Here is a 110,928-nt window from a genome sequence, read left to right as displayed (position 1 = left end):
TGATCACGGCCGCGATGGCCTGCAGTTCGTACCCGGTGCCGATCTGCGGCTGGGCGGAGTCGAGGCGGGCCGCGATGACGATGCCCGCGATGCCGGTGAAGGCTCCGGCGAACATGTAGATGAGGATCGTCCAGCGGCGGGTGTTCACGCCGGAGAGGCGGGTGGCCTCCTCGTTCGAGCCGATCGCGAAGGTGTAGCGGCCGAGGAGGGTCTTCGACAGCACGAGCCAGGCGACGATCGCGAGGGCGGCGGTGATGAGCACGGCGTTCGGGATGCCGGGGATGATCACGCCGAGGGCGATCTTCTTGAAGTCGGGAGCCGAAGTTGAGAAGTAGATCGGCGCGACGTTCGAGATCACGAGGGCGAGGCCGCCGGCGATCATCATCATGGCCAGCGTCGCGATGAACGGAGGCAGCCGCAGGAACGTGATGTTGACGCCGTTGATCAGCCCCATCAACACGCCGGTCGCGATACCGCCGATCACCCCGAGCCAGACCGGGAGGCCGAGGTTGGTGACGATGACACCGGTCATCACGGCGCACAGCGCCATGCCCGTCCCGATCGACAGGTCGATCCCGCCGGTGATGATGACGAACGTGGTGCCGAGGGCGAGGATGCCGATGACGGCGGTCGACAGCAGCACGGTAGCGATGTTGCTGAAGGTGAAGAAGTTCGGGCTGGCGATCGAGAAGAAGATGACCAGCACGATGAGTGTGCCGAACGCGAGCGACTGCTGGAACTGCCGCTTCAGGAATGCTCCGACATCCCTCTTGTCCGTGTTCTCGTTCACGGCGGTCTGGATGATCGTCGTCGTCGACGATCCGGGCTGCTGCGGGGTGCTCATCAGTCTTCCTCCCCATGGGCTGCGAGTTGCATGATCTTCTCCTGGCTGGCTTCCTCGTTGCGGAGCGTCCCGGTGATGCGACCGTTCGCGAACACGGCGATGCGGTTCGCGACCCGGAGGATCTCGGGGAGCTCGGACGAGATGACGATGATGGACTTGCCCGCGTCGGCGAGCTGCTGCATGAGGCGGTAGATCTCCTCCTTCGCACCGACGTCGATCCCTCGGGTCGGCTCGTCGAAGATGAGGATGTCGCAGTCGCGCATCAGCCACCGGGCGATGACGACCTTCTGCTGGTTGCCTCCGGAGAGGAGCTTGACGACCTGGTTCACCGACGGCGTCTTGATGCGCAGCTGCTGCACGTAGTCCTTGGTGCGGTTCTTGGCCTTGCTGTCGCCCATCCAGCCGATGCCGTTGGCATAGGAGCCGAGCGAGGCGAGCACGGTGTTGAACGTCACGTCCTGCTCGAGCATGAGACCGAGCAGCTTGCGGTCCTCCGAGAGGTAGCCGACGCCGTGATGCACCGCATCCGCCGGCTGGGCGATCCGCACCGTGCGACCGTCGATGGAGATCGTGCCGCTGTCGCGGTGGTCGGCCCCGATCACGGCCCTGGCGGTCTCCGTGCGCCCCGCGCCCATGAGCCCGGCGAAGCCGAGGATCTCGCCCTTGTGGAGCTGGAACGAGACGTCCTTGAGGAGGGTCTTGGTCGACAACCCCTGCACCTCGAGGACCACCGGGTCGTTCGCGTGCTCGCGGGCCTGGGGGCGGGTTCCCTCGTCGATCACCCGTCCGACCATCATCTCGATGATCGTCGGGATGGTGATCTCGGCCCTGTCGAGTGATCCGATGTATGTGCCGTCGCGCAGGACGGTCACGCGGTCCGCCAGACGGCGCAGCTCGTCCATGCGGTGCGAGATGTAGACGATCCCGGTGCCCCGCGCCTTGAGCTGCTCGATCAGCACGAAGAGCGTCTCGACCTCGGTGTCGGTGAGGGCCGAGGTGGGCTCATCCATGATCAGGACCTTGGCGTTGAAGGACAGCGCCTTGGCGATCTCGACCATCTGCTGCTCGGCCACCGTGAGCTCGCCGACGAGCTGCCGGGGATTCAGGTGGATGTCGAGGCGCTGCAGCAGCTCGGCGGTCTGCGCGTTCAGCTTGCGCTCCGACAGGAACGGCCCCGTGGTGGGCTCTCGGCCCACGTAGATGTTCTGCGCCACGGTCAGATCGGGCATCAGGTTGAGCTCCTGATGGATGATCGTGATGCCGAGCTCCTGCGCCTGGAGCGGGCCCGTGAGCTCGACTTCCCGGCCCTCGAACGTGATCGTGCCCTCGTCCTTGGTGTAGATCCCCGAGAGGATCTTCATCAGGGTCGACTTTCCCGCGCCGTTCTCGCCCACGAGCACGAGCACCTCGCCGGCGTGCACCTCGAGGTGCACGTCCTTCAGCGCCTGCACGCCGGGGAATCCTTTGCTGATCCCCTCGACCCGGAGGATGGGTCCACTCATGCGCTCACCTGCTTCCTTGAAGGTCATGCTTCGACGTCGACGGATCATTCCGTCGCAAACATCGGATCAATTCTGCTTCCTACGCTACGGGCAGCGCAAGTTGTATCTGAATGTATCTAAAGACGGCCAGATGCGGAAGACCTGTAATGACATCTTGATCTTCCGGCCTGTCTCTTCGCTGTTCCGGCCCGGAGTCCCGCTCAGTGGAGCCGGATCGAATCGACGGCCACGAGCTTGTCGCGGATGTACGCGTTGGCATGGGCGCCGAGTTCGACGTTGTCGGTCCAGAGGTTCCGCCAGATGCCGAGCATGCGGCTGAGATCGGGGGCCACGACCGCCGACGAGAACGATTCGAAGACGATCGGGCCGTCGTAGCCGATACGACCGAGCGCCTTGAAGAAGGTGTCGAAGTCGACGGTCCCGGTACCGAGATAGCCCCGGTGGCTCTCGCCGATGTGCACGTAGCGCAGGGCGGGGGCGGCGTCGAGCACCGGCGCGAACATATCCGACTCCTCGATGTTCATGTGGTACGTGTCGAGATGGATTCCGAGGTTCGGGCGATCGACCTCGGCGACGTACGCCAGAGCCTGTCGTGCCGTGTTCAGCACGTTCGTCTCGTAGCGATTCACGACCTCGAGCGAGACCGAGACGCCGCGCCCGGCGGCGTGGTCGGCGACCCGCGCGATCGCGGCCCGGCTGCTCGCGAGACCCTCGGCCGTCGCCGGCTCCATGTACTTCTTCATGGCGCTGTAGATCACGCCGCAGAAGTGCTGACCGCCGAGATCCGCGAGCACGTCGACCGCCTTGATGAGCAGTGCTTCGCCGGCCGCGACGACCGCGGGGTCGGCGCTTGTGACATCCGTCGTCTCGGAGAGCCCGAGTGATGCACTGACGGCGAGGTCATACTCCTCCAGCGCATCCTTCGCGACGGAGACGTCGAACGAGAACGGGTCCATCAGCGGGAACTCGATGAGATCGAAGCCCGCCTCCTCGGTCTTCCGCACCGCCAGTCGGATGCCCTCGGCATCGAAGTTCCCCGTCCAGACGAGTCCGTGGCAGCCGATGTTCATGAGGCCTCTCCCAGCGGGTGTGCGGCACCGTCGCCGTCCAGACTTGGCACGTGCCAACTCTGGTGTGCGAGTCACGCTACGTCGGGCGGGAGAACCCTGTCAAGAACTTTCTTGGCACGTTGCAACTCCTCCGATATCCTGAGGCCGCCGACCGGGCGGGATGCCCGACCGATGCGGACCGACGAAGGAGAGCCATGCCCGCGAGCGTCAAGGACGTCGCCGCCCTCGCCGGGGTCTCCTCCTCCACCGTCTCGAACTACCTCAACCACCCGCACGTGCTCGGAGCGGCGAGCCGGGAGCGGGTGCGGGCGGCGATCGAGCAGCTCGGCTTCGTGCCGAACGAGTCCGCTCGGCAGCTGCGTGCGGGTGCGAGCAAGGCTCTCGCGCTCATCCTGCTCGACGCCTGGCTGCCGTATTTCCACGACCTCTCCCGCGGGGTCGAGGACGTGGCGCGCGAGGGCGGCTGGTCGCTGTTCTTCAGCAACAGCAACCGCGACGAAGCGCAGGAGCGGCGCAACCTCGACATGTTCGAGGCGCACCGGGTGCAGGGCATCGTCATCTACCCGCTCGGCGACGTGGTGCCGCGTCTGGAAGCGCTCGCCGATCGCGGCATCCGCTCCGTCGTGGTCGGCCCGATCCCCGATTCGTCGAAGGTCGCGTCGGTGCTGTTCGACGATCGCGCGGGCGGGCGACTCGCGGGCGAGCACCTCGTGGAGCTCGGCCGGAGGCGCATCTTGTTCCTCGGCAGTCCGGCGGTGAGCCAATCGAACGACCGCCTCGCCGGGCTTCGCGAGGCGGCGGCAGGCACCGGCGCGACCGTGTCGACCCTCGACGTGCCGCACCTGGCGACCGAAGACGGCCTGCAGGCCGGGGCGCAGATCATCGCGCTGCCCGCCGCCGAGCGGCCCGATGCCGTGTTCGCCGCGAACGACATGGTCGCGCTCGGCGTGCTGACCCAGCTCCTGCGCCACGGCATCCGGGTGCCGGAAGAGATCGCGCTCGTGGGGTTCGACGATGTCGCCCAGGCGCACCAGGGCGTCGTGCCTCTCACGAGCGTGCGGCAGCCCGGCTACGAGATCGGCCGCGCCGCCGGGGCCGCCCTCCTGCAGCAGCTCGCCGATCCCTCGGCTCCCCCACCCGCGACGACGCCGTTCCCCGCCGAGCTCATCGTGCGGGAGTCGACCATAGGTCGCTGAGGCGGGCCGTCCTCCCTCACGCCTCACGCGGAGGTGTGCCCGACGACCCCCTTGCGCAGCAGCGCGTTGCCGTACTTGCGGGTCTCGCCCGTGCGCACCAGCAGGTACGCGGCCTTCGCGACCTCGTAGTACGCGAACCGATCGACGAAGGCCGTCGTGTCCACGGCTGTGCCCGCCGCCGCCATGAGTTCGTGCTGCACATCGAGCACCTCGCCGTCCGCTGAGGTCATCAGATCGATGCCGGGCGCGTCGTCGAGGGGCAGCACGGTGCGGATGGCCGCGACGACCTCGGGCGTCGTCGTGCCGGGGAGGTCGATCACCCGTGCACCCAGGCCCCATGCGGGGAAGTGCGCATCGGCGACGACCACGGCGTCGGAGTGCCCCATGCGGTCGAGGTGCAGCAGCAGCTCCCCGGTCAGCAGGGGATGGATTCCTTCGAGCATGAGTGCTCCTTTCGTCGAGCCGACGGGGGTCTGCGGCGGGCGATTCAGGCGGCGGGCGGGTCAGCGGGGATGAGCCCCTCCGCTGCCAGGTTCTCCCACAGCGCCGTCGGGATCTCGAGCGCGGCGTACTCCGCATTCTGCCGCAGCTGCGCGGGGCGACTGCCACCCACCACGACCGAGCGCACGACGTCGGACTGCAGCGGGAACTGGATCGCCGCCGCGGGCAGCGGCACGTCGTGGTCGGCGCACACGACGGCGATGCGCACGAGCCGGTCCCAGAGCTCGTCCGGAAGCTGCCCGTACTCATAGCGCCCGTCGCGACGCGGCTCGCTCGATGCGAGCAGCCCGGAATTGAAGACGGATGCCGCGACGATCCCGGTTCCGGTCGCCCGGCAGGCGGGCAGCACGTCGACCGCGGCCGGCTGCTCGAGCAGCGTGTAGCGGCCGGCCACCATGATCAGATCGAGGTCCGCCGAACGCACGGCGGCCGAGAGCGCGTCCGACACCATCGAACCGATGCCGATCGCGCTCACCTCACCGTCGGCGCGCAGCCGTTCCATCGCCGGAAGTGCTTCGGCGAGCGCGAGGTCGAGGTCGTGCCGCTCGGGGTCGTGCAGGTAGAGCAGGTCGATGCGCTCGATGCCCAGGCGTTCGCGGGACTCCTCGATGCTGGCGCGGATGCCCGCGTCCGAGAAGTCCCACACGCGCTGCAGGTCGTCCGGCACGTGGAAGTCGTTCGCGGTGTCGAGGCCGCCGGTGCGGACCGGGTTCGGCCGCAGCAGACGTCCGGCCTTGGTCGAGAGCACGTAGTCCTCCCGCGGCTTGGTCTGCAGGAACGCCCCGAGCCGACGCTCCGAGAGCCCGAGACCGTAGTGCGGCGCCGTGTCGTAGAAACGGATGCCGCTCTCCCACGCTGCATCCAGCACGGCCCACGCCTCGTCGTCGGTCAGCGGGCGGAACAGGTTGCCCACGTTCGCGGCGCCGTAGCCCAGCGGGGGCACCGACAGACGCTCGGGCACTCCGTTCAGATCAGGCGCCGACATGGGCACCCTTCCAGGTGTAGGTCGCGATGCTGGCCGCCTTCATCTCCATGCCGCTTCCCGGCGCGGTCGGCGCCATGTACGAGCCGCCCTGGATGTCGGTGGGCACGACGAAGTGCTCGTGCAGGTGGTCGACGAACTCGATCATGCGGCCCTCGCGGGTGCCGGTCACCGCGACGAAGTCGAACATCGACAGGTGCTGCACCGCCTCGCACAGACCCACCCCACCTGCGTGCGGGCAGACCGGCACGCCGAACTTGGCGGCGAGGAGCAGGTTCGCGATGTTCTCGTTGACGCCGGCCACGCGCACGGCGTCGATCTGCATGACGGAGATCGCCTCGGCCTGCAGCAGCTGCTTGAAGATCACCCGGTTCTGCGCGTGCTCACCGGTGGCGACGCGGATCGGCGCCACACCGCGGGCGATCTCGGCGTGACCGAGCACGTCGTCGGGGCTGGTGGGCTCCTCGATCCAGGCGGGGTGGAACTCGGCGAGCGCGTTCACCCACTCGATCGCCTCCGACACCTCCCACCGCTGGTTGGCGTCGATCGCGATCGGGAAGTCCGGCCCGCACACCTCCCGCGCCTTGCGGAAGCGTCGGATGTCGTCATCGAGGTCGGCGCCGACCTTGAGCTTGATCTGCGTGAAGCCGTCGGCCATGGCCTCACGGGCGAGGCGCTCGAGCTTCTCGTCGGAGTATCCGAGCCACCCCGGGCTGGTCGTGTAGCCCGGGTATCCGGTGTCGAGCAGCTGCCGCTCGCGCTCGGCGCGACCGGGCTCGGCGGCACGCAGGATCGCGAGGGCATCCTCCCGTGTGAGGGCATTCGTCAGGTAGCGGAAGTCGACGAGGTCGACGAGCTCCTCCGGCGTCATGCGCGCGAGCAGCTGCCAGAGCGGGAGCCCGGCGCGCTTGGCCTTGATGTCCCACAGCGCGTTGATGACCGCGCCGATGGCCATGTGCATGACCCCCTTCTCGGGTCCCAGCCAGCGCAGCTGCGAGTCGCCGATGATGTCGCGGAACGTGCCACCCATGTCGTCGAGCAAGGGCTCGACCTCCCGCCCCACGAGGTGCCCCGCGAGCGCATCGATGGCTGCGACCTGCACGTCGTTGCCGCGACCGATCGTGAAGACGAACGCATGCCCCTCGATGTCGTCGTCGGCGTCGGTGCGCACGATGACGTACGCGGCCGAGTAGTCGGGGTCGGGGTTCATCGCATCCGACCCGTCCAGGCTCAGGGACGTGGGGAAGCGGATGTCGGTGGTGTCGAGGGCGACGATACGGCTCACGGGATTCCTCTCCATGCACGGCTGATCTCTTCCGCGCGGATCCCTTGGAGTGTAAACATCGGATGTCTATACTGTCAACGAGACCGGCCGCCTCATCGCGGCCTCCCGATCGATCAGGAGAAACATGAAGTTCGCGCGGCTCGGCACCCCCGGGAATGAGATCCCCGTCCTCGTGGAGGGCGACCGATACCTCGACCTCCGCTCCGTGACATCCGATGTGAACGGCGACTTCCTCGCGGGCGACTTCGCCTCCCGCGTGACGGCCGCCCGGGATGCCGGAGAGCTGCCCGAACTCGCGGATGCCGCCTCGATGCGCATCGGCGCCCCGATCGCCCGCCCGAGCGCGGTGATCTGCATCGGCATGAACTACGCGGCGCACGCGGCCGAGTCGGGTTCGGAGCCGCCCACCATCCCGATCCTGTTCCTGAAGACGCCGAACACGGTCGTGGGGCCGGACGACGCGGTGACCATCCCGCGCGGCAGCGAGAAGACCGACTGGGAGGTCGAGCTCGGCATCGTGATCGGCGCCCGCGCCGCCTACCTCGACTCCCCCGAGGAGTCGCTCGCCCACGTGGCCGGGTTCGTCGCCGCGAACGACGTCTCCGAGCGGGCGTTCCAGATCGAGGTGTCGGGCGGGCAGTGGTCCAAGGGCAAGATCGCGCCCGGGTTCAACCCGACCGGCCCCTGGCTGGTCACCCCCGACGAAGTCGATCACCACGCGCTCGGCCTTCGCAGTTTCGTGAACGGCGAGCCGCGCCAGGACTCGAGCACGAGCGACATGATCTTCACGGTCGAGCACATCGTGCACCACCTGTCGCAGTACGTGACCCTCGAGCCGGGCGACCTGATCCTGACCGGCACTCCGCAGGGCGTCGCCCTCTCGGGCAAGTACCCCTACCTCGCGCCCGGCGACGTGGTCGAGATCGAGATCGACGGCCTCGGTCGTCAACGGCAGCAGTTCGTGGCATGGGAGGCCCGGAAGTGAGCGCGGATGGACTGAACGGGCTGGTGGCGATCGTCACCGGCGGAGCATCCGGAATCGGCGCGGCCATCGCCCAGCGTCTGGACGCCGACGGGGCCACCGTCGCGGTCCTCGACCGGGACACCGCCACGGCCGACCCCGCATTCGCGGCCTTCACGGCCGACGTCTCCGACCGCGCGAGCGTCGATGCGGCGGTGACCGCCGTGGCCGAGAAGTTCGGGCGCATCGACATCGTCGTCAACAACGCCGGCATCGGCGCGCAGGGCGACATCGCCGCGAACGACGACGACGAATGGGCCCGCGTGCTCTCGGTCAACGTCACCGGCATCGCCCGCGTGACCTCTGCGGCGCTGCCCTGGCTGCGGAAGTCTCCGTCGGCGGCGGTGTGCAACACGGCATCCATCGCCTCGACCACCGGGCTGCCGCAGCGCGCTCTCTACAGCGCGTCGAAGGGAGCCGTCGCAGCGCTGACACGTGCGATGGCCGCCGACCACCTCCGCGAGGGCATCCGCGTGAACGCGGTCAACCCCGGCACGGCCGACACCCCGTGGGTGGGACGCCTGCTCGACTCGGCAGCCGACCCCGCCGCCGAGCGTGCAGCCCTCGAAGCCCGCCAGCCGCACGGGCGCCTGGTCAGCCCCGACGAGGTCGCCGCCGCGGTCGCCTATCTGGTCAGCCCCGCTGCGGGCTCGGCCACCGGCACCTTCATCGAGGTCGACGGCGGCATGGCTCAGCTGCGCCTGCGCGCGGAGTAGCTCCTACTTCCGCCTTCCTCCGCGCCTTCCGCCTTCCGCCTTCCGCCTTCCGCCTTCCGCCTTCCGCCTTCCGCCTTCCGCCATCCGCCTTCCGCCATCCGCCATCCGCCGTCCGCCATCCGCCATCCGCCTTCCGCCTTCCGCCTTCCGCCATCCGCCTTCCGCCTTCCGGTCGCAGTTGACGCCGGTCAGCCCGACTCACGCACGTTCCGGTCGCAGTTGACGCCGCGTCCATCGCGCGAGGACGGCAACAACTGCGACCGGAAGCGCAGAGACCGACGCCGGTCGGCAGCAACTGCGACCGGAAGCACGGCACCGCGCCAGCTGTGGAAAGCCGCCGCAGCGTCCGAGCAACCCTGCGATCGTGGCGCGATGACTTCGTCTCGCCCCCTTCCTGCGCATCTCGGCGCGTCGTTCTCCGTGCAACAGGCTCTGGATGCCGGGATCAACAAGGGCCGCCTGCGCAGACGCGACCTCGAGATCCCGTTCCGTGGAGTTCGGCGACAGGTGAGCACCTCCGCCGATCGCGACGATCTCGATCCGTTCGAGCGACAACAGGTCGAGAGACGCATCCGCGCGCACGAGTATGGCCCTCGGCTGCGCTCGGGTCAGTTCCTCAGTCACGAGAGCGCCGTCGCGATCTGGGGCGGTCCCCTCCCTCTGGTGCTCGCTGACGGACGGCCCGCCGACGGGCGCACACTCCCTGTACACGTCACCACCCTCGGTTCGGGTCCTCTCGTCCGCGCGGAAGGAGTACGAGCTCATCGACTTCGCGCGCCTGTCGCCCGCATCCTCCGCCCATCCGGATTGACGGTCGCCAGCCCGGAACTGACGTTCGCCGGTCTCGGAACGTGGAGTCTGCTCGACCTCGTCGCCCTCGGTGACTACTTCTGTCGTGTCTGGCGAGTCGGATACGGCCGACCGCATGCGGGCAAGGCCTCCTACTCGACCGTCGAAGGACTGCGCACCGCAGTCGAACTCGGACGTCGTGTCGGCGCCAGCCGCCTTCGACAGGCGATCGAACTCATCCGCGAGGACTCCTGGTCTGCACGCGAGTCCGCGGTGCGGTGTCACATCGTCTGGGCAGGCCTGCCCGAACCGGAGCTCAACGTCGATGTCTATGACGACCACGGCCGGTTCCTCGCCTGCGTGGATCTCGCGTATCCGACCTGGAAGGTCGCGATCGAGTATCAGGGGCTCCGGCACGCCCAGCGCTACGCCGCAGATGTCGAGCGGATAGCCGCCCTTCGGGCCGCGGGCTGGACGGTGATCGAGGTCACCAGCGCCCTCTTCGCGCGCCCTGAGGAGCTGATCCTGCGAATCCGACGTGCTCTCGTCAGGTCGCCCGGCACCAGTTCCGGTCGCAGTTGACGCCGCTTCGATCGCGCGAGCGCGGCAGCAACTGCGACCGGAACGCCGAGGCCGACTCCGCGCGGCAGCAACTGCGACCGGAACGCCGAGCAGACGACCCTCAGCCGCGATGGCCGCGGAGCCAGCCCCGGATGCCTGAGCGCGGAGCCTCGTCCGACGGGATATGCCGCGGCTGAGCGGTGCGATAGAACTGCTCGGCATTCCCCCACAGGAGCGCATCGAGGTCATGCCCTCGCGCATCCGCCCAGGCGATCACGGTGTCGGCCCAGCGCGTGCGAGCCGTGGGCTGATAGGTCGGCGAGCCGTCGGCCGGCGCGTGCGGGTCGCCGGTCTCGGCCGGTCCGATGACCGAGACCGGCCAATCGCTCCCCCACATCAACCTCTCGATCCCGAACGCATCGGCCGCCACGTCGAGGAACGGGATGAGCTGCGCCGCGCTCCAGTCACCGCCGGCCTCACCGGGCAGCCCCGAGAGCTTGCAGAACGCGTTCGGGTGGCGCGACAGCTCGGTCAGGTCGCGCACCCATTCCGGAGTCGGAGCGAGCGGGGCAGCAGCCGTGCCCACTCTGGGCTTGCCGAGATGGTCGAGCACGATCCGCAGCTCCGGGATCGCACCGGCGAAGCGGGTGATGTCCGGGAGCTGGTCGGCGCGCACGCACGCGTCGAAGGTCAGGTCGCGCGCGGCGACCTCGCGCGCGCCGGTCACGAACGCCGCCGACACCGCCAGTCCGTCCGGCTCTCCCTGCAGGTTGTGCCGGACACCCACGACGAGGGGCTCGGCCATGAGCCCCTCCAGGTGTGCGACCGTGTCGGTGCCGCGGTCGAGACGGATGCCGGCGACGATCCCGACGACGCCCAGCGCCGAGGCCCGGCCGGCGACCCACTGCACTTCGTCGAGGAAGTCCTCTGCCACGGTCTCGGCCTGCACGAACACCGACTTCTCCGACTGCGCCCCGGGTAGACGGGCGTGCTCGAGCTCGAGGTCGGCGAACCGGTACGCCATCGGCCCCTCGAGCCAGGTGTAGGTCAGAGCCTCCGGATCCCAGAGGTGCAGGTGTGAATCGAGAACGCGCATGGCTCCATCCTGCCGGAGACATCCGATCAATCGCTAGGATGACGCCATGGCAGTCACCGACGAGGCGATCGAGAAGATCAAGGCGATGATCGTCGCGGGCGAGCTCGCCCCCGGTGATCGACTTCCCCCCGAGAAGGAGCTGTCCGAGCGACTCGGCCTCTCCCGCAGCTCGATGCGCGAGGCGGTCAAGGCGCTGGAGGTCATCCGGGTCCTCGACGTGCGACGCGGCGACGGCACCTACGTGACGAGCCTCGAACCGCATCTGCTGCTGGAGGCGATCTCGTTCGTCGTCGACATGCACGACGACGACTCCATGCTCGAGATCTTCGCGGTGCGTCGGATGCTGGAGTCGCAGGCGACAGGGCTCGCGGCCACCCTCGGCACCGACGAACAGATCGCCGAATTGCAGGACGAGGTCGATTCCGTCGATGCGGCGGTCACGATCGAGTCTCTGGTCGACCACGACATCCGCTTCCACCGCGAGATCGTCGCGATGTCCGGCAATGCGTACCTCGCGAGCCTGATCGAGCACCTCAGCAGTCAGACCGTGCGCGCTCGCGTGTGGCGCGGCCTCACCGAGGGTGGCGCGGTCGAGCGCACCCTGTCGGAGCACCGGGCCATCGCCGACGCGATCGCCCAGCACGACTCCGCCCTCGCGATCTCCCTCGCCACCGCTCACATCGCGGGCGTGGAGCGCTGGTTGCGCCAGGCGGCGGCGAGCTGACCCCGACCACCCGGGTTCAACAGACCGGGTCCAACAGACCGGGTTCAGCAGACCGGGTTCACGCGCCCAGGCGCACCATCGCGGCATCGAACTCCGCCGCTGAACTGTCGCTCACCTCGTGGAAGAGCACCCGGTCGAGCACGTCGGGCGCGGCGGTGAAGTAGGGCACTCCCGCCAGTCGCAGGGCGGTGATGTCATCCGGCGAGCGCAGGGATGCCGCGAGCACGTTCGAGTCGCTCCCCGCGCACACCGCCTGCATCCGGGCGATCGTCGCGTCGCCGTCGAGTCCTGCGTCCCGCATCCGTCCGAGATACGGGGCGATGTATTGCGCACCGATCGAGGCGCACGCCAGCGCCTGCGCGACCGAGTACACGGCCGTGACGAGCACCGTGGCGCCGTCGCGCACCAGAGCGGACGCCGCGGCGAAGCCCGCGGCCGTGGCCGGAACCTTCACAGCCACCCGGTCGCCCAGCGCACGGATACCCTCGGCGTTGCGGAGAAACGAAGCGGTGTCGCCGCCCCAGGTCTGGAAGAAGATCTCACGCGCTCCCTCCGACTCCCACCGGGCGTAGAGCTCGGGGATCTCGGCGGCGGTGCGGCCTCCCCGTTCGAGGATGGTCGGGTTCGTGGTGACGCCGTGCACCACACCCGCAGCGAGCAGCGGGGAGACGCGGTCGACATCGGCGCTGTCGACGTACAGGCGTGGCGCGATCGGGTTCATCGGGGTCTCCTCGCGGGCAACCTGTCGTTACAGGTGCGGATTCGGCTAATGTAATGACAGCCACCGCGGTCTGTCAAAGCGTCGGCTACGCCTGCCGTCGAGGAAGATCAGGAGCGAGATGACCCCCGCACACCCCGAGGACCGCACCGGCGTCGTCATCGTCGGCAGCGTCACCGCCGATGTGACCACTTTCTCCCGACGCCTGCCCGCCAGGGGCGAGACGATCCTGGGCGACGAGTTCACCCTCATGCTCGGCGGCAAGGGCGCGAACCAGGCCGTCGCGGCCGGACGCTCCGGTGCACGCACGAGCTTCGTCGGCTGCGTGGGAGACGACCTGTTCCACGACCTCGTCGTCGACGGGCTGACTGCGGCCGGCGTCGACCTCGCACACCTGCGGACGGTCCCCGGCCCCACCGGCATCGCGCACATCCGCGTCGACTCCTCGGCACAGAACGACATCGTCATGGTGCCGCTCGCCAACGCCGCGCTGAGCACGGGGCAGATCGATGAGGCGCTCGCCGCCCTCGCCCCCACCACCTCGGTGCTGCTGACCCAGCTCGAGACCCCCTCGGCGCTCACCGCCCACATCACCGCGCGCGGACGCGAGCACGGCATGACGGTCATCCTCGACCCCGCACCGGCCGCAGAGTTGGACGCCGAGATCTGGCAGAGCATCGACATCGTCACCCCCAACGAGACCGAGGCGACCCTGATCAGCGGGGTCGAGGTGACGGACGCCGCCTCGGCCGAGCGCGCCGGACGGTGGTTCCTCGCCCAGGGTGTCGGCGCGGCCGTGATCACCCTCGCAGGTCAAGGGTCCTGCGTCGTCACCGCGGACGGCGCCACCGTGATCCCGCCGTTCCCCGTGGATGCCGTCGACACGACCGCGGCCGGCGACGCATACGCCGGGTACCTCGGCGCGGCGCTCGCGAACGGCAGCACACTGGCGGACGCCGTCCGCCTGGCGACCGCAGCGGGCGCACTCACCGTCACGAAACGGGGAGCGTCGCCGAGCCTTCCGCACCGCGCCGAGGTGGACGCGTTCCTGACGGCGCGCACGCCCGCCCCCGTCGCGAGCTGAATCGGCGACCCAAGCATCCGAGAACCGAGGAGACACATGCGCAAGACGGCCACCACGATCAATCCCGCACTCTCCCGCGTGATCAGCGAGACCGGGCACACCGACCTGATCGTCGTCACCGACGCGGGCCTGCCCATTCCCCCGGGCGCCGAGCGCATCGACCTGGCCTATCGCCCCGGCGCTCCGGCATTCCTCGACGTGCTCGACACCGTGCTCGCCGAGCTGGTGGTCGAAGGAGCGACCGTCTCGGCCGAGGTCGCCGAGAAGAGCCCGGAAGTGCTGGAGGCGCTGCGGGAGAGGTTCGCCGGCTCAGGGTTCGAGATCGACCTCATCCCGCATGTGGAGTTCAAGAAACTCAGCCAGGGTGCCCGCGCGTTCGTGCGCTCCGGCGAGTTCACCCCCTACGCGAACGTGATCCTGCACGCGGGGGTGGCGTACTGATGGCCATCGTCGACGACGCGATCGATCGGCATTCCGCCGCACCCATGTACGACCAGCTGCGCCAGCTGATCATCGACGGCATCGCCCGCGACGGGCTGCAGCCCGGCGACCCGCTGCCCGGCGAGCACCGGCTGTGCGAGCGGTACGGCATCTCGCGCACCGTCGTGCGCCAGGCGCTCGCCCAGCTGGAGCACGAGGGGCTGGTCGAGCGGGTGAAGGGCAAGGGCACGTTCGTCTCACGCCCCCGCACGAGCGAGAGCCTCGTGCACACGCTGGTCGGACTGTACGACGACGTCGAGCGCCGTGGCGGACACGTGCACAGCGACGTGCTGCGGCATGAGCAGGCCACGGCCGACGAGGAGGTCGCGCTCGCGCTGGAGGTGCCGGTCGGCTCCCCCGTCGTCGTGCTGGAACGTCTGCGCCACGTCGACGGCGAACCCTGGTCGCTCTCGACGACGTGGATGCCGGAGGCCGTGGGTTCCGTGACTCTCGGCGCCGATCTGACCGAGGGATCGCTCTACCGGCTGCTCGCCGACAACGACATCGTCGCGACGCACGGCGTGCGCTCGGCGGAGGCGACCGTGGCCACACATGAGCAGGCGCAGCACCTGGGGGTCAGCGCCGGGTCGGCCCTGCTGCGACTGCGCAGCATCAGCCGCAGCGCCGACGGCACGCCCATCGAGTACTTCATCGCGTACCACCGCGGCGACCGTTCGCGCTTCGAGTTCCAGCTGCGGCAGGAGCAGGGCCAGGCCTCTCTCCTGCACGTCGACGGCGACGGCGGTGCCTCGCCCGCCGGGACGGTCGGCTGACCGGCCGGTAGTCTCGAGGGCATGAGCGACTGGACCAGCACCGCGATCGCCCTGCTGGAAGCCGACGCCAACCGCAGCGCCGACACGCACCTGCACCTGTTCCCGCTGCCGCCCGAGTGGGGCATCGACCTGTACCTCAAAGACGAGTCCGTGCACCCGACCGGGTCGCTCAAGCACCGCCTGGCGCGCTCGCTCCTCCTCTACGGACTGGTCAACGGCCGCATCCGCGAGGACACCACCCTCGTCGAATCGTCGAGCGGGTCGACCGCGGTCTCGGAGGCGTACTTCGCCCGGATGCTGGGTTTGCGTTTCATCACGGTCGTGCCGCGCTCGACCGTGCAGGAGAAGATCGACCTCATCGAGTTCTACGGCGGCACCTGCCACTTCGTCGACCGCGCCGAGGACATGTCGCCCGAGGCGCAGCGCCTCGCCGCCGATTGCACGGGTCACTACCTCGACCAGTTCACGTTCGCCGAGCGCGCGACCGACTGGCGCGGCAACAACAACATCGCGGAGAGCGTGTTCAGCCAGCTCGCGCAGGAGCGGCATCCGATCCCCGCCTGGATCGTCACCGGCGCCGGCACGGGCGGCACGAGCGCGACGTTCGGCCGCTACGTGAAGTACCGCCGGCACGAGACCCGCATCGCCGTGGTCGACCCCGAGGGCTCGGCGTTCTACGACGGGTGGGCAGGCACCGTCGATCCGCCGGCCGGGCGCCCCAGCCGCATCGAGGGCATCGGCCGGCCGCGGGTCGAGGCCTCGTTCGTGCCCACCGTGATCGACGAGATGATCCGCGTCCCCGATGCCGGCTCCATCGCCGCGATCCGGATGCTGCGCGAGCGCACCCTGCACTGGGCCGGCGGCTCGACCGGCACGAACCTGTACGGCGCGTTCCAGCTCATCGCCCGGATGCGGGCCGCGGGCGAGACCGGCAGCGTCGTGACCCTGATCTGCGACAGCGGCGTCCGCTACGCCGGCACGTACTACTCCGACGAGTGGGTGGCGGCGCAGGGCTGGGACCTCGCCCCGCACCGCGCGCGGCTGGATCGGTTCCTCGAGACGGGCGTCTGGGTGGAGTGAGACCCTCGGGCTACGCTGGCCGCATGACAACTCTGATCCTCACCGTCGCGGGTGCAGACCGTCCCGGCCTCGTGGCCGCCGTCGCCGATGTCGTGGATGCACACGGCGGCAACTGGGAGAACAGCTCGCTGGCAGAGCTCGCCGGAACGTTCGCGGGTGTGATCGAGGTCTCGGTCGCCGAAGACCGGGCGCCCGAGCTGAGTTCCGCGCTGCGCGGGCTGCAGGGGCAGGGGCTGCTGACTCTCGCCGTGCTCACCGGGACGCCGGACGCGGATGCCGCCGACGATCGACTGCTCCAGATCCAGGTGCTCGGCAACGACCGGCCCGGCATCGTGCGCGAGGTCTCCGGGGTGCTGAGCGCCCATGCCTTGAGCATCGAGGAACTCGCCACCGAGACCCGGGATGCCGCGATGGCCGGCGGCCGCCTGTTCGAGGCGTCGGTGGTGGCGAAGGTCCCCGCCTCGGTCGACCTCGATGCCCTGCGCGACGACCTCGAGCGCCTCGCCGCCGAGATCCAGGTCGACATCACCCTCGACTGAGCGGACGGAAGACCCGGCGTCAGTCCTCGAGCCCCGAGTACCGCCGCACCCAGTACTCCGTGTATGCCACGTGCGCCGAGGCCGCGGCACTCGCGGCGACGGGGTCGGCCGCGGCGAGCCCGCGCAGGATCGCGCGGTGCCCGGCATCCGAGTGCACCTTGAGCTCGGCGGCGTCCCCGGGTTCGGAGATCCGGTAGGCCCGCGAGCGCGACCGCAGCACGTCGATCAGACTGGTCAGGGCCTCGTTACCGGCGACGCCGGAGATCGCCATGTGGAACTCGTGGTCCAGCCGCGACTGCGTCTCGAAGTCGGTGGTCGCCTCGATCTCGGCGAGCACGCGGTCCAGCGACTCGACGGTCTCCTGATCGATGCGCGCGGCGGCGAGGGCGGCGGCATGGGGTTCGAGCACGCGGCGCAGCTCGGTGAGTTCGAGCACGCCCGCCATCGGCAGCAGTCCGACCGTGAGCGACAGGCTGCCGATCAGGTCGGCCGCGCGCAACTCGCTCACGTAGCTGCCGGATCCGTGCCGCGTCTCGAGCACGCCGAGGGCGGCGAGCATCCGGATCGCCTCACGGAGGGATCCGCGGGAGACGCCGAGCCGTTCGCAGAGTTCGCCCTCGCTCGGCAGCCGATCCCCGGGCCGTAGCGCACCATCGGCGATCAGCGCCCGCAACCCGTGCAGCGCCGTGTCCAACGCACCCATCGTCATCCTCCCCGACGCCGTCGATCTGACACCGCCGACTCTTCTGCGAGTCTGTCGGAACCGTCACGGCCGACAAACTCGTATGACAAGTATGTTTCCATTTTGGGTTTTCGTGGCGTATATCGACAGTCTGTGGCAAAGTTGTGCAACAACTCGCCCGACTCATCGATGAGGACTGATGCCCGCACCGCTGTTCCCCGCACCGCTCACGCTGAACTCCGGCCTGCGAGCGCGCGACGCCTGGCCCCTCGACCCGGCAGAGATCCACCTCAACCACGGATCCTTCGGCGCGGTCCCGTCGGTCGTCGTCGCGCATCAGGATGCCTTGCGCCGTCGCGCAGACCTCAGCCCGGTCGAGTGGTTCCCGCGCATCGCCGAGCGCGTGCAGGAGGCCCGCGCTCGCACCGCCCCGTTCGTGGGCGCCCGGGCGGAAGACAGCGTCTTCGTGCCCAACGCCTCGGCCGCGGCGACCGTGGTCTACAACGCGCTGCAGCTCGAAGCCGGCGACGAGATCCTCGTGACCGATCAGGGCTACGGCGCCATCACGATGGGAGCCGAGCGTCTCGCCCGCCGGTTCGGGGCCGCCGTCCGCACCGTCGCCCTGCCGCTGCTGTCCTCCGACGACGAGATCGTGCAGCTCTTCGTCGACCAGCTCACGCCCCGCACCCGCCTGATCGTGGTCGATCAGATCACGTCGCCGACCGCCCGGGTGCTGCCGACTCGGCGCATCGCCGACGCGGCGGCCGAGCGCGGCGTGCGCACGCTCGTCGACGGCGCCCACGCTCCCGGTCTGATTCCGGATGCCGCTGCCGTGGCGGGCGGCGACTGGTGGTTCGGCAACCTGCACAAGTGGCCGTGCGCACCTCGCGGCTCCGCCCTGCTAGTCACGTCCGCCGCCGACCGCGACGAACTCTGGCCGCTCATCGACTCCTGGGCCGCGCGCGAGCCGTACCCGGAGCGCTTCGACACCCAGGGCACGATCGACGCCACGACCTACCTGGCCACGCCCACCGCGATCGACTTCATCGAGAGCGAGTTCGGCTGGGTGGCCGCGCGCACCGCGATGGCGGAGATCGCGGATGCCGGCGCCGAGCTGATCGCCGAGGCCCTGCGCCCGTACGGCGATGAGGACCCGCTCACCCCGCTCCCCTCGCCCGTGCCGTCGATGCGGCTCGTGCGTCTGCCGCTCGGACTCGGCGCCACCCGCGAGGAGGCCGACGCGCTGCGCATGGACCTGCTCGACGCGGTCGGGGTCGAGACCGCGTTCACGAGCTTCCGCGGCGTCGGGTACTTCCGACTCTCGGCACACCTCTACAACGAAGCCGCCGATTACGAGGCCTTCGTCGAGCGCTGCATCCCGCAGATCCTGAGCCGTGCCGGCATCCGCACCGCCGACTCCCTCATCGTCCCCTGACCGCGTCCTTCCCACCCGACCGCAACACCCACCCCCAACCCCCACCGAGAGGCACATCGTGAAGAACAAGATCTTGACGACCGCAGCGGGATTCGGCACCGTCGCCGTCCTCGCTCTCACCGGCTGTTCCGCGAGCTCCGGCCCGTCCGCCGACGGCAGCGTCACCCTGCAGATGGTCGAGAGCCTGACCAACCCCGCCCGCACCGAGCTCCTGCGCGGACTGCTCGACGACTTCGAGAAGGCGAACCCGAAGATCACGGTCAACCTCGTCTCGCCCCCCACCGAGCAGGCTGACGCGAAGATCCAGCAGATGCTGCAGTCCGGCAAGGGCGTCGACGTGCTGGAGGTGCGCGACATCACGGTCGGGCCGTTCGCGAACAACGGCTGGCTGTACGACCTCGGCCCCGACCTCGAGAAGTGGGACGGCTGGGATGCGCTGACCGACAACGCCCAGTCCGCCTCGGTGGCCGAAGACGGCAAGAGCTACTTCGTGCCCTACGGCTTCTACGGCCTGTCGCTGTTCTACCGCACCGACCTCGTGGAGGAAGCGGGCTTCGACGGCCCGCCACACAGCTGGAAGGACCTGCTGGAGCAGGCATCCGCGATCCAGGACCCGTCGAACAACATCTACGGCTACGCCTTCCGCGGCGGCCAGAACGCCAACAGCAACGTGGTCGCGGCCATCGAGGCGTACACGATCGACGGACTCGACGTCGACGACGCGTTCCTGATGGAGGACGGCTCGACGATCTTCGCCGCCCCCGAGGCGCAGGAAGCCGTCGACGACTACTTCGACCTGTTCAAGGAGGCTTCCCCGCCCTCCGCCGTCTCGTGGGGCTACCCCGAGATGGTCGCCGGCTTCACGAACGGCACGACCGCGTTCCTGCTGCAGGACCCCGAGGTCATCGCGACCGTGCAGGACTCCTCGCTGACCGAGGACCAGTGGGACACCGCCCCGCTGCTGGTCGGCCCGTCGGGCAAGGCTGCCCAGCCGCTCGCCGTCGCCGGCTGGGGCGTCGCCGAGAACAGCGAGAACAAGGAGGCATCCGTCAAGCTCGTCGAGTTCCTCTCGTCCGCCGAGCCCGCCACCGAGTTCGCGCAGGCCAACAGCCTCGTGCCGATCATCTCGGCCGCGGCCGACGACGAGTTCTACTCGTCGGGACCGTGGACCAGCTACGTCACCATGACGGAAGACCCGGAGACCTACGTCAACGTGCGTCAGCCGCGCGGGGTCAGCTGGTGGACCGAGTGGATCCAGAAGTCCGACCAGGACGTGCAGAACGTGCTGCTGGGCAACATGTCGACCAGCGACCTGCTGGCGTCGTGGGACGCATTCTGGACCGAGAAGTACGCCGCGGAAAAGGACTGACCTGTGGCTCGCACCGCGCAGAAGGGAGGCTCCGTCGGCACTGCTTCGCAGCAGGCCGCCGTCGGGGCCTCCCCGGCATCCCGCCGACGCCCGTTCCGCGGCCGTCAGGCATGGACGCTGCTGGCGTTCCTCGCACCCGCGATCGTCTTCGTCTGCTGGTTCACCTACTGGCCGATGCTGCAGGGCGCGCGCATGGCCTTCCACGACTGGAACCTGTGGGACCTCACGTCGACGCCGTTCGTGGGCTTCGACAACTTCCTCGCGGTGTTCCGCGATCCGGCCTTCCCGACCGTGGCGTGGAACTCGGTGCTCTGGGTCGTCGGCTCGCTCGTGCCGCAGCTCGTGATCGGGTTCCTGATCGCGCTCGCGCTGCGCAAGAAGTTCCGCTTCCGCGGGCTGTACCAGGCGCTGGTGTTCTTCCCGTGGGCGGTGTCGGGCTTCCTGATCGGCATGCTGTTCCGCTGGATGTTCAACGCCGAGTTCGGCGTGGTCAACGACCTGCTCATGAAGGCGGGGCTGATCGACGCCCCGCTCCCCTGGCTGGCCGATCCGAAGCTCGCGATGTTCGCCGTGATCGTCGCCAACGTCTGGTACGGGGTCACATTCTTCGCGATCATGATCCTCGCGGCCCTGCAGTCCGTGCCGGACGAGATGCTGGAAGCGGCGAGCCTCGACGGTGCCGGCAAGTTCCGGCAGCTGTTCTCGATCATCATCCCGTACATCTCGATGACCCTGCTGCTGACGATCCTGCTGCGGGTGATTTGGATCTTCAACTTCCCCGACATCATCTACGCGATGACCAACGGCGGACCCGCCAACCAGACGCACATCATCACGACCTGGATGATCAACTACACCCAGCAGGGCAACTACGGCTTCGCGAGCGCGATCGGCCTCATCGTGATGGCCGTGCTGTTCGTGTTCTGCGCGTTCTACCTGATGGCGATGCGGAGAGTGCAGCGATGACCATGACAGACGCCTCCCGGAAGGGAACCTCGATCACCGAGACACGGCGCATCACCGTGCCGGACCCGGCATCCGCACCGCGTCCGAGGCCCCGCGTCACGATCGGCGGCGTCATCCGTGTGGTCGGGCTCGGCCTCTGGCTTGTGATCACCCTGTTCCCGCTGTACTGGATCGCACTGACGTCGTTCAAGTCGCCGGGCACGATCAACCGCTTCCCGATCGAGTACTGGCCGAGCGAGCCCTCGCTCGAGAACTACGTCAGCCTGTTCGAGAAGAGCTCGTTCGGTGTCTTCCTCGGCAACTCGGCCCTGGTCGCGGTCGTCGGCGGTGCGGTGGCGACGCTCATCGCGCTGCTGAGCGCCTACGTGCTCGCCCGGTTCGAGTTCCGCAGCAAGGGCGCGATCCTGATCGCGTTCCTGCTGACGCAGATGATCCCCGCGTTCATCGCGCTGGGCCCGCTGTACTCGATGATGACCGACCTGGGGCTGGTCGACACCAAGCAGGGCCTCATCCTGGTGTACATCGCGATCTGCATCCCGTTCTCGACGGTGATGCTGCGCGGTTTCTTCGAGAACGTGCCGGATGCGCTCGAAGAGGCCGCGATGATCGACGGATGCTCGCGCCTCGGTGCCCTGTTCCGGGTGCTCGTCCCGGTGATGACACCCGGCATCATCGCGGCGTTCATCTTCAACTTCGTGAACTGCTGGAACGAGCTGTTCCTGTCGGTCGTGCTGATGAACACCGATGCGAACCGCACCGTGCCCTCGGCGCTGAACGGCTTCATCTCGACGTTCAACATCGATTGGGGTTCGATGAGCGCCGCCGCCGTGCTGACGATCCTGCCGACCATGGCGATGTTCGCGCTCGCGAGCCGCTGGATCGTGCAGGGCCTGACCGCGGGTGCCGTGAAGGAGTAGCCTCCGCATCTCCGCCGAGACCCCCCGTTATCGCCGAGACCCCCGCCTGCGAACGTCTGCAGACGGGGGTCTCGGCGCGAAACCGGGGCTTCAGCGCGACGACTGCGCGATCTCGATCCACCGCGCCATCAGAGGGGTGACCTCGATCCCCTTGCGGAGGACGATCGACATCTGCATGGGTGTCAGCCACGGGGGAGCCTCGACGATGGCCACTCCCGGATGCTGGGACCAGACGCGCATCGTCGTCGGCGCGACGCCGAGCCCGGCCGCGACGAGGGGAATGGCGGTGAGTGGATTCGACACCAGGATGACGTCGAAACGGGGGTCGCCAGCAAGCTCCGCCTCGACGGCATCCAGCATTCCGGGCATGCCGGGCAGCCGCTGCGGGACGACCCAACGCCCCCACCCGTGCCCGTCGGCATGCTTCTCCCTCGCCCGCGTCTGAGGAACCGCGAGTCTGACCTCGATCCGTGACAGCGGGATCCACTCGAACCGATCGGCGAGCGGGGCGGAGACGACCGCTGCCCCGAAGGGGATGCACCCGATGTCGTACTGACCGGAAGCGACACCGTCGAGCACGGCGACGGGGCTCACGTCGCTCAGGGCGATGCGCACGTCGGGCACGCCGGCAGAGAAGTCTGCGATCACATTCGCGATCCGCTCGTGGATCGTCATCGGCTCGGCCGCGACACGCAGCTCGCCCACGAGGCCACGCCCCATCAGACTGAGTACGCGCTCGACCCGATCGCGTGAGGAGATCAGCTGACTGCCCTGGGCGAGCAGGTATCTGCCAGCGCTGGTGGGTCGTACCCCCTGAGCCGACCGGAGCAGCAATTGGACGCCTGCCTCCCGTTCGAGTCTCGTGATGGCAGCACTCAGAGGCGGCTGGGTCATGTTGAGCAGTTTCGCTGCCCGCGAGACCGAGCCGGCCCTCACGACCGCTTCGAAGTACTCGAATTGGCGGAAGTCCATGGTCGGCACTCTATCGACGGACAGCGTCGCAGAATACTGGTGACTGCACGGGGCTCACGGGGCGACGACCCGATTGCACAGTTTCCCCACTCCGTCGATCTCCACCTCGACGACATCACCGGCCTCGAGATACTGCGGAGGCCGCCTCGCATGACCCACGCCACCCGGCGTACCCGTCAGGACGATATCGCCCGGCCGCAACGGGATGATCGTCGACAGGTATGCCACGAGTCGCTGCGGCGAGAACACCAGGTCGTCGATCGTGGAGAGCTGCACGGTCTGTCCGTTCACCCTGGTGCGCAGGCGAGCCGCCGAATCGAGTTCGTCGACCGTCACGAGATACGGGCCGACGGGCGTCGAGCGTGCCCATATCTTCCCTTGGAGCCATTCCGGCGTGCGGTTCTGCCAGGTGCGCATCGAGATGTCGTTCGCCACCGTGTACCCGGCGATGTGCGCGTCGGCATGCTCCTCGTCCACGTGATCGGCGCTGCTGCCGATGACGAGCGCCAGCTCCCCCTCCCAGTCCATCGCCGGGTCCTCGGCCACGGCCACGATGTCGTCGTTCGCGCCGGTCAGCGTGTCGGCGAATTTGGCGAAGATCGTCGGGTGGGCCGGCAGCTCTCGGCCCATCTCCAGGATGTGCGCCCGATAGTTCAACCCCACGCACAGCACCTTGCCCGGCGTCGTCACGAGCGCGGCGAAGTCGAGCGATGCCGTGTCCACGCCGGGACCGGACGCAGCCGCGGCACGTGCTCGCCAGTCGTCGTACTGCAGCAGCGCGCCGACGTCGGAAGAATCCGGGATCTCGACGGCCCGGTCGCCGTCCACGCGAACCGCGCGGGTCGTGCCGCCCGTGCGCAGCGTGGCCAGCTTCATCGGCCGAGTTCCTCTCGCTCGACGGGCGATTGCGGCGCCTGGCCGGGGATGACCAGGTCGAACAACCCCCAGTGCGCGCCCGCAGGGAGCGCTCCGACGAGCATGCGCCCGCACTCCTGGGTCACCACGTGAGCCGTGGCGCGGTGCTGAGTCCCGGCGTGCGCGTCACGGAAGAGCCGTTGCATGGTGCCGTTGCGCATCACGTGGGCTCCGGCGAACCGGTGCACCAGCTGGCTGATCTCCAGCACGGTCCGCGTCGACAAAGAGGCAGCGAGACGCGCCATCGTCTCCTGCTCCTCCCCGAGCTCGCCGTTCTCCCTGAGCGCTCCCTCGTTGGCCGCCCACGTGTCACGCAGCAGGGCCATCGTCCCTCGGACATGCGAGAAGTGTCGCGCGTACTCGGCATAGAACTCGTCGCTGACGAGGTAGTCGTCACCGGAGCCGAGTCTCTGCAGCGCGAGGCGGCGCAGCTCATCGAGCATCCGCCTTCCCACGCCCTGTGCCCACGCGCCCTGATGCAGCCCCGACATCAGCGCAGGACCGAGGCGGAGGCTCACCCCGCCTGGCGCCGACCCGAAGGACTGCGGGCGGAAGGTGAACCGGGAAGGCACGTGAACGTCCTCGGCGTCGTAGTCGAAACTCGCCGATGCGCGAAGGCCGAGCATGTTCCAGTTGTCCTGGATCCGCAGCTGCTCGCGTCCCACCACCCCCAGCAGGACCTCATCGGTGTCCGCGATGGTCACACAGAGCACGACATGTGTCGCCATGGCCAACCCCGGCGCATACCGCCATGATCCGCTGAAGCGGTAGCCGTCTGCATCCGGGACAGCCCTGCCGCCGACGACGGCCGCCTGCCCGGCCACCAGCAGCTCGTCCTCCCCGCAGAGCTCTTCTCGCGCACCGGGTGAGAGGTGAGCGGCGACATTCGCCGTCTCGCTGGCGATCACACGGACCAGCCACCCGAGCGAGGGGTCAAGGTAGGAAACGCGTTCGATCACCTCCAGAACCTCGCTCGGATCGGCGTCATAGCCGCCGAGCTCCTCGCTCAGGAGGATTCGGAACACACCACTGTCACGCAGCGCGCGCTGCACGGCGGGTGTCGGCCGATTGAGCCGCTCGGCGGTCTCCGCCTCGCTCTCGACGAGATCGTGGAGTCCGTCGAGCCGGTCGAGGAGGGGGCGGATGCGGTGGGTGTCCGTCATGGTCGAAGAGGTCATGCTCTCAGCTTCCGGGGTAGGGGCGTGGTGGGGAGTCAGACGTCACGGTCGGCGTCGGGGGCCAGCGCGCCCCACTGACCGCGATAGAACAGCAAGGGCTCGGTGTCATCGCGCTGACCGAAGGATTCCACCCGACCCAGGACGAGAACGTGATCGCCCCCGTCATGCCCAGCCCACGGCTGGCACTGGAAGAAGGCGACGGTGTCGTTGATGCGGGGCGCCTGTTCACCGGTGACCCACTCGATCTCATCGTGATCCGGCTTGCCCGCGAACTTCAGAGCGGTTGCGAGCTGGTCGTTGCTCAGCACGTTGATCGCGAACGGCCTCTCCATCAGATAACCCAGCGCTCGCGATGACCGCATCAGCGACACCAGCACGAGGGGCGGGTCCATCGACACGGACGTGAAGGAGTTCACCGTCACCCCGTGATAGACCCCTTTAGCCTCGTAGGTGACCACGGTGACTCCGGTCGCGAAGTTCCCCAGGGTGTTGCGCAACAGGCGCTGGCTGCTCTGCGGAGCAGGGCTCGGGAGCGTCACCGTCGCCGCCGCCGACGGAACGACCGTCGATTCGTACACTTCGGTGTTCCACATGAACTCGGTCACGATCTTTCCTTTCGGGGGCTGGCTCATCCTTTTCGGAGAGCTGGCTCAGTGGGCTTCGTCGAACACATCCGCAGCGGCGGCGAAGCCGGTGCCGGTGCCTTCAGGGAGGAGACGTCGCAGGAGCGGGTACACGCCGGCGGCGATCACGAATGACACGATGAAGCCGAGAGGGGCGATACCCGTCGCCATCAGCACGATCCCCGTCGTGGCCGAGACGACGAGGGTGATGACGCCCGCCCAGTTCCAGTTCTCGACGCGGTGCTCACTCGGCACGTACTGCGCTTTGCGGACGACGAAGTAGTCCACGATCATCACCGCACACATCGACAGCGTCATCGTCCCGAGATAGGCGAGGTATGCGACGAACTGGTCGAGGATGCCCGCAGCGATCATAAGGAGCGCGATGACGTTTCCGACGACCACCATGAGCGGCCGACCAGGACGCTTGCCTGTGAGGGCGTCGACGATGTTGACCAACGACAGTGACCCCGAGTAGGCGTTGATCGCCTGCGCCTTCGCCTGGGCCGCGTAGATCGTGATGAATCCGAGCCAGCCCGCGAAGATGACGAAGAAGGCTCCGGTGTTGCCCATGATGTAGTCGTTCGCGGTGGCCGCTGCGTCAGCGGAATCCATGCCTTCCGCCATGAGGTGGTCGATTACCTGCGGAACGGCCCCCACGGTGACCAGACCTCCCAGCACCACCATGACGATGTTCTGCACGAAAGGCCCCGCGGCGGCCAGGATCGTGACATCGCGATTCGACCGGGCATACCGGGCGAAATCCATGGTCACCAGCGCGATCGCGCCCGCGGTCGCTCCGATCACCCCGAATGCGGCCTGGAACTTGGTCCACCCATCGCCGGGCACCACGCCCTCGAATGTGAAGAAGTCCAGCGGATTCGTCCCCTGGACCACGTAGATCTCGTAGATCAGATAGCAGGTGACCGCCAGCGTGACGATCGTCATGATGCCGCTGGCCCGCAGCGCGAGCTTCAGACCGAAGATCGCGAGCGCGATCCAGGCGAGCGTGAGGATCCCGTAGATGATGATCTTGTTGGTCCAGTCGTCGGGGAGCCCGAACATCACGAGCGTTCCGTGATACAGCAACGCGGATTCGAGCGCGAGGAATCCGAGGATCATGAAGGCGAAGATCGCCGACCCCAGCACGGATCCCTTCCGCCCGAAGCCGAACAGTCGCGACGTGACGGTGCTCGACACCCCGGTTCGGAATGCGATCGTCCCGAGCGCCTTCCCGAGGGCCACGCCGATCACAGCCACGACTGCTCCTGCGAGGAGACCGAGGTCGAAACCGGCGAGCGTGACGGAGAATCCGCCGATGGCGAAGATGACTAGGGCCGTCGCGACGGAAATCGGACTCCGTGCCAGACTCCATCCGCTCTTGCGCTCGCTTGCGGGGACGCTCGTGAGGGAATGGTCCTCCGCGGCGCGGGCGAGTGCCGACTGCCCGCGGGCGCCCGTGGTCGAATTAGTGTTCATACTGACTCCTTCTCGGGTCGCCGATCGAGCATTCGGTCGTGCGCGAATGCATGGATCAGCGTGCGGTCGCCCGCGTGCACTCCCCCGCGGCTCTGCGAGGAAGGGATGGATGTTCGCCTGGTTACCGGCTGTGTGCGCCGAGGACGGCGATGGCCTCGATCTCGAGGAGGATCTCGGGCTTCGCAAGCGCCGAGACCTCAACGAGGGTGCACGTCGGGAAGTCGCCGTGGAAGAACTTTCGACGGGCGTCCCACACCCGGGTGTTGTTCTCGATGGCGGTCACGAAGATCGTCATCTTGACGATGTCGTCCATCTCGCCGCCCGCGGCTTCGATGAGCGCCTTGAGCTTGCCGAAGACGACCATCGCCTGATGGTACTCGTCGTCGCCGATGATGGTGCTTCCGTCTGCGGCCCGCGCCGTCATCCCTGAGATGAAGACCAGCTCGCCGACCTTCATGCAGTTCGACCAGAGTCCCTCTGCCGGCTCCTTCACGAGCCCCGAGGTGATGCGTGTCTTCGTCATGACTGTCCTCTCGTTCATCGGTCGATCACAGCGCGATGCGCTGGTCCCAGGCGCTCGCGCCGCCCCAGTTGATGCACACGCTCTGCCGCCGGGCGAAGCCCTTCCACGCGTCGGAACCCGCCGTGCGGCCGCCACCGGTCTCCTTCTCCCCGCCGAAGGCGGCTCCGACGTCGGCACCGGTCGTCCCCATGTTGATCCGCACGATGCCGCAATCGCTGCCACGGCTCGAGAGGAACGTCTCGATGTTGGACAGGTTCGTGCTGTGCATCCCGGATGCCAACCCCTGCGCGACACCGTTGTGGATGCGGATAGCCTCGTCGAGGGTGTCATAGGTGAGGACGGACACGAGCGGCACGAATGTCTCCTCCTGCGCCACCGGCGCGTCCGGATGCACGTCCATGAGAATCGTCGGTTCGACGTAGTACCCCGGCCGGTCGATCACCCGGCCGCCGTAAGCCACGTGCGCGCCGTCCGCCACAGCGGCGTCGACAACGCGTGTGAAGTCGGCGACGGCCCTCTCGTCCACGAGGGGTCCGACGAGTGCGTCGGATTCCCACGGAGCACCGATCTGCACCTGCGCGAAGGCCCGAGCCATCAGGCCGACCAGCTCCTTCGCGACACTGCGATGAACGATGACTCGGCGCGTGCTCGTGCACCGCTGCCCGGTCGTTCCGACGACACCGAAAGTGAGCGCCTTCGCCGCGAGTTCGAGGTCGGCGGTCTCGTCCACGATGCAGCCGTTGTTCCCCGAGCATTCGAGTTGATACCGGCGGCCGAGAGTGCCGCCGACGATTTCGGCCACTCGCCTTCCGACCCCTGTCGATCCTGTGAACGACACCATGTCGACGCGGGTGTCGCGCAGCAGCATCTCGGCGACCGTGTCGCTCGACGGGATGAGCAGGGAGAAGACGCCCTCGAACCCCTCCTCCGCTGCGACCCGGTTGACCAGCTGCTGCAGTGCGATCGCCGTGAGCGGCACTTTGGGACTCGGCTTCCACACGACCGTGTTGCCCGCGATGGCCGCGAGGAAACCGTTCTGCGCCCACACGGCCGCGGGGAAGTTGTACGCACTGATGACGCCGACGACGCCGAGAGGCAGCCACTGGTCGTACATCCGGTGATCGACGCGCTGGGACTGTTGAGTGAAGCCATACATCATGCGCGACTGGCCGGCCGCGAGCACGGCCATGTCCACACACTCCTTCAGCTCACCCCTGGCCTCCATGAGCGACTTCCCGGTATCGAGGGAGATGATCGCGGCGAGCTCTTGCATCTCCGATTCGATCGCCTCGCCGATGCGCCGCACGAATTCGCCGCGTGTCGGGGCAGGCACGGTCCGCCACACCCGCTGGGCTTCGAGAGCGTGCGCGATGGCGGTCTCGGCGTCGTGCGCCGTCGCCGCGGCGACCGTCGCGATCTTGGCGCCGTCCGCAGGACAGATCACGTCGATCACGTCGCGGCCGGATACGGGAGCCCAGCCGACGGCGGCCGAATAGCTCCCCGAATGGAGCTGGTCCAACGCGAATCGCGCGAGCGCATCGCGGGTGTCGAACAGCGGGTCGATGGTCTTCATTGACATCGGTGGATCCTTTCGCAGCGGTGGTCCGCCGGGTGGAGGCGTCAGTCCTTCGAGAGGAAGTCGCCGATGGTCTCGTCGGTGTGGAACTCGGGCTTCTCGTAGTAATGCGGGCCGTCGTAGATCTCCAAGAGCAGGCTTCGCTCATGCGCCACAGTCGGGCCGTGGGGGTGGTCCTTCGGATTCATGTAGAACGAGCCGGCGACCAGCCGCAGACCCGACTCGACGTACTCGTAGTCACCGCGCACGCAGTACATGAACTGGTTCGACGCATGCGTGTGCCTGGTGGGGATCCGACCGCCCTTCGCATAGTCGAGCAGCGCGATGGAGGCGCCGGTCTCCGTGTTGCTGAAGAGGAAGAACTGCCGGAACCCGTACTCGGGGTAGTCGATCCATCCCTCTCCCTCAAGATCCACGGCGTGGACGAGTCTCTCCAGTCCGGCCAGCGAGGCTGGTTCGATGTTCATGCGGTGAGTCCTTTCTCCGTGCGGCCGCGCGCGACCCAATGCTCGTATTCGTTGCGGCTTTCCTCAGTGGCGGGGAAGACTTCGAGGATCGACCGCCCCCTGTCGATCTGGAGCGCGGCGAACTCCTCGTACTCGATGGAGGCGATGGCGGCATCCGCCACCTCCGAGACGAGATGTCGAGGGATGACGGCGACACCGTCGCGATCACCCACCATCACATCGCCGGGGTAGACCGCTACTCCGCCGCAGCCCACGGGCTCGTCGACGGCCACGGGGTGCAGACGGATCGGGGTCGCAGGAGCGGCGGGGCCACGCTGATAGCAGGGAACGCCTGCTGTTCGAATGCTGTCGATGTCGCGAAAGCCACCGTCCGTCACGACACCTGCGACCCCTCGGTGCGACAGTCGTGCGGCCATCATGCCGCCCATCGACGCAGCATCCGTCGATCCGAACGCGTCGATGACCAGGACGGCGCCCTCCGGGCAGTGCTCGATGGCCACGCGGTGCACGTTGTCGTCGCGTGAATACGCGGCCATGTCATCGAGGTCCTCTCGAGCGGGGATGAACCGCAGCGTGTACGCCGGACCGACGAGCGTGGCCTGCGTGTCGGTGACCGGGCTCACATCCCGGAGGACGACGTTGCGGAACCCGCGGGCGAGCAGGGCATTGGCTACGTCGGAGACACCGACCCGTCGGAGCTTCTCCCGAATCACGGGATCCAGGATCGCGCCCGCGCTGTCCATCCCGCCCCTCACTGGAAGAACTCCAGGGGCGGACGATTGCCCCACTGCGTCGTCTCGCTGGCCGTGCCGTTGAACCGACCGGGCTTGTGGCTGGCGTCCACGACATCGCCGTCGGTGTAGTGCTCGATGCGGAAACCGAACGGGTCTTTCCAGTAGTCGAAGACCTGGCTGCCGAGGAGGTGCCTGCCGACACCGACGTCTGCGGCGAACCCCTCCTGCACCAGGTAGTCGTGCGAGCTCATCACCGCATCGAAGTCGATGACCTCGAACGCGGAGTGATGGATGCCGACCCAGTCGGACTCGAGAATCAGGGCGAAGTGATGATCGACGAGCTTCTCACCGAGGTCGAGGCGCACGAAGGTTCCGTAGATCGGACCGTCCTCCCCCGGAGGCAGGAAGTAGTCGGAGTCGAGGAAGTTGAACCGCATCTTGAGCCACGCCATCGTCTCGTCGTGGTCGCGAACGTGCAGCACGAAGTGCCCGAGACGCGCGATGGTGGCCGGCGCGATGGGAGATCGCACCGGGGTGTGCACGCGGTTCTTGTCCCGCACATTGTTGGCGAGGTTCGGGTCGCGGTCGATGATGGCCGGCACCCGCTCTCGACCCCAGATCGCCCTGACCTCCAGGCCGTCCGGGGTGTGCATGACGACTTCCTCACCACCACCGGGCTCCGAACTCGGCTGCACCGGGCTGGAGCCCTCGAGCGCCGCCAGATCGTCGAGGTCTTCACGTGTCGCCATCTCGATGGCGACACCGCCGAACTTCTGCTTCGGGGCCTTGCGCGTCACGTGGATGTGGTGCTGCGTGCCCGTCCCTCGCATGTACAGGGTCTGCTCGTCGCTCCCGGCCGCCTTCGTCATACCGAACGCGGTCAGGAAGCGTTCCATCTCGTCCAGGTCCGGCGCGAGATAGGTCACCTGCGCCAGGTCGACTGCGGTTGCCATGTTCTTCCTCCTTCGTTCACGACGCCCCGTGGGGACGCCGGATACCGCTCCCGCATCGGCGCGAGCGCGGGTCGAGCCGTCTCGGGCCTCAGCCCTTGCCGAGAATGCTGATGTCGTCGGGGTCGATCAGGTCGGAGACCGTCCACCCGTGCAGGTCGTACTCGTCCATTGCCGACTGGGCAAACTGTCGGCAGTACTCGAGTGTCCCCGTGCTCATCGCGCTGAACACGTTGGTCTGACGTGTGACGTCGTTGCTGCCGATGTAGTTGATCTCGTATAGCTCATGCCGCGACCCGAACTCGGTGCCGATCGCATCCCACAGCATCTTCATGACCTTCACCCGCTCTTCGGCGTCGATGCCACCGGTACCCCGCAGATACGTGTCGAGGTACCCGCGGATCTCCGGGGTGTCGAAGTCGACGGCGTGCGAGTTGAGATAGATGAGCCCGCTCGCGACAACCTGCTCGATGATGTTCTTGATCTTGGGCATCGCGAGCTGGTTCATGACACGGTAGGCACCCGCATACGAGGGATCAGGCTGGATCATCCCGTTCTTCCACGGCACCGAGCTCTTCGCCATGGCGTCGGAGAGCGCCCAGAAGGTGTTCCGCCAGGCGATGACCTCACCGAGCTGGGATCTCACGCCGTGGAAGTCGCCTGCTCCCGTCACGTCGAGGGCACGCGAGAGCAGACCGACGAGGAAGTCCATCTTGACCGCGAAGCGCGTGCAACCGTGCAACGACGCCCGCTCGAGGTATCCCGAGTGGACGTTGTATCGGTTGGCCTGCTCGAGATCGTTGTGGATGAAGACGTTCTCCCAGGGGATGAACACGTCGTCGAGCACGAGGATGGCGTCGTTCTCGTCCAGGCGGCTCGAGAGCGGGTAGTCGAACGGACTGCCCAGCACACCGGCACGGTACTCGTTCGAGACTCGGCACAGCAGCTTCACCCCGGGGGAGTTCGTCGGCATGATGAACACCGGAGAATAAGCCGGATCCTGAATCGCCACCTGACCGACGTGCCCGATGAACGTGTAATGCGTCAGGGCGGAACCTGTGGCGACGACCTTCGCGCCGCTGACGTACATCCCCTCGTCGGTCTCCCGGGTGACGTGAATGAACACGTCCTTACCGGCATCGGGGCCAGCGCTGCGATCCACCGGCGGGTTCATGATCGCGTGATTGATGTAGTACGTCTTCTCCTGGGCCTTGCGGTACCAGTTGCGGGCGTTCTCCTCGTGACCTCGATAGAACTCGGCGTTCGCGCCCAGCGTGCCCAGGAAACAGCCCTTGTAGTCGGGAGATCGTCCCATCCAACCCCAGGCGAGTCGCTGCCACTCCGCGATCGCGTCGCGGGACTTGACCTGCTCCTCGACAGTGGTCGCCGCACGGAAGAAGGGGTGCGTGAAGCCGCCCCACTCCGTCGGCGTCGTGAGGGTGCCGCGACGCTTCTCCTCGTGAAGAGCGTCGTACATCCGGGCGATCATCCGCGCCGAGTTGCGGAAGGCCGGATGCTCGGTCACGTTCTCGACACGCTCCCCGTAGATCCACACCTCACGACCGTCGTTGAGACTGTCCAGATACTCCTGCCCGGTGAACGGGATGTAGTCCTGGTTCGCGGGCGGCGAGGTCACCATGGACGAGGTCTGCTCGTTGCTCATCTTCGAGTTCTTCCTTCCGACGTTGGAGGCGAGAGGGACGCCTCGCTCGGGTCGGCGATGCTCGAGGCAGCGCTCTCCGGGTGAGTCCGGATCCGCCATGGACCGTCCCGGGGTCAATGCTCAGCGAGCCACCGAGCACGGTCAATCGCCGGCAGTGGAATCGTCTCGCTCCCGGTTCTCCCGACGGTGACCGTCGCCACGCGTCAACGCAAGTTTTTTCCGCGCGAACAGGGATTTAATCGGCGCGCGCTCGCCCTGTGCTTCGCGCGCGACCCCATATCGATACTCGCCGTCCCCCATACGAGGCAGGAGATAGCCGTCGCCGGGCGCGCTCCTCACCGAGACCCCGCATTCACGCCGAGACCCCCTCCTGCATACGTCGACAGGAGGGGGTCTCGGCGCGAAGACGGGGTGTCAGCGCGAAGTGTCTGGCGTCACACCAGGCGCGCCTTCGGCGACACCGAGTAGGTGTGCTCGGCGTCGCGGTTGACCGTGTCACCCAGGGCCGTGTCGATCGCGGCCAGGGTGTCGGCGTCGAGCTTCACGCCCGAGGCCTTGACCGTCTCGGCGAGCTGCTCCGGACGCGAGGCACCGACCAGGGCGGCCGCGACGTTCGGGTTCTGCAGCACCCACGCGATCGCGAGCTGGGGCATCGACAGCCCCGCCTGCTCGGCGATGGGCTTCAGCTTCTGCACGGCGGAGAGGATGTCGTCCTGCAGGAAGCTCTTGATGAAGTCGGCGCCGCTGTGCGGGTCGGTCGCGCGCGAGCCCTCGGGCACCGGCTGACCGGGCAGGTACTTGCCGCTGAGCACGCCCTGCGCCATCGGCGACCAGACGATCTGCGAGATGCCCAGCTCTTCGGATGCCGGAACGACCTTGCCCTCGATCACGCGCCACAGCATGGAGTACTGCGGCTGGTTCGAGATGAGCTGGATGCCGAGCTGCTTCGCGAGGGCGTGCCCCTCGCGCAGCTGCTCCGCCGTCCACTCCGAGACGCCGATGTAGAGCGCCTTGCCCTGGCGGACGACGTCGGCGAACGCCTGGAACGTCTCCTCGAGCGGGGTCTCGTAGTCGAAGCGGTGCGCCTGGTACAGGTCGACGTAGTCGGTGCCGAGACGCGTGAGCGAGCCGTTGATCGACTCGAAGATGTGCTTGCGGCTCAGGCCGGTGTCGTTCGGACCCTTGGGGCCGGTCGGGAAGTAGACCTTCGTGAAGATCTCCAGCCCCTCACGGCGCTGCCCCTCCAGAGCCTTGCCGAGCACGACCTCCGCAGCCGTGTTGGCGTAGGTGTCGGCGGTGTCGAAGGTGGTGATTCCGGCATCCAGTGCGGCGTGCACGGTCTTGACCGCGGCGTCGTCACCGACCTGCGAGGCGTGGGTGACCCAGTTGCCGTAGGTGATCTCCGAGACCTTGAGACCGCTGTTGCCGAGATAGCGATAGTTGACCATGGAACAACGCTACTGGCTGCGTGCGATGGTCGGGCTGGATGCCGGCATCCGCCGTCATGCGGGGGCGACGACCGTCCGCCGACGCATCCCGGTCACCGCCGCGCCGACGATCAGCGCGGCGGCAGCGAGGAGGCTCACCGCGTAGAGCGGCCGCGCCCAGGGCGAGTAGTCCCCACCGCTGATCCCGAACGTGTCGGCGAGGCTCATTCCCACGCCGAACGAGGCGGCGAAGTAGCCGGGTGCACCGAGCATCAGCAGCGCCAGGAAGCTCATCGCGGGGACCATCGGATGTGCGCGCCCGCGGGTCGAGACGACCGCGACCACCACCGCCAGCACCACGCCGATACCGAGGATGAACGCCACCGGCTCCCACAGGAGCACCTCGCCCGCCGCCGACATCTCGGCGCGGACCTCGTCGAGCGTGCGCCCGGGAACCGCGGCGAGCGGATTGAGCACCAGGATCTGCAGCGCGGCCCACGCCGCATACGCCGTGACGGCGAGCACACCGGCGATCGAGATCCACAGGGTCCGGCGCTGCATCCGAGTCATGCGCGTCATCCTAGGAAGGCATCCCGAGAGTCTCCCGATACTCGCGCCAGGCCGCTCCGAGCCGACGGATGCTCTCGGCGAGCACGTCGTCGGGTGCCGTGAACGGGATGCGGATGTGGTCGTCCGGAGACGCCGACACCGCGAACGCCGCGCTCCCGGCGATCGAGACCCCGTGCGTCGCGGCGACCCTCGCCAGCGCGGCGGCAGAACCCGCCGGAACCCGGACCCACAGCGACAGCCCGCCGCGGGGCGGCTCGACCTTCCAGTCGGGCAGGTGCTCGGCCATCAGCTCCTGCAGCAGACGCAGGCGATCCTGGTGGATGCGGCTGTTCGCCCGGCGGAGGTCGTCGGCGCGGGCGATCAGGTCGAGTGCGAGCAGCTGCCCCGGCACGCTCGTGGACTGGTCGGCGAGCTGGCGGGCCCCGCGCAGCCGGCGCACGAGCACGGGGTCGGCGCGCAGCCATCCGATGCGCAACCCCGCCCACACCCACTTCGACACCGACTCCACGACGATGATCGGGGCGTCCGCCCGCTCGGCGGCGAGGGTCGGCGGCACCACCCCGTCGAAGGAGATGCCGGCCACGACACGGTCCTCGATCACGGGCACGCCCTACTGGGCGGCGAGTTCGGCGACGCGATGCCGCGCGGCAGCGGGAAGGCGCGACCCCGTGGGGTTCTGGTGGTGGGGGTTGAGGGCGACGAGCACGGGTCGCAGGCGGGCGAGCGCCTGTTCGAGCGCGTCGACGTCGAGCCCGTCCGGTCCCATCGGGACGCCGTGCACCGTGCCGCCGCGCAGCCCGACCGAGTCGGTGACGCCCGGCCACGTGATCTCCTCGGCGAGGACGACGTCACCCGGGCTGACGAGAGCGTTGACGACGAGGCTGATGGCCTGCTGCGCGCCGTGTGTGACGAGGATCTGCTCCGGCGTCGTCGGGGTGCCCTCGGCGATGTACATGTCGGCGATGAGGGTGCGCAGCGCGGGGAGGCCTGCGGGGTCGGTCTCGGGCAGTAGCGCCAGCTCTAGTCGTGGCGTGTGCTCGCTGATGAGCTGCACGCCCAACTCGGAGATCTGTGGCACGGTGCGCAGCAGGTCGATCGCGTTGGGCAGCGCCGAGAACAGAGCCTCTCCCCGCCCCTGCCGTTGCACGGGAGCCACGGATGCCGCCGCGCCGGCGATGCGCGTTCCGCTCCCCTGCCGCCGATCCACCAGACCACGCTCGGCGAGGTCCGCGTAGGCGGCGACGACGGTGCCGCGCGACACGGAGCTCGCCGCGGCGAGAGCGCGCTCGGCCGGCAGCCGATCGCCGGGGCGCAGCTCGCCCCCCGCGATCAGGGCCTCGATGCCGCGGGCGAGCCGAGTGGCCAGCGTGCCGTCTCCGTGGGTCCAGCGGCCGAGTCGCGCCGAGAGCACGTCGGATGACACCTCGCCGCCGCGCACGAGCGACCGAGAGGCATCCGTGGCCGATCCGTGGTCCACCGGCCGGGGATTGGCCCTGTCATCCGTGCTCATGAGACTTGATTCTGGACCAATGAGCACCTCCATGACCACTGTCGCGAAAGATCTCGGTCCAATCGATCCCGATTGGACCATTCACGAGCTCATCGAATGGCTCAGCGAAGACTCCCGGCAGCACGACCCCGCGCTGCAGCGTCCCCTGGCCCTGATCGAGGCGTCGCTGACCGGCGAGCAGTGGTCGGGCACCCCGTCGACGGTCGCCCTGATCCGCTCGCTGACTCTGGCTGCCCCGCATCGCCCCGGGTCCGTGATCGCCGATGTCCTGCTTCCGGTCGCAGTTCCTGCCGCTCATCGCGTGGGCGGACGGCAGAAACTGCGACCGGAAGGAAAGCCGCAGCGTCAGGTCGCCTGAGCCTGGGGGGCCGGAGCCGGCGCGGGGGCAGGGGCAGGGGCAGAGGCCGGCGCCGGCGCGGGGGTCGTGACGATGTCGGCGCGGTCGCGGAAGCCCTCGGCGGTCACCCGATCCAGGGCGACCTGCTTGCGGATGGCCGCGGCCTTCTCGTAGAGGCTCGGGTCGCCGTAGCTCGTGAGCACCTTCACCAGCACGGGCAGCAGCTCGATCATGAAGAACAGCGCCGCGATGAGGATGTGCGCCCACAGGATGGTGGGCTCCTTCTCGCTCAGGCGGTTCAGTCCGCTGATCTGGCTGAGCAGCCCGACGGCGCCGGCGTTGCCCTGGGCCACGGCATCCGCGCGCGCGTTGTAGGCCGCGAGCGCCTGGTCATAGGTGTCGCGGGCGGCCGGCAGCTGGGACTTCGCCTGCTCGCGGTTCGTCGACTCCGAGCTCGAGGTGTTCTCCTTGGCGGCGGTGCCGGCGGCGGCGAGCTCCTCGTTCGCGGTGCGCAGCTGTGCGGCGAGCGCGTCGTACGTCTGCTGGGCCTCGGCGAGCTGCGCCTTGGCGGCATCCGAGCTCGCACCCTCACCGTTGACGCCGGTGCAGCCGGGGACCGTGCCCGCGCCCTCACCGGTCAGCTCGCACTGGTAGAGCACGCGCGCCTGATCGATGACCTTCTGCTGCTCGGTCATCTTCGCGGTCACGTCGTCGACCGTGGCCTGGGCGGCCGACTCGGTCGCCGAGGAGGATTCGGTCCCCGCGACGATACCGGTCGCGGCCTGGTTCTCGAGTTCGGCGACCTTGGCGGTGGCGGCATCCAGCGCGATCTTCTCCGGACCGGACTCCAGCGCCTCCTGGTCGGACTGCGACTGGGTGATGTTGGTCGATGCGACCTCGCGGGCGATGTCGTTGTGGAAGATCTGCAGCACCAGCGGCTCGGCCACGACGAACCCGATGATCGCCGCCATGATCACACGCGGGATCGCGAGGCCGATGAGGCGCCAGACGTTCCGCGTCGAGCTCATGGTCGAGGTGAGGAAGCGATCGAGGTTGAAGATGATGAGCGCCCACACGAGCGCCAGCGGCACGGCCAGCCAGATCGCGGCCTGCACGCCGGTGGTGAGGGCGAAGAGCATCGAGATGGCGGAGACCAGGGCGGTGCCGGCGAGCACGAAGAACATCTGCACGAAGCGGGGCGTCTCGCCGGGGACGCGGTCGAGGATCTCGCCTTCCGCTCCGCCGAGGATCGCGAGGGTCCGGGCACGGGAGCCGGGTGTGCGCGGCGCGCGCTTCCGGCGGGGTTTGCGGACACGGGGTTCGCGCGGGGGCTTCACCGGGGAGGACTCGTCGGCGGCGACCGCATCGGCGATCGGGGTCGCCTCCGCAGGCTCTGCGACGGGCACCTCACGGGTGGTGTCGTCGGCGCCGGTCGGCTCGAACTCGCGCAGGAAGTCGAGGTCATCGGTGACGGCGTCGGATTCGCCGTCGATGATGATCCGACCCTGCGAGTCGTAGCGACCCGGTCGATGGGCGGAATAGGGCATCCGAACAATCTACGAAACATCGCCTGTGGATCGCGTGGAAGAGTCCTTGGAGCGCCTCCCAGCTTCCGTGCCGCCCCGGTGGATTCAGGATGCCGGGAGCAGGCGGTCGAGGGCGGCGGCGTAGGCGGCCAGGCCGTCGTCGAGGGTGAAGTGCCCGGCGGCGGCGAGGGTGCCGAGCCCGTGGATCAGCCCCCACAGCACGACGACATCGGTCGGCCGGTCGAGCCCGACCGCGACTGCACCCTCGGCGAGCACGGCCTCGAGCCCATCGATCAGGGGCGCCATCGTCGCGGTCGGGGATCCGGGGATGCAGACGGTCGGGTCGTACACGGCGTCGAACGCGTGCGGATGCTCGACCGCGAAGCGGATGTACGCCGAGCCGCCGTCGGTGAGGGCTGCCCGCGGCGTCGATGCCTTCTCGGCGGCCGTGCGGACCTGGTCGAGGAGGTCGGCCATGCTGCGCTCGGCGATCGCCTTGAGCAGTCCGAGCCGGTCGGAGAAGTGGTGGTACGGCGCGTTGTGGCTCACGTTCGCCGCCCGCGCGACCTCGCGCAGGCTGATCTCGGCCGCCGGCATCCGCTCCAGCAGTTGCATGGCGGCGTCTTCCAGGGCACGGGCGAGATCGCCGTGGTGGTAGCCGTCCTTCGAACTTGACATGAGCAACATTGTCTCCTATCTTGACACTGTCCACCAGCTTGACACTGTCCAGATAGGAACAACGCCATGTCCGCTCTCGTGATCGACGGCCACCCCGACGCCCGCTCCCTGACCGCCTCCCTCGCCCAGCGGTACGCCGCAGGGCACGGCGATGCCCGCGTGCTCGCTCTGCGCGACCTCGACTTCGACCCGAACCTGCGCTTCGGCTACCGGGAGCGCATGACCCTCGAGCCCGACCTCGTCGAGGCCAAGCGCGCGCTGCAGAGCGCCGACACGATCGTCATCGCGACGCCGTTGTGGTGGGGGTCGGTGCCCGCTGTGCTCAAGGGCTTCTTCGACCGGGCGCTGCTGCCGCAGCAGGAGTACCGCTACACGAAGCTCGGTCTCCCCGAAGGGCTGCTGCCGGCGCGCAACGGCCGACTGCTCCTGCTCGCGGACACGCCCTGGTACTTCGCGCCGTTCACCGGGCTCCCCGCGCAGACCCACGTCGCCCGAGGGACGATGCGCTTCTGCGGCATCCGCTCGGTGCGCACGCACCGCATGCTCGGCGTGAAGGACGCGAGCAGCGCCACCATCACCCGCTGGCTCGATGGTGCCGAGCAGCTCGGCACCATCGACGCGCGCCGTGCCGGTGCGCCTCAGGCCATCGCGGCGGAGGCGGCCTCGTCTTCGGTGGTGGCGACGAGCTGACCGCAGGCGCCGTCGATCTCCTTGCCGCGGGTGTCGCGGAGAGTGGTCGGGATGCCGGCATCGTTCAGGCGACGCACGAACTCGTTGGTGACATCCCTCTCGGACGCCGTCCAGATCGAGCCGGGCGTCGGGTTCAGCGGGATCGGGTTCACGTGCACCCAGCCGCGTCCGCGCTGGTTCAGCTTCTCGGCCAGCAGGTCGGCGCGCCAGGCGTGGTCGTTCATGTCCTTGATGAGCGCGTACTCGATCGAGACACGGCGGCCGGTCTTGGCGTAATAGTCGTAGGCGGCATCCAGTGCCTCATCGACCTTCCAGCGGGAGTTCACCGGGATGAGCTCGTCCCGCAGGTGGTCGTCCGGCGCGTGCAGCGACAGCGCGAAGGTGACGGGGATGCCCTCGTCGGCGAGCTTCTTGATCGCCGGCACCAGGCCGACCGTCGACACCGTGATGCCGCGGGCGCTCATGCCGAGGCCGTCGGGCTGCGGGGCGACCATCGACCGCACGGCATCCATCACGCGCTTGTAGTTGGCGAGCGGCTCGCCCATCCCCATGAAGACGATGTTCGAGACACGCTCCATGCTGTGGTCGTCGGACTTCTTGCCACCGAGGCCGCCCTCGGCGATGAGCCGATTGGCACGGACGATCTGCTCGATGATCTCGGCGGTGGACATGTTGCGGGTCAGCCCCGCCTGTCCGGTCGCGCAGAACGGGCAGTTCATTCCGCAGCCGGCCTGGCTCGACACGCACAGCGTGATGCGGCCGGGGTAGCGCATGAGCACCGACTCGACCAGGGCGCCGTCGTGCAGGCGCCACAGGAACTTGATCGTGTCGCCGCGGTCGGTCTCGAGGCGGCGGACCTCGGTGAGCAGCGGCGGCAGCATCCCGGCGACGAGCTGCTCGCGGGTGTCGGCCGGGAGGTCGGTCATCTGCTCGGGGTCGGACGTGTAGTGACGGAAGTAGTGCGTCGACAGCTGCTTCGCGCGGAAGCCGGGGAGCCCGAGCTCCTTGACCTTCTCGATGCGCTCGGCCGGCGTGAGGTCGGCCAGGTGTACCGGCGGCTTGCCGCGCTTGGGGCTCGCGAACTGCAGGAGCGGACGCCCCTCGGCATCCTTCTGCTGGGTCCACCCCTCGGTCGCCGGGCGCACCTGTGGCTTCTTGGTCTCGCGGACAGCCCCCGAGCGGGACGACGCGGGCGCTGCCTGTGGGCGCGTCTCGCGCGTGCGGGGAGTCTCAGTCATACCCTCCAGGGTACGCGGTGCCGGGTGGGAAGCGCCTGGGGTGGGCGCGTCCGGCATCGTCACCCCAGCAACGGGCGCTGTGCGGCGAGCTGACCCTCGTACTCCTCGCGGGCACGCTGCGCGGTCTCGGTGCTCGAGACCTCCGCCACCGGCACGTCCCACCAGCCCTCGCCGTCGGGGCCGTAGACCGTCGGATCGCTCTCGACGTGGATGAGTGTCGTCCGCTCGGAGGCCTTCGCGGCGGCGACCGCGGCGCGCAGATCGTCGACGGACCCAGGGCCCTTCGCGATCTCGATGACGGCGACGCCGTAGCTGCGCGCGTTCATGGCGAGGTCGACCGGCAGCACGTCGCCGCGCTGGAAGTTGCGCGCCTCGTCATCGTAGCGGCGATATTTCGTGCCGAAGCGCTCCGAGCCCACCGTCTCCGAGAGGTGACCGATCGAGGCGTAGCCCTGGTTCTGGATGAGGACGACGATGATCTTGATGCCCTCGGCCACAGCGGTCGCGAGCTCGGAGCTCAGCATCAGGTACGAGCCGTCGCCGACCATGACGACGACGTCGCGCTCGTCGCCGGATGCCGTCAGCCCGCGCTTGACGCCGAGACCTCCCGCGATCTCGTACCCCATACAGGAGTAGGCGTATTCGACGTGATAGCCCAGCGGATCGCTGACGCGCCACAGCTTGTGCAGGTCGCCGGGGAGCGAGCCGGCCGCCTGCACGATCACGTCTTCGTCGGCCACGGCCCCGCGCACGGCACCGATGATCTCGGGTTGGCCCGGCAGCTCGCGGCCCGTGGGGGCGAGGGCCTGGTCGACCACCGCATCCCAATCGCGCTTCTCGTCGGCGATGCGCGTGCTGAGGCTCTCCGCGACCCGGAAGCCACGGAGCTCCTCGACCAGCGCGAGCAGTGCCTCGCGGGCATCCGCGACGACGGGCAGCTGCGAGCCGTGCTTGTAGGCGTCGAAAGCCGCGACGTTGATGTTGACGAACACCGCACCGGGGTTCTGGAAGGCCGTGCGAGATGCCGTCGTGAAGTCGCTGTACCGGGTGCCGACACCGATGATGACGTCGGCCTCCGCCGCGATGCGATTCGCCGCGGTGGTGCCGGTCGCGCCGATCCCGCCCAGGTACTGCGGGTGATCCCAGGGCAGGGCGCCACCGCCCGCCTGCGTCGTGCCGACCGGGATGCCGGTGGCCTCGACGAAAGCGCGCAGCGCCTGTTCCGCTTCGGAGTAGATGACGCCGCCACCCGCGACGAGGATCGGCTTCTTCGCGCCGCGGATCGCCGCGACGGCCCGGGCGAGCGGTCCGCGCTCCGGAAGGGGGCGGCGGATGTGCCACTCCCTGTCCTGGAGGAACTCGAGCGGGACGTCCAGCGCTTCGGCCTGCACATCCTCGGGCAGGGCGATCGTCACCGCACCCGTGTCGGCGGGATCGGTGAGGACGCGCATCGCGGCCAGCGCGATCGAGAACAGCTGCTCGGGGCGCTGCACCCGGTCGAAGAACACCGAGAGCGGGCGGAAGGCGTCGTTCACGGTGAGCCCGATGTCGTGCGGGCGCTCCAGCTGCTGCAGCACGGGATCGGCGACCCGCGTGGCGAAGGTGTCGCTCGGCAGCAGCAGCGCCGGGAGCCGGTTGGTGGTCGCGAGCGCCGCGCCGGTGAGCATGTTCGTGGCGCCGGGACCGACCGAGGCCGTGCTCGCGAACGTCGCCCGGCGGCGATGCATCCGGGCGAAGCCCACGGCCTGGTGCACCATCGCCTGCTCGTTGCGGGCCTGGTGATACGGCATCAGGTCGGGCTGCTCGAGGTTGTACTGCTGCAGCGCCTGACCGAGACCGGCGACGTTCCCGTGTCCGAAGATGCCGAACATGCCGGGCACTGTGCGTTCGCGCAGGTCGCCGTCGACCGTCCACTGCCGGGAGAGGAACTCGACCAGTGCCTGGCCGACCGTCATCCGTCGCGTCTTCATCGGTGTTCTCCGTCTGCTCGGTAGGGAAGCCGCGGATCGATGTCCTGCCCGCTCCAGCTGTCGCGCACCCACGCGTGCGCGGGGTCGTCGGTGATGAGCCAGGCCCGCTCCCCGTCGGGGCCGGCCATGACGTTGAGGTAGTAGAGGTCGTAGCCGGGGGCGGCCACGGCAGGGCCGTGGAACCCGAAGGGTACGAGGGCGATGTCGCCGGTGCGGACCCGTTCGGCGATGTCGATCTCGCCGGCGGCCGAGGAGTAGGTCGCGAACATCCCGAACGCCGCGTCGGCGGATGCGGTGTCTCCGCCGGAGCGCGTGGGCGCCGCCTCGAAGTAGTAGATCTCCTCGAGCCGTGATTCCCGCCCCGGCACGTGCTCGTCGTGCTTGTGCGGCGGGTACGACGACCAGTTCTCGGCCGGCGTGATGACCTCGCACACGATGAGGCGCTCGGCGTCGAGCGCGTCTGGCGTGCCGAAGTTGTGCACCTGCCGACTGGAGGCACCGGCACCACGGAGCTCGACCGGGGTCTCAGCCGCGCGGATGTGCCGCGTTGGGTGCACGACGGACGTGGGGGACGAGGCCACGGCCACTCGACCGGTGCCCGTGATGACGGCCGTGGCCTCCGCCGAGAGGTAGAGAACGTCGCTCGGACCGTCGAACACGGAGCGGCGCCCGGCGAGCGGTGTCTCGGTGGTCATTCCCTCCTCGGTGTGCGCGACGGAGAACGATCCGGAGAGCGGCACGATGATCCGCTCCACCCCGGTGTCGGCGAGCGCGAGGCGCTCCCCCGCGCCGAGCACGCCGATGCGGATGCCGGTGTGCGCCCAGCCGGGCGTGGTGTCGTCGACGACGCTCTCCCAGCCGTCGCGGCCGATCGTGCCGCGACGATGGAACCAGTTCCCGTCTTCGGTCATGGCGCTCCTGCCCGCATCCGCTCAGCTGTTCTGGGGGAAGCCGAGGTCGATGCCGCCGTGGAGGGCGGGGTCGAGCCACCGGCTGGTGATCGCCTTCTCGCGGGTGAAGAAGTCGAAGCCATGGACACCGTACGCCTTCGCGTCGCCGAACAGCGACGCCTTCCACCCGCCGAACGAGTGGTACGCGACGGGGACCGGGATGGGCACGTTGATGCCGATCATCCCGACCTGCACCTCGTGCTGGAAGCGGCGAGCCGCCCCGCCGTCGTTCGTGAAGATCGCGGTCCCGTTGCCGAACCGGCCGGAGTTGATCAGGTCGACCCCCTCCTGGAAGGTCTGCACCCGCACCACCGACAGCACCGGCCCGAAGATCTCCTCCTGGTAGGCCCGTGAAGAGGTCGGGATCTCGTCGATGAGCGTCGGCCCGAACCAGAAGCCATCCTCGTTCCCGTCGACGGTCAGACCTCGGCCGTCGACCACGATGCGCGCCCCGTCGGCATCGGCGATGTCGACGTAGCCCGACACCTTCGCGCGGTGCTCCGCCGTGATCAGCGGACCCATGTCGGGCTCGCCGTCGGCACCGCCCGCGCCGTCGCCGATGCGCAGCCCCGCGATGCGCTGGGAGATCCGCTCGATCAGCGCGTCCGCCACCGGCTCGACCGCGAGGACGACGGACACGGCCATGCACCGCTCCCCCGCCGCGCCGAATCCCGCGTTCACGGCCTGGTCGGCGACCAAGTCGAGATCGGCATCCGGCAGGACGAGCACGTGGTTCTTCGCGCCGCCGAGCGCCTGCACCCGCTTGCCGTGGCGCGACGCGGTCTCATAGATGTACTGGGCGATGGGCGTCGAGCCGACGAACGAGATCGAGGCGACGTCCGGGCTCTCCAGCAGACCGTCCACCGCCTGCTTGTCGCCCTGCAGCACGGTGAACACACCGTCGGGCAGGCCCGCCTCGGCCCAGAGGGCGGCGATCCAGAGCGCGGCGGACGGATCCTTCTCGCTGGGCTTGAGCACCACGGCGTTGCCCGCGGCGATCGCGACCGGGAAGAACCACATCGGCACCATCGCCGGGAAGTTGAACGGCGAGATGATGCCGACCACGCCGAGCGGCTGCTTGAGCGAGTACACGTCGATGCCGGTCGAGACGTTCTCCGAGTACGCGCCCTTGATCAGATGCGGGAAGCCCGTCGCGAGCTCCACGACCTCCTGGCCGCGCAGGATCTCGCCCATCGCATCGGAGCGGACCTTGCCGTGCTCGGCGGTGATGATCGCCGCCAGCTCACCCTTGCGCGCGTTCAGCAGCTCACGGAACGCGAACATCACCGCCTGGCGCCGCGCGATCGAGTAGGCGCTCCACACCTGGAATCCGCGCTGCGCGGACGCGATGGCGTCCGCGATCTCGGAGTCGTCGGCCAGGGCGACCTGCCCCGTCACCGCCCCCGTCGCGGGGTTGTGGACGGGAGCCGTGCGACCGCTCGCGGAGGCGCGAGCGGCGCCGTCGATCCAGTGGCCGATGACGGGGATGTCGGAAGCGGAGGTCATGCGTGTCCTTCTGCGGAGAGGGCGATCAGGCGGTCAGCCCGGGGTGGACGAGGGAGGCCGCGACATCGATGGCGGATGCCACGTCGATGTCCGACGAATAGAGGAGAGTGCGGCCGACGGTCAGGCCGCGCACGCCGGGGAGCGACAGCGCGTCTTCCCAGGACGAGAACGTGTCGTCGGGGTCGGCACCCGCGTCGCCGCCGAGCAGCAGCACGGGCAGCGTCGTCGCCGCGAGCACACGCTCCATGTCGTCGACGACCGGCAGCTTCAGCCACGTGCTCGCACTGCTCGCACCGAGACCGCTGGCGATCGCGATCGACAGCATCACGGCATCCGGGCTCAGGTCGTTGACGACCCGTCCGTCGACGCGGCGGCTGAGGAACGGCTCGAGCATGATCGGCAGGTCGGCCCTGGCTGCGGCGGTCACCGCGTCTGCCGTCGAGGCCAACGTGGGCGCCGTGCCGTCGTCATCGAGGTTCACCCGCAGCAGGGCCTTGGCGAAGTCGATGCCGGAGTCCACCATCGCGGGCACGTCGTACCCGGTGTAGCGGTCGTCCATCTCGAAGGTCGCTCCGCGCAGGCCGCCGCGGTTCATCGACCCCACGACGATCTTGTCGTCGAGCAGGCCGAGCATGGCCAGGTCGTCGATGATGTCGGGGGTGCCGAGCACGCCGTCCACGCCCGGATGCCGCAGGGCGATCGCGAGCCGATCGAGCAGCTCGTAGCGGTCGGCCATGGCGAACGGCGACCCGCCGACCGCGAGCGCACCGCGCGCGGGGTGGTCGGCGGCGATGATGAACAGCCGCCCGTCCCCGCGGATGATGTCGCGGCGGCGGCGTCCGGCCAGCGTCTCGCGGATCGCGTGCGGCGACTCCGCACGCACCGTCCGGAGTCGGTGGAAGTCCTCTTCGGTCAGGGCTGTCATCTCACGCATCTCCGTTCACGACCTCGGCGACCTCGCGCTCGGTCGGCATCGCCGTCGAGCATTCCCGGCGTCCGGCGACGATGCCGCCCGCCGCATTCGCATAGGTCAGGGTCTTCTCCAGCTCCCACTCGGCGAGCAGTCCGTGGCAGAGCGCGCCGCCGAACGCGTCGCCGGCACCGAGCCCGTTCACGACCTCGACCGCGGTCGCGGGGATCTCGACCTGCCTCGACCGGGTCTTGGCGAGCACGCCGCGCGGTCCCTGCTTCACGATCGCGAGTTCCACGCCGCGCTCGAGGAGCGCATGCGCGGCGCGCTGCGGGTCGGTCTCGCCGACCGCGACCTCGCACTCCTCGCGGTTGCCCACAGCGACAGTGGCGAAGCTCAGCGCCTGCTGGATCTGCACGCGGGCTTCGTCGGGCGTGGCCCAGAACATGGGGCGGTAGTCCAGGTCGAACACCGTGTGCGCACGACGCCCGCGTGCCTGGAGGAGGTCGAAGTGCGTCTGCCTGCTCGGCTCCTCGCTCAGGCCGGTCGCGGTGAACCAGACGAGCGCGGCCTGCCGCACCGCGGCCTCGTCGACATCCTCCGGCCGGATCTGCAGGTCGGGAGCGGACGGTTCGCGGTAGAAGTACAGCGGGAAGTCATCCGGCGGGAAGATCTCGCAGAATGTGATCGGGGTCTTGTAGGTCGGGTCGGTGGCGACGTACCGGCTGTGCACCCCGAGGCGCTCGAGCTCGGCGCGCAGGTACCGCCCGAACGGGTCGTCCCCGACGCGGGAGAGCAGCGCGGTGTCGTGGCCGTACCGTGCGGCGGCGACGGAGACGTTGGCGGCGCTGCCGCCGAGGTACTTGCCGAAGCTGGTCACCTCGCCGAGGCCGACGCCGTCCTGCAGCGGATACAGGTCGACGCCCAGGCGCCCGATGGCCAGGATCTCCGGGACCGGTGATTGCTCGGTCATCGCGCCTCCTCTCCCTCGCTCATTTGTCTTAACATTAGCACTTAGTTGCCTTCTTGCCGAGATCAGTCGATCGCCCGACGGATGCTGAGCATCCCGCCGCCGACCGCACGAGCAGCCGCCGCGTCGAAGGCTCCGTCCTGGACCTCACCGGCCAGGTCGACCCGCGCCCAGTCGCCGGGCGACGCGAACGCCAGATCGCGCTCCTCGGACAGGTAGTTCACGAACCGGAGCTCGGCCTCGGCGCCGACGCGCCGCGCCGACTCCAGCACGACATCGCCCGAGAGCCGCACGGGGAACGCCGCCTCGGGAAGCGGGCCGTCGGTCTCGCCCGAACCGCGGACCACGAGCGGGTCGTGCCGGAAGAGATCGGCGGCGCGCACCGCGGTCGCGTCGTCCGCGCCGACCAGGATCGCCAGGTCGGTGTGCACGGCGACGCCCAGGTACTGCGCGCCCGGCACGGGGATCTCGGATCCGGCCGGCTCGTCGCGCAGCGGATGCACGTTCACGCTCATCATGCCCACCGAGCGCGACAGCGTGACCGCGAGAGCATCCGGAGCGTCCGTCGTCGACACGAGCTCGTACTCCGACAGCTTCTGCACCAGAACGGCGGTCGAGCCCGCGGCCGCGAAACGATACGCCGGGTAGGTCGGCAGCGGGAACTCGCCCCAACCGCCCTCGGCCTCGCGTCCGCGCACGGTCGTGCCGTACTGCCCGGCGCTGCGGGAGGAATCGAGTCCCGCGCCGTCGACCGGCACCAGCACCCGGAGGCGGTGGTCGGAGGCGGTGTTCACGTAGTCGATGCCGACGCGAAGGAAACCCTCGCCCTCCCGCAGCTCGATCGTGGTCTCGGTCACCAGCGGCACCGTCGCGGTCGAGCGCCGCCGGTCCGCGTCCAGGCGCTCGGGCAGGTCGTAGACCCGGCGGATGCGGATGCGGCCGCGCAGCGGACCCTCCTCGAGCACGGTCACCTCGACCGACGAGGGCGCCGAGACGGCGGATGCCGCATCGACCGGGCCGTAGTTGTACGAGTCGCCGCAGTCGCCATCGTCGACGAGAGCCAGCGCGCCGTCGATCGACGAGCCGTCCGCGCCGTCGATGCGGACGGTGCCGTCGGCGTTCACGGTCGCTGTCAGCGCCCGGTTGAAGAGCGAGCCGGTCGTCACGATGACCGGGTCGGCGGATGCCGGCGCCGTGGCCTCGCCGACCGCGGCGAGCGCGAGCCCGTCGACGTCGACGGCCAGGAGCGCCCGGTGCCGAGGGTCGGCGATGGTCTCGACGTGCCAGACGTCGTCGCCCGCGGCATCCGCGGCGACGCGCTCCTCGAGCTCGACGGTGAACGTCGCCAGGTCCCACACGCCCTCGGGGCTCTCGGCGACCTGGAAGCGCAGCGACCGCTCGCCCCACTCGTATCCGTTGATCTGCTGGCCGAAGAGCTCGCGACCGTGGATGCGGCGGAGGATCTTGGGCAGGTCGGCCGTGCGCATCCGCTCGTCGCCGAGCACGGTCGTCAGCGGGTCGAGCAGCTGCACGCCCGCGGAGAGGGAGCCGGCGTCGACACCGTGCAGCGTGACCTCGACCTGCGCGCGCCGCGCGAAGCCGGAGGGGTTGAACACGAGGTGCTGCGCGGGCGAGACGGCCGCCGAGACGTCGCGGAGCACGGTGTCGATCACACCGCGGGCGATGTGGCCGGCGGTGTGGATGCGCGTGCCCACCTGCTCGGCCGTCGCGTCGACGCCGCATCCGGTCACGGAGTCGTGCGCGGTGCTCTCCACGATGCGGTACCAGGCCGTGTCGAAGAACGAGCGGTGGTCGCGGGTGCCGTACATCAGGTCGAGGCGCTCCGCGGCGGTGAGCGCCTGCTCGGAGCGGGCCATCTCGCGCTTGAGGTTCGTGCGGATCGAGAAGACGCCGGGGAGGAGGTTGCCGCGGGCGTGCGAGCGCATCTCACCGTGCACCTGCGGCAGGGCGGCGAGGGCTGTGGCATCCGTCTCGTAGCGGGAGAGGTGCCCGTCGAGCGTCGCGATCGACAGGTGCGGCTCGCGCCCGCCCGCGTCGTAGTCGCGGATGACCTCGGCGAGGTCCTCCGGCGGAGCCGAGTGGTCCGTGCCCAGCATCGCGAGCACCGGGTCGTCGCCGTACCAGGATGCGGTGCGGGCGGCGTAGTCGGGGGCGAGCTCGGGAAGCTGCCCCGGCAGAGCGAACATGTCGAGGCCGTTTCCGTAGCCGTCGAAGAGGTACTCGCACCGCACGGCGTCTCCGTTGGGGGCGACCCAGGAGAAGGCGTGTTCGGCGATGTCGGCGGGGACGCCGCGCCAGAGGGCGCTGTGACGGATGCCGAAGCCGGACAGGATCTGCGGCATCTGGGCCGCGTGGCCGAACATGTCGGGCAGGTAGCCGACGGGCATCGTCCGACCGAGGCGGGCGCTCGCGGCACGGCCGAGCTCGAGGTTGCGGATGATCGTCTCGCCGTCGCAGCCGAACTCGTCGAGGAGGATGAGGAACGGACCGACGCTGAGCTGCTCCCGCTCGACCAGCGCCACGACCCGGTCGCGCATGTCCGGGCGCATCTCGAGGTAGTCCTCGATCGCCGCGGCCTGTCCGTCGAGCGTGAACCGGTACTCCGGCTCCGCCTCCAGGATGCCGATCAGCCGGTCGAGCATGTGCACCAGGCGCAGACGGAACACATCGTGCGGCTCGTACCACTCGCGGTCCCAGTGGGTGTGGGGGACGACGACGATCTCACTGGTCACGGGCGGGGACTCCTGATTCTCTGGGGAAAGGTGTGGTGCGTGCGGCCGGTCAGGCGCACAGGGCGGCGATGCTGCGGTCGGGGTGCAGCAGGTAGTGGGGGCCGGCGGAGCGCTCCGCCGGGAACGCGACGCGATCGCCGTGCACCGAGCGACGCTCGCCGGCACCGTCGACGAGGATCAGTCCGTCCGCGTCGATGGCGAGCAGCTCGTCCTCGATGCGCAGGAGCACGGGGGCGGTGAAGAGGCCCGGAACGGTGAGCCCGTCGCGCACGGTCACCCCGCCCATGATGGCGGTGCGCCCGGCGGCGACTCCGGCGAGGATCGCCTCGGGCGAGGCGTCCTCCGCCGCGACCCAGGTGGTCGGGGTTCCCGGGCCGATGCCCTGGCTCTGCATGTGGAAATCGGCGCCGCCGAGGAGCACGGCATCCTTGTCCCACCGCTCGTGGAAGGCGAGCGGCGAGGTCGCGATGAGCTCCCGGTACCAGGTCGAGTGCCACAGCTCGATCGCCCGCGGGGTACGCTCCAGCGGATGCAGCCACGAGCAGTCCCCCGAGATCGGGTGGTTCACGCTGAGCACGCCGCCGCGACGCTCAACCTCGTCGACCCACTCCTGGGCGGGGCGGCGGAAGTCGATCCAGCCGATGTCGCCGAAGGCGTTCGCGTGGCCGCGGTGCGTGGTCACCTCCTGCCCGGGGAGCAGTGTGATGGCGTGCTGCATCCCCACACCCGGAAGGTGCGCGTGGTGGCTGGTGGTGTTGTGGTCGGTGACGGCGAGGAAGTCGAGCCCGGCTCTCGCGCCCAGTGCCGCAAGGCCCGAGATGCTCTCGCGGCCGTCCGAGTGGAGAGTGTGGGCGTGGAAGTCGCCGGCGAACCAGCGCAGGCCGGCCGGCGCCGGGAGGTTTCTCGAACTCCCCCGAGGGACTCCGGTCACGGGGGCCGCATCCGGGCCGTGGTCGATCCCGGACTCCGCGGGGAGGGAGATCTCGACCGTGATGTCGGCGCCGCCGGCACTCAGCCGGTGCACGCCGAGGATCACGTTCCACTCCCCCTCCTCGGGACGCCCCGGCAGGTACCCGGGCGTGGCGTCGTCGGTGCGGATCACATAGGCGGTCCGCGCTCCGCCCGACCATCCGCGCCACCCTGCGGCGCCCTCGCAGCCGAGATCGATCACCGCCGCCTCGCTGTCATACGAGATGCGCACCTCGAGCGAGTCGGTGCCCGCGGGCACGTCGAACGGCACCCGCACGTAGCGGTCGGCGTTCTGGATCTCATGGGTGAGGTGCAGGGTGGTGCGGATGGTGCTCATCAGCCGATCCGCTCGGTGCTCTCGGCGTCGAACAGCAGGACGCGGTGGAGCTGCGGGACGATCCAGCCGCGGTCGCCCGGCGCCGGCTCCTGCTCTTCGGGGACGACGACCTGCAGCTTGTGCTCTCCGGCGCTCACCAGCACCAGGCTCGTCGCACCGAGGGTCTCGGTCACGACGACCTCGGCGGCGATGCCGCCCTCGACCGGCTCGGTCGACCAGCGCAGGTACTCGGGACGGATGCCCCAGATCACGGTCTGCCCGTCGCGCGCCGAGGGGGCGGCTTCCGTGGGCACCGCCACCTCGGACTCGCCGATCCGAACGGTTCCGCCCGAGACCGCGGTCTCGAGCAGGTTCATCGGCACCGAGCCGATGAACCCGGCGACGAAGGTGTTGTTCGGGCGGTGGAAGATCTCGCGCGGCGAGCCGATCTGCTGGAGCTTGCCCGACTTCATGACCGCGATCCGGTCGGCGAGTGCGAGCGCCTCGGCCTGATCATGGGTCACGAACACCGTCGTGACGCCGAGGTCGCGCTGCAGCTCCTTGAGGAACGTCCGCGCTTCGAGGCGAAGCCGGGCGTCGAGGTTCGACAGCGGCTCGTCGAGCAGCAGCACGTCGGGTCGGGTCGCGACGGCGCGGGCGAGGGCCACGCGCTGCTGCTGTCCGCCGGAGAGCTGGCCGGGGCGGCGCTCGATGAGTCCGTTCAGCGACAGCCCGTTCGCCACCGACTCGGCCGTCGTGCGACGCTCGTTCTTCCCCACGCGGCGGATCCGCAGTGGGTAGGCGATGTTGTCGCCGACATCCATGTGCGGGAACAGCGCGTAGTCCTGGAAGACCATCGCGACGCCGCGCTCGCCCGGCTCCGCGTTCGTGACGTCCTTCTCGCCGATCGTGAGCTTTCCGGAGGAGATGCTCTCCAGCCCGGCGATCGACCGCAGCAGCGTGGTCTTCCCGCAGCCGGAGGGGCCGAGGAGTGCGAAGAACTCGCCGTCCGCGATCTCGACGTCGACACTGTCGACGCCGCGCACCCCGCCGGGGTACTCCTTGACGAGTTCGGTTGCAATGATGGCGGCCATCAGGACTTGATCCCTCCGTGGAAGCGGAAACCGTAGCGACGGTTCACAAAGAAGTAGATGAGCAGGACAGGCACCGAGAACACCAGCGAGAACGCCGAGATCAGACGGAGGTCGGCCTGGCCGCTCTCGGTGTAGAAGGTGTACATGAGCACGGCGGCCGGCTGCATGTCGGGTGTGCGCAGCAGCAGGAACGGGACGAGGAAGTTGCCCCAGACCTGCACGATCGTCCAGATCGCGATGAACGCGAGACCCGGTCGGGCGATCGGCACCACGATGTCCTTGAGGATGCGGAACGGGCCGGCGCCGTACAGCCGCGCCGACTCCTCGTACGACTTCGGGATCGAGTCCATGAAGTCCTTGAGGATGAAGATCACCGTCGGCAGGATCCCGCCCGCCAGCACCAGGATGACGCCGACGTGGGTGTTGATCAGCTGCAGCTGGTTGATCAGCTGGAACGTCGGAACCATGGCCGCTGTCCCCGTCACGATCGACGAGAGCAGCAGCAGTCCGTAGAGGATGCCGTCGCGGCCGGGGATGCTGATCCGGCTCATCGCATACGACGCCAGGGCGCCGAGGACGATCACGAGCGCCATGGTGCCGACCCCGAGGATCAGCGAGTTGAGGATCGACTTCATCGCGTAGGGATTCTCGACCAGCCGCGCGAAGTTGTCGAGCGTCCAGTCCGGCCACGACACCGTCAGCGACGGCGTCGCATCGAACGGCGCCAGGAGCAGCCACACCATCGGCAGCGCGAAGAACAGCGACACGATGACGAGCACGACCGTGAACAGGATCCGCGAGGCGAAGTGGGTCACCGAGCGGTCGCGCACGACCGTCTTGATGGTGGTCATCATGAGGTCACCTTCTTCTTCTTCTTGGTGCTCTTACCCCGCGAGACGCGCGTGTACATCAGCGCGATCACGAGGTTGATGAGGAGCATGATGAGCGAGATCGCTGCACCGAGGCCCAGCTGCCCGCCGGGGATGGCGGTCTGGTAGATGTACACCGACAGGATGTCGGTCTGACCGTTCGGCCCGCCCGCGGTGAGCAGGTAGGGCGTGAAGGTGTTGAACGTCCACAGCGTGATCAGCAGGGTGTTGGTCAGCAGATGGCCCTTGATGTTGGGCAGGATCACGTCGCGCAGCTGCTGCCAGGTGTTGGCACCGACCATGCGCGCGCTCTCGAGCTGCGACGGCGGCACGGCGCTGATCGCCGAGGAGAACAGCTGCATCGAGAACGCGGTCCCGACCCAGATGTTGAAGATGATGATGCACTCCATCGGGTGCTCGATCAGCCACGCCGCCCCCTCGGTGCCGAGGAGGGAGTTCAGGGTGCCGGTGCGCCGATCCAGGAGCGCGAGCCAGAGGAACGAGGCGACCGAGGCGGGGATGACCCAGGCGGCGAGCACGAGCGTCTCGATGAAGGTCTTCACCCCCGCACGCACGTTGCGCAGCATCCAGGCCAGCGCGAAGCCGAGGATCGTCTGCCCGATGATGCCCGAGACGAGCACGAAGACGAGCGTGAGCCACAGCGAGTTCCAGAAGCGCGGATCGTTGAGAGCCGTTGAGAAGTTGTCCAGGCCGATGAACTCCGGGTTGGCGGCGGCGAAGCCGGTCAACCGGTAGTTGGTCATCCCGAGGTAGACGGTCCAGATCGCCGGGAAGAGGAGGAACAGTCCGATCAGGAGCAGACCGGGCGCCGCGAAGAGCGTGGCCCTGGCCCGACCGAGACCCGCGACATCCTCTGCGCGGCGCCGGCGGGGAGTGGTGACGCTCCCCGCCGGCATCGTTGCTTGCGTCATGGTCACTCGGAGATCGCGTCCGGACCCACGACGCCTTCGAGACCACGGACGTAGGTCTTCAGTGCATCGTCGACCGAGGTTCCGGTGGCGACGTCGAGCGTGGCCTGCTGCAGCAGCACCGACACCTGCGGGTAGGCCGCGAGTCCCGGGCGGTAGGCCGTGATCGGCAGCACCTCTTCGCTGACGAAGGTGAGCATCGGGTCGGAGGAGAGCAGCTTCTCGTTCACGTCGTTGCGGGGCGAGATCGCCAGGGTGCCGGCGGCACGCGCCTCATACGCCTCGGGAGAGTTCATGAAGGCGAGCAGCTCCCACGCGAGTTCGGCGTGCTTCGAGTTGGGGTTGAGCACACGACCGGTTCCCCCGGACATCGAGACGAAGTCCTGACCGTCGATGCCCTCGCCGGGCTCGACCGCCGGGATCTTGGCGTAGCCGACGGCGCTGTCACGGTCGGCCATGGGGGCGGTTCCCACGCCCTCCTCGGGGTTGATCACGGAGCGCCAGAAGTAGTCGCCCTCGAGCAGGATGCCGATCTTGCCCTCGGCGAAGAGCTGGAACGAGGTGTCGCGTCCCGAGGCCTCCTGCTGGAGGACCGGGTCGCCGAGGCCCTCGTCGACGTAGATGGTCTCGTAGAGGTCGAGCGCCTTCTCCATGCCGTCGGTCGCGCCGATCCACTTGCCGTCCTCGTAGACCTGCTCGCCGGTGCCGACCAGCATGGGCAGCAGCCCCTGCATGGTGGTCGCCTCGCCCATCGCCGTGCCAGCGTTGAGCTGGATCGGGGTGACGCCGTCGAGCTTCTTGAGGTCGCGCGACGCGTCGAGGATGTCGTCCCAGCTCTCGGGAGCCCAGTCCTCGTCGAGCCCCGCCTGCGCGAAGAGATCCTTGTTGTAGTAGAGCACGCGGCCGTCGGCGCCCTGCGGCACCCCGTAGCGGTCGCCGTCGAACGAGAGGGCGTTCTGCACGGCATCCGGGATCTGCGCCCAGCCGTCCCAGTCGTCGACCGCGTCTCCGCCGACATCGGCGAGCGGCTTGATGTACCCGGCCTCGGCGAACTCGCCGACCCAGATGCCGTCCATGCCGATGATGTCGGCGCCCTTGCCCGACTGCAGGTCGAGGGCGATCTTGGTCTTGTAGTCCTCGTCGTCGACGCCCTGGGGCTGGAACTCGACGGTGACGTCCTTGTCCTCCGCCTTCATGGCCTTCTCGAACTCGGGGATGACCCAGTCCGCGATCCAATCCGCCTCGGCGGCATTCTTGCCGCCGGTGATGGAGTTGGTCGTGAGGGTGAGGGTGACCGGTCCGGATTCCTCCTCGGCCTCCGGCTCTGATCCTCCGGAGCAGCCGGCGAGGACGACCGCACCGACAGTGGTGAGGGCGAACGCCGCAAGAAGGCGGCGCTTTCCATTCGTGACCATTTCTGGACCTTTCTGTGTCGCTGATCGCCGAGCGGATGCCGCTCGGTCTCGGGTGGGGGTGACTACTGCGCGGCTTCGGCGCTCGGGTCGAGTGCGAAGCCCTTCGAGAGCGCGAGCGCGCGGATCATCCGCTGCCCGACGTGCACATCGGCGATCGACTCCTCGACGCTCGCCCCGACGGGGCGCTCGCCGCGGACCAGTGCCGCCAGCGCGAACAGCTCGTTCTCGAAAGCCTCTTGCTGCATCCAGCGCGATTCGCTCACGCGGATACCCAGCTCCGGGTGGTTTTCGGTCACACGGAGGATCGTGGGGAGGTTGGTCACATACGGCACCCCGAAGACGAGCTCGATCGAGCCGGTCTCGTGGTGGAAGGTGACGGTCTCCTGGTAGTCGGGGTAGGCGTCGATGTAGTGCCAGTCGAGCGTCCACGGTGTCTCGTCACGGGCGAGTGCACCGCGCAGGTGGACCGAACCGGGCATCTTCCGCCCCCAGTGCTGCGCGAAGTCCACGTCGCCCAGACCCCCGACGAGCATGCGCAGCAGTCCGACGTCGTGGACGATCGAGCCGAGCACGACGTTCGTGTAGAGCGTGCGCAGGTCGACGGGGAGGTCGGAGCCGACGGCCGAGTCGACGATCGCCGACGTGGCGTCGATCAGCGGCGCGAGGGTCTCGCGGGAGACGTCGCCGGTGGGCGCCGCGAGGCGGGCGAACTCCAGCTGCGAACCGTCCAGCGGGTGCATCACCTGCACGCTCACCGCGCGCAGGTCGACGTCGGCGAGGAGCTCCTTGGCTCGGAGGGACGCGAGGTCGTACTCCTTCATGTAGCCGACGCGCACCCAGTCGCGCAGGTCGATCCCCGCCTCTGCGGCGTGGGCGTCGAGCGCGTCGAGTTCTGCGAGCGAGTACGCGAGGGGCTTCTCGGCGAGGACCCGGATGCCGGCCCGCACGAGGCGCAGCGTGTCGCCCGCGTGAGAGCCCGTGGTGGCGAGGATGGCGGCGTCGATCACGAGCGCGCCCTCGTCCTTCGCGGCGATCAGGGCGTCGACGGACGAGAACCGACGGTCGTCGGCGACCCCGTAGCGGGCGGCCATGTCGGCGGTGCGTTCGGCGGAGAGGTCGACGAGGGCGGCGATCTCGAAGCTCTCGGCGTTCCGGCGCAGCAGCGGCAGGTGGACGCTCTGGCTGATCGCTCCCAGTCCGATGACGGCGACGCGCGTGATGCTCATGCGAACCACTTCCGGAGGGCGTCGCGGTTGGCGATCTGCTCGGCCTTGGCCTGCTCGACCTCGGCGGTGGAGCGGGGAACCACGTCCTGCTCGACGATCAGCCATCCGTCGTATCCGCTGTCGATGATCTCGTCGACGAGTTCGGTGACGGCGAGGTCGCCATCGCCCAGAGGCACGAAGACGCGCTTCTCCCACACCGACCGCATCGGGTCGTCGGTCTGCAGCGCCTCACGCAGGATCTGCGTGCGCGCGTCCTTCAGGTGCAGGTGGTTGATGCGGTCGCGCCAACGACGGTAGTCGGGCAGCGGGTCGCCTCCGCCGATGAGGAGGTGACCGGAGTCGAAGGTGAGTCCGACATCGGTCGTCTCGAGCAGCGCGTCGACTTCTTCCGGTGTCTCCACGTAGGTGCAGGCGTGGTGGTGGAACGTGGGCTCGAGGTCGCGGCCGCGCACCCGGGCAGTCGTGATGTTCACGCGATCGGCGAACCGGGCCCAGTCGTCGCCGCGGAGCGTGAGCTCGGGAGCACCACCGGGGCGTGCCTTGCGCTCGGCGCTGCCGGAGTCGGCGAGGGTCGGGAGCGGGGCGAGGACGGGACCGGTCTCCGCGGCGGCGACGAAGACGTCGAGGATGCCGTCGAGGTCGGCGAGCGCGCGCTCGAACTCGTCATCGGTGCCCGCGAAGGGCAGATCGATCCATCCGCCGGCGAGTTCGAGGCCGTACCTCTGCAGGCGATCCGTGAGATCCGTCCCGCGACCGAGCAGGCCGACCGGACCGAGGTCGATGCCCTGGTAGCCGGCTTCGCTGATCCAGCGCGCGAGCTCCTCCCCGTCGGGGAGAGCGACGAGATCCGGCCGAGCCAGCTCGAAGACTCCGTAGCTCACCGGCGCATTCGCGATACGGATCACTCGATTTCCTTTCTCCATTGAACGGTGGACCCGAGGCCCGGTGAAAATGTTAGCAGGTAATTACATATGCATCAATCGTCGTCCGAGAAGCCCTGAACGACGACCGACCGCACCCCGTCCAGCCGCGCGATCGCGTCGATCAGCTCCGACCGCATCTCGGGCGAAGCCTCCGCGAACTCGAGCGTCGCGCGCATGTCGGAGTCGCCGTGGATCCGTGCGGCACCGAGGAGCGTGGCGGGAAGACCGCGGCGTTCGGCGGCGGCGAGCACCTCACGGATGGCACCGCGCTCGGACTCGTACTGCAGCGTGACGCGCAGCCGCTCCGGCTCGGGGCGCACGCGGTCTCGCACCCGCGACAGGGGACCGACCGTCAGCAGATGCAGCCCCGTGCCGGCGATCGCCAGCAGCGGCATGTTGGCCCCGCACGCCATGCCGATCGCCGCCACGACCCAGATGGTCGCGGCGGAGGTCAGCCCGGAGACGGCGTTGTTGCGCACGAAGATGACACCGGCGCCGAGGAAGCCGATGCCGGAGACCACCTGCGCCGCGATGCGGGAGGGATCGACGGCCACGTCCGGACCCAGCACGCCCTCGAATCCATACGCCGAGATCAGCGTGAATATCGCCGACCCGATGCCCACCAGAACGTGGGTCCGCAGCCCCGCGCTCTTGAGCTTGCGCGACCTCTCGACTCCGACGGCGAGCGAGAGCACGAACGCCAGGGCGAGGAGACCGAGCTCCACGAGCAGGTGCGGATCCCCCACGATGCTCACGAGAACTCCACCATGTCCGAACAATAGCACTTTATGCATCTTTGCGGACCCCGGCCGGCTCGGAAACAGAAGAATCTGCGCGCCTCACCGCCAGGATCCGCCGGAAAAGAGGAGGTCGGGCCGATCGTATGATTGTCGCTACAATATGACTCCCTCACAGAAAGCGGAGCACCATGGCCGATCTCGTCACTCCGTGGCCGAACGATCTGTTCGCCGACATCGACCGCACGGGACCCGTCCCGCTCTACTTCCAGGTGTCGACCCGGCTCCAGAGCGCGATCCAATCCGGCGCCATCCCCGCCGGCGCCCGCCTCGAGAACGAGGTCTCGATCGCCGAGCAGCTCGGCCTGTCGCGACCCACCATCCGACGCGCCATCCAGGAACTCGTCGACAAGGGTCTGCTCGTGCGACGCCGCGGCATCGGCACCCAGGTCGTGCAGGGATCCGTCACGCGCCAGGTCGAGCTCACCAGCCTGTTCGAAGACCTGCAGAGCGCCCATCACGAACCGGGGACGCAGGTGCTCACCCACGAGGTCATCGCGGCATCCGACGAGGTCGCGGCCGCGCTGGCGCTCGCCCCCGGCACCGAGGTGTTGCACCTGCGCCGACGACGCAGCACCGACGGCGTCCCCGTCGCCGTGCTGGAGAACTACCTGCCGGGCGAGTTCGCGAACATCTCGTCGGAGCAGCTCGAATCGCGCGGCCTCTACCAGGTGCTTCGTGCGCGCGGTGTCGCCATCCGCGTCGCCAAGCAGAAGATCGGAGCGCGGCGGGCGGAGGCGGACGAGCCCGAGCTGCTGGAGATCGAAGCCGGCGGGCCGCTGCTGACGATGGAGCGCATCTCGTTCGACCAGTCGGGGGCCGCGATCGAGTTCGGCCACCACTGTTACCGGCCCGACCTCTACCGCTTCGAGACCACGCTCGTCGCCAAGTAGTCCGCAAGCCCCGGATCGGCGCGATCAAGCTGCTCCGGGAGCAGACGGGCCTCGGCCTGAAGGAGTCGAAGCTCCTGATCGGCGCCTGGGTTCCGCACCGCAGCTGAGCGCGACAGCCCGGCACCCGCGGCGCGCGGAAGCGGCTCCCTGGCGAGGGAGAATGGAACCGTCCCCGACCGCAAGGAGCCTCATGACCGACCGTCTCGACCGCGCCCGCAGCACCGGCATCCTCGCCGTACTCCGCGCCTCATCCCCCGAGCTGGCTCTGGAGGCCTCCGAGGCGATCATCCGCGGCGGGGTGACCGGCATCGAGGTGACCTTCTCGACACCCGACGCGCCCGCCGTCATCCGTGAGCTCATCGCCCGGCACGGCGACGCCGCGTACGTCGGCGCCGGAACCGTGACGACCGCCGCGCAGGCCGCAGCGGCGGCGGATGCCGGAGCGGAGTTCCTCGTCAGCCCCGGCACGCTCCCCCACCTGACCCGCACGATGCTCGACACCGGACGCGTCGTGATGACCGGAGCCATGACCCCCACCGAGGTCATGAGCGCGCTCGAGCTCGGCGTCGACGTCGTGAAGATCTTCCCGGCGTCGCTCGGCGGCCCGTCGTACCTCGGCGCGCTGCGCGGCCCGTTCCCCGACGCCCCGCTCATGCCGACCGGCGGCGTGAGCCCCGACAACCTGGCGGCGTGGTTCGCGGCGGGTGCGGTCGCGGTCGGCGCCGGTGGCGACCTTGCCAACGGCGCATCGGTCGCGGCGTCCGACTGGGCGGACATCGAGCAGCGCGCCGGCCGGTTCGCGGCAGCGCTCACCGCCGCACGCGGCTGATCGCCCGATCGCATTCAGCATCGTTTGGTATACCAGACGCATGCGACGGAACATTCTCGTGAGCGCACTCGTGGCCGCCCTGTTGACCACGACGGCGTGCACCGCGAACCCCGACGCGTCCGCACCGACACCGACACCGGAGGCCTCCATGACCGACGCCACTCAGGATCTGCTCGTCGCGGCCACCACCGGAGACGCGGATGCCGTGCGCGCGGCGCTCGGTGACGGCGCAGACCTCGAGGCGCGGGGCGACGGCGGAATGACGGCCCTCGTCGCCGCGACCAAGGCGAACCACGTCGACGCCGCGCAGGCTCTCATCGAGGCCGGCGCCGACGTGAACGCCAAGGACGACATTCAGGACTCCGCCTACCTGTACGCCGGCGCTCGCGGGCACGACGAGATCCTGCGCCTGACGCTCGAGAACGGCGCCGACCTGACGAGCACGAACCGCTTCGGCGGCACCGCGCTGATCCCGGCCTCCGAACGCGGACTGTTGCCGACGGTCGAGATCCTGCTCGAGGCGGGCGTCGACCCGAACCACGTGAACAACCTCAACTGGACCGCGCTGCACGAGGCGATCGTGCTCGGTGACGGCTCCTCCCGCTACGTCGAGGTCGTGCGCGCGCTCCTCGACGGCGGTGCGGACATCGGCATCCCGGACGGCGACGGGGTGCTGCCCGTCGACCTCGCGAAGGCCCGCGGCTACGACGCGATCGTCGCCGAGCTCGAACGGTGATCGCCCTCGACCCGTGGGCATGGGCCGCGCTCGCGGTGGCCGCGGTGACGATCGGCATCTCGAAGACGGCGCTGCCCGGCGGCAGCATCCTGGCGATCGCCCTGTTCGCCGCGGTCCTGCCCGCGCGCACCTCGACGGCCGCGACCCTGCTGCTGCTCATGGTCGGCGACCTGTTCGCGCTCTTCGCCTACCGCCGGCATGCCCACTGGCCGACGCTGCTGCGCCTGGCGCCCGCGGTCATCGCGGGACTCCTCGTCGGATTCGCGTTCCTCGCACTCGCCGGCGACGGGGTGGTCCGCCGCGCGATCGGCGTGATCCTGCTGCTGATGATCGCGGTGACCCTCTGGCGGCGGTGGCGGCAGAGCAGAACAGACACGGTGACCCCGCCGTCGGGAGGCATCGTGCTCGCGGGCGCCTACGGCACGCTCGGCGGTTTCACGACCATGGTCGCCAACGCGGGCGGGCCGGTCATGTCGATGTACTTCTTGGCCACCCGCACGCCCGTGCAGGTGTTCCTCGGCACGTCGGCATGGTTCTTCGCCATCATCAACGTGATCAAGGTGCCGTTCCTCGCCGGCCTCGGGCTGTTCCATGCACCGGTGCTGCTGATGGATGCCGTGCTCGCCCCGCTCGTGGTGATCGGGGCGCTGCTCGGCCTGCGGGTCGCGCGCCGGATGAACCAGCGCGTGTTCGACCGCATCGTGATCGTGCTGACGATCCTCGGCGCGGTGTATCTGCTGATCTGAGCGCTCGGGCCCACACCCACTGCTGAGGGGTCGAGACACGCCGCGCACCGCTCGCGCGATGGGGCGTGTCTCGACCCCTCAGCGCATGAGGGCGCGGGCGGATGCGGATGCGGGCGGACGGACGCGTCTCAGTCGAGGAAGATGTCCGGGAACAGCGCGCTGTCGGGTGTGCCGGGGATCGCGGCATACCTCGAGAAGTCGGTCACTCCGTCGGCCTCGAGCACGTCTTCCACGATGAGCGACTGCCCCGTGTACGACGCCGCGGGCTTGAGGAGCACCGCGTACGCGGCATCGGCGTAGATCTCGGGCGTGCGGCTCGCGTCCATGACCTTGTCGCCGCCGAGCAGGTTCTGCACCGCCGCGGTCGCGATCGTGGTGCGGGGCCACAGCGTGTTGGCGGCGATCCCGTCGCGCGCGAACTCCGCCGCGAGGCCGAGCGTCGCCAGCGTCATCCCGAACTTCGCGAGCGTGTACCCCGTGTGCGCGCCGAGCCACTTCGGCGTCGGGTTCAGGGGCGGCGAGAGGGAGAGGATGTGCGGGTTCTCGGCATCCTTCAGGATCGGCACCGCCGCACGGGAGAGCATGAAGGTGCCTCGGACGTTCACGTCCTGCATCAGGTCGTACTTCTTGGCGCCCAGGTCGAGCGAGCGCGAGAGGTCGATGACGCTGGCGTTGTTGATGACGATGTCGATGCCGCCGAACTCGCCCTGCGTCTTCATGACCGCTTCGGTGATGTCGTCGTCGTCGCGCACGTCGCCGACGATCGGGAGCGCGTTGCCCCCGGCCGCCCGGATCTGCTCCGCGGCGGTGTGGATGGTGCCTTCGAGCTTCGGATGCGGGGTGTCGGTCTTCGCGAGCATCGCGATGTTCGCACCGTCGGCGGCTGCCCTCAGCGCGATCGCGAGTCCGATTCCGCGGCTGCCGCCCGACATCAGGATGGTCTTTCCGGCAAGGGACATGGTTTCTCCCGGGTTCTTGTCGCGAGTTCTGACGTGTTCCGGTCGCACTTTCTGCCGCTTGCGAGCTGCGAGAGCGGCAGAAACTGCGACCGGAGCGTGGGGGTGCGGGGATGTGGGGCTGGGGGGCTGGGGGTCAGCGCGGCGCCATGCGGATGGCGCCGTCGAGGCGGATGGTCTCGCCGTTGAGGTAGCCGTTCTCGACGATCTGCTGCACGAGGGCGGCATACTCGTCGGGGCGGCCGAGGCGGGCGGGGAAGGGCACCTGCTGCCCGAGGGAGTCCTGCGCCTCCTGCGGGAGGCCCATCAGCATCGGGGTCTCCATGATCCCGGGCGCGATCGTGCACACCCGGATGCCGTGGCGCGCGAGCTCCCGCGCCACCGGAAGGGTCATCGCGTGCACGCCGCCCTTGGACGCGGAGTAGGCGGGCTGACCGATCTGGCCGTCGAATGCGGCGACGCTCGCGGTGTTCACGATGACGCCGCGCTCCTCGTCGTGCAGCTCGTTCTTCGCGATCACGGCGGATGCCTGCGAGATGACGTTGAACGTGCCGACGAGGTTGATGCGGATCACGCGCTCGAAGTCGGCGAGCACGGCGGGGTTGCCCTCGCGGTCGAGCACCTTGGCGGGCGGGGCGATGCCGGCGCAGTTCACGACGACGCGCAGCGGGGCCGCGGACTGCGCGGCTGCCACGGCCGCCTGCACCTCGTCGGCGCTCGTGACATCGGCCGCGACGAAGAGTCCGCCGAGTTCGTCCGCGATCTCCGCCCCCTTCGACGAGGGGAGGTCGATGATCGTGACGTGTGCTCCGGCCGCGACGAGCCGGCGCGCGGTGGCGAGTCCGAGACCGGAGGCCCCTCCGGTGATGAGTGCACCCTGACCGCTGATCTGCATCTGAAGTTCTCCTTCGAACGTCGTTGCGACATGCTTCGCTGGAACGCGGTTTCAGCCTACGTGGTTCTTGGTTCCACCACGAAACGGGTGACGTCCGCCCACAGGAACCGCGTTCAGAGCGAGCCTACGACACGGCCTCGACGGAGAACGGTCCCGCAGCCCGAAGCCTCCCGCAGATATCGGTCGCCGCGTCCGAAGCCTGCGGCAGGATGGGGGCATGACCATCCCCACCGAAGACATCGCCGTCCCCGAACGGGTCCGACTCCTCGCCCGGGGCGCCGAGCTCGAGTGCGTGTGGCGGAACAACGACGGCGGGTTGACCTTCCGCGCGACCGGCCAGGGCGATCCGTTCTTCATCAAGTGGGGCCCCCGGAACCTCGAGTTCACGCTGCGCGACGAGGCCGAGCGGATGCGGTGGGCGTCACGGTGGATCACGGTGCCGACCGTGCTCGACAGCGGCGGCGACGAGACGCACGAGTGGATGGTCACGGCCGCGCTCGACGGGCTCAGCGCCGTGCACCCGCGGTGGGTCGCCGAACCCGCGGTCGCCGTCCGTGCCGTCGGCGAAGCGCTCCGCGCCATGCACGACGCCCTTCCGGTGGCGGACTGCCCGTGGGAGTGGAGCGTGTCGTCGCGCATCGAGAACGCCGAGCGGCGCGGCATCGTCGTGCCGGACGAGCTGCGGACCGCGCCCGAGATTGACCGCCTCGTCGTCGCCCACGGTGACGCGTGCTGCCCGAACACGCTGCTGGGCGACGACGGACGCTGGCTCGCGCACGTCGACCTGGCACTGCTCGGCGTGGCCGACCGCTGGGCCGACATCGCCGTCGCCGCCATGAGCACCGAGTGGAACTACGGCCCCGGCTGGGAGGATGCGCTCATCGAGGCCTACGGCGTCGAGCCCGACCGCGAGCGCCTCGCCTACTACCGAGAGCTCTGGAACGCGGCTTGATCCGGAGCTGACGCCCGCTCGGCTCAGGACCCGGGGCCGAGGATGAAGTTCCACGCCCCGGTGGCGACGGCGGCGGCGATCGCGATACCCGAGATCGCGGCCCCCACGGCGAGCAGCATCCACTCGGCCGTCCCGAACCGCGACTCGCGCGCCCAGGTCCGGCGGCCCGGCGCTCCGAAGCCGCGCGCCTCCATGGCGGTGGCGAGCTTCGCCCCGCGCCGGATCGACAGCACGAGCAGCGCGAACGCCATGCCGAGGAACCGGCGGATGCGGCCGCGATCGGCCACGCCTCTCGCCCGGCGGGCGAGCTCGAGCGCACGCCAGTCGTCGAGGAAGAGCCCCACCATCCGGAGCCCCGCGAGCGCGCCGAGCACGAACCGGGCGGGAAGTCGCAGGATCTGCCCGAGACCGTCGGCGAGGTCGGTCGGGTCGACCGTGATGAAGAGGACGACCGAGGGCAGCGCGATCGCGAGCACCCGCAGCATCGTGGCGAGCGCGAGCGCGAGCGATCCCTCGCTGATCCGCAGCACGAACCAGTCGACATAGACGGTGCCGCTCGTCTCGCCGTAGAGCGCGATGGTCAGGCCGGTCAGGGGTGCGGCGAGCCAGACCGGCCAGGTGCGCATCCAGAACTCGCGCCAGCCGATCCCCGCGAACAGGAACAGCACGAACTCCAGCACGAGCGCGACGGATGCCGACACCGGATCGAGCGTCAGGATCAGGGGCACGGCGATCAGCGCGCTGACCCCGAGCTTGGCCACCGGATTGACGGCGGCGAGGGCTCCGGTGCGGGCCTGCGTGTCGAGCAGCGTCATGATGTGCCCCCGAGTTCGAACCGCTCGGCGTGCAGCGCCCGCGCGACATCGAGGTCGTGGGTGATCGTGACGATCGCCGACCCCTCGTCGCGGAGCGCCGCGAGCATGGCGACCAGTTCCGCCCAGGTGCGTGCGTCCTGCCCGAAGGTGGGTTCGTCGAGCACGAGCACCCGTGGTCTGGTCGCGATGGCCGCGGCGACCGTGAGGCGGCGCTTCTCGCCACCGGAGAGCGTGTACGGGTTGGCGGCGGCGAGATGGGTCAGGCGCAGTCGCGCGAGCAGCTCGTCGCTGCGCACGGCGATCTCGTCCTCGGTCATGCCGAGCGCCCGGGGCCCGACGGCCAGCTCGTCGCGCACGGTCTTCGCGAGCAACTGGTGCTCGGGCTCCTGGAACACCATGCCGATGCGCGTCAGCAGATCCCGCGAGGCCCAGCGGATCGGCGAGGGGTCAGCCCCGGCGGCGAGGGGGGCGGATGCCGTCAGCTCGCCTGCCGCGGGTGGGAGGAGTCCCGCGAGGGTCAGCCCGAGCGTGGACTTGCCCGCCCCGTTCGGGCCGGTGATCGCCAGCGCGTGGCCGGCGCGCACGTCGAGGTCGATGCCGGTGGCGACCGGGCGCCCCTTGACACGGGCGACGGCCAACCCGCGGGCGGAGAGCAGCGTCTCCCCCGGCACGCCGCGTGGGGGCGGGGGTGCAGCCGGAGCATGCCCCGGCACCCACACGCCGTCGGCCGCGAGGCGCGCCCCCTGGTCGCCGAGCACCTCGCCGGGTGCTCCGTCGGCCACCACTCCCCCGGCGCCGATCACGATCACGCGGGTGATGAGCGGCAGCCAGACCTCGAGGCGGTGCTCGACGACGATGAGCGTCGCCGGCTGCGCCTGCAGCATCCGCTCCACCGCATCGCGCACCTCGACCACCCCGGCCGGATCGAGGTTCGCGGTCGGCTCGTCGAGCAGCACGAGCCCGGGGCGCATCGCGAGCATGCCGGCGAGCGCGAGCCGCTGCTTCTGCCCACCCGAGAGCGCTTTGGTCGGGTGGTCGAGCGGCACGTCGAGGCCGACGGCATCCAACGCCGACCGCACCCGCGGCCAGATCTGCTCCCGCGGCACACCGAGGTTCTCGCAGCCGAAGGCGACGTCGTCGCCCGCTCGCGCCAGGATCACCTGCGAGTCGGGGTCCTGCAGCACGAGGCCGGCGCGCCCCCGGATGGCGACGGCGGGAGCACCGTCGACGAGGAGTTCGCCCGTGCTCTCGCCCTCCTCCTCGCCGCCGAGCACGCCCGCGAGGCCGTGCAGCAGGGTGGACTTGCCCGCACCGGACGCGCCGAGCACGAGCACGCGCTCACCGGGGTCGATGCGGAACGAGACGTCGCTCTGCGCCCAGGCGAGGCGACTCCCGTGGCGCCACCCCCAGCCGCGTGCCTCGACGGCGGCGGGGATGGTGTGATCCGCCGCCATCAGACGCGGACGCGCGCCTCGCGCCCGGAGCCGAATCGGTCGAGCGCTCCGGTCGCGGCGATGCCTCGCGCCAGCACCCACGACAGCGCACCCGCGATGACGGCACCGGAGATGACCGTGCTGATCAGGTAGATCGTCGTGAAGGCGGGCCCCGATCCGGCGTACCAGAGCACGAGGTTGTTGATCCCGCCCGCGAGCGCGGCACCCGCGCCCGCGAGGATCGCGACCGGGAGCGACCAGCGACGGTAGAAGAAGAGCAGGAAGACCAGCTCGGCGCCGAGGCCCTGCACGAGCCCGGCTTCGAGCGTGAGGAATCCGCCCCACTGGTTGCCGATGAGGGCCGAGACGACCGCCGCGAGCAACTCGACATAGATCGCCGCGCCCGCCTTGCGGATGATCAGTCCGCCGAGGACGCCGGCGAAGAGCCACGGGCCGTCGAGGAGCCCCTGAACTCCGGGGAGCAGCGGCTCGAGCAGCGCCTTCGGCCCGAGGTAGCCGACGTTCCACGCGAGGAAGATCAGGCCGGCGGCGACGCCGATGACGCTGGCGACGACGATGTCGACGATGCGCCAGCGCAGGTAGCTCCGGGCCGGGGACGTGGCCTGGGCCTTCGCGGACGCCGATGCGGACGTGGACGTGCTCATTCTGAACTCCTCCCTGCGCTGGCATGACCCAGATCAGGTTCGACGGTCGAAGCGCGATTCGCTCCCTCTCAGCCCGGCTCGCCGGACTCCCGTGGTTGTGCTGAAGATTCTACCGGCTCACGACACCCCGCGGGAGACGAGCCGTGCGCCGCGCAACGCGCCCGGGATTGGGTACCGTAAACGAGTGACCGCTTCAGATCCCGCCGACGAGGCGACGGGCGTCGTCGATGCCGACAGCTCGCCGGATGCCGTCCCCTCCGGACGTGTCGACGACCTGCCGGTCGCCGGGGATGCTCCATCTGCGGCCTCCGGCGACACCTCCGCCTTCGCCGCCGACCGCCTGTTCGCGGGCGACGTGCGACCCCCGGATACCGCCGCGTCCCCGGCCATCCCCGTCGACTCCGCGGCGATCGGAGCGCTGTTCACGACACCGCGGTCGCCCGGGGGCGACGTCGAGCCGGAACCCGAGTCGGCCTCCGGACCCGTCGCGGAGCCCGCAGCGCCTGCTGAGCCCGTGGAGCCCGCAGCGCCTGCTGAGCCCCCGACACCGGCGACGCCCCCGCTGACCAAGCCCCCGTTCGTCCCCACGGAGCGAACGGTCACCGAGGAGCCGGCGGATGACGCGGGTGCTCTCCTCGATGCGAATGCACCGCAGTGGGCGGACGAGACGACCGGAGCGACGGCCCTGACCTGGGTGGATGCCGCGACAGTCGCCGCGCATCCGCCTCTCGCGACTCTCGACGAGCCGGCCGAGGCCGAGCAGACGGGCGGCCTGATGCGCGGTGCCCACCTGCGGCCGGCGATCGCCCGCCCGGGGATCCTCGTGCCGTTGGCGACCCTCGTCGCGATCGTCGCCGCCTACGCCGGCACGACGATGCTGTGGCCCCTGCACGAAGTGCCGCCCACGGTGCAGTCCGTCGAATTCACCACCGTCCCCGCCGCCGCGGCTGCGCTCACCTGGCCCGGCGAGGGCAGCGCGGCGGTCGGCATCGGCGGGCTGAGCACGGCGGCCTCGAGTCCCGCCGCGGTGAGCATCGCGAGCATCACCAAGGTCGTGAGCAGCCTGATGGTGCTCGACCGGATGCCGCTGGCACTCGGCGAACAAGGACCCGAGTTCCGCTTCGACTACGGCGACAGCGTGGAGTACTGGGACTACCGGCGCAGCGATCAGTCCGCGCTGGATGTGCCCGTCGACGGCGTGCTGACCGAGTACCAGCTGCTGCAGGGCACGCTCCTCGGGTCGGCGAACAACTACATCGATCGGCTCGCGTCCGAGATCTGGGGCTCCGACCGCGAGTTCGCGTCCGCCGCGGAGATCTGGCTGCGCGAGCGCAACCTCACCGGCATCACGGTCGTCACCCCGTCCGGCTTCGATGAGCGCAACGTCTCGACGCCCGAGTCGCTGATCGCGCTGGGTGAGCTGGCGATGCAGAACCCGGTGTTCGCGGAGATCGTGGGCACGAAATCGGTGGATCTGCCCGGCGCGGGCACGGTCGTCAACACGAACGGGATGCTCGCCGATCCGGGAGTCGTCGGCATCAAGACCGGCACGCTGGTGGGCTGGAATCTGCTCACGGCGAAGGATGTGACCGTCGGCGACACGACCGTGCAGCTGTACGCCGCCGCGCTGAACCAGGCGGGCGACGACGAGCGGCTCGCCCTGACCCGCTCTCTGTTCGCCGAGACGGAGGCCGCGCTGCAGGCGCAGGGTCCGGCGGTCGCTGCGGGCACGGTCGTGGGTCGGGTCACGACGCTGTGGGGCGAGGACGTCGAGGTCATCACCGAGTCCGACGCCGATGTGGTGCTGTGGAACGGCGCCCTCGCAACGGCCACCCCGACCTTCGACCTCGCGGACGAGCGCGACGAGGACGGCACGGTGGGAACGATGACCGCCGTCGGCCCGCTCGACAGCGCGACGGTTCCCCTGGTCCTGGCCGAAGACGTCGAGGGTCCGAGCCCCTGGTGGCGTCTGACCCACCCGCTCGAGCTCCTCGGCATCACCACCGACGCCCGCTGACTCGCTCGCCCCGAGGAGTCAAAGAACGCCGCCTCCGGGCCTTGGGAGGCGGCGTTCTTTGACTCCTCACCTGCTGCGTATCGGCTTTGCACGGCAGGATGCGAGGAAAGCGAGGGAAGGGTGTGCACAGCACAGCGCCCCACCCCGCGGGTGCGGGATGGGGCGCTGTTCTGTGATGCGCGTGCGGCGGATCAGCCGCGAGGAGCGGAGCCGTCGGCCCCGTCATCGAGCAGAGCCTGCGCGGCGGCGGTCTCGGCAGCCGGCACCTGGGCGCCGACCGATGCTCCGGCGACGGCGGCGGCCTCTTCCTTGGCACTCTCGTCGGCATCGGCCTCTCCGGTGACGACGAGGGGCGTCGATCCGGTGAGCGCGTCTTCGGCGTCGATGTCGGTCGCCGCCTGCTCGAACTGCGACTGGTACAGACGCCAGTAGGCGCCCTGCGCGGCGATGAGCTCGTCGTGCGTGCCCTTCTCCACGATGTCGCCGTGCTCCATCACGAGGATGAGGTCGGCGTCGCGGATGGTCGACAGCCGGTGCGCGATCACGAACGACGTGCGCCCCTCGCGGAGCGCGGCCATCGCGTGCTGCAGCAGCAGCTCGGTGCGGGTGTCGACGGCCGACGTGGCCTCATCGAGGATGAGGATCGACGGCTGCGCGACGAACGCCCGGGCGATCGTGATGAGCTGACGCTCACCCGCCGAGACGTTCGCGGCATCCTCGTCGAGCACCGTGTCGTAACCCTCGGGGAGGGCGTGCACGAAGCGGTCGACGTACGTCGCCTTGGCGGCGGCGAGAACCTCTTCGTCGGTCGCCGTGGAGCGACCGTACCGGATGTTCTCGCGGATGCTGCCGGCGAACAGCCACGGGTCCTGCAGCACCATGCCGGTGCGCGAGCGCAGCTCGTCGCGGGTCACCTCGGCGATGTCCTGACCGTCGAGCGTGATGCGTCCGCCGCTGAGTTCGTAGAAGCGCATGATCAGGTTGACCAGTGTCGTCTTGCCCGCACCCGTCGGACCGACGATCGCGACCGTCTGGCCCGGTTCCACCCGGAACGACAGGTCCCGGATGAGCGGACGCTCCGGCGTGTACGAGAACGCGACGTTCTCGAACTCGATGACGCCCTTGCCCTCGACGAGCTCGGGAGCATCGGCGTCGTCCGCCTCCTGCTCGTCGGCGTCGAGCAGCTCGAACACCCGCTCGGCGGATGCCGTGCCCGACTGGACCACCGCGGCCATGCCACCCAGCTCGGACAGCGGCTGCGTGAACTGCTGCGAGTACTGGATGAACGCCTGCACGTCGCCGAGACGCAGCTGGCCGTTCGCGACCATCAGGCCGCCGAGCACCGCGATGCCCACGTAGCTGAGGTTCCCGACGAACATCATCGCCGGCATGATGATGCCGGAGAGGAACTGCGCCTTGAAGCTCGCCTGGAACAGCTCTTCGTTCTCGACCTGGAACTTGTCCAGAGCATCCTTCTCGCGTCCGAAGACCTTCACCAGCGCGTGGCCGGAGAACGCCTCCTCGACGCGGGCGTTCAGTCGACCGACCTTGCGCCACTGCGTGCCGAAGGCCTTCTGCGAACGCGGTCCGATGATGCCGAAGATCACGCCCATGAGCGGCAGCGTGATGAGCGCGACGAGTGCCAGCTGCCACGAGATCGAGAACATCATGACGAGCACGCCGATCACGGTGAGCACCGAGGTGAGGGCACCGGACAGCGACTGCTGCATCGTCTGCGTGATGTTGTCGATGTCGTTCGTGACGCGCGAGATCAGCTCACCGCGCTGCACCTTGTCGAAGTACGCCAGCGGCAGGCGGTTGATCTTCGCCTCGACCGACTCGCGCAGTCGCCACATGGTGCGCACCATGATCACGTTGATGACGTAGCCCTGGATCCAGGTGAGGAATGCCGCAGCCACATAGATCGCCAGCACCGCGGCGATCACGAGGCGCAGCGCCTCGAAGTCGACGCCCTGGCCGACCGTGAAGTCGCCCAGCGCTCCGACCTGGTTGGCGAAGTCGTCCTGACCCGCCCCGCGCAGCGCATCGATCACGACGTCCTGCGGTGTACCCGCCGGGAACCCGGGGAAGTCGCCGTTCGGCTGCCCGAGCTGGATCGAGATGAAGCCCTTGTAGACGAGGTTGGTCGCCTCGGCGAGCACCTTGGGGGCCGCGACCGTGAGCACGACGCCGATGGCGCCGAGGATCGACACGAAGACGAACCAGATCGCGGAGGGCTTCAGCAGCCCGATCATGCGCGCGAAGCTCGGCCCGAAGTTGTCGGCCTTGCCGGGTGCCACGCTGTCCCAGTCGCCGGAGTTCTGACGCGCCTGCTCGGCGAGCTCGGCCTCGTACTGCTCCTCGGCCGACAGCTCGACCTCGGCGACAGCCGTCGTCGCCTTGCCGCGGCTGCGGCCGCGCTTGACCTTGCCCGGTTCTTCGTTCTGCTCGCTCATGCGTCCACCCCCAGCTGCGACTCGACGATCTCTCGGTAGGTGTCGTTCGTCTCGAGGAGTTCCTCATGTGTGCCGACGCCGACCATGGTGCCGCCGTCGAGGACGACGATGCGGTCGGCATCCGTGATCGTGGAGACGCGCTGGGCGACCACGATCTTCGTCACGTGCGGGAGCTCTCGCCACAGCGCCTGGCGCAGCCGGGCGTCGGTCGTGAGGTCGAGTGCCGAGAACGAGTCGTCGAACACGAGGATCTTCGGCTGGTGCACGATCGCACGCGCGATGGCGAGGCGCTGACGCTGACCGCCCGAGACGTTCGTGCCGCCCTGAGCGATGCGCGACTCGAGACCGTCGGGCATCTCCTCGACGAAGTCGCGACCCTGCGCGATGTCGAGCGCATGCCAGAGCTCTTCGTCGGTCGCCTCCTCGCGTCCGTAGCGCAGGTTCGACGCGACGGTGCCGGTGAAGAGGAACGGACGCTGCGGCACGAGGCCGATGCTGTCCCACAGCGACTCGACGTCGGCGTCGCGCACGTCGGTACCGCCGACGTGCACGGAACCGCCCGAGACGTCGAAGAGGCGCGGGATGAGCGAGATGAGCGTCGTCTTGCCGGAACCGGTGGATCCGACGATCGCGACCGTCTCACCCGGCTCGGCGGCGAAGCTGATGCCGCGGAGCACCGGGGAGTCGGCACCGGGGTAGGTGAACTCGACATCGTCGAGCGCCACGGACCCGGGCACCGGGAACTCGGTGACGCCGTTCTCGGGACGGACCAGGGTCGACTCGGAGTTGAGCACCTCGCCGATGCGCTCGGCCGAGACGGCGGCGCGCGGGATCATCATCGCCATGAAGCTCGCCATGATGACGCCGCCCATGATCTGGCCGATGTACTGCATGAAGGCGAACAGCGTGCCGACCTGCACCGTGCCGTTGTTGACCTCGATGCCGCCGAACCAGATGACCGAGACGACGGTCACGTTGAGGATGAGCATGAACAGCGGGAACAGCAGCACGAACAGCGAGCCGACCTTGCGGCCGACGACCATGATGTCGGTGTTGGCTCCGCGGAAGCGGTCTTCTTCGATGCGCTCGCGCACGAACGCACGCACGACGCGGACGCCGGTCAGCTGCTCGCGCATGATGCGGTTGACGTTGTCGAGCTTGCCCTGGTAGCTGCGGAACAGCGGGACCATGCGGCCGATCACGAGCGCGGCCAGGATGAGCAGCGCGGGCACCGAGACGGCGATCAGCCAGCTGAGGCCGACGTTGGTCTGGACGGCGAAGATGATGCCGCCGATCGCGAGCAGCGGGGCGGTGACGAGCATGGTGGCGCCCATCATCGCGAGCATCTGCACCTGCTGCACGTCGTTGGTGTTGCGGGTGATGAGCGAGCCGGCGCCGAACTGCGACACCTCGCGCTCGGAGAACCCGCTGACCTTGCCGAAGACGTCGGCGCGGATGTCGCGCCCGGCACCCATCGCGGCGCGCGCGGCGAAGTACGTCGCCGTGATCGAGGCGATGATCTGCCCGAGCGACACCGCGAGCATGAACAGTCCCGTGCCCCAGATGTAGCCGGTGTCACCCTGGGCGACGCCCTTGTCGATGATGTCGGCGTTCAGGCGCGGGAGGTAGAGGGTCGCCGCAGCGCTGGCGAGCTGGAACACCAGCACGCCGAGCAGCAGCCACCGATATCGGGAGAGATAGCGGAAGAGGATTTTTCCCAGCACAGGCGGACTTTCTAGGAAGGATGAAACGGCGGGTTTCTCGGCAGACGGATGCCGACCGACAACCGGCCACAAGACAGAGTGCCACGAACCGTGGACATTCGTATCCCCCTCGAGGCTGACCTTCGCTGACAGCGAACCCGACCGCGCGCGGATCAGGGATTTCTGCACGCGGGCGAACAAGTGGGCACCCTGAGCAGCGCGCCTTTTGTGTCCTCACATTGATACAACTTGTGATAGACATATGGCACAAATAAGAACGGATCTCGTATGCCTGCTCACATCGCATCTCTGCTCGACCCGGCCCAGTGGGCGGGCGCCCTCCTGTCGCTGCCGTTGGTCTCGCTGGTCCTGGCGGCGATCATCGCGGTCGGGATCGCCGTCTCGCCCCGATGGGCGGCGCGGAGGCGGAGCCGCGTCCGACTCGCCCCGTCGGCGGCCGCCGCCGTATCCGTCCGCTACGCGCCCGAGCACGTCACGCTCGGCATCGCGGCGATCGCCGTGATCGTGATCTTCGTCGCCGAGAACCTGGTCACCGGGTACGTCCTGGGCATGTTCGGTGTGAGCCTCAACGGCGTCGTCTCCTGGTGGCGATACGCGACGCCGGTGTTCACCGCATCCGTCGGGATCGCCGTGCTGCTGGCCATGATCTCGACGCGAGGCAGCACCCCTCCCGAGCGTCCGATTGTCGCCGCGCGCCGGACCTGGCTGACCTTCAGCTCCCGGGCGGCAGGGGTGGGCACGGCCCTCGCCCTTCTCGCGCTCACGACGATCACCCTGCTCGCCGGACTCGCGTCGTCGAACCTCAACGGCGGCCCGTACGTCTACCTCGAGATCGACGTCCCCAACGAGACCATCGACCCGATCCGGCCCTGGTTCTACGGATGGGCGTACGGCGTCCCCGTCCTGATCTGCACCGTCGCCCTCGTCGCCGTCGTCGTGGCGGCACTGCACGCGAACGCTGCCCGTGCGTTTCTCCGCCCGGAGACGGTCGTCGCCGAGCAGCGTGAGCGTCGCGACATCGCGAGTGGGATCACCCGGCTCACGGCATCCGCAGCCCTGCTCGCCCTGGCGGGAGCGCTCCGGTTCATCGCCGACGCGGGCACGGCCGCCGGCCTCACGGTCATGGGCGATGGCCGCAGCGACACCTACGACGTCTTCTGGCGATACGGAGAGCTCGCCGCCATCGGCGGATGGGTGGCACCGGTGCTCGAGATCACGGCGTTCGTGCTCCTGTTCCTCGTGACCGCGCACCTCGCGTACGGCGCCGAGTCCACCGCTCCCGCCCCGCGCGTCGCCGAGTCGAGGGCCGCGCAGTGACCCCGAGCCCGAAGCTGTCGCCGGCCGATGAGGCGAATCCGGCTCTCGACATCTACCGACAGCTGCGTGGCCTGATCGTGTCGGGACAGCTCGGCGCCGGCGAACGGCTGCCGACCGTGCGCCAGACCGCGAGCGATCTGGGCGTGGCTCCCGGCACGGCTGCGCGCGCCTACAAGATGCTCGAGGCCGAGGGACTCGTGGTCTCGCGTACCGCGGCGGGCACGCGGGTCGCCGAGACGGCGGGGGTGCTTCCGGCAGCCGTCATCCGGCGCATTCGCGAACTGGTCGAGGAGGCCGCATCCGTCGATGCCGATCCGGACGACGTGGTCGACGTGCTCCGGTCGATCTGGCAGACGCGTTCGCACCCCGAGCCCGCCGCGGACGACGGAACGTAGACCCTGCGGCCGGATCTGGCGCGCTCCACGGTCCACCTGTCGGGAGCTTCGGCCGGGAACCCCCGGAGACGGGCCGATCCGCCCGATAGGCGTGCATTCTCCCGACAGGTGTGCGGGCGAACCGCAGGCGACTCAGAACAGGGGCGACTGCGGCACGTAGTCCCGCGCGGGGGCACCGGCATCCGGGGCGAGCTCCGCCAGGGTCGGCGGGTCCCATTTCGGGTTGCGGTCCTTGTCCACCAGCTGCGCCCTGATGCCCTCGACGAGGTCGGGATGCTCGTTCACGAACCACAGCACCCGTCGGTACTCGCCCTCGAGTGCCGCGCGCAGGCCCGGCATCTCCCTCGCCTCGCGCACGGCGTCGAGGGTCACGGTGAGTCCGGTCGGTGCGAGCCCCTCCAGGAGATCGGCGGTGGCGACGGCATCCGTAGCCCCCTGGGCGCGCAGACGCTCGACGATCTCGGTCACGGTCGGCGCGGAGAACGCCTCGTCGATCCACTCCCGCGACGCCGGGAGCTCGGTGGGCTCGGGCGTCTCGTCGAAGAGCAGCACGATCTCGCTGGGTCCGGTCGGGTCGGCGCGGAAGGCGAGCGCCTCGCTCAGCGCCTCCAGCCGGTCCGACGGCACGAAGTGGTCGGCGAATCCGAGGTACACGGCATCCGCGCCGTTCATCGTCGATCCGGTGAGTCCGAAGTACTCGCCGAAACGTCCGGGCGCCCGTCCGAGGAGCCAGGTGCCACCCACATCGGGCGTGAAGCCGATGCGGGTCTCGGGCATCGCCAGCTTCGATCGCTCGGTGACGATGCGGATGGCGGCGTGACCGGCGAGCCCGATGCCGCCGCCCATGGTGATGCCGTCCGCGAAGGCGACGACGGGCTTCGGGTACTCGGCGATCATCGCGTTCAGGGCATACTCGGCGCGGAAGAACTCGGCGGTCCGCTCGGCCTGACCCGCCACGATCTGCGCGTGCAGCGCGCGCACGTCGCCACCGGCGCACATGCCGCGCTCCCCCGCGCCGTCGATCAGCACGATCTGCACATCGGTGTCGTCGCGCCAGGCATTCAGGGTCTCGGTCAGGATGCCGATCATCTCCGCGTCGAGAGCGTTGATCGCCTCCGGACGGTTGAGCGTGAGCCGCCCGAGCGCCCCTTCGGTGCGGACGAGGACACGGGAGGCAGCCTGAGAATCGGTCACGCGTGCCAGGCTACCGTCTTCCCCAAGGGCGGTATTCCGCGCGAAATGCGGGATCCGACAGGCTTTTCCGGCAGGATAGGGAGGAACTGTTCAACGCGACGAGAGGTCACGATGCCTGAAGGACAGGTGCTGGAGTTCACGCACGTGACGAAGCGCTTCAATGAGGTGACCGCCGTCTCGGACTTCTCCGCGCGCGTCGAGCCGGGTGCTGTCACCGCCTTCCTCGGCCCTAACGGTGCCGGCAAGACCACCACGCTGCGCATCCTGCTGGGCCAGGTGCGCGCCACGTCCGGAACCGCGACGATCGGCGGCACGGCATACAGCGAGCTCCGTCAGCCGCTGCGCACGATCGGCGCCGTCCTCGAAGAGACGGTCTACCGCCCGCGGCGCACCGCCGAACGACAGCTGACGATCGCCGCCAAGGCTAACGGCGTCCCGCTGGCGCGCGTGGGCGAGGTCCTCTCCCTGGTCGGTCTCGACGGCGAGGGCGACTCGCGGATCGGCGGATTCTCGCTCGGCATGCGCCAGCGGCTCAGCGTCGCGCACGCGCTTCTCGGCGATCCGGGCGCACTGGTCTTCGACGAGCCGGCCAACGGGCTGGATCCGGAGGGGATCCGCTGGATGCGGCTGCTGATGCGCCGCCTTGCGGACGAAGGGCGCACGGTGCTCGTGTCGTCGCACGTCCTCAGCGAGGTGGAGCAGGTCGCCGACAACGTGCTCGTGCTGTCGAAGGGTCAGCTCGTGCTGGCCAGCGGCATCGAGACCCTGGCCGATCCGAAGGGCGGCTCGGTCATCGTCGACGCCGCGGATCGCGATGCGCTCAGCGCCGCGCTCGCCGCAGCCGGATTCGACATCGAGGTGCTGCGCTCCGGCCTGACCGTCCGCGGAGGCGACGCCGGCACCGTGGGCGCAGTGGCCGCCGACGCGGGCATCGCTCTGAGCACGCTCGTGCAGCGCGGACCGACGCTGGAAGACGTCTTCATCGACCTGATGCGCGGCGGCAGGCACGCGCCGCCCGCCTATCCGGCCCCGGCACAGGCGCCGATCGCTCCGCCCGTGGCCGCCGAGGCCCTGGCCGCAGACGCCACCCTCCCGCCGAACGAATCCGTGGTCGCGATCCCCGTCGCCGCAGCGGCTGCCTGGGCGGCCGAGGCCGCCTCCGCTCCTGCCGATGAGGCGGTGGCAGACGATCTCGCCGCCGTGGGCACCGCCCGCGCCGACAGCGGCTCTGAGGACGAGGCCGGGGATGCGCTCGTCGCCGACGAGACCGCACCGATCGAGGAAGTTGCCGCCGAGGAAGCCCCGACCGAGGAAGCCCCCGCCGAGGAAGCTCCCGCCGAAGAAGCTCCCGCGGAGAGCGAGACCGAGGCCGCCGCCGAAGAGACCGAATCCTCGGAGACGCACGACGATGCGCAGGATGCCGTCGTTCCGGGCGATGAGCCCCCGGCACGGTCCTTCGACGAGATCCTGTTCGGGTCGGCGGCGCCGGTGGCGGCCGACGCACCGACGTCCGCCGAAGAGCCGCGCCACAGCGTCGCCGAGATCTTCGAGACATCGGACGACGAGCACGCCACGGACGACGCGGCCACGGACGACGCAGCCACGGACGACGCGTCCGCGGACCAGCCTGCCGACGTCGATGACGCCGCGGAATCCGCGTCGGGCGCGCCCGAAGGCTCCGACGACGTGAGCGCCGTCGACAGCCCGTCTGAAGACGAAGACGCGTCGCCGCGCGGCGGGGATGCGTCGGACGACGAGCACACCGAGGCCGAGCACGCGGGAGTCGAGATCTTCGCCGACCTCGAGGACACGTCCGCGTCCGATGCGGATGACGACGGGTCGGACATCGACGCCTCGGACCTCGACTCGTCGGAGCGGCCGGAGGCTGCCGACGAGGACCCGCGATCCGCTGCCGTCAGCTCGATGCTGGCCGCGGCTGCACGCGCGTACTACGAGGACGAACCGAAGGATTACCCCCTCAGCCCGGAATCCGGCGAGTCGTCAGACGACGCCTCGTCCGAGAGCGCCCACGGGAGCGTCGCCTCCACCGGCGTCATCGACACCGTGCCGCTGGGCGCGTCGGATGAGGCGCACGCCGACGAGTCCGGCACGGAGGAGGCTCCCGCTGAGGAAGCGGAATCCGACGGCGTCGAGGCGTCCAACTCCGACGACCAGTCGGGCAGCGACGACACGAACGGCGAGCACCACGAGGGTGACGAGCACCACGAGCACCACCACGACGGTGACGAGAACCACGAGCACCACCACGATGGCGAGAACCATCACGGTTGAGCCTCGGCGCCGATGAGAACCGAGAACGCCCTCCCGACCCATGGTCGCGGAGGGCGTTCTTCTGTCCGATCGGCGGTGGCCGCGGCCGGCGTCAGGCGGGTCGGGGCCGGATGACCGGCCGACGGCTGCCCTTGGGGACGGCGGTGGGCGAGGTCGCCACGATCTCTTCGACGTCAGCCGGCTCCGTCGACACGTCGAGGCGAAGCGCCTGAGTCAGAGCGAGTCCGTGGCGCGTGGTCAGGATCAGGCGACCGTACTGCTCGTCGCCCTCCAGGTCGATCACGACGCTCGGACGACGTTTGCGGATCAGCACGAAGTCCAGGCTGCCCGCCGCCTTCCAGCTGCCCGCGGCGAGGATACCGGGGATGTGCGTGCCGGGGTTCGGGACGCCCCGCAACCAGGTCCATGCATCATCCGTGAGCTGGACCTTGGTGATGGTGTCGCGCGCGATCCGGATGTTGTCGCGGTGGAAGGTGGCGGCACGTTCGAGCGGAGAGAGCACGACTTCGAGTTGCGTCTGGTCCAGCAGCAACGTCACCATGCACTCAGTCTGCCAGCGCGGCCCTGCCAGTTGTCTGGAAGTTGCTCACAGGAACGCAACGATCCCTTGTCGATTGCCACCACTCGTCGGGGTTCTCTGCCCCGATCGCCGCAATCGGGTCAGGGGCGCGCAGCTGCCGCGGCGGCGGCCGCAGCCGGGAGAGCCGCCTCGATGAGCTGGAGCTCCTGTTCGCCGTGGGCGGCCGTGAGGAACCAGGCCTCGAAGACACTCGGCGGGAGAGCGACGCCCTGCTCCCGCAGGGAGTGGAAGAAGGGAGCGTAGCGGAACGACTCCTGCGCCTGAGCCTCGGCATAGTTCCTCGGCTCGGACGCCCGGAACGACGCACTGAACAGGTTCCCGGCGCGGGCCACGGCGTGCGTGACTCCGGCCGACGTCAGCGCGGCATCGAGGGCCGTCGACACCCGGGCGGATGCGGCATCCACCGCGGCGTACACCTCGGGGGTCGCGAGTCGCAGCGTCGCGAGGCCCGCCGCGACGGACAGCGGGTTCCCGGAAAGGGTTCCCGCCTGGTAGACCGGGCCGAGAGGTGCGAGCAGGTCCATGACCTCGGCGCGGCCGCCGAGCGCGGCTAGCGGCATGCCTCCGCCGACGACCTTGCCGAACGTGAAGATGTCGGGCAGGTAGTCCTCGCCCGCTGCGGCCTGCAGACCCCAGAAGCCCGCCGGGTGCACCCGGAAACCGGTGAGCACCTCGTCGAGGATCATCAGGGCGCCGTGCGCGTGGGCCGTCTCGGCGATCAGACGGTTGAAGCCCGGCAGCGGAGGGACGACTCCCATGTTCGCCGCCGACGCCTCGACGATCACCGCGGCGATGCGCGGGCCGTGCTCGGCGAACACCGCAGCCAGCGCCTCGGGGTCGTTGTACCCGATCACCAGGGTCTGCGCGGCGATCGGCGCGGGGACACCGGCCGAGCCGGGCAGCGCCAACGTCGCGACACCGGAACCGGCCTCCGCGAGAAGCCCGTCGGAGTGGCCGTGGTAGTGCCCGGCGAACTTCACGAGCAGGTCGCGGCCGGTCGCGCCGCGCGCGAGACGGATCGCCGTCATGGTCGCCTCGGTGCCGGTGGACACCAGGCGCACGCGTTCGATGGGACGGATCTCACCGAAGCGGACCCGGTCGGCGATGAGCGCCGCGAGCTCGACCTCGCCCTCGGTCGGAGCGCCGAAGGACAGCCCTCGGGCCGCGGCCTCCTGCACCGCCGCGACGATCTCCGGGTGCGCGTGCCCGAGAAGAGCGGGCCCCCAGGAGGCCACGAGGTCGACGTACTCGCGCCCCGCGGCATCCGTGACGGTGGCGCCCTTCGCCGAAGCCAGGAACCGCGGCGTCCCGCCCACCGAGCCGTAGGCGCGCACCGGCGAGTTGACCCCGCCGGGGATCACCGCGCGGGCAGCGGAGAACAGGTCGTCATTGCGGTCGGTCATGAGAACTCCTCGGAGATATCAGTCGCGCAGCCAGCCAGCGGCCTCGGTCGCCCAGTACGTCAGCACGGCATCGGCACCCGCACGGCGGATGGAGAGCAGGGACTCGAGCACGGCCGCGCGGCGATCGATCCAGCCGTTCGCGCCGGCGGCCTCGATCATGGCGTACTCGCCGGACACCTGGTAAGCCCACACCGGGATGCTCACGGTGTCGCGCACCTCGCGCAGCACGTCGAGGAAGGCCATCGCCGGCTTCACCATGACGATGTCGGCGCCCTCGGCCTCGTCGACGACGGCCTCGCGGACGCCCTCGCGCCGGTTGCCCGGATCGAGTTGATACGTGCGACGGTCGCCCTGCAACTGAGAATCCACGGCCTCGCGGAAGGGGCCGTAGAACGCGCTCGCGTATTTGGCGGCGTAGGCGAGGAGGAGCGTGTCGGTGAAGCCCTCGGCATTGAGAGCCGCACGGATCACCGCGACCTGGCCGTCCATCATCCCCGAGAGCCCGAGCAGCTGCGATCCGGCGCGAGCCTGGGCCAGAGCCATCGAGGCATAGCGCTCGAGCGTCGCGTCGTTGTCGACCGAGCCGTCGGCCGCGAGCACGCCGCAGTGGCCGTGGTCGGTGAATTCGTCGAGACACAGGTCGGTCTGCACGACGAGCGCATCTCCGACCTCGGCGGCCAGCGCCTCGGTCGCGAGGTTGAGGATGCCGCGCGGATCGTCGGCCCCGGATCCGCGCGCGTCGCGCACCGCGGGGACGCCGAACAGCATCACGCCGCCGACGCCCGCCTCGGCCGCCTCGACCGCAGCCGAGCGGAGGGAGTCGATGGAGTGCTGGGCGATCCCGGGCATCGAGCCGATCTGCACCGGCTCCTCGATGCCCTCGCGGACGAACATGGGCAGGACGAGCTGCCGTGGCTGCAGCGAGGTCTCGCGCACGAGATCGCGCACGGCCCTCGACTGACGCAGTCGCCTCAGTCGGACGTCGGGGTAGCTCACGGCGCGAACTCGTCGGCCGCGTGCGGAAGCGTGAAGTGCGAGACGGCGTCGATCAGCGCATCGACGGTCTGCCGGTCGGCGACCACCGACACCGGAAGGCCCGCGCGCTGCGCATCCTTCGCGGTCCGCGGTCCGATCGCGGCGAGCAGCGTCTCATCGGGGATCTCCGGGAACTGCTCGCGCACCTGCTCGGCGACGGAGCCGCTGGTGATGAGGATCGCGTTGATCCGGCCGTTCTCGACGTCTCGGCGGATGCGCTCGGTGACCGGGACGCCGACCGTGCGATAGGCGACGACGCTCGCGACCTCGTGCCCGGCCTTCGCGAGCTGCTTGCTCAGCACCGGCTTCGCGATCTCGCTGCGCAGGGCCAGGATGCGACGCGGTTCGGTCTCGAGCGCGATCAACTGCTGCGCCATGCCCTCGGCCGAGTTGTCCTGCTCCGGCACCAGCGCGACCTCATAGCCGACGGCCTGCAGCGCGGCGGCGGTCGTCTCTCCGACGGCGGCGATCTTGGTCGTGCGGGGGACGACAGCGCGGTGCGCGAAGAGCACGTCGACCGTCGTGGCGCTGGTGATCGTGAGCCAGTCGAAGGATCCGGCCGCCAGTTCCGCCAGAGCGGCATCGAGCGCCGCCTGGTCGGTCGTCGGGGCGAAGTTGATGAGCGGCGCGACGACAGGCACGGCTCCCTGTGCACGCAGGCTCGCGGCGACGCCGTCGCCCCACGGCCCGCCACGCGGCACGAGAATGCGCCAGCCGTCCAGCGGTCGGTCCTGCTTGATTTCGGAAGTGGTCATGAGGGTTTATTGCTCTCGGGGTACGAGGCCGGCCGCCCCTTGATCGAGCAGCCGACGGGCAACAGTGAACCCGAACTCGCGCGCTGCGTGCATCGGGTCTGCACCATCGGCAGCATCCGCTCCATTGCCACTGCCGTTCCGACGAATATACTCCCCGTTCAGGTCTTCGGTGACGTCGAGGCCGATCCGGCGCCCGCCGTCGGCGGCGTAGACGACGGTCCTGACGCGGATCGATGACCCGTCGACCACGGCGTGAGCGGCCATCGGCGCCTGGCATCCCGCGTCGAGTCCTTCGAGGATCGCGCGCTCCACCGTGATGGCCAGCCGGGTGTCCTGATCGTCGAGACCGGCGAGTGCCGTGAGGAGCTCTTCCGGCGCATCCTCCCGCGTCTCGACCGCGAGGGAGCCCTGCCCCGGCGCAGTCGGCCACTCGGCGAGACCGAGCTCCTCGCGACGCAGCGGGGACTCCGCCCCGAGCCTCGAGAGCCCTGCCGCAGCGAGGATCACGGCATCCAGTTCCCCGGATGCGACCCGCGCCAGCCGGGAGTCGACGTTCCCACGGATGTCGACGACTTCGGCACCCGGCGCCCGGCGATGAACCTGGGCGATGCGGCGCGGCGAGCCCGTGCCGACCGTGCTGCCCGAGCGCAGCTCATGCAGCGGGATGCCGTCGCGAGTGAGCACGACATCACGCGGATCCTCCCGCTTCGGGGTCGCGGCGATCACGAGCCCGTCGGGGATCGCCGTCGGCAGATCCTTCAGGGAGTGCACGAGGAAGTCGCACTCCCCCGCGAGGAGGGCCTCGCGAAGGCGCGTGGCGAAGATGCCCTGGCCGCCGATCTCGGAGAGGGAGGCGCGGTTGGTGTCGCCCTCACTGGTGATCGGGACGAGCTCGACCCGGCGACCCGAGAGCTGCTCGAGGGCCGTGGCGACGTGACCGGACTGCGCCTGCGCGAGCGCGCTGCGGCGGGTGCCCAGACGGATGGGGGTAGTCATGTCGTTTACTGCAGCACGTCCGTGATCTCGTCGAACCGGAGTCTGCGCCCCGTGTAGAAGGGCACCTCCTCCTTCACGTACAGGCGAGCGTCGGTGTACCGGAGGTCGCGCATCAGGTCGACGAGGTCGGTGAGCTCATCGGCTTCGAGCGGCAGCAGCCACTCGTAGTCGCCGAGCGCGAACGAGGCGACCGTGTTGGCGAGCACGCCGGTGAACGCGGCACCCTTGCGACCGTGGTCGGCGAGCATCTTGCGACGCTCCTCCTCGGGGGCGAGGTACCACTCGGGCGTGCGCACGAACGGGTACAGGCACAGCCAGTCCTTGGGTTCGACCCCGCGGAGGAAGCCGGGCACGTGCGCGCGGTTGAACTCGGCGTCGCGGTGCACACCCATGACGTTCCACACCGGGAGGAGCGGACGGAGCAGCTCGGTGCGGCGCAGACGACGCAGCGCCTTCTGGAGCTCTTCGGCGGTCTCGCCGTGCAGCCACACCATGAGGTCGGCGTCGGCCTTGAGGCCCGAGACGTCGTAGAAACCGCGGACGGTCACGCCGGAGTCCTCGATGTACGCGACGATCGTCTCGAGCTCGGTCGACTCGGTCTCCGTCACGGGAACGTCGGGGTTTCGTCGCCAGACGGCCCAGAGGGTGAAGCCGGACGGGTTCTCATCGCGCTCTTCGGACATCATGCTCCCCAGTCTGCCTCGTTTGCGCAGGAGCCGCTAATCACCCCGACCGGGGAATCAGCGGCATCCTGGAATGCCGTCGTCAGCGCGCGATGGCGCGCGCGATCGCCCAGACCGCGCCCCCCACGACGGCCGCGATGCCGACGGTCGCGGCGATCGCGCCGAGCGGATTGCGGTCGGCGAAGACCCGGGCCTTCGCCGCAGCGCGCGTCGACGCCTTCTCGACGCGGCGCGGGATGTTGCCCTTGACCTCGATGGCGGCCAGCGCGGCCTTCAGCTCGGCTCGAGCGGAGGTCACCGGGTCGACGATGCCTGCGGGGACGACGGTGCGCGGCAGGGAGTCAGAATTCGTCATCGCCGGCCTCCTTCACGAGTCGGATGTCTTCGGCCACGGCCTGCGCCGGATTCTGACGGCGGAGGACCTTGCGGAACTTCAGGATGCCGAGCAGCGCGAACAGCGCCACCGCGAGGATCAGGATGCCGAACACGACGATCGCCGACAGCCATACCGGCCACCAGGACGACAACCCCGCGATCGCGAAGACCAGGATCACCGGCACGGCCCAGAACAGGAAGAACAGCGCGACGACGAACCACACGGATCCGATGCCGGCATCCTTCGAGGTGCGGGAGACCCACGCCTTGGCGGCGTCGATCTCGGCCTTGACCAGATTCGTGACGAGTTCCGGCAGATCCCCGAGGAGGGTCAGCAGGCTGTCGTCGGCACGATCTCGGTATCCGCGGGGCATGTCAGGCGCCGGTCTTCTTGGGTGTGGACTTGGAGGCAGCGGACGTGGAGGTGCCCGACTTGGAGGCGGGCTTGCTCGTCTTGGCGGACTCCTTCGCGGCCTCGACAGCCTCCTCGGTAGCCTCGGCCAGGTCTTCCGCCGCCTCGCGGCCGGTGGCGATGGCGGAGTCGAGGCGCTGCCCAGGGGTGCCGTTGCCGGAGACCGACTTGGCCACCTTCACGACGCCGGTCCAGAGGGCGCCCGGCACGGCCGCAGCCTTGTCGCCGACGAAGCCCTTGACCTTGGACACCTGCTCCTGCACGGGATCGAGCTCCCACACCTTCAGCCACTGCGTCTTGATCTGCTCATAGCGCTCACGTCCGGCACGGGTGCCGAGGACGTAGCCCACGCCGAGTCCGACGACGAGTCCGATCTTCCCCTTCATGGGGTCTCCTCACCTAGTTCCGGTTGTCCGGCCTGCTTCGCCCGGCTTGGATGGCCCGCAGGCTTCCGCTCCCCGCGACCAGGCTCCCAGCGTAGCCCCGTATGCCGATTTCGGCATCTATGGGTCAGAGGGTTGACACGGAGCGCGGACTCACTCCCACAACAGGGCGCGTCGCAGACGGTCAGCTTCGTCGCGCGCATCCGGGATGACCTGCGCCAGGCCCGTGCCGGCGAGCCAGGCGCCGACCGCCGCGATGCCCGGAACAGCCCGCACCGCCGCGCGCGCGGCCGTGCGACGCTCGCCCGAACCGATGATCGATGCCGGCTGCGACTGCACGAAACGACCGCGATGCGAGGCGATCACGCTGTCGGGGGCGAGTGCGACCCCGAGCATCGTGGCGGCTTCGGTCCGGGCCAGATCGGCGGCCGCCTCGTCGCTCAGCTCGGCCGTCGCAGCGGGCTCCCCCTGCGCCCCGAACGACACCCGGACGAGGTGTCGCCGACCTGCCGCTTCCCGCACCCAGGCCCACTTCGCGGTCGAGTGCGTGAGCGCCTTGGCCGTGTGACTGCTCGGAACCGTGAGCACACCGGTGCCGCGCGGTGCGGCATCGAGCACGGGGGCGTCGAGCAGGAGGGTGACGATCTCGATCTCGGGAGAGGATGCGGCCTCGGCGTGCTTCAGCGCCGGGACAGCGGCGGTGAGGAGCGAGCGAGCGGCGGCCTCGGGAGTGGCGACGATGACGGCGTCGGCGGCGATCTCCTCGATCACGGGCTCGACCGCCTCGGCCGCGTGCAGCTCGGCGACCACCGGATCGGTCTCGCCCACCGGACCCGGGGTGATCGCGGGCGCAGCCTCGGTCTCGACGCCCCAGCCCTTCGCCGTCTTCCGGATGCTCCGTACCCGCGCACCGGTGCGCACCTCGGCGCCCAGGCGGGTCAGGTCGTCGGCCAGCGCATCGACGAGCCCGCTCATGCCGCCGGTCAGCCCCTCGACCGCAGCGCCGGGAGTCTTCGCGGCGGCCTGGGCGTCTGCGGCCTTCGCCGCTGCATCGTCCCGAAGAGACTGCACGGCACCCGACAGCGAGCCGACGCGGGTGAGCGCCGCATTGAGACCGGGAGCCGCGATGTCGATGTCGACGTCGTCGGGTGATGCGGAGTAGACGCCGGTGGTCACGGGAGCGACGAGGCGGTCCCGCACCTTCGATCCCATCCGCGAGGAGACCAGCTTCCCCAGGCTCAGCTGGTGGCCGATCGTGAGCGGAGGACGCACCCGGTCGAGGTAGGCGCGCCAGACGCCGGACCAGCCGAGGATGCGGCGGACGTCGTCCTGGAACGGGTTGGCGGGGATGCCGAGGATGCCGCCGACGGGCAGGGGTGCAGCACCCACGCCCGGGATGCCGGCCAGCCATGCCCCGCCCGGCCGAGGCGCGACGATACGGTCGGCGAGTCCCAGTTCTTCGACCAGCGCGCGCACCAGGCCGCCCCTGGTCGCGTAGCTCTCGGCGCCGGCGTCCACGACGACTCCGTCGAGCTCGGCCCGGCGGATCGCACCGCCCAGTTCGTCTGCGGCCTCGAGCAGCGTCACCCGCATGCCGACCTTGGCGCACTCCCGCGCGGCGACGAGGCCGCCGATACCGCCGCCGATGACGACGACGTGCTTATCGGCCGCGCGAGCAGCGAGGTCGGACGGCTCGGCGGAAGACGGCTCAGAAGAAGACGGCTCAGAGGTCATGCGGTCAATTCTCCCGTCAGACGGTGTGCGCCAGCTCGACGATGCGGGTGAGCTGGTCGGGGTCGGTCTCGGGCGGGACACCGTGGCCGAGGTTGAGGATGTGCGCTCGGGCCGCGCGGCCACGCTCGATCACGTCGCGCACGTGCGCCTCCAGCACCGGCCACGGAGCGAAGAGCAGGGCGGGATCGATGTTGCCCTGCACCGTTACGTCCGGTCCGAGGATCGCGGCGGCCTCGTCGAGCGGCAGACGCCAGTCGACCCCGACGCCGTCGGCGATGCCGTCGAGGCGCATGTCGGCGAGGAACGGCCCCGTGCCGACACCGAAGTGGATCGTCGGCAGCCCGATGCCCTCGAGCGCCGCGCGGGAGTGCGGGGCGACGAAGGCGCGGTAGTCGGCGGTGCTCAGCGAGCCGGCCCAGCTGTCGAAGAGCTGCACGACCGATGCTCCGGCATCGCGCTGCGTCTCGAGGAAGCGGCGCGAGACCTGCGCGAGCCATCCGGCGAGACGGTTCCACGAGTCGGGGTCGGAGTGCATCATCGCCCGTGCCCGCAGGTGCTCCTTGGAAGGGCCGCCCTCGACGAGGTACGCGGCGAGAGTGAAGGGAGCGCCCGCGAAGCCGATCAGCGGGGTGTCGCCGAGCTCCGCCGTGACGAGGCGCACAGCCTCGGCGATCGCCGTGCCGTCGAGGCCGTCGGGATCGATGGCCGTGATGCGGTCGACGTCGGATGCGGTGCGCACCGGGTTCGCGAACACCGGTCCGCGTCCCGGCTCGATCTCGACGTCGACGCCGGCCAGGCGCAACGGGATGACGATGTCGCTGAAGAACACGGCCGCGTCGACACCGTGGCGGCGGACGGGCTGCAGCGTGATCTCGGCGGCGAGGTCGGGAGTGAGGCAGGCGTCGAGCATCCGCGTGCCGACTCGCAGGTCGCGGTACTCCGGGAGCGACCTTCCGGCCTGCCGCATGAACCACACCGGAGCGTGGGCGGGGCGGGAGCCTGCGAGGGCGCGCAGGAGTGGAGCGTCGGAGAGGGCCATGCCTCCATCCTCCCATTCCGCCCTTGTGGGGCCGCCGAGTTCGCCCGGTCGAATCCGGGCGCCACGCACTCCGGTACAATCGATCTGTGCTGCTGTGTGTCACGGCGAGTCACAAGACCGCCTCCTTCGAACTGCTCGAACGCCTGAGCCGCACCCCCGACGACGTCGCTCCCACCATCGTGGGCATGACGCCGTGCGTGCAGGGTGCCGTGGTCCTCGCGACGTGCAACCGGTTCGAGGCGTACGTGGAAATGGAAGAACCGCTCACCGCGGCCGGCGCCATCGGCGTCGAAGCGGTCATCGAGGCGGTCGAATCCGCCACCGGCATCCCCGCCACCGAACTCGACGGCGCCTACACCGTGCACTCGGGGCGCCGCGTCGCCGAGCACCTCTTCTCCGTCGCCTCCGGCCTCGAATCCGTCGTCTCGGGCGAGGGCGAGATCGCCGGACAGGTGCGCCGCGCATTGAAGTCCGCCCGCAAGGACGGCACCACCTCGCCCGAGCTCGAGCGCCTCTTCCAGCGCGCCAGCCAGGCGCAGCGCAAGGTCAAGAACGTCACAGCCCTCGGGCGCGCCGGCCGCTCCCTCGTGCGCCTCGCGCTGGAACTCGCCGACAGCCGCATCGCCGACTGGTCCGCCGAGCGCGTGCTGCTGGTCGGCACCGGCGCCTACGCCGCTGTCACCCTCGCCACACTCCGTGAGCGCGGTGCCGTCGACATCTCCGTGTACTCGCCCTCCGGCCGCGCGGCCGTGTTCGCCGCGAAGCACGGCATCCGTCCGGTCGCCGCCGACGAGTACGCACGGACCGCCGCGCACTCGAGCCTGCTGATCACCTGCACCACTGCGACCGAGCCCGTGCTCGGCCCGGAGCACCTGCAGCTTCCGGTCGCTGCCGCCGCCGCGGGCTGCCCGGTCGGCGCTTCGACAGGCTCAGCGACCCACTCGAATCGGCTCGTGGTCGACCTCGGCATGCCCCGCAACGTCGACCCCGCCGTCGCCTCCCTCGAGGGCGTCGCCCTGCTCGACCTCGAGACCATCCGCCTGCACGCTCCGCTGGAGGAACTGCAGGCGACGGATGCTGCGCGCAGCGTCGTGCGCGAGGCCGCGGAGACCTTCCACGTGGTGGGTTCGCGTCAGAGCGTGACCCCGTCGGTCGTGGCCCTGCGCTCCCACATCTTCGAGCTGCTCGAGCGCGAGATCGATCGTGCGCGTGCGCGCGGCGACGAAGACGGCAAGGTGGAGCAGGCTCTGCGTCACCTCTCGGGCGTGCTCCTGCACACCCCGACCGTGCGCGCCCACGAGCTGGCCGCCGCCGGCCGCGCCGACGAGTTCACCGCCGCTCTGGCCGCCCTGTACGGCATCGCGCCCGAGGCCGCCGCGGACGACGCCGCCACCGCCTGACCCTCTCGCACTTCCTTCGGCCTTCCGCAGTTCCCTCGGCCTTTTCACGCCCATACGGCCGAAGCACGTGCGAATGGCCGTGCGAAGCGTGGCCCCTGGCACGAAGCGCCTTCCGCGGCCTTCTGCAGTTCCCTCGGCCGTTTCACACCGATACGGCCGAAGCACGTGCAAATGGCCGTGCGAATGGCCGCCGGCCCCGTGCCACGTGCGGCCGTCGACCGCGGGGTGCGAAACTGGGTCCATGGCCCTTCACATCACCGGAGACACCGCCGCCGACGCCCTCCTGACCGATAATCCGCTCGCACTTCTGGTGGGGATGCTGCTCGACCAGCAGGTCCCGATGGAGACCGCGTTCGCCGGTCCGCTCAAGATCGAGCAGCGCACCGGAGCGGCGGATGCGGCGGCGATCGCCGGCATGGCCCCCGACGAGTTCCTCGAGGCCTTCAAACAGACCCCCGCCGTGCACCGGTTCCCGGGCTCGATGGCGACGCGCGTGCAAACGCTGTGCCAGACCCTCGTCGACGACTGGGGCGGTGACGCCGCCGCCCTCTGGACCGAGGGAGACCCGGACGGACCCGAGGTGCTGAAGCGGCTGAAGGCCCTTCCCGGATTCGGCGAGCAGAAGGCGAGGATCTTCCTCGCCCTCCTCGGCAAGCAGTACGGTTTCACGGGCGAAGGCTGGCGTGAGGCCGCAGGCGCATACGGTGAGGACGGCTCGTACCGCAGCGTCGCCGACATCGTCTCGCCCGATTCGCTCACGAAGGTGCGCGAGCACAAGAAGGCCATGAAGGCCGCGGCGAAGGCTCCGAAATGAAGCCCACCGGGGATGACGTCGCGGGCCTCATCGCCCGCTCCTCCCCTGCCGTCCGCCGCCGGGATGCCGAGACGCTGACCGCGCTCATGCAGGAGATCACCGGTCGCGAGCCGCAGACCTGGGGCACGATCATCGGCTTCGGCTCGTGCCACTACCGCTACCCGACCGGCACCGAGGGCGACAGCGGGCTGCTCGGCTTCGCACCCCGCAAGGCTGCTACCACGATCTACCTGTTCGACGGCGTCGATGCCCACAGCGAGGCACTGGCGGAACTCGGCCCGCACACCACGGGCGTCGGATGCCTGTACATCAAGGACCTGGAGCAGGTGGACCTCGACGTGCTGCGCGGCATCCTCGAACGCTCGCTGGCCTGGGTCGAAGCGGGCGGCACCCCCGAGGTGCAGCTCACCGTCACGGGCTGACACCCAGCAGACTGCCGAGCCACCCCCTTCGCATCGAGCCGCCCCCATACGTGCGCACGTATGGGGGCGGGTCGGCCGTAAGAGGGCGGGTCGGCTCGTGGCCGGAGATCAGGCCCGCGAGAAGAACGCGCGGATGTCGGCGGCCAGCACATCCGGACGCTCCAGGGCGGCGAAATGCCCGCCCTCGTCGAAGCGACTCCAGTGCACGATGTTCGAGTTGTCGCGCTCGGCGAAGACCCGGATCGTCTGGAAGTCGTCGGCGAACACAGCAACCCCCGTCCGTGCGGCGTTGATCCGCGGCTCTGCGCCCTCTGCCGCGGCATCCGCCCTGGCGTTCTCCAGGTAGCTGCGGCTCATTCCGGAGGCCGCGTTCGCGAACCAGTTCACGCTGACCTCGAGCAGGATCGACTCGAGCGGCACGAGCGAGGTGCCGTTGCCGAACGAGTTGAACAGCTCGCTGTAGGCGAGCAGCCCGACCGGGGAATCGCTGATCCCGACCGACACCGTCTGCGGGCGCGAGGCGTTCATCGCGTTGTAGCCGCCGACCGACTGGAACCACTGCATGTGCTCGAGGCCGGCGTAGTCGGCGGGCTCGAGCTTCTCGAACTCCGCCGGGTCCCCCGAGGGGAAGGAGAACAGCTGCAGCACGTGGAGTCCGAGGAAGCCCGCCGGCTCGAGCAGTCCCACCTCACGGGCCACCATCGCGCCGTTGTCGGAGCCGTGGATGCCGTAGCTCTCGTAGCCGAGTCCGCGCATGAGGCGGTCATAGGCGGCGGCGACCCGAGCGACCGTCCACCCCGTCGAGGCCAGGGGCTGCGAGAAGCCGTAGCCCGGAGCATCCGGGATCACGACGTCGAAGGCGTCTTCGGCACGACCGCCGTGCGCCACCGGGTCGACGAGCCGGTCGATCAGGTCGAGGTAGTCGACCGAGGAGCCGGGATAGGTGTGTGCGAGCAGCAGCGGCGTCGCTCCCTCGTGGGTCGAGCGCACGTGTATGAAGTGGATCGTCTGCCCGTCGATCTCGGTGGTGAAGTGCGGGACCGCATTGATGCGCTCCTCGGCCGCGGTCCAGTCGAAGTCGCGCCACGCGGCGACGGCCTCGCGGAGGTACGAGTTGGGGGTGCCGGCATCCCAATCATCCGTCGGCGCGGGCTGCGGAAGGCGGGTACGGGCGAGGCGATCCTGGAGATCGGCGACCTCGGCGGTGGAGACCGAGACGGTGAAGGGGCGGAAGGCGAGCGTCGTGTTTTCCATATCTCGAAGGTATGCGGCCATTAGGTTGGATATGTTCCTAATGAGAGCGACATTCTCGAGGAGTTCCGATGGCCGATCCGACCGCTCGCCTGCTCGCGTTGCTGGCCCTCCTGCAGACCGGTTCCGAGCGCTCCGGAAGCGACCTCGCCGCCCGCCTCGGCGTCTCCTCGCGGACCGTGCGGCACGACATCGAGCGGCTCCGCGACCTGGGCTACCCGGTCGACGCCACCCGAGGATCCGTCGGCGGCTACCGGCTCGGTGCGGGAGGCAAGCTGCCCCCGCTGCTCCTCGACGATGAAGAAGCGGTGGCCGTCACCGTCGGGCTGCGCGCAGCGGCCGGCATATCCGGCGTCGCCGAATCGGGCGCGAGGGCCCTCGCCAAGCTCGAGCAGGTGCTGCCTTCGCACCTGCGCCCGACGGTCGACGCCCTCCGCTCGAGCGTCGACCGAGCCCCGGAGAACAACGACACCGACGCCCCGGATCCCGAGGTCGACGCCGCGGCGCTGCAGGCCATCGCGAGCGCGATCCGCAACGCGGAGTGGCTGCGATTCGATTACGACGGTGCCCCCGTGCTGGTCGAGCCGTACCGGCTGCTCACCTGGGTGCGCCGCTGGTACCTCGTGGCCCGCGACCCGCAGACCGACGAGTGGGGCACGTACCGCGTCGACTGGATGGAGCTGCGGATGCCGACGCATCGGCGCTTCGACCCGCAGCCCCTACCCGGAGGCGATTACACGGCATTCGCGATGCGGACCATCGCGGTGAGCGGCTGGAAGGTGCATGCCCGACTCCGGATCGAGGCGCCGGCCTCGGCCGTGCTCGACCGGATCCACGCCGCGGTCGGCGTGGTCGAACCGGTCGACGACGAGCACTGCATCCTCGTCACCGGCGCCGACAGTCTCGACACCGTGGCCGCCTACATCGGGATGCTGATGATGGACTTCACCGTCGAGAGCCCACCCGAGCTGCTTCCGCGCCTGCAGCTGCTCTCCGAGCGGTATGCGCGGGCGGTCGCCGGGTCGACGGCGCACGCGTAGCCTCACGCTTCTCCATCGACGCGACCGCCGTCGACACGGATCTCCTTCGCACCGCGACTCCGGGCGCCGCTGATCCACCGCCGGTCGTGGGTGACCGTCACGACCGCACCGGGGTGCTCGTCGACCGCCGCCTCGAGCTGCTCGACGAGCTCGGGCGACAGGTGGTTCGACGGCTCGTCGAGCATCAGCACGTCTCCCGGGTCGGCGAGCACCACGGCGAGATCGAGACGGCGGCGCTGCCCGACCGAGAGCGCCCGCATCTCGCGGTCGAGGTCGTCCTCCACGAAGAGCCCGAAGCGCAGCAGCGTCTCCGCGGCGTCGTGCGGGTGCACTCCCGACAACCGGGCGAAGACCTCCGAGAGAGTACCGGGCCGAGGCGGGGAGACCTCCTGACGCAGCCACGAGACGCGAATGCCGTCGCGCAGCGCGACCGAACCGCGATCCGCCGTCCGCTCCCCCGCGAGAAGCCGCAGCAGGGTCGTCTTGCCCGCGCCGTTGGGTCCCGTCACGAGCCAGCGCGCGCCTGCCGACAGACTCAGCCGCTCGATGCGCAACGCCGGCTGGAGCACCTCGACGCCATCCACGGCGATCAACGGCTGCGTGGACCCGGTGGCCTCCAGCGTTTCCGCATGGAGGTCCACGGCCAGACGCAGCGGTTCGGGTGCCGGCGGACAAGGGTCGGCGCGGAGCCGTGCGATCCGTTCCTTCGCCATCCGGATGCGTCCCATCGCCCCGTGGTCGCGGCTGCGGGCGCGGAAGGCACCGTGACCGAACCCGTCGAGTTCGAGCTTGCGCGGAATCGCGTCCAGCCGGAACGCGTTGGTCGCGACGAGGGCCTCCTGGCGTGCGAGTTCCGCCTTCCACGCCTCGTGACGCTCGGCCATCCGCTGCCGCTCCACGGCTCTCGCCGTGAGGTAGCCGCGGTAGCCGTCGCCGTAGCGCCGCAGCCCACCGCCCTCCACGAGCACGATGTCGCTCGCGAATCGGTCGAGGAAGGCGCGATCGTGCGTGACGACGACGAGAGCACCGCGATGGGTCCGGATACGATCCTCCAGCCAGACGAGGGCATCCTCGTCGAGGTCGTTCGTCGGCTCGTCGAGAAGAAGCAGTTCCGCCTCCGACGACAGCGCTGCGGCGAGCGCGACGCGGGCCCGTTCACCACCGGACAGCGAGGCGAACGGGCGGTCACGTCGGAGCGCACCGAGGCCGAGTTGATCGAGAGCCGCATCCACGCGTCGATCGACGTCGTAGCCGCCTCGAGCCTCGAAGTGCTCGAGCAGCCGTTCGAGGCGGACGAGGACGGACGCGCGTTCGGCATCCTCCGCGTCGGCGAGCCGCTCGTAGCCGGTTTGAATCTCGCGCTCGATCGCTCTCAGCTCGTCGAGGAAGGCGTCGAGGGCCTCCGTGACGGTCGAACCCTCCGGAGCGCGCGGATCCTGCGCAGCATGCGCGACACCGCCGGGGATCGAGAGCTGCGCTTCGCCGCCGGTCGGCGTGAGCACGCCCGCCAGCAGGTCGAGCAGGGTCGACTTGCCCGCACCGTTGTCTCCGACGATCGCGAGCCGGTCGCGCGGACCCACGACGAGATCGACGCGATCGAGCACGATCCGATCGGCGAAGCGCACGGTCGCGCAGCGGAGCTCGCAGACCCGGTGGGCGGACGAGCGGGAAGGCAGGGGGCGGACAGATGCTACGGGGAGTACAGGGAACATGAGGTCTCCTCTCCGCGACGCCGAGGAGCATCGCGGGACGGCACATCAATCGGATGCGCTCTGAACACGGACCTCGAGCACGCCATGCAGACGACGCGCTCGCTCAGGACCCACCGCGGAGAGGACTCGACGCGGCGTCCCGATCTATCGGATCAGAGTACCCACGGGCGGAGACATTACCAGCCACCCGTTCCTGGATGCAAGAGACCCCGCCGGCCTGTAAGAGGCCGACGGGGTCCGGATGCTACGTGCTCAGGCGCCGCGCAGGCGCTCCGCGAGATACGCGTGCAAGCCGTCGATCGAGACGCGCTCCTGCGCCATGGTGTCGCGGTCGCGCACCGTGACGGCACGGTCGTCGAGCGAGTCGAAGTCGACCGTGACGCAGAACGGGGTGCCGATCTCGTCCTGACGACGGTAGCGGCGACCGATCGCACCCGCGTCGTCGAAGTCGACGGCCCAGGAGCCGCGGAGCGCGTCGGCGACCTCGCGGGCGAGGGGCGACAGCTTCTCGTTGCGCGACAGCGGCAGCACCGCGGCCTTGACCGGGGCGAGGCGCGGGTCGAGCCGCAGCACGGTGCGCACGTCGGTGCCGCCCTTGGCGTTGGGCACCTGCTCCTCGACATAGGCGTCGACGAGGAAGGCCATCATCGCGCGGGTGAGGCCGAACGACGGCTCGATCACGTACGGGGTGTAGCGCTCGCCCGTCGCCTGGTCGAAGTACGTCAGGCTCTGGCCCGATGCCTCACTGTGGCTGGAGAGGTCGTAGTCGGTGCGGTTGGCGACACCCATGAGCTCGCCCCACTCCTTGCCCGCGAACCCGAACTTGTACTCGACGTCGATCGTGCCGGCCGAGTAGTGCGCGCGGTCGTCTTCCGGCACGTCGAACTGACGCATGTTCTCGGGGTCGATACCCAGGTCGATGAACCAGTTCCAGCAGGCCTCGACCCAGTGCTCGAACCACTCCTGCGCCTCGGCCGGCGGCGTGAAGAACTCGATCTCCATCTGCTCGAACTCGCGGGTGCGGAAGATGAAGTTGCCGGGGGTGATCTCGTTGCGGAACGCCTTGCCGACCTGGCCGATGCCGAACGGCGGCTTCTTGCGGCTCGCGGTGAGCACGTTCGAGAAGTTCACGAAGATGCCCTGCGCGGTCTCGGGGCGGAGGAAGTACAGGCCCGATTCGTCGTCGACGACGCCGAGGTACGTCTTCACCAGACCGGAGAACGCCTTGGGCTCGGTGTACTGGCCCTTGGTGCCGCAGTTGGGGCAGGGGATGTCGGCGAGGCCGTTCTCGGCCTTGCGACCCTTGCGCGCCTCGAAGTCCTCGATGAGGTTGTCGGCACGGAAGCGCTTGTGGCACTGCAGGCACTCCACCAGCGGGTCGGTGAAGGTGGCGACGTGACCCGATGCCTCCCACACGCGCTTGGGCAGGATGATGCTGGAGTCCAGGCCGACCATGTCGCCGCGGCCGCGCACGAACGTCTGCCACCACTGTCGGCGGATGTTCTCCTTGAGCTCCGTGCCGAGGGGCCCGTAATCCCAGGCCGATCGAGAACCGCCGTAGATCTCACCCGCTTGGAACACGAACCCGCGGTGGCGGGCGAGGGCGATGACCTTGTCGAGGCGGGACTGTTCGGCCATGGTGGCTCCAATGGTCGGATGCGGGAGGAAACCCGTGAACACGGGCACCTCATTCTATCCGTGGTTGCCGCGCGCTCCCTGGCCTCGGCTGGCCTCGGCGGCTGCGCCGGAGTAGCGTCCTGGGCATGAGCACTGCAGCACCGACCCCGCATGCCCGCAACGACGACACCCGCTTCTTCGGGCAACCGTGGGCTCTGGTGCACATCTTCGGCGTGGAGATGTGGGAGCGCTTCAGCTTCTACGGCATGCAGGGCATCCTGCTCATCTACCTCTACTTCTCGGTCTCCCAGGGCGGGCTCGGCATCCCCGAGGCGATCGCGGGCGGCATCGTGGGCGCGTACGGAGGGTCGGTCTACCTTTCGACGATCCTCGGCGCCTGGCTCGCCGACCGCCTGTTCGGCGCGGAGCGCGTGCTGTTCGTCAGCGCGATGGTGATCGTGGCGGGCCATCTCGCCCTCGCCCTGCTCCCCGGCGCAGTCGGCGTCGGCGTCGGCCTGGTGCTCGTGGCACTCGGATCCGGAGGGCTCAAGGCGAATGCGACCTCGGTCGTCGGCAGCCTCTACAGCGCCGAAGACCCGCGTCGGGATGCCGGCTTCTCGCTGTTCTACCTCGGCATCAACCTCGGTGCGTTCCTGGGGCCGATCCTCACCGGCATCCTGCAGTCCTCGCTCGGCTTCCACTACGGATTCGGGCTCGCGGCCATCGGGATGACGCTGGGACTCATCCAGTACTCGTTCGGCCGCAAGGCGCTGCCCGCCTCGGCGCGGGAGGTGCCGAACCCGCTTCCGAAGTCCCGCTATCTCCTGGTCGGACTCATCGCCGGTGCCGCGATCGTGCTCATCACCGTCCTGGTGCTCACCGGTGTGATCCGGCCCGACAACCTGGCCACCCTGGTGATCGGCGTCACGGTCGTGGCGGCGGTCGCCTACTTCTCGGTGATCCTCGGCAGCCGTCGCATCGACGCCACCGAACGCTCCCGGGTGTGGGCCTTCCTGCCGCTCTTCATCACCAGCGTCGCGTTCTGGTCGCTGTACCAGCAGCAGTTCACGGTGCTGACGATCTACTCCGACCAGCGCCTGGATCGGAACCTGTTCGGGTTCACGATGCCGGTGTCCTGGGTGCAGTCGATCAACCCGATCTTCATCATCATCCTCTCCGGCGTCTTCGCCGCGATCTGGACCAAGCTGGGCAAGCGTCAACCCTCGACCCCGGTGAAGTTCGCGCTCGCGGCGATCATCATGGGATCGGCGTTCCTGCTGTTCCTGCCGTTCGCCGGCGGAGGGGCGAACTCCACGCCGCTGCTGGCGATCGTCGGAATCCTGTTCGTGTTCACAGTGGCGGAGCTGCTCATCTCGCCGGTCGGGCTGTCGGCCGCCACCAAGCTCGCACCGACCGTGTTCCGCACCCAGATGGTCGCGCTGTTCTTCCTGTCGATCGCGCTCGGCACGGCGATCTCGGGGTGGCTCGTGCAGTTCTACAACCCCGACGACGAGGTGCCGTTCTTCTCGATCCTCGGCGGCATCGCCATCGTCGTCGGCATCGGTCTGCTGCTGAGCGTGAAGCCCGTGCTGAAGCTCATGCGCGGGGTGCGCTGAGCGCCTCCCGCTCTGATCGTGCGATGACGCTCAGGCCGTGAACAGGTAGCCGCGCGCGTTGTCGTACCCGGCGACCTTCAGCCCGCTGCCGAGCAGGCCTTCCATCTGTGCGCGCAGACGCAGGCGCCACTCGTGGGCGGCCTCCGGGTCGGAGACGCGCAGCGCCTCGATGTCGGCCGGGATCTCGAGGGTCTCGACGACCGCATCGTCGGCCGGGGGCTTCGCGATGTCGGCGAGCGCCCACTCGACGTCGAGGCGGTCGCTCTCGTCACCCGCGTCACCGCCGCCGAAGATGCCGTAGCGGTTGACGGAGTACCCGGTCGCGCGCGCGCCCAGCACCGAGAAGAAGAAGTGCGCGTTGCGCGCCACGAGCGGGTCGAACACCCAGGTGATGCGCCCGACATCGCGCGAGAACGCCCACTGCCGCTGGTGCTCCTTGAGCTCGCGACCCCAGCCACGCCCGCGGTACTCCGGCAGCAGCGCCGTGATGTGCGAGTGCATCGCACGCCGGGCGGGCTCGCCGAAGAAGGCGATGGACGCGCCGACCATGCGCTCCTCGTCGCCCTCGCCGTCGAAGAAGCCGACGACATAGTTGCCCGATTGCTGCAGGGCGCGCAGGGTGCCGGCATCCACCACGCGCTGCGGACCCCGGATGGAGTCGAGCAGGCCCTGGGCGTCGAGGATGAGTTCAACGGTGTCGAGGTCACGGATGGTTCGCACGCACCCAGTCTGCCCCTCCTCGGCCGGTTCGGGGAAACGCGACCGCGATCAGACCATCCGCAGCGCGTCGCGATCGAGCTGCGTCGCGGAGGTCAGCCCCGCGAGGCCGAGCGTGATGTCGAGCTCGGCGAGCACGTTCCGGACGACCTCGCGCACGCCCGTCTCTCCGGCGATGCCGAGGCCGTAAGCGTAGGGCCTGCCGAGAGCCACGACGGTCGCGCCCAGCGCGAGGGCGATCACGGCATCCGCTCCGCCGCGCACGCCCGAGTCGAAGACGATCGGCACCCGGCCCGCCACGCGCTCGGCGATCTCGGGCAGCACGTCGAGCGTCGGCACCGACTGATCGATCTGCCGACCGCCATGGTTCGAGATCCAGATGCCGTCGACGCCGGCATCCAGCGCGGCCTGCGCATCGTCGGGATGCACGATGCCCTTCAGGATGATCGGCAGACTCGTCCACTCCCGCGCCTTCGCCAGGTCGCCCCAGGTGAGCGCCGGGGTGGAGAACACGTCGAGGAACGTCTCGACGGCCGCACGCGGCAGCGGTGATCGCAGGTTGTCGCGCAGCGAGCCGCCGCCCGTGAGCGGTGCGCCCTTGCGGGCGATGGTGAGGGCGGCGGCCACCGCCTGGGCGGTGACCTTGACGCCCGGCGCATCGCCCTTCGGAGCGGCAGCGCGCTCGCGCACCAGCTGCTGGAACACCGGATCCGTCGTGTACTGCGCGATCCCCATCCCGCGCGTGAACGGCAGGTACGCGAGATCGAGGTCGCGGGTGCGCCACCCGAGCAGGTGCGTGTCGAGCGTGACGACGATCGCCTCGCATCCGGAGGCTTCGGCGCGGGCGAGCAGCGAGCGGTTGAGGTCGTCCGACGCCGACCAGTAGAGCTGGAACAGACGCGAGCCGTCGGGCGCGGCATCCGCCACCTGCTCCATCGGGAACGACGCCTGGTTCGACAGCGTGTACGGGACGCCGAGGGATGCCGCGGCGCGGGCGACCGCGAGATCCGCATCCGCGTGCGCCATCTCCATCACTCCGAGCGGGGCGAGCAGCAGCGGGGTGGGCCGGGCCCTGCCGAGGAACTCCACGCCGAGGTCGCGAGTCGAGACGTCGCGCAGCGGGCGCGGCCATACCTGCCAGCGGTCGAACGCCCGGCGGTTGGCGGTCATGGTGCGCTCCGCGCCCGCACCCCCGGCGATGTACGCGAAAGCCTCGGCGCTCAGCGCCTTGCGGGCGGCCACCTTCAGAGCCACGGCGTCGATCGGCACCGCAGGGCTCGTGCCGCTGATGCCGGCGCGGTAGATGTCGGACTGGGTACGCCGGGAGATGCCGCGGTGGGCGGCGGGATCGTCCGGAGCGACGCTGCTCGTGACCATCACCACATGGTAGCCAGGGCCCGACGGCCCCGCAGCAGTCGATCGCCGATAGCCTGGGCCGGTGGGTGCGAACGACGACAGAGCCAGGAAGCGCCTCTCCCGAACCCCGCCGAAGTGGGCGATCGTCGCGGTTCTCGCGTTCGCGGGGCTCTGCTCCTCGTTCATGTTCACGCTCGTCGTTCCGCTGCAGGCCGAGCTACCGCAACTGCTGAACGCCTCCCGCGAGGACACGACCTGGGTCGTCACGATCACGCTGCTCGTCGCCGCCGTCGCCACCCCGATCTCGGGCCGTCTCGGTGACATGTACGGCAAGCGCCGGGTGGTGATCGCGCTGCTCGCGATCCTGATCCTCGGCTCGGTCATCGCCGCGGTCTCCGGCTCGATCATCGGCGTCATCATCGGACGAGCGCTCCAGGGCGCCGTGACGGGCGTCGTCCCCCTCGGCATCGCGATCATGCGCGACGTGCTGCCGCCCGAACGGCTCGGCACCGCGGTCGCCCTCATGAGCGCCACCATGGGCGTCGGTGGTGCGATCGGCATGCCCGTCGCCGCGCTCCTCGCCCAGAACGCCGACTGGCACATGCTGTTCTGGCTCGCCGCAGCGCTCGGCGTGGTCGGCCTCGCGCTCGTGCTGGCCGTGATTCCCGAGGACGTGCTCCGCTCCCCCGGCCGCCTCGACGTGATCGGTGCCGTCGGTCTGGCGATCGGCCTCACCGGCATCCTGCTCTTCGTCTCCCGCGGCGCGCAGTGGGGCTGGACCTCGCCGTTGACGCTCACCTGCATCCTCGGCGGACTCGCGGTGCTGCTGGTGTGGGGCTGGTATCAGCTGCGCACGAAGGACCCGCTGCTGGACCTGCGGGTGGCGGCGCGACCCGCCGTGCTGTTCACGAACATCGCCGCGATCGGCATGGGGTTCGCGCTCTTCGCCTCGAACGTGACGTTCCCGCAGCTGCTCGAGATGCCCGCGGTCGGCGGCGCCGGATTCGGGCTCGACATGCTCGCGGCGTCTCTCGTGATCATGCCCGCCGGCCTCGTGATGATGGTGATCTCACCGCTGTCCGGCTGGTTGGAGCGCACGGTCGGACCGCGGCCGCTGTTCACGGTCGGCGCCGGTGCGATCGTTCTCGCCTACGTGTTCGTGCTGCTGTGGTCTTCCGAGGTGTGGCACATCTTCGTCGCCAACATCTTCATCGGCGTCGGCATCGGCTTCACGTTCGCCGCCATGCCGATGATCATCATGCGGTCCGTGCCCGCGAACGAGACCGGCGCCTCGAACGGCCTGAACGCCCTGTTCCGCTCGGTCGGCACCTCGAGCGCCTCGGCCGTGATGGGCGGCGTGCTCGCCGCGATGAGCATCGACGTCGACGGGGTCGCGGTTCCGACCCGCGCCGCGTTCGAGGTGTGCTTCTGGCTCGCGATCGCCGCCGGCATCATCGCGGTCGTGCTGTCGCTCTTCATCCCGAAGCAGCGCAGCTCCGAGCAGCATCCGTCCCTCCCCGGCTGAGCGCCGCCTCTCCTCCGAGTCACCGGGTGATCGTGCGCGGGTCCGGGTCATCGTGCCGCGGCGGACGCAGCCGGTCCGGGATCGGCCACTCCAGCACGAACTGCGCGGTCGCCGGACGGGTCATGTCTCCGAAGTCGTCGACCTTCACCACGATGCGACCCGGCACACCCTCCTCGTCGGGCGTGACCTCGAGGATGCGCACCCGCAGCGGGCCGTCCCCCTCGCCCTCCAGCATCCACGGGTCCGCGAGCCAGGCGATGCCGTGCTCCTCGAGTGCCACCTCGGCGTCGAGCCATTCGGTCGGGTCGGATGCCGGTCGACCGAGCACATCGACGGCGACCCAGTCATCGCCCGCCGGATGGATCCAGCCGAGCAGCTCTCCGTCGTCACGGCGGTGCGGGGTCCAGTCGGGTTTCGGCATCCCTCGATGCTAGCGAGCACAGGCAACCCGGCGGGATCAGGCCGATTCTTCAGGTTCTCGCCTGTTCTGGCGTGATCGCCTGTTGCGGCGTGCGCGTGACCTCAGTGCGTGTACTCCATGAGCTCGACGCCGAGCACCCGGAAGGCGTCGTGCGCGCGCAGCCGGTGCGTGATCGAGAGGTCGTCGAAGCAGACGATGAGCGAGTAGGCGACGCCGGCGCGCGGCCCCGCCAGCACACCCGCCTCGGCACGCACCCCGCGGTCGCGGCCGGTCTTGTTCACGAACAGCAGCCCGTGTGCGTCGTGATCGTGCGCGAACGGGTCGAGGCCCGTGGATGCCGCGACCAGGCTCAGGTCCTGGTTCAGGCTCAGCCACTCCGACACCTGAGCACTGACCGCGGCATCGACCACCTGCGAATTCACGAGGGCCGAGAAGAGACCGGCGAGTTCACGGGCGGAGCCCACGGCGACCTGAGGGGCGTCGTCGGGCCCGCGGCGGTCGCGGAAGCGGTCGAGCAGGGCCGTACGGCGCAGGCCCAGCGACTCGATGCGCTCGCGCACCCGGTCGTGGCCGACCTTCTGCAGCAGGGCGTTCACGGCGATCGGATCGCCGGCGGTCGCGGCCAGCACGGCGAGGTCCTCGAGCGGCAGAGCCGGGGCGTGCAGATGCCGCCACAGACCGGAGCTCTCGACGGCATCGACGCTCTCGCGCTCGACGATCTCGAACGGGTCGAGGGCACCGCTCTGGAAACCGGCGGCCACCTCGATCAGCAGCGGCACCACACCGAGCCCCGCGACGGGCATGGTCACGTGATCGTCGCCGGCCAGCACGTGCACATGATTGTCGAGGTCGACGACGTGCACCGAGACCTGGGCGCCGGAATCGACCAGTCCCTCCAGCGCACGCAGGGTGGCGGTGAAGGAGCGGCGGCCGAGGGCGGCTCGACGCGGGAGGCGACGACTGGTCCGCTGCGAGCGGCGGCCCGCCGTGGCGGACTCCGGCGCACCGCCGAGAGACTCCGGGGCCGAGGAGTTGCGGAACCCTTCACCAGGCTCGAGAGCGCCCACGCGTGATCCTTAGGAGGGGGGATTTGCAGGATACCGAGGGGAGGCGCTCCCCAGCGGCAGGGATATCGTAACCCCACCGCCGGGGGATGCCTCACCGAGTGCGACGATTGGTCACCAGATGGTCACACGCGATGCTTCGGGAAGCCACAGGGCATCGTTCTCGCTCACGCCGAATGCGTCGTAGAACGCGTCGATGTTGCGCACGATCTGGTTGCAGCGGAACTCGTTCGGCGAGTGCGGGTCGATGGTCAGCAGCCGCAGCGTCTCGGCGTCGCGGCTCTTCTGCTGCCACACCTGCGCCCACGAGAGCAGCAGCCGCTGCACGCCCGTGTATCCGTCGATGACCGGCGCCTCCGCACCGCCGAGCGACAGCTCGTAAGCCTTGAGCGCGATACCGAGACCCCCGAGGTCACCGATGTTCTCGCCGATCGTGAGCGCGCCGTTGACGTGGTGCTCGGCATCCAGCCCCTCGGGCACCAGCGCGTCGTACTGCGCGATGAGCGCTTTGGTGCGCTCCTCGAACGCCGAGCGGTCGGCGTCGGTCCACCAGTCCTGCAGTCGGCCGTCGCCGTCGTAGCGGCTGCCCTGGTCGTCGAAGCCGTGACCGATCTCGTGCCCGATGACCGCTCCGATGCCGCCGTAGTTGGCGGCGGCATCACGGCTCGCGTCGAAGAACGGATACTGCAGGATGGCCGCCGGGAACACGATCTCGTTCATCGAGGGGTTGTAGTACGCGTTGACCATCTGCGGCGGCATGTGCCACTCGAGGCGGTCGATGGGCTTGCCGACCTTGTCGACGTGCCGGTCGTGCTCGAAGGTCGACGCCCGGCGCACATTGCCGAACAGGTCGGTGCGGTCGATCTCGAGACTCGAGTAGTCGCGCCACACCTCGGGGTGGCCGATCTTGGGGGTGAAGGAGTCGAGCTTGGCCAGCGCACGCTCGCGGGTCTCGGCCGTCATCCACTCGAGCTCGGTGATGCTCTGCCGGTAGGCCTCGATCAGGTTCGCGACCAGCTCGTCCATCGCGGCCTTCGCCGTCGGCGGATAGTGCCGCTCGACGTAGACCTTGCCGATCGCCTCGCCGAGCGCGCCCTCGGTGAGCGAGACACCGCGCTTCCAGCGCTCGCGGATCGTCGGGACTCCGGTGAGCTCGGTGCCGTAGAACGAGAAGTTCTCCTGCACCAGATCGTCGGTGAGGTAGGGAGCGGCGGCGTGCACGACCTTGGCCCGCAGCCACGCCTTCCAGTCGTCGAGACGCTCGGGCGTGAGCAGCGATCCGAGCCCCTCGAAGAAGCTGGGCTGCGACACCACGACCTCGTCGAAGGCCGCGGGGTTCGACGGCGAGACCGCCTCGCGCCACGGGGTCAGGTCGACACCGGCGAGCTCCTGCAGCTCGTCCCAGGTCTTGAGGTTGTAGGTCGCCACGGCGTCGCGGCTGCGCACGTTGTCCCAGTGGTGCCCCGCGAGCTCGGTCTCGAGCGCGATGGCACGGTCGGCGTTCGCCGCGGCATCCGGAACCGCGGCGAGGTCGAGCAGCCGCTCGAGGTGCGCGCGGTAGGCGGCCCTGGTGTCGGCGAACGTGTCGAGGCGGAAGTAGCTCTCATCCGGCAGGGACAGACCCGCCTGCATGAGCACCGGCAGGTAGCGCTCCGGGTCGCCCGGGTCGCCGTCGACGTACATGCCGATCACGGCCGCACGGCCGTCGCGGTCGTAGGCGCCGACCGTGCGCAGGAACGCGGGGATGCCGTCGATCGCGTCGACCTCGGCGAGGGTGTCGGCCAGTGGCGCGAGACCGGCGGCATCGATGCGCTCGGTGTCCATGAAGCTCGCGAACAGGTCGCCGATCTTGCGGGCGAGTGTGCCCTCTTCGGCATCCTGCGACTCCTCGATGATCGCCCTGACGTCTTTCTCGGCCTGCTCCGCGAGGAGGTGGAACGAACCCCAGCGCGCCTTGTCGCCCGGGATCTCGGTGCGCGAGAGCCAGGCGCCGTTCACGTGGCGATAGAGGTCGTCCTGCGGGCGGATGTCGGAGCTGAACTCATCAAGGGCGAGGCCCACGGGAAGAACGTCAGTCATGCGCACCAGCCTAGGACGCCCCTCGGACTTCGGCCCGATTCCCTGCGCTTCCCTCGGCCGATCACACTTCGTTCGGCCGGATTCGCGGCATCCGGCCGACCGAAGTGCATTTCACCGCGGGAAGCGCAACGGGCGTCAGCGGCGTCGCCAGCCGAAGCGTCGGCGCCGCGGCTCCGGCACGGGGGCAACCGCCGGTCGCGCAGCCCGACGTTCGCGCCAGGCCACCACCTCGGCATCCACGTCCCGCGGTTCGGTCACGACAGGTGGCCCGCCCTGGAGCTGTCGACGTGCCTCGCGCACGCGCTTGTTGAATTCGTCGAGCACATCGCGCACGTCCGACTCGCGGCCGAGCAGGTCGAGCTGATCGTTCAGCTCCCGGTCCTCGGTGCGCAGCAGGATGGCGGGCGGGCCGAGCCCGGTGAGGTTCTCGGTCTCGATCTTGCGGCGGATCCACCAATCGGGATCGTGGTGCGTGCCGAGCCCCTCCAGCGGCTTGCCCGCACCGGGGAGGTCGTCGAACTCGCCACGACGGATCGCCACCTGGATCGCCGTCTCGATGAAGGCAGCCCTGTCGACGGCGGCGCCGGCCCCCGGCGGGACGCCCGACTCCTCGTCCGCATCCTCGGCGTTCTGCTGCTTCGCGCGGTAGCGCGCGGCAGCTTCCCTGGGATCCGTCATGATGCACCTCCGTGGCATCCGATTCCGTTCCACCCTACGACGGCCCTCGGGGGCGCGGACGGCCGAGGTCGGCACCAGGTCATAGGCTCGGAGGATGACCGCGCGCGCCTCCCTCAACCGAGAGATCCTGCGCCTGGCCGTCCCGGCGCTCGGCGCGCTGATCGCGGAGCCCGCGTTCCTGATCGTGGATGCCGCGCTCGTCGGCCACCTCGGCACGACTCCGCTCGCCGGCCTCGGCATCGCGGGAGCCGTGCTGCAGACGATCGTCGGGCTCATGGTGTTCCTCGCCTACTCGACCACTCCGGCGGTCGCGCGTCGTTTCGGGGCCGGACAGCCGGGCGAGGCCGTCTCCGTCGGCATCAACGGGATGTGGCTCGCGCTCGGACTCGGCGCGGTGCTCGCCGTCGTCGGCGCGGTCTCCTCGCCGTGGCTGGTCTCCCTGTTCGGCGCGAGCGAGGCCGTCGCCGCCCAGGCCAACGAGTACCTCGTGATCTCGATGTGGGGCCTGCCGGCCATGCTCATCGTCTTCGCCGCGACCGGGCTGCTGCGCGGCATGCAGGACACCATGACGCCGCTGTGGATCGCCGGGCTCGGTTTCGGCGCGAATGCACTCCTCAACTGGCTCTTCATCTACGGACTCGGGTGGGGCATCGCGGGCTCCGCCGCCGGCACCGTGACGGCGCAGTGGGGCATGGTCGCCGCGTACGCTCTCGTAGTGCGTCGCCTAGCCACCCGCCACAGCGCCTCGCTCCGTGCGCAGCGCGCCGGCATGCGCAGCACGGCGACGTCGGGCGGGTGGCTGTTCCTGCGCACCGTGAGCCTGCGCGTCGCCCTGCTCGCGACCGTGGGCATCGCCACCGGCATCGGCACCGACGAGCTGGCCGGGTGGCAGATCGTGTTCACGATCTTCTCGGCCGCTGCGTTCGCGCTCGATGCCCTGGCGATCGCCGCGCAAGCGCTGATCGGCAAGGAACTCGGCGCGGGTGACGAGAAGCAGGTGCACCGCGTGCTGGCCCGCACCGTGGCCTGGGGAGCGTGGTTCGGCGTGATCGTCGGCGGCCTGATCGCCGCGCTCTCCGGGGTGCTCGGCATCGTGTTCACGGGCTCGGCGGAGATCGCCGCCCTCGTGCAGCCGGCTCTGCTGGTGCTCGCCGTCGCCCAGCCGATCGCCGGGGTGGTCTTCGTGCTCGACGGGGTGCTCATGGGCGCGAACGACGCTCGCTATCTGGCGATCGCCGGTGGCCTGAACCTGGTGCCGTTCCTGCCGGCGCTCTGGATCATCGCCGCGACCGGAGTCGACGGCACCGCCGGGCTCGTCTGGCTCGCGGTCGCGTTCTTCGGCGTCTATCTGCTCGCGCGGCTCGGGACCCTGGGATGGCGCGTGCGCTCGGGGCGCTGGCTCTCCGCCACGGCCTGAGGCCGGGGCGTCTGGAACTGCACCGATCCGCTCCATCGCGACTTCCCCACACCCGCGGGGATCGGCGGAATACTACGCCCCGAAACCCTGGCGCCCTCGACGATGATCGGGGGACACTGAAGGGATGCTGGGGATGACGGAACCACAGGTATGGACTCTGATCGGCGTCTTCGCCGCGGGGATGTTCGGAACCATCACGCTGATCTCGACGATGTTCCTGCGCATGATGCAGAACGGGTTCGATGGCGTGCGGAAAGAGTTCGAAGGCGTGCGGAAAGAGATCGGAAGCGAATTCGCCAGCGTGCGGACGGAGATCCACGCCCTGCACGGGCGCATCGATCATCTGGATCGCGACGTCAACGCGATCTACCGCCACCTCTTCGGCATCGACCGGGGCTGACCGCGCTGTTCAGCCCCGCCGCCCAGCGCGGGCTCAGGCGATCTCGAGTTCCGCGATCACGATCTTCTTCATGTGCATGAGCGCCTGGATCTGCTCCGGCCGCTGCTGCAGCAGGTCGAGCCCGGCGGGAACCACCTGCCAGCTGACGCCGAACCGGTCCTTGCACCAGCCGCACGCCTCCGCCTCCGGCACCGCGGAGAGCGCCTGCCAGTAGCGGTCGATCTCGTCCTGGTCGGCGCACTCGATCACAAAGGAGACGGCCTCGTTGAAGGTGAACTCCGGACCCCCGTCGAGGCAGCCGAATCGCGTGCCGTTCAGAGTGAACTCCCCGTTGATGACCTTCCCCGTCATGCCCTCGAAGTGCTCGCTGAGGTTCTCGTCCGGATAGAAGGTCACGCTGTCGATCGATGAGTTCGGGAACACCGAGACGTAGTACTCCATCGCCTCCTGCGCCCTGTCGGCGAACCAGAGGAACGGGCGGATTGGTGTGACGACTGCCATGTCGACCTCCTTGATCGGCACTCACGCTACGCCCGCAGCCACGGCCTGTCGAGGGGTTCCGGTGGTGATCAGCCGGCGTATCTCCGGCACCACTCGTACATGATCACGGCGGCTGCGGCGCTGGCGTTGATCGAACGCGTCGAGCCGTACTGGGTGATCTCGATGTGGGCGGTTGCGGCGGCGAGCGCCTCGGCGGAGAGCCCCGGTCCTTCCTGGCCGAACAGGAGCGCGCAGCGCTGCGGGAGTTCGGCACGATCCACGGGCACGGCACCCTCGACGTTGTCGACCGCGATGATCGGGATGCCCTCGGCCGCGGCCCATGCAGCGAAGGTCTCGACGTCTTCGTGGTGCACGACGTGCTGGTAGCGGTCGGTGACCATGGCGCCGCGCTTGTTCCACCGCCGGCGACCGATGATGTGCACGGTGTCGGCGAGGAACGCGTTGGCACTGCGCACGATCGACCCGATGTTCATGTCGTGCTGCCAGTTCTCGATGGCGACGTGGAACGGGTGACGCTGCGTGTCGAGGTCGGCGACGATCGCCTCCATCCGCCAGTAGCGGTAGCGGTCGATCACGTTGCGGGTGTCGCCTTCAGCGAGGAGCTCGGGGTCGTACTGCTCACCCTCGGGCCACGCCTCCTCCCCGCCGGGCCAGGGGCCGACACCGTACCCGGGCTGAGCGATCGACCCCGTGCTCACCGCGTCCGCCGGAACGTCGGGGTTCGTGCTGTTCGGCGCGGCGTCATCCATCCCGCCAGGCTATCGCCGCGGGAGGCACCTTCGAATCGCGCAATCGGTCCCATCCAGGCAGCGGATGCAACCAGTCACGCGACTCGAAACATATTTAGGTGTGCCGAAAAATGCGATACGGTTTCGGTGTGCCTAAAAGTTCTTCTGCCGCGATGACCGCCGCCGCCGCATCTCGGGCGAGCGCACCCCGCAGCCTCTGGCTGCTCGGACCCGCCCTCGTCGCCGGTGTCGCGTACCTCGACCCCGGGAACGTCGCCAGCAACATGACCGCCGGGGCGCAGTACGGCTATCTCCTGGTGTGGGTCGTGCTCGCGGGCAACATCATGGCCTGGCTGATCCAGTACCTCTCCGCGAAGCTGGGCGTCGTCACCGGGCAGAGCCTCCCCGAGGCGCTGGGCGCGCGGCTGAAGCGGCCGTGGGCGCGCCGCGCGTACTGGCTGCAGGCCGAGCTCGTCGCGATGGCCACCGACCTCGCTGAGGTCATCGGCGGCGCGGTGGCCCTGAACCTGTTGTTCGACGTGCCGCTGCTGCTGGGCGGACTCATCACCGGCGCGGTCTCGATGATCCTGCTCGCGGTGCAGAGCCGGCGCGGCGCCCGCCCGTTCGAGTTCGTGATCATCGGGCTCATGGCCATCATCACGATCGGCTTCGTGGCCGGCGTCTTCGTCGCACCTCCGGACCCGGCAGGGGTGCTCGGCGGGATGGTTCCGCGCTTCGAAGACACCGGCTCGGTGCTGCTGGCCGCATCCATCCTCGGCGCGACGATCATGCCGCACGCGATCTACGCCCACTCCTCGCTCGCCCGCGACCGCTTCGGCGCCACGACCGCCCACGCCGGCGACGAGGCCGCGCGCACCGAGACCTCGCGCATCCGCCGTCTGCTCACGGCAACCCGCTGGGACGTGTCGATCGCGATGGTGATCGCCGGGTCCGTGAACCTCTGCATCCTGTTGCTCGCCGCCGCGAACCTCGCCGGCGTCGAGGGCACCGACTCGCTCGAGGGCGCACACGCCGCTCTCGCCGCGGGACTCGGTCCGGTCGTGGCGACCTTCTTCGCCGTCGGGCTCCTCGCCTCCGGTCTGGCCTCGACCTCGGTGGGTGCCTACGCGGGTGCCGAGATCATGCACGGCCTGCTGCATGTGCGCATCCCACTGCTCGCCCGCCGTCTGGTCACGCTGATCCCCGCGCTCGTCATCCTCGGCATCGGATTCGATCCGACACTCGCCCTCGTGCTCAGCCAGGTGGTGCTCTCGTTCGGCATCCCGTTCGCGCTGATCCCTCTGGTCGTGCTCACCGCGCAGCGGCGAACCCTCGGCGCCTGGGTCAACCGCCGCTGGACCACGGCCGCCGGCATCCTCGCCTCGGTGCTGCTGATCGCCCTCAACGGAGCCCTGCTCTGGCTCGTGCTGACGGGGGCCTGACCCCGGATAGGCTCGACAGCATGTCTGCCGAGAAC

At 69.4% G+C, this 110,928-nt stretch carries 104 protein-coding genes, 1 pseudogene and 1 riboswitch (2 of these 106 cut by a window edge); of the genes and pseudogenes, 35 read left to right on the top strand and 70 right to left on the bottom strand.

Annotated features, from left to right (window positions below; genetic code table 11):
- The 3 genes from AC6CHX_RS10035 to AC6CHX_RS10025 all read right to left on the bottom strand — a co-directional run.
- Nucleotides 1–844, bottom strand: partial view of an ABC transporter permease gene (locus tag AC6CHX_RS10035; protein ID WP_205820392.1) — the 5' portion only. 191 nt of this gene lie to the left of the window's left edge; 844 of the gene's 1,035 nt are visible here — the first part of the coding sequence; it begins with the start codon at nt 842–844; its stop codon lies off the left edge, out of view.
- Nucleotides 844–2,346, bottom strand: a complete 1,503-nt coding sequence (locus AC6CHX_RS10030) for a sugar ABC transporter ATP-binding protein (protein WP_498272692.1) — start codon at nt 2,344–2,346, stop codon at nt 844–846. Before AC6CHX_RS10030 ends, AC6CHX_RS10035 begins: the two co-directional genes overlap by 1 nt.
- Nucleotides 2,347–2,546: 200 nt before the next feature.
- The gene (locus AC6CHX_RS10025) at nt 2,547–3,416 is read right to left on the bottom strand and encodes a sugar phosphate isomerase/epimerase family protein (RefSeq protein WP_498272691.1); all 870 of its coding nucleotides are present in this window, start codon (nt 3,414–3,416) and stop codon (nt 2,547–2,549) included.
- Nucleotides 3,417–3,610: 194 nt separating this feature from the next.
- Here AC6CHX_RS10025 and AC6CHX_RS10020 point away from each other — a divergent pair, with 194 nt between their 5' ends.
- Nucleotides 3,611–4,612 (top strand): LacI family DNA-binding transcriptional regulator, encoded by a 1,002-nt coding sequence (locus AC6CHX_RS10020; RefSeq protein WP_498272690.1) that lies wholly within the window; start codon nt 3,611–3,613, stop codon nt 4,610–4,612.
- Nucleotides 4,613–4,635: 23 nt separating this feature from the next.
- On the opposite strand, the gene AC6CHX_RS10015 is transcribed toward AC6CHX_RS10020, so the two are convergent.
- Genes AC6CHX_RS10015 through AC6CHX_RS10005 form a run of 3 tightly spaced genes read right to left on the bottom strand, consistent with a single transcriptional unit; the run spans nt 4,636 to nt 7,380 of the window.
- Entirely contained in the window at nt 4,636–5,055 is a 420-nt protein-coding gene (locus AC6CHX_RS10015) for an RbsD/FucU family protein (RefSeq protein WP_452326210.1), read from the bottom strand.
- A gap of 44 nt (nt 5,056–5,099) precedes the next feature.
- The gene (locus AC6CHX_RS10010) at nt 5,100–6,098 is read right to left on the bottom strand and encodes an aldo/keto reductase (protein ID WP_498272689.1); all 999 of its coding nucleotides are present in this window, start codon (nt 6,096–6,098) and stop codon (nt 5,100–5,102) included.
- Complete coding sequence (locus AC6CHX_RS10005) at nt 6,085–7,380, bottom strand: L-fuconate dehydratase (protein WP_498272688.1); 1,296 nt, start codon at nt 7,378–7,380, stop codon at nt 6,085–6,087. Before AC6CHX_RS10005 ends, AC6CHX_RS10010 begins: the two co-directional genes overlap by 14 nt.
- A 124-nt stretch (nt 7,381–7,504) precedes the next feature.
- Here AC6CHX_RS10005 and AC6CHX_RS10000 point away from each other — a divergent pair, with 124 nt between their 5' ends.
- The 3 genes from AC6CHX_RS10000 to AC6CHX_RS09990 all read left to right on the top strand — a co-directional run bounded on the left by AC6CHX_RS10000 (nt 7,505) and on the right by AC6CHX_RS09990 (nt 10,488).
- Complete coding sequence (locus AC6CHX_RS10000) at nt 7,505–8,365, top strand: fumarylacetoacetate hydrolase family protein (protein WP_498272687.1); 861 nt, start codon at nt 7,505–7,507, stop codon at nt 8,363–8,365.
- Nucleotides 8,347–9,117: an SDR family NAD(P)-dependent oxidoreductase gene (locus AC6CHX_RS09995; RefSeq protein ID WP_498272686.1), complete on the top strand. Its 771-nt coding sequence runs from the start codon at nt 8,347–8,349 to the stop codon at nt 9,115–9,117. Before AC6CHX_RS10000 ends, AC6CHX_RS09995 begins: the two co-directional genes overlap by 19 nt.
- A gap of 372 nt (nt 9,118–9,489) precedes the next feature.
- On the top strand, nt 9,490–10,488 hold the full coding sequence (locus AC6CHX_RS09990; protein WP_498272685.1) for a putative endonuclease domain-containing protein: 999 nt from the start codon (nt 9,490–9,492) through the stop codon (nt 10,486–10,488).
- Nucleotides 10,489–10,588: 100 nt separating this feature from the next.
- Here AC6CHX_RS09990 and AC6CHX_RS09985 read toward each other — a convergent pair whose 3' ends face one another.
- The gene (locus AC6CHX_RS09985) at nt 10,589–11,563 is read right to left on the bottom strand and encodes an amidohydrolase family protein (RefSeq protein WP_498272684.1); all 975 of its coding nucleotides are present in this window, start codon (nt 11,561–11,563) and stop codon (nt 10,589–10,591) included.
- 46 nt (nt 11,564–11,609) lie between these two features.
- On the opposite strand from AC6CHX_RS09985, the gene AC6CHX_RS09980 reads away from it, so the two are divergent.
- The gene (locus AC6CHX_RS09980) at nt 11,610–12,287 is read left to right on the top strand and encodes a FadR/GntR family transcriptional regulator (protein ID WP_136043272.1); all 678 of its coding nucleotides are present in this window, start codon (nt 11,610–11,612) and stop codon (nt 12,285–12,287) included.
- 58 nt (nt 12,288–12,345) lie between these two features.
- On the opposite strand, the gene AC6CHX_RS09975 is transcribed toward AC6CHX_RS09980, so the two are convergent.
- Nucleotides 12,346–13,008 carry a transaldolase family protein gene (locus AC6CHX_RS09975; RefSeq protein WP_498272683.1) on the bottom strand — a complete coding sequence of 221 codons (663 nt, stop codon included), beginning with the start codon at nt 13,006–13,008 and terminating at the stop codon, nt 12,346–12,348.
- A gap of 118 nt (nt 13,009–13,126) precedes the next feature.
- On the opposite strand from AC6CHX_RS09975, the gene AC6CHX_RS09970 reads away from it, so the two are divergent.
- Genes AC6CHX_RS09970 through AC6CHX_RS09950 form a run of 5 tightly spaced genes read left to right on the top strand, consistent with a single transcriptional unit; the run spans nt 13,127 to nt 16,961 of the window.
- Nucleotides 13,127–14,089: a ribokinase gene (locus AC6CHX_RS09970; protein WP_498272682.1), complete on the top strand. Its 963-nt coding sequence runs from the start codon at nt 13,127–13,129 to the stop codon at nt 14,087–14,089.
- 36 nt (nt 14,090–14,125) lie between these two features.
- Nucleotides 14,126–14,530, top strand: a complete 405-nt coding sequence (gene rbsD, locus AC6CHX_RS09965) for a D-ribose pyranase (RefSeq protein WP_452326217.1) — start codon at nt 14,126–14,128, stop codon at nt 14,528–14,530.
- Nucleotides 14,530–15,342, top strand: a complete 813-nt coding sequence (locus AC6CHX_RS09960; RefSeq protein ID WP_498272681.1) for a GntR family transcriptional regulator — start codon at nt 14,530–14,532, stop codon at nt 15,340–15,342. Before rbsD ends, AC6CHX_RS09960 begins: the two co-directional genes overlap by 1 nt.
- Nucleotides 15,343–15,363: 21 nt before the next feature.
- On the top strand, nt 15,364–16,422 hold the full coding sequence (locus tag AC6CHX_RS09955) for a PLP-dependent cysteine synthase family protein (protein ID WP_498272680.1): 1,059 nt from the start codon (nt 15,364–15,366) through the stop codon (nt 16,420–16,422).
- Nucleotides 16,423–16,445: 23 nt separating this feature from the next.
- Nucleotides 16,446–16,961 carry a glycine cleavage system transcriptional repressor gene (locus tag AC6CHX_RS09950; RefSeq protein ID WP_498272679.1) on the top strand — a complete coding sequence of 172 codons (516 nt, stop codon included), beginning with the start codon at nt 16,446–16,448 and terminating at the stop codon, nt 16,959–16,961.
- A gap of 19 nt (nt 16,962–16,980) precedes the next feature.
- On the opposite strand, the gene AC6CHX_RS09945 is transcribed toward AC6CHX_RS09950, so the two are convergent.
- Nucleotides 16,981–17,664: a FadR/GntR family transcriptional regulator gene (locus tag AC6CHX_RS09945; RefSeq protein ID WP_498272678.1), complete on the bottom strand. Its 684-nt coding sequence runs from the start codon at nt 17,662–17,664 to the stop codon at nt 16,981–16,983.
- A 178-nt stretch (nt 17,665–17,842) separates the two neighbouring features.
- On the opposite strand from AC6CHX_RS09945, the gene AC6CHX_RS09940 reads away from it, so the two are divergent.
- From AC6CHX_RS09940 to AC6CHX_RS09925, 4 genes are read left to right on the top strand one after another with little or no spacing between them, the layout of a single operon-like run.
- Nucleotides 17,843–19,078: an aminotransferase class V-fold PLP-dependent enzyme gene (locus AC6CHX_RS09940; RefSeq protein ID WP_498272677.1), complete on the top strand. Its 1,236-nt coding sequence runs from the start codon at nt 17,843–17,845 to the stop codon at nt 19,076–19,078.
- A gap of 58 nt (nt 19,079–19,136) precedes the next feature.
- A complete protein-coding gene (locus tag AC6CHX_RS09935) occupies nt 19,137–20,447 on the top strand; it encodes an ABC transporter substrate-binding protein (protein WP_498272676.1) in 1,311 nt (436 codons plus the stop codon).
- 3 nt (nt 20,448–20,450) lie between these two features.
- On the top strand, nt 20,451–21,413 hold the full coding sequence (locus tag AC6CHX_RS09930) for a carbohydrate ABC transporter permease (RefSeq protein ID WP_498272675.1): 963 nt from the start codon (nt 20,451–20,453) through the stop codon (nt 21,411–21,413).
- Complete coding sequence (locus tag AC6CHX_RS09925; RefSeq protein WP_205820394.1) at nt 21,410–22,330, top strand: carbohydrate ABC transporter permease; 921 nt, start codon at nt 21,410–21,412, stop codon at nt 22,328–22,330. The genes AC6CHX_RS09930 and AC6CHX_RS09925 overlap by 4 nt, the downstream gene beginning before the upstream one ends.
- 90 nt (nt 22,331–22,420) lie before the next feature.
- Here the strand turns inward: AC6CHX_RS09925 and AC6CHX_RS09920 are convergent, their stop codons facing one another.
- The 14 genes and pseudogenes from AC6CHX_RS09920 to AC6CHX_RS09855 all read right to left on the bottom strand — a co-directional run bounded on the left by AC6CHX_RS09920 (nt 22,421) and on the right by AC6CHX_RS09855 (nt 36,917).
- Nucleotides 22,421–23,302, bottom strand: coding sequence for a LysR family transcriptional regulator (locus tag AC6CHX_RS09920; protein WP_498272674.1), 882 nt, complete (start codon nt 23,300–23,302; stop codon nt 22,421–22,423).
- Between the two features lie 54 nt (nt 23,303–23,356).
- Nucleotides 23,357–24,178 (bottom strand): fumarylacetoacetate hydrolase family protein, encoded by an 822-nt coding sequence (locus tag AC6CHX_RS09915; protein WP_498272673.1) that lies wholly within the window; start codon nt 24,176–24,178, stop codon nt 23,357–23,359.
- A complete protein-coding gene (locus AC6CHX_RS09910; protein WP_498272672.1) occupies nt 24,175–25,395 on the bottom strand; it encodes an acyl-CoA dehydrogenase family protein in 1,221 nt (406 codons plus the stop codon). The genes AC6CHX_RS09915 and AC6CHX_RS09910 overlap by 4 nt, the downstream gene beginning before the upstream one ends.
- 35 nt (nt 25,396–25,430) lie before the next feature.
- The gene (locus AC6CHX_RS09905) at nt 25,431–26,000 is read right to left on the bottom strand and encodes a flavin reductase family protein (protein WP_498272671.1); all 570 of its coding nucleotides are present in this window, start codon (nt 25,998–26,000) and stop codon (nt 25,431–25,433) included.
- Between the two features lie 45 nt (nt 26,001–26,045).
- Nucleotides 26,046–27,497 (bottom strand): purine-cytosine permease family protein, encoded by a 1,452-nt coding sequence (locus AC6CHX_RS09900; protein WP_498272670.1) that lies wholly within the window; start codon nt 27,495–27,497, stop codon nt 26,046–26,048.
- A gap of 121 nt (nt 27,498–27,618) precedes the next feature.
- Entirely contained in the window at nt 27,619–28,020 is a 402-nt protein-coding gene (locus AC6CHX_RS09895) for a RidA family protein (RefSeq protein WP_498272669.1), read from the bottom strand.
- Between the two features lie 25 nt (nt 28,021–28,045).
- Entirely contained in the window at nt 28,046–29,599 is a 1,554-nt protein-coding gene (locus tag AC6CHX_RS09890; protein ID WP_498272668.1) for an aldehyde dehydrogenase family protein, read from the bottom strand.
- 41 nt (nt 29,600–29,640) lie between these two features.
- Nucleotides 29,641–30,063 (bottom strand): cupin domain-containing protein, encoded by a 423-nt coding sequence (locus tag AC6CHX_RS09885; RefSeq protein ID WP_498272667.1) that lies wholly within the window; start codon nt 30,061–30,063, stop codon nt 29,641–29,643.
- Nucleotides 30,060–30,806, bottom strand: coding sequence for an RraA family protein (locus tag AC6CHX_RS09880; protein ID WP_498272666.1), 747 nt, complete (start codon nt 30,804–30,806; stop codon nt 30,060–30,062). Before AC6CHX_RS09880 ends, AC6CHX_RS09885 begins: the two co-directional genes overlap by 4 nt.
- A gap of 8 nt (nt 30,807–30,814) precedes the next feature.
- Nucleotides 30,815–31,750 (bottom strand): VOC family protein, encoded by a 936-nt coding sequence (locus AC6CHX_RS09875; RefSeq protein WP_498272665.1) that lies wholly within the window; start codon nt 31,748–31,750, stop codon nt 30,815–30,817.
- 88 nt (nt 31,751–31,838) lie between these two features.
- The gene (locus AC6CHX_RS09870; protein WP_498272664.1) at nt 31,839–33,410 is read right to left on the bottom strand and encodes a 4-hydroxyphenylacetate 3-hydroxylase N-terminal domain-containing protein; all 1,572 of its coding nucleotides are present in this window, start codon (nt 33,408–33,410) and stop codon (nt 31,839–31,841) included.
- A 434-nt stretch (nt 33,411–33,844) separates the two neighbouring features.
- The gene (locus tag AC6CHX_RS09865) at nt 33,845–34,858 is read right to left on the bottom strand and encodes an aldo/keto reductase family protein (RefSeq protein ID WP_498272663.1); all 1,014 of its coding nucleotides are present in this window, start codon (nt 34,856–34,858) and stop codon (nt 33,845–33,847) included.
- Between the two features lie 54 nt (nt 34,859–34,912).
- Nucleotides 34,913–35,407 (bottom strand): hypothetical protein, encoded by a 495-nt coding sequence (locus tag AC6CHX_RS09860; RefSeq protein ID WP_498272662.1) that lies wholly within the window; start codon nt 35,405–35,407, stop codon nt 34,913–34,915.
- Nucleotides 35,408–35,417: 10 nt separating this feature from the next.
- Nucleotides 35,418–36,917 (bottom strand): annotated as a pseudogene (locus AC6CHX_RS09855) (aminotransferase-like domain-containing protein).
- 31 nt (nt 36,918–36,948) lie between these two features.
- Between AC6CHX_RS09855 and AC6CHX_RS09850 the strand changes: the two are divergent.
- Nucleotides 36,949–37,275, top strand: a complete 327-nt coding sequence (locus AC6CHX_RS09850) for a hypothetical protein (RefSeq protein ID WP_498272661.1) — start codon at nt 36,949–36,951, stop codon at nt 37,273–37,275.
- Here AC6CHX_RS09850 and AC6CHX_RS09845 read toward each other — a convergent pair.
- Complete coding sequence (locus AC6CHX_RS09845; protein WP_498272660.1) at nt 37,263–38,801, bottom strand: DUF4407 domain-containing protein; 1,539 nt, start codon at nt 38,799–38,801, stop codon at nt 37,263–37,265. The genes AC6CHX_RS09850 and AC6CHX_RS09845 overlap by 13 nt on opposite strands.
- 84 nt (nt 38,802–38,885) lie before the next feature.
- On the bottom strand, nt 38,886–39,458 hold the full coding sequence (locus tag AC6CHX_RS09840; RefSeq protein WP_498272659.1) for a TetR/AcrR family transcriptional regulator: 573 nt from the start codon (nt 39,456–39,458) through the stop codon (nt 38,886–38,888).
- Between the two features lie 66 nt (nt 39,459–39,524).
- Here AC6CHX_RS09840 and AC6CHX_RS09835 point away from each other — a divergent pair, with 66 nt between their 5' ends.
- On the top strand, nt 39,525–40,148 hold the full coding sequence (locus AC6CHX_RS09835; protein WP_498272658.1) for an NAD(P)H-dependent oxidoreductase: 624 nt from the start codon (nt 39,525–39,527) through the stop codon (nt 40,146–40,148).
- Here AC6CHX_RS09835 and rlmN read toward each other — a convergent pair.
- The 15 genes from rlmN to AC6CHX_RS09760 form a co-directional block, all read right to left on the bottom strand.
- Nucleotides 40,097–41,386 carry a dual-specificity RNA methyltransferase RlmN gene (rlmN, locus tag AC6CHX_RS09830; protein WP_498272657.1) on the bottom strand — a complete coding sequence of 430 codons (1,290 nt, stop codon included), beginning with the start codon at nt 41,384–41,386 and terminating at the stop codon, nt 40,097–40,099. The two genes, AC6CHX_RS09835 and rlmN, sit on opposite strands and share 52 nt — an antisense overlap.
- Before the next feature lie 59 nt (nt 41,387–41,445).
- The gene (iolD, locus tag AC6CHX_RS09825) at nt 41,446–43,356 is read right to left on the bottom strand and encodes a 3D-(3,5/4)-trihydroxycyclohexane-1,2-dione acylhydrolase (decyclizing) (protein WP_498272656.1); all 1,911 of its coding nucleotides are present in this window, start codon (nt 43,354–43,356) and stop codon (nt 41,446–41,448) included.
- Complete coding sequence (iolB, locus tag AC6CHX_RS09820) at nt 43,353–44,267, bottom strand: 5-deoxy-glucuronate isomerase (RefSeq protein ID WP_498272655.1); 915 nt, start codon at nt 44,265–44,267, stop codon at nt 43,353–43,355. Before iolB ends, iolD begins: the two co-directional genes overlap by 4 nt.
- 21 nt (nt 44,268–44,288) lie before the next feature.
- The gene (locus tag AC6CHX_RS09815) at nt 44,289–45,812 is read right to left on the bottom strand and encodes a CoA-acylating methylmalonate-semialdehyde dehydrogenase (RefSeq protein WP_498272654.1); all 1,524 of its coding nucleotides are present in this window, start codon (nt 45,810–45,812) and stop codon (nt 44,289–44,291) included.
- A 25-nt stretch (nt 45,813–45,837) separates the two neighbouring features.
- Entirely contained in the window at nt 45,838–46,737 is a 900-nt protein-coding gene (locus tag AC6CHX_RS09810; protein WP_105711241.1) for a Cgl0159 family (beta/alpha)8-fold protein, read from the bottom strand.
- 1 nt (nt 46,738) lies between these two features.
- Complete coding sequence (gene iolC / locus AC6CHX_RS09805; RefSeq protein WP_498272653.1) at nt 46,739–47,695, bottom strand: 5-dehydro-2-deoxygluconokinase; 957 nt, start codon at nt 47,693–47,695, stop codon at nt 46,739–46,741.
- Nucleotides 47,696–47,757: 62 nt separating this feature from the next.
- The gene (locus AC6CHX_RS09800; RefSeq protein ID WP_498272652.1) at nt 47,758–50,445 is read right to left on the bottom strand and encodes a glycoside hydrolase family 38 N-terminal domain-containing protein; all 2,688 of its coding nucleotides are present in this window, start codon (nt 50,443–50,445) and stop codon (nt 47,758–47,760) included.
- Between the two features lie 49 nt (nt 50,446–50,494).
- Entirely contained in the window at nt 50,495–51,751 is a 1,257-nt protein-coding gene (locus tag AC6CHX_RS09795; protein WP_498272651.1) for a CehA/McbA family metallohydrolase, read from the bottom strand.
- Entirely contained in the window at nt 51,751–52,824 is a 1,074-nt protein-coding gene (locus AC6CHX_RS09790) for an ABC transporter ATP-binding protein (protein ID WP_498272650.1), read from the bottom strand. Before AC6CHX_RS09790 ends, AC6CHX_RS09795 begins: the two co-directional genes overlap by 1 nt.
- Nucleotides 52,824–53,678: a carbohydrate ABC transporter permease gene (locus tag AC6CHX_RS09785; RefSeq protein WP_498272649.1), complete on the bottom strand. Its 855-nt coding sequence runs from the start codon at nt 53,676–53,678 to the stop codon at nt 52,824–52,826. The genes AC6CHX_RS09790 and AC6CHX_RS09785 overlap by 1 nt, the downstream gene beginning before the upstream one ends.
- Complete coding sequence (locus AC6CHX_RS09780) at nt 53,675–54,625, bottom strand: carbohydrate ABC transporter permease (protein WP_498272648.1); 951 nt, start codon at nt 54,623–54,625, stop codon at nt 53,675–53,677. The genes AC6CHX_RS09785 and AC6CHX_RS09780 overlap by 4 nt, the downstream gene beginning before the upstream one ends.
- 2 nt (nt 54,626–54,627) lie before the next feature.
- Complete coding sequence (locus AC6CHX_RS09775) at nt 54,628–56,037, bottom strand: extracellular solute-binding protein (protein ID WP_262001676.1); 1,410 nt, start codon at nt 56,035–56,037, stop codon at nt 54,628–54,630.
- Nucleotides 56,038–56,099: 62 nt separating this feature from the next.
- On the bottom strand, nt 56,100–57,263 hold the full coding sequence (locus AC6CHX_RS09770; RefSeq protein WP_498272647.1) for a Gfo/Idh/MocA family protein: 1,164 nt from the start codon (nt 57,261–57,263) through the stop codon (nt 56,100–56,102).
- Nucleotides 57,260–58,168 carry a TIM barrel protein gene (locus AC6CHX_RS09765; protein WP_498272646.1) on the bottom strand — a complete coding sequence of 303 codons (909 nt, stop codon included), beginning with the start codon at nt 58,166–58,168 and terminating at the stop codon, nt 57,260–57,262. The genes AC6CHX_RS09770 and AC6CHX_RS09765 overlap by 4 nt, the downstream gene beginning before the upstream one ends.
- A gap of 71 nt (nt 58,169–58,239) precedes the next feature.
- A complete protein-coding gene (locus AC6CHX_RS09760; protein WP_051662376.1) occupies nt 58,240–58,941 on the bottom strand; it encodes an MgtC/SapB family protein in 702 nt (233 codons plus the stop codon).
- Nucleotides 58,942–59,114: 173 nt separating this feature from the next.
- Between AC6CHX_RS09760 and AC6CHX_RS09755 the strand changes: the two genes are divergently transcribed.
- The 4 genes from AC6CHX_RS09755 to AC6CHX_RS09740 all read left to right on the top strand — a co-directional run bounded on the left by AC6CHX_RS09755 (nt 59,115) and on the right by AC6CHX_RS09740 (nt 62,187).
- The gene (locus AC6CHX_RS09755; protein ID WP_029261211.1) at nt 59,115–59,876 is read left to right on the top strand and encodes a GntR family transcriptional regulator; all 762 of its coding nucleotides are present in this window, start codon (nt 59,115–59,117) and stop codon (nt 59,874–59,876) included.
- Between the two features lie 190 nt (nt 59,877–60,066).
- A complete protein-coding gene (locus AC6CHX_RS09750) occupies nt 60,067–60,705 on the top strand; it encodes a bifunctional 4-hydroxy-2-oxoglutarate aldolase/2-dehydro-3-deoxy-phosphogluconate aldolase (protein ID WP_498272645.1) in 639 nt (212 codons plus the stop codon).
- 40 nt (nt 60,706–60,745) lie between these two features.
- Nucleotides 60,746–61,441, top strand: coding sequence for an ankyrin repeat domain-containing protein (locus AC6CHX_RS09745; RefSeq protein WP_498272644.1), 696 nt, complete (start codon nt 60,746–60,748; stop codon nt 61,439–61,441).
- Nucleotides 61,438–62,187, top strand: a complete 750-nt coding sequence (locus tag AC6CHX_RS09740; protein WP_498272643.1) for a sulfite exporter TauE/SafE family protein — start codon at nt 61,438–61,440, stop codon at nt 62,185–62,187. The genes AC6CHX_RS09745 and AC6CHX_RS09740 overlap by 4 nt, the downstream gene beginning before the upstream one ends.
- A 128-nt stretch (nt 62,188–62,315) precedes the next feature.
- Here the strand turns inward: AC6CHX_RS09740 and AC6CHX_RS09735 are convergent, their stop codons facing one another.
- Together AC6CHX_RS09735 and AC6CHX_RS09730 are read right to left on the bottom strand one after the other, a co-directional pair.
- The gene (locus AC6CHX_RS09735) at nt 62,316–63,146 is read right to left on the bottom strand and encodes an SDR family oxidoreductase (RefSeq protein WP_498272642.1); all 831 of its coding nucleotides are present in this window, start codon (nt 63,144–63,146) and stop codon (nt 62,316–62,318) included.
- Nucleotides 63,147–63,279: 133 nt separating this feature from the next.
- Nucleotides 63,280–64,038: an SDR family NAD(P)-dependent oxidoreductase gene (locus tag AC6CHX_RS09730; protein ID WP_498272641.1), complete on the bottom strand. Its 759-nt coding sequence runs from the start codon at nt 64,036–64,038 to the stop codon at nt 63,280–63,282.
- Between the two features lie 217 nt (nt 64,039–64,255).
- Here AC6CHX_RS09730 and AC6CHX_RS09725 point away from each other — a divergent pair, with 217 nt between their 5' ends.
- Nucleotides 64,256–64,990: a phosphotransferase gene (locus AC6CHX_RS09725; RefSeq protein WP_498272640.1), complete on the top strand. Its 735-nt coding sequence runs from the start codon at nt 64,256–64,258 to the stop codon at nt 64,988–64,990.
- A 23-nt stretch (nt 64,991–65,013) separates the two neighbouring features.
- On the opposite strand, the gene AC6CHX_RS09720 is transcribed toward AC6CHX_RS09725, so the two are convergent.
- The 3 genes from AC6CHX_RS09720 to AC6CHX_RS09710 all read right to left on the bottom strand — a co-directional run bounded on the left by AC6CHX_RS09720 (nt 65,014) and on the right by AC6CHX_RS09710 (nt 67,903).
- A complete protein-coding gene (locus AC6CHX_RS09720; RefSeq protein ID WP_498272639.1) occupies nt 65,014–65,805 on the bottom strand; it encodes an energy-coupling factor transporter transmembrane component T family protein in 792 nt (263 codons plus the stop codon).
- Nucleotides 65,802–67,259, bottom strand: a complete 1,458-nt coding sequence (locus tag AC6CHX_RS09715) for an ABC transporter ATP-binding protein (RefSeq protein WP_498272638.1) — start codon at nt 67,257–67,259, stop codon at nt 65,802–65,804. The genes AC6CHX_RS09720 and AC6CHX_RS09715 overlap by 4 nt, the downstream gene beginning before the upstream one ends.
- Nucleotides 67,259–67,903 (bottom strand): ECF transporter S component, encoded by a 645-nt coding sequence (locus AC6CHX_RS09710; RefSeq protein WP_498272637.1) that lies wholly within the window; start codon nt 67,901–67,903, stop codon nt 67,259–67,261. Before AC6CHX_RS09710 ends, AC6CHX_RS09715 begins: the two co-directional genes overlap by 1 nt.
- Nucleotides 67,897–68,006: riboswitch (TPP riboswitch) on the bottom strand. (Overlaps the previous gene by 7 nt.)
- 81 nt (nt 68,007–68,087) lie before the next feature.
- Between AC6CHX_RS09710 and AC6CHX_RS09705 the strand changes: the two genes are divergently transcribed.
- On the top strand, nt 68,088–69,920 hold the full coding sequence (locus tag AC6CHX_RS09705; RefSeq protein ID WP_498272636.1) for a D-alanyl-D-alanine carboxypeptidase family protein: 1,833 nt from the start codon (nt 68,088–68,090) through the stop codon (nt 69,918–69,920).
- Between the two features lie 191 nt (nt 69,921–70,111).
- Here the strand turns inward: AC6CHX_RS09705 and AC6CHX_RS09700 are convergent, their stop codons facing one another.
- Together AC6CHX_RS09700 and AC6CHX_RS09695 are read right to left on the bottom strand one after the other, a co-directional pair.
- A complete protein-coding gene (locus AC6CHX_RS09700; RefSeq protein ID WP_498272635.1) occupies nt 70,112–72,376 on the bottom strand; it encodes an ABC transporter ATP-binding protein in 2,265 nt (754 codons plus the stop codon).
- Nucleotides 72,373–74,100, bottom strand: a complete 1,728-nt coding sequence (locus AC6CHX_RS09695; RefSeq protein ID WP_498272634.1) for an ABC transporter ATP-binding protein — start codon at nt 74,098–74,100, stop codon at nt 72,373–72,375. Before AC6CHX_RS09695 ends, AC6CHX_RS09700 begins: the two co-directional genes overlap by 4 nt.
- 267 nt (nt 74,101–74,367) lie before the next feature.
- Between AC6CHX_RS09695 and AC6CHX_RS09690 the strand changes: the two genes are divergently transcribed.
- A complete protein-coding gene (locus AC6CHX_RS09690; RefSeq protein ID WP_498272633.1) occupies nt 74,368–75,417 on the top strand; it encodes a hypothetical protein in 1,050 nt (349 codons plus the stop codon).
- A complete protein-coding gene (locus tag AC6CHX_RS09685; protein ID WP_498272632.1) occupies nt 75,414–75,812 on the top strand; it encodes a GntR family transcriptional regulator in 399 nt (132 codons plus the stop codon). Before AC6CHX_RS09690 ends, AC6CHX_RS09685 begins: the two co-directional genes overlap by 4 nt.
- Before the next feature lie 132 nt (nt 75,813–75,944).
- On the opposite strand, the gene AC6CHX_RS09680 is transcribed toward AC6CHX_RS09685, so the two are convergent.
- Nucleotides 75,945–77,006: an enoyl-CoA hydratase/isomerase family protein gene (locus AC6CHX_RS09680; protein WP_498272631.1), complete on the bottom strand. Its 1,062-nt coding sequence runs from the start codon at nt 77,004–77,006 to the stop codon at nt 75,945–75,947.
- A gap of 111 nt (nt 77,007–77,117) precedes the next feature.
- Between AC6CHX_RS09680 and AC6CHX_RS09675 the strand changes: the two genes are divergently transcribed.
- Complete coding sequence (locus tag AC6CHX_RS09675) at nt 77,118–79,298, top strand: ATP-binding cassette domain-containing protein (RefSeq protein WP_498272630.1); 2,181 nt, start codon at nt 77,118–77,120, stop codon at nt 79,296–79,298.
- Nucleotides 79,299–79,389: 91 nt separating this feature from the next.
- Here AC6CHX_RS09675 and AC6CHX_RS09670 read toward each other — a convergent pair whose 3' ends face one another.
- The 11 genes from AC6CHX_RS09670 to hemE all read right to left on the bottom strand — a co-directional run bounded on the left by AC6CHX_RS09670 (nt 79,390) and on the right by hemE (nt 88,693).
- Entirely contained in the window at nt 79,390–79,839 is a 450-nt protein-coding gene (locus AC6CHX_RS09670) for a hypothetical protein (protein WP_498272629.1), read from the bottom strand.
- Nucleotides 79,840–79,958: 119 nt separating this feature from the next.
- The gene (hemL, locus tag AC6CHX_RS09665; RefSeq protein WP_498272628.1) at nt 79,959–81,281 is read right to left on the bottom strand and encodes a glutamate-1-semialdehyde 2,1-aminomutase; all 1,323 of its coding nucleotides are present in this window, start codon (nt 81,279–81,281) and stop codon (nt 79,959–79,961) included.
- An 18-nt stretch (nt 81,282–81,299) separates the two neighbouring features.
- Nucleotides 81,300–82,277, bottom strand: a complete 978-nt coding sequence (gene hemB / locus AC6CHX_RS09660) for a porphobilinogen synthase (protein ID WP_498272627.1) — start codon at nt 82,275–82,277, stop codon at nt 81,300–81,302.
- A complete protein-coding gene (locus AC6CHX_RS09655) occupies nt 82,274–83,071 on the bottom strand; it encodes a uroporphyrinogen-III synthase (RefSeq protein ID WP_136041258.1) in 798 nt (265 codons plus the stop codon). Before AC6CHX_RS09655 ends, hemB begins: the two co-directional genes overlap by 4 nt.
- Before the next feature lie 6 nt (nt 83,072–83,077).
- Nucleotides 83,078–84,067 (bottom strand): hydroxymethylbilane synthase, encoded by a 990-nt coding sequence (gene hemC / locus AC6CHX_RS09650; RefSeq protein ID WP_452326233.1) that lies wholly within the window; start codon nt 84,065–84,067, stop codon nt 83,078–83,080.
- A gap of 5 nt (nt 84,068–84,072) precedes the next feature.
- Nucleotides 84,073–84,753, bottom strand: a complete 681-nt coding sequence (hemQ, locus tag AC6CHX_RS09645) for a hydrogen peroxide-dependent heme synthase (RefSeq protein ID WP_498272626.1) — start codon at nt 84,751–84,753, stop codon at nt 84,073–84,075.
- 79 nt (nt 84,754–84,832) lie between these two features.
- Complete coding sequence (locus AC6CHX_RS09640; protein ID WP_136041255.1) at nt 84,833–85,105, bottom strand: hypothetical protein; 273 nt, start codon at nt 85,103–85,105, stop codon at nt 84,833–84,835.
- Nucleotides 85,092–85,499 (bottom strand): phage holin family protein, encoded by a 408-nt coding sequence (locus AC6CHX_RS09635; RefSeq protein ID WP_136041254.1) that lies wholly within the window; start codon nt 85,497–85,499, stop codon nt 85,092–85,094. The genes AC6CHX_RS09640 and AC6CHX_RS09635 overlap by 14 nt, the downstream gene beginning before the upstream one ends.
- A gap of 1 nt (nt 85,500) precedes the next feature.
- Complete coding sequence (locus AC6CHX_RS09630; protein ID WP_136041253.1) at nt 85,501–85,923, bottom strand: hypothetical protein; 423 nt, start codon at nt 85,921–85,923, stop codon at nt 85,501–85,503.
- A gap of 150 nt (nt 85,924–86,073) precedes the next feature.
- Nucleotides 86,074–87,654, bottom strand: coding sequence for a protoporphyrinogen/coproporphyrinogen oxidase (locus AC6CHX_RS09625; RefSeq protein ID WP_498272625.1), 1,581 nt, complete (start codon nt 87,652–87,654; stop codon nt 86,074–86,076).
- A 16-nt stretch (nt 87,655–87,670) separates the two neighbouring features.
- Nucleotides 87,671–88,693 carry a uroporphyrinogen decarboxylase gene (gene hemE, locus AC6CHX_RS09620; protein ID WP_498272624.1) on the bottom strand — a complete coding sequence of 341 codons (1,023 nt, stop codon included), beginning with the start codon at nt 88,691–88,693 and terminating at the stop codon, nt 87,671–87,673.
- 86 nt (nt 88,694–88,779) lie between these two features.
- On the opposite strand from hemE, the gene AC6CHX_RS09615 reads away from it, so the two are divergent.
- The 3 genes from AC6CHX_RS09615 to AC6CHX_RS09605 all read left to right on the top strand — a co-directional run bounded on the left by AC6CHX_RS09615 (nt 88,780) and on the right by AC6CHX_RS09605 (nt 91,329).
- Nucleotides 88,780–90,093: a glutamyl-tRNA reductase gene (locus AC6CHX_RS09615; protein ID WP_498272623.1), complete on the top strand. Its 1,314-nt coding sequence runs from the start codon at nt 88,780–88,782 to the stop codon at nt 90,091–90,093.
- Nucleotides 90,094–90,334: 241 nt separating this feature from the next.
- Nucleotides 90,335–90,907, top strand: a complete 573-nt coding sequence (locus tag AC6CHX_RS09610) for an HhH-GPD-type base excision DNA repair protein (protein WP_498272622.1) — start codon at nt 90,335–90,337, stop codon at nt 90,905–90,907.
- Nucleotides 90,904–91,329: a DUF1801 domain-containing protein gene (locus tag AC6CHX_RS09605; protein ID WP_136041248.1), complete on the top strand. Its 426-nt coding sequence runs from the start codon at nt 90,904–90,906 to the stop codon at nt 91,327–91,329. Before AC6CHX_RS09610 ends, AC6CHX_RS09605 begins: the two co-directional genes overlap by 4 nt.
- Before the next feature lie 108 nt (nt 91,330–91,437).
- Here the strand turns inward: AC6CHX_RS09605 and AC6CHX_RS09600 are convergent, their stop codons facing one another.
- Nucleotides 91,438–92,583, bottom strand: a complete 1,146-nt coding sequence (locus AC6CHX_RS09600) for an epoxide hydrolase family protein (protein WP_498272621.1) — start codon at nt 92,581–92,583, stop codon at nt 91,438–91,440.
- A gap of 68 nt (nt 92,584–92,651) precedes the next feature.
- Here AC6CHX_RS09600 and AC6CHX_RS09595 point away from each other — a divergent pair, with 68 nt between their 5' ends.
- Nucleotides 92,652–93,620 carry a helix-turn-helix transcriptional regulator gene (locus tag AC6CHX_RS09595; protein ID WP_498272620.1) on the top strand — a complete coding sequence of 323 codons (969 nt, stop codon included), beginning with the start codon at nt 92,652–92,654 and terminating at the stop codon, nt 93,618–93,620.
- A gap of 2 nt (nt 93,621–93,622) precedes the next feature.
- On the opposite strand, the gene AC6CHX_RS09590 is transcribed toward AC6CHX_RS09595, so the two are convergent.
- Together AC6CHX_RS09590 and AC6CHX_RS09585 are read right to left on the bottom strand one after the other, a co-directional pair.
- Entirely contained in the window at nt 93,623–95,332 is a 1,710-nt protein-coding gene (locus AC6CHX_RS09590; protein ID WP_498272619.1) for an ABC-F family ATP-binding cassette domain-containing protein, read from the bottom strand.
- Nucleotides 95,333–95,584: 252 nt separating this feature from the next.
- Complete coding sequence (locus tag AC6CHX_RS09585; protein ID WP_498272618.1) at nt 95,585–96,970, bottom strand: glycine--tRNA ligase; 1,386 nt, start codon at nt 96,968–96,970, stop codon at nt 95,585–95,587.
- Nucleotides 96,971–97,095: 125 nt separating this feature from the next.
- On the opposite strand from AC6CHX_RS09585, the gene AC6CHX_RS09580 reads away from it, so the two are divergent.
- Nucleotides 97,096–98,565 (top strand): peptide MFS transporter, encoded by a 1,470-nt coding sequence (locus tag AC6CHX_RS09580; RefSeq protein WP_136041243.1) that lies wholly within the window; start codon nt 97,096–97,098, stop codon nt 98,563–98,565.
- Nucleotides 98,566–98,595: 30 nt separating this feature from the next.
- Here AC6CHX_RS09580 and AC6CHX_RS09575 read toward each other — a convergent pair whose 3' ends face one another.
- The gene (locus AC6CHX_RS09575; RefSeq protein WP_136041242.1) at nt 98,596–99,285 is read right to left on the bottom strand and encodes a GNAT family N-acetyltransferase; all 690 of its coding nucleotides are present in this window, start codon (nt 99,283–99,285) and stop codon (nt 98,596–98,598) included.
- A gap of 48 nt (nt 99,286–99,333) precedes the next feature.
- Entirely contained in the window at nt 99,334–100,659 is a 1,326-nt protein-coding gene (locus tag AC6CHX_RS09570) for an alpha-hydroxy-acid oxidizing protein (RefSeq protein ID WP_498272617.1), read from the bottom strand.
- Between the two features lie 61 nt (nt 100,660–100,720).
- Here AC6CHX_RS09570 and AC6CHX_RS09565 point away from each other — a divergent pair, with 61 nt between their 5' ends.
- Nucleotides 100,721–102,163 carry an MFS transporter gene (locus AC6CHX_RS09565; protein WP_498272616.1) on the top strand — a complete coding sequence of 481 codons (1,443 nt, stop codon included), beginning with the start codon at nt 100,721–100,723 and terminating at the stop codon, nt 102,161–102,163.
- A gap of 19 nt (nt 102,164–102,182) precedes the next feature.
- Here the strand turns inward: AC6CHX_RS09565 and AC6CHX_RS09560 are convergent, their stop codons facing one another.
- The 4 genes from AC6CHX_RS09560 to AC6CHX_RS09545 all read right to left on the bottom strand — a co-directional run bounded on the left by AC6CHX_RS09560 (nt 102,183) and on the right by AC6CHX_RS09545 (nt 106,405).
- The gene (locus tag AC6CHX_RS09560; protein ID WP_498272615.1) at nt 102,183–102,584 is read right to left on the bottom strand and encodes a hypothetical protein; all 402 of its coding nucleotides are present in this window, start codon (nt 102,582–102,584) and stop codon (nt 102,183–102,185) included.
- Between the two features lie 101 nt (nt 102,585–102,685).
- The gene (locus AC6CHX_RS09555) at nt 102,686–103,651 is read right to left on the bottom strand and encodes a serine hydrolase (protein ID WP_136041238.1); all 966 of its coding nucleotides are present in this window, start codon (nt 103,649–103,651) and stop codon (nt 102,686–102,688) included.
- A gap of 111 nt (nt 103,652–103,762) precedes the next feature.
- Complete coding sequence (locus AC6CHX_RS09550) at nt 103,763–105,727, bottom strand: M13 family metallopeptidase (protein ID WP_498272614.1); 1,965 nt, start codon at nt 105,725–105,727, stop codon at nt 103,763–103,765.
- Between the two features lie 135 nt (nt 105,728–105,862).
- Entirely contained in the window at nt 105,863–106,405 is a 543-nt protein-coding gene (locus tag AC6CHX_RS09545) for a DnaJ family domain-containing protein (protein WP_498272613.1), read from the bottom strand.
- Between the two features lie 94 nt (nt 106,406–106,499).
- On the opposite strand from AC6CHX_RS09545, the gene AC6CHX_RS09540 reads away from it, so the two are divergent.
- Entirely contained in the window at nt 106,500–107,822 is a 1,323-nt protein-coding gene (locus AC6CHX_RS09540) for an MATE family efflux transporter (protein ID WP_498272612.1), read from the top strand.
- Nucleotides 107,823–107,955: 133 nt separating this feature from the next.
- The gene (locus tag AC6CHX_RS09535; RefSeq protein WP_136041234.1) at nt 107,956–108,222 is read left to right on the top strand and encodes a hypothetical protein; all 267 of its coding nucleotides are present in this window, start codon (nt 107,956–107,958) and stop codon (nt 108,220–108,222) included.
- Nucleotides 108,223–108,255: 33 nt separating this feature from the next.
- Here AC6CHX_RS09535 and AC6CHX_RS09530 read toward each other — a convergent pair whose 3' ends face one another.
- The gene (locus AC6CHX_RS09530) at nt 108,256–108,723 is read right to left on the bottom strand and encodes a VOC family protein (protein ID WP_498272611.1); all 468 of its coding nucleotides are present in this window, start codon (nt 108,721–108,723) and stop codon (nt 108,256–108,258) included.
- Nucleotides 108,724–108,791: 68 nt separating this feature from the next.
- Nucleotides 108,792–109,472, bottom strand: coding sequence for a TrmH family RNA methyltransferase (locus AC6CHX_RS09525; protein ID WP_498272610.1), 681 nt, complete (start codon nt 109,470–109,472; stop codon nt 108,792–108,794).
- Nucleotides 109,473–109,624: 152 nt separating this feature from the next.
- Between AC6CHX_RS09525 and AC6CHX_RS09520 the strand changes: the two genes are divergently transcribed.
- Both AC6CHX_RS09520 and AC6CHX_RS09515 read left to right on the top strand, forming a co-directional pair.
- Entirely contained in the window at nt 109,625–110,893 is a 1,269-nt protein-coding gene (locus tag AC6CHX_RS09520) for an Nramp family divalent metal transporter (protein WP_498272736.1), read from the top strand.
- A 20-nt stretch (nt 110,894–110,913) separates the two neighbouring features.
- Nucleotides 110,914–110,928: the start of a hypothetical protein gene (locus AC6CHX_RS09515; protein ID WP_498272609.1), read on the top strand. The gene runs 285 nt beyond the window's last position; only the first 15 of its 300 coding nucleotides appear in the window; it begins with the start codon at nt 110,914–110,916; the stop codon falls past the right edge of the window.

Source organism: Microbacterium sp. GQ128, assembly GCF_059758615.1.
Note: the sequence above shows the minus strand (reverse complement) of the source record. Positions and strands in the feature narration are given on the sequence as shown.

Excerpts from the sequence above, each read along its gene's own strand:
- AC6CHX_RS09560 (WP_498272615.1), bottom strand. The coding sequence starts at position 102,584 with ATGCCGAAACCCGACTGGACCCCGCACCGCCGTGACGACGGAGAGCTG.
- AC6CHX_RS09590 (WP_498272619.1), bottom strand. The coding sequence starts at position 95,332 with ATGTTCCCTGTACTCCCCGTAGCATCTGTCCGCCCCCTGCCTTCCCGC.
- AC6CHX_RS09780 (WP_498272648.1), bottom strand. The coding sequence starts at position 54,625 with ATGACGCAAGCAACGATGCCGGCGGGGAGCGTCACCACTCCCCGCCGG.
- AC6CHX_RS09755 (WP_029261211.1), top strand. The coding sequence starts at position 59,115 with ATGGCCGATCTCGTCACTCCGTGGCCGAACGATCTGTTCGCCGACATC.
- AC6CHX_RS09630 (WP_136041253.1), bottom strand. The coding sequence starts at position 85,923 with ATGAAGGGGAAGATCGGACTCGTCGTCGGACTCGGCGTGGGCTACGTC.
- AC6CHX_RS09545 (WP_498272613.1), bottom strand. The coding sequence starts at position 106,405 with ATGACGGATCCCAGGGAAGCTGCCGCGCGCTACCGCGCGAAGCAGCAG.
- AC6CHX_RS09745 (WP_498272644.1), top strand. The coding sequence starts at position 60,746 with ATGCGACGGAACATTCTCGTGAGCGCACTCGTGGCCGCCCTGTTGACC.
- AC6CHX_RS09640 (WP_136041255.1), bottom strand. The coding sequence starts at position 85,105 with ATGACGAATTCTGACTCCCTGCCGCGCACCGTCGTCCCCGCAGGCATC.
- AC6CHX_RS09605 (WP_136041248.1), top strand. The coding sequence starts at position 90,904 with ATGAAGCCCACCGGGGATGACGTCGCGGGCCTCATCGCCCGCTCCTCC.
- AC6CHX_RS09715 (WP_498272638.1), bottom strand. The coding sequence starts at position 67,259 with ATGGCGGCGGATCACACCATCCCCGCCGCCGTCGAGGCACGCGGCTGG.
- AC6CHX_RS09725 (WP_498272640.1), top strand. The coding sequence starts at position 64,256 with ATGACCATCCCCACCGAAGACATCGCCGTCCCCGAACGGGTCCGACTC.
- AC6CHX_RS09580 (WP_136041243.1), top strand. The coding sequence starts at position 97,096 with ATGAGCACTGCAGCACCGACCCCGCATGCCCGCAACGACGACACCCGC.
- AC6CHX_RS09880 (WP_498272666.1), bottom strand. The coding sequence starts at position 30,806 with ATGGACAGCGCGGGCGCGATCCTGGATCCCGTGATTCGGGAGAAGCTC.
- AC6CHX_RS09540 (WP_498272612.1), top strand. The coding sequence starts at position 106,500 with ATGACCGCGCGCGCCTCCCTCAACCGAGAGATCCTGCGCCTGGCCGTC.
- AC6CHX_RS09940 (WP_498272677.1), top strand. The coding sequence starts at position 17,843 with ATGCCCGCACCGCTGTTCCCCGCACCGCTCACGCTGAACTCCGGCCTG.
- AC6CHX_RS10025 (WP_498272691.1), bottom strand. The coding sequence starts at position 3,416 with ATGAACATCGGCTGCCACGGACTCGTCTGGACGGGGAACTTCGATGCC.
- AC6CHX_RS09980 (WP_136043272.1), top strand. The coding sequence starts at position 11,610 with ATGGCAGTCACCGACGAGGCGATCGAGAAGATCAAGGCGATGATCGTC.
- AC6CHX_RS09600 (WP_498272621.1), bottom strand. The coding sequence starts at position 92,583 with ATGGAAAACACGACGCTCGCCTTCCGCCCCTTCACCGTCTCGGTCTCC.
- hemL (WP_498272628.1), bottom strand. The coding sequence starts at position 81,281 with ATGACCGACCGCAATGACGACCTGTTCTCCGCTGCCCGCGCGGTGATC.
- AC6CHX_RS09915 (WP_498272673.1), bottom strand. The coding sequence starts at position 24,178 with ATGAAGCTGGCCACGCTGCGCACGGGCGGCACGACCCGCGCGGTTCGC.
- AC6CHX_RS10010 (WP_498272689.1), bottom strand. The coding sequence starts at position 6,098 with ATGTCGGCGCCTGATCTGAACGGAGTGCCCGAGCGTCTGTCGGTGCCC.
- AC6CHX_RS09885 (WP_498272667.1), bottom strand. The coding sequence starts at position 30,063 with ATGAACATCGAACCAGCCTCGCTGGCCGGACTGGAGAGACTCGTCCAC.
- iolC (WP_498272653.1), bottom strand. The coding sequence starts at position 47,695 with ATGACCGAGCAATCACCGGTCCCGGAGATCCTGGCCATCGGGCGCCTG.
- AC6CHX_RS09595 (WP_498272620.1), top strand. The coding sequence starts at position 92,652 with ATGGCCGATCCGACCGCTCGCCTGCTCGCGTTGCTGGCCCTCCTGCAG.
- AC6CHX_RS09870 (WP_498272664.1), bottom strand. The coding sequence starts at position 33,410 with ATGAGCAACGAGCAGACCTCGTCCATGGTGACCTCGCCGCCCGCGAAC.
- rlmN (WP_498272657.1), bottom strand. The coding sequence starts at position 41,386 with ATGACTGAGACTCCCCGCACGCGCGAGACGCGCCCACAGGCAGCGCCC.
- AC6CHX_RS10000 (WP_498272687.1), top strand. The coding sequence starts at position 7,505 with ATGAAGTTCGCGCGGCTCGGCACCCCCGGGAATGAGATCCCCGTCCTC.
- AC6CHX_RS09770 (WP_498272647.1), bottom strand. The coding sequence starts at position 57,263 with ATGAGCATCACGCGCGTCGCCGTCATCGGACTGGGAGCGATCAGCCAG.
- AC6CHX_RS09675 (WP_498272630.1), top strand. The coding sequence starts at position 77,118 with ATGCCTGAAGGACAGGTGCTGGAGTTCACGCACGTGACGAAGCGCTTC.
- AC6CHX_RS09975 (WP_498272683.1), bottom strand. The coding sequence starts at position 13,008 with ATGAACCCGATCGCGCCACGCCTGTACGTCGACAGCGCCGATGTCGAC.
- AC6CHX_RS09530 (WP_498272611.1), bottom strand. The coding sequence starts at position 108,723 with ATGGCAGTCGTCACACCAATCCGCCCGTTCCTCTGGTTCGCCGACAGG.
- AC6CHX_RS09670 (WP_498272629.1), bottom strand. The coding sequence starts at position 79,839 with ATGGTGACGTTGCTGCTGGACCAGACGCAACTCGAAGTCGTGCTCTCT.
- AC6CHX_RS09635 (WP_136041254.1), bottom strand. The coding sequence starts at position 85,499 with ATGCCCCGCGGATACCGAGATCGTGCCGACGACAGCCTGCTGACCCTC.
- AC6CHX_RS09970 (WP_498272682.1), top strand. The coding sequence starts at position 13,127 with ATGACCCCCGCACACCCCGAGGACCGCACCGGCGTCGTCATCGTCGGC.
- AC6CHX_RS09900 (WP_498272670.1), bottom strand. The coding sequence starts at position 27,497 with ATGAACACTAATTCGACCACGGGCGCCCGCGGGCAGTCGGCACTCGCC.
- AC6CHX_RS09910 (WP_498272672.1), bottom strand. The coding sequence starts at position 25,395 with ATGACCTCTTCGACCATGACGGACACCCACCGCATCCGCCCCCTCCTC.
- AC6CHX_RS09730 (WP_498272641.1), bottom strand. The coding sequence starts at position 64,038 with ATGCAGATCAGCGGTCAGGGTGCACTCATCACCGGAGGGGCCTCCGGT.
- AC6CHX_RS09750 (WP_498272645.1), top strand. The coding sequence starts at position 60,067 with ATGACCGACCGTCTCGACCGCGCCCGCAGCACCGGCATCCTCGCCGTA.
- AC6CHX_RS09710 (WP_498272637.1), bottom strand. The coding sequence starts at position 67,903 with ATGAGCACGTCCACGTCCGCATCGGCGTCCGCGAAGGCCCAGGCCACG.
- AC6CHX_RS10015 (WP_452326210.1), bottom strand. The coding sequence starts at position 5,055 with ATGCTCGAAGGAATCCATCCCCTGCTGACCGGGGAGCTGCTGCTGCAC.
- AC6CHX_RS09865 (WP_498272663.1), bottom strand. The coding sequence starts at position 34,858 with ATGGTCAACTATCGCTATCTCGGCAACAGCGGTCTCAAGGTCTCGGAG.
- hemC (WP_452326233.1), bottom strand. The coding sequence starts at position 84,067 with ATGACTACCCCCATCCGTCTGGGCACCCGCCGCAGCGCGCTCGCGCAG.
- AC6CHX_RS09850 (WP_498272661.1), top strand. The coding sequence starts at position 36,949 with ATGACCACTGTCGCGAAAGATCTCGGTCCAATCGATCCCGATTGGACC.
- AC6CHX_RS09985 (WP_498272684.1), bottom strand. The coding sequence starts at position 11,563 with ATGCGCGTTCTCGATTCACACCTGCACCTCTGGGATCCGGAGGCTCTG.
- AC6CHX_RS09655 (WP_136041258.1), bottom strand. The coding sequence starts at position 83,071 with ATGACCACTTCCGAAATCAAGCAGGACCGACCGCTGGACGGCTGGCGC.
- AC6CHX_RS09920 (WP_498272674.1), bottom strand. The coding sequence starts at position 23,302 with ATGGACTTCCGCCAATTCGAGTACTTCGAAGCGGTCGTGAGGGCCGGC.
- AC6CHX_RS09875 (WP_498272665.1), bottom strand. The coding sequence starts at position 31,750 with ATGGCAACCGCAGTCGACCTGGCGCAGGTGACCTATCTCGCGCCGGAC.
- iolB (WP_498272655.1), bottom strand. The coding sequence starts at position 44,267 with ATGACCGAAGACGGGAACTGGTTCCATCGTCGCGGCACGATCGGCCGC.
- AC6CHX_RS09955 (WP_498272680.1), top strand. The coding sequence starts at position 15,364 with ATGAGCGACTGGACCAGCACCGCGATCGCCCTGCTGGAAGCCGACGCC.
- AC6CHX_RS09720 (WP_498272639.1), bottom strand. The coding sequence starts at position 65,805 with ATGACGCTGCTCGACACGCAGGCCCGCACCGGAGCCCTCGCCGCCGTC.
- AC6CHX_RS09700 (WP_498272635.1), bottom strand. The coding sequence starts at position 72,376 with ATGAGCGAGCAGAACGAAGAACCGGGCAAGGTCAAGCGCGGCCGCAGC.
- AC6CHX_RS09795 (WP_498272651.1), bottom strand. The coding sequence starts at position 51,751 with ATGAGCACCATCCGCACCACCCTGCACCTCACCCATGAGATCCAGAAC.
- AC6CHX_RS09860 (WP_498272662.1), bottom strand. The coding sequence starts at position 35,407 with ATGACTCGGATGCAGCGCCGGACCCTGTGGATCTCGATCGCCGGTGTG.
- AC6CHX_RS09520 (WP_498272736.1), top strand. The coding sequence starts at position 109,625 with ATGACCGCCGCCGCCGCATCTCGGGCGAGCGCACCCCGCAGCCTCTGG.
- AC6CHX_RS09895 (WP_498272669.1), bottom strand. The coding sequence starts at position 28,020 with ATGACGAAGACACGCATCACCTCGGGGCTCGTGAAGGAGCCGGCAGAG.
- AC6CHX_RS09810 (WP_105711241.1), bottom strand. The coding sequence starts at position 46,737 with ATGACAGCCCTGACCGAAGAGGACTTCCACCGACTCCGGACGGTGCGT.
- hemE (WP_498272624.1), bottom strand. The coding sequence starts at position 88,693 with ATGGCCCTCTCCGACGCTCCACTCCTGCGCGCCCTCGCAGGCTCCCGC.
- AC6CHX_RS09570 (WP_498272617.1), bottom strand. The coding sequence starts at position 100,659 with ATGGTCACGAGCAGCGTCGCTCCGGACGATCCCGCCGCCCACCGCGGC.
- AC6CHX_RS09610 (WP_498272622.1), top strand. The coding sequence starts at position 90,335 with ATGGCCCTTCACATCACCGGAGACACCGCCGCCGACGCCCTCCTGACC.
- AC6CHX_RS10020 (WP_498272690.1), top strand. The coding sequence starts at position 3,611 with ATGCCCGCGAGCGTCAAGGACGTCGCCGCCCTCGCCGGGGTCTCCTCC.
- AC6CHX_RS10030 (WP_498272692.1), bottom strand. The coding sequence starts at position 2,346 with ATGAGTGGACCCATCCTCCGGGTCGAGGGGATCAGCAAAGGATTCCCC.
- AC6CHX_RS09775 (WP_262001676.1), bottom strand. The coding sequence starts at position 56,037 with ATGGTCACGAATGGAAAGCGCCGCCTTCTTGCGGCGTTCGCCCTCACC.
- AC6CHX_RS09735 (WP_498272642.1), bottom strand. The coding sequence starts at position 63,146 with ATGTCCCTTGCCGGAAAGACCATCCTGATGTCGGGCGGCAGCCGCGGA.
- AC6CHX_RS09585 (WP_498272618.1), bottom strand. The coding sequence starts at position 96,970 with ATGGCCGAACAGTCCCGCCTCGACAAGGTCATCGCCCTCGCCCGCCAC.
- AC6CHX_RS09625 (WP_498272625.1), bottom strand. The coding sequence starts at position 87,654 with ATGACCTCTGAGCCGTCTTCTTCTGAGCCGTCTTCCGCCGAGCCGTCC.
- AC6CHX_RS09785 (WP_498272649.1), bottom strand. The coding sequence starts at position 53,678 with ATGATGACCACCATCAAGACGGTCGTGCGCGACCGCTCGGTGACCCAC.
- AC6CHX_RS09790 (WP_498272650.1), bottom strand. The coding sequence starts at position 52,824 with ATGGCCGCCATCATTGCAACCGAACTCGTCAAGGAGTACCCCGGCGGG.
- AC6CHX_RS09950 (WP_498272679.1), top strand. The coding sequence starts at position 16,446 with ATGACAACTCTGATCCTCACCGTCGCGGGTGCAGACCGTCCCGGCCTC.
- AC6CHX_RS09960 (WP_498272681.1), top strand. The coding sequence starts at position 14,530 with ATGGCCATCGTCGACGACGCGATCGATCGGCATTCCGCCGCACCCATG.
- rbsD (WP_452326217.1), top strand. The coding sequence starts at position 14,126 with ATGCGCAAGACGGCCACCACGATCAATCCCGCACTCTCCCGCGTGATC.
- AC6CHX_RS09550 (WP_498272614.1), bottom strand. The coding sequence starts at position 105,727 with ATGACTGACGTTCTTCCCGTGGGCCTCGCCCTTGATGAGTTCAGCTCC.
- AC6CHX_RS09690 (WP_498272633.1), top strand. The coding sequence starts at position 74,368 with ATGCCTGCTCACATCGCATCTCTGCTCGACCCGGCCCAGTGGGCGGGC.
- AC6CHX_RS09815 (WP_498272654.1), bottom strand. The coding sequence starts at position 45,812 with ATGACCTCCGCTTCCGACATCCCCGTCATCGGCCACTGGATCGACGGC.
- AC6CHX_RS09945 (WP_498272678.1), bottom strand. The coding sequence starts at position 17,664 with ATGGGTGCGTTGGACACGGCGCTGCACGGGTTGCGGGCGCTGATCGCC.
- AC6CHX_RS09525 (WP_498272610.1), bottom strand. The coding sequence starts at position 109,472 with ATGGATGACGCCGCGCCGAACAGCACGAACCCCGACGTTCCGGCGGAC.
- hemQ (WP_498272626.1), bottom strand. The coding sequence starts at position 84,753 with ATGATGTCCGAAGAGCGCGATGAGAACCCGTCCGGCTTCACCCTCTGG.
- AC6CHX_RS09890 (WP_498272668.1), bottom strand. The coding sequence starts at position 29,599 with ATGTCAATGAAGACCATCGACCCGCTGTTCGACACCCGCGATGCGCTC.
- AC6CHX_RS09845 (WP_498272660.1), bottom strand. The coding sequence starts at position 38,801 with ATGCCCTATTCCGCCCATCGACCGGGTCGCTACGACTCGCAGGGTCGG.
- AC6CHX_RS09990 (WP_498272685.1), top strand. The coding sequence starts at position 9,490 with ATGACTTCGTCTCGCCCCCTTCCTGCGCATCTCGGCGCGTCGTTCTCC.
- AC6CHX_RS09925 (WP_205820394.1), top strand. The coding sequence starts at position 21,410 with ATGACCATGACAGACGCCTCCCGGAAGGGAACCTCGATCACCGAGACA.
- AC6CHX_RS09840 (WP_498272659.1), bottom strand. The coding sequence starts at position 39,458 with ATGTCAAGTTCGAAGGACGGCTACCACCACGGCGATCTCGCCCGTGCC.
- iolD (WP_498272656.1), bottom strand. The coding sequence starts at position 43,356 with ATGAAGACGCGACGGATGACGGTCGGCCAGGCACTGGTCGAGTTCCTC.
- AC6CHX_RS09535 (WP_136041234.1), top strand. The coding sequence starts at position 107,956 with ATGACGGAACCACAGGTATGGACTCTGATCGGCGTCTTCGCCGCGGGG.
- AC6CHX_RS09995 (WP_498272686.1), top strand. The coding sequence starts at position 8,347 with ATGGGAGGCCCGGAAGTGAGCGCGGATGGACTGAACGGGCTGGTGGCG.
- AC6CHX_RS09835 (WP_498272658.1), top strand. The coding sequence starts at position 39,525 with ATGTCCGCTCTCGTGATCGACGGCCACCCCGACGCCCGCTCCCTGACC.